Origin of the sequence: Roseibacillus ishigakijimensis (assembly GCF_016595415.1) — a bacterium.
Classification (GTDB): domain Bacteria; phylum Verrucomicrobiota; class Verrucomicrobiia; order Verrucomicrobiales; family Akkermansiaceae; genus Roseibacillus; species Roseibacillus ishigakijimensis.
In genome coordinates, this window is record NZ_JAENIO010000011.1 from 1 (window position 1) to 92,248 (window position 92,248).

A 92,248-nucleotide genomic window follows, 5' to 3' on the forward strand; every position below is an offset into this window, starting at 1 on the left:
TTGCCCCCTCTCGTCAAACCGGTCCGCGACCCCTCAAAGGTCTCGCCACCGTCCCCAAGCCCGAGCGCCTCTACAACTTCCGCCAACTGGGAAAAGATGTCCTTGGCTAAGCCGTGAAACAGGCCCGAATCTTGTCAGGAAGCGGAAAAATCCGACTTTCCACCGGTTTTTTGAACAAGTTTGAGTTGGCTGATTACGATCCCAGGGTTGGCCGATTTACACATGTCGTAAAGAGTGAGAGCAGCAACGGAGGCTCCGGTGAGGGCTTCCATTTCGACCCCGGTTTTTCCGGTAGTTCTTGCCGTGCAGGTGATTTGCACCGTTTCTCTGTCCGAGATGTTGATTTCCACTTGTGAGGAATCCAGCGGCAGGGGGTGACAAAGTGGAATCAGCTGGGAGGTGAGCTTCGTGCCTTGGATGCCGGCTAAAATGGCAGTGTGCATGACCGGACCTTTCTTGTTTTTGAGTTCGCCATCTTCCATCTGGGCAACGAGCTCCGCTCCCAAGTTGACCAGACAGGTGGCCACCGCAGTGCGGGCGGTGATCGCTTTTTGGCTGACGTCGACCATGCGAGGTTGGTCGGATTCGGATAAATGGCTTAGGGAAGGGGTGTCGCTCATGGCGCGAAAAGTAAATCGTGTGGAATCACTGTCGAGGCCCCTTTTTTTTAAGGAGGGAGAACAAAGCTCCTCTTGGGAGAGATGCCTGTGCCGAAGAGTTCTGCTTTGGTTAGGTATGCGGACACTGGCGTTCTCTACGCTGTGTAGGCGCCACGGGATTCCCTTACGACAAGGTGAGGAGTGAGGCTGATGGCGCGAGCAGGTAACGAGGGTTCCACGAGCCGGTCCATCATGGCGCGGAAGGCGGAGATGGCTATCCGTTGACAGGGTTGATGAACGGTTGTGAGGGGGGGGGAGTGACCAGGCTGGCGAACCCCGTGTCGTCGAAGCCAACGACTCTGACGTTCTGGGGCACGGAAATGCCGAACTTTCCCAAAGTTTGAATGAGAATGGCGGCTGTGTGGTCGTTGCTGCAAACGATAGCATCAGGACGAAAAGACAGGACTTTGCTCGCAAAGGTCGCGTCACTGGTCTGGCCGAATTCTGCGCGCACGGAACATTGGTGGGAATGGTGCTGCTGGGAGCGGTGTCAATTCCACCTGCAACAGAATGCGCAGGGCTATATCACCAAATAGAGTCTGAGAATCCCCATTGCTGCCGAAATCAAAGCGATCTTCAATGGAGACTCTTAAGACCACGCCCAAGAGCGCCTGCGGGCCTTTGTGGAACGATGTCAGGGCGACTAGCCCAAGCTGGCCACCTGGGCCGAGGAGAATCTTCCCGCGGGTTTCACTGTCTTTGCTCTCTCGGAAGCCCACCGGCGCAAAATGCGCACCTCAAACAGCTGCGAGAACCTCAATACCCAGATCCAACGCCGCACCCGCGTCGTCGGTATTTTTCCAGTGAGGAGTCCCTTGAGCGACTCGTCACCGGGGTGCTCATCGAGATTTCCGGAAACTGGGAAGCAGGAAAAATCTCCCTCAAAAACGAACAAAGCTGATCCGAAGCTAACCCCAAAAACCAAATCAATTTCAACTTTCAGCAAAAGACCTTGACCAATTTTACAGAAGAAACGTTGCGCAGCCTTTTCGCGCGCTTGAGCGCTGTTCTTGTAGATAACTAGAGATTAGTCCAGAAATGAAAAATTGCCCTTGTTTCTGGACACGCAAAACCCGGAGTTGATAAGCTCCGGGTTTTGTGTTGTTCCTTTTGGAGGGGATGTGTTGGGAAGCTAGACTCTACGTCCTGAGACTGCGTGGATGATGAAGAGAATCAGAGCGATGACGCCTAGGATGTAAGCAGCGTTCATGGCGAAGCCAGCGACGCCGGACAGACCTAAAGCTGCGGCGATGAGAGCAATAACAAGGCAAATGATAGCATAGTGTAACATAATATAATTTTTGTTTGGGGTTGAAGGTTGGGAGGCTCGTTCGAAAGTCTATTGGGTCTTTTCTCCTTTTTCATCGGAGAGTTCGTCGGTGAGGGCTTGCAGCTTGGCATGGATGGTTTTGCGGAAGCTTTCCACAGCGGCCATCTTGTCTTTATAGTTAAAATTACCGTCCTTCTCCAGTTGCTGGTAGACGAGCTTGACCTCTTTTTCTTGCAAGTCGGCGATCGTGCTGGTTAGGTATTCCAAGCTCTTCACATAGAGATCGGATTCCGCTTCAATGAGGTCTCTCGCATGGTTGGCGTTTCCTTCTGCGGTCTCTTGCTGCTCTTCGACAGCATCCTCCACTCGAGCGAGTTCCTCTCTCAGCTGGCGAAGTTTCTGCTCCTTCTGTTCGACTTCGCGGCGGAGGGCTTCCAGGCGCTGCTCGGACTTCAGGGTGTCTTTAGCGTCATCGGTGACGGTATACCCGACCTTGTCCTGAGTGCTCGCCACTGACTTGGCTGTAGCTGGCCCGCGGGTCGTTTCTTCACCATTTGATTCTACTTTCTTTTGAGCTTCGGCACTGAGGGGAAGCCCAATGAGAAATCCGGCAGTGTAGAGATAGTTTTGGAGTTTCATAAGGCATCTCCCCATTTGCAGGAGGTTTGCCAATTATGGGGTGATGTCTCCAACTGTCTCTCCGCCAACGCTCAAATAATGAGTGCTGTTCGCTAGCTGCTCAATGGACCGAGCAAAGGAGGCCTTTTGCAGGAAAAGTTCGTGCAATTTGCGGGGCGGCATGGTGCAGATTCCGCCTTCCTTGCACAAAGCACCTCAAGCCGTCGCCTTTTTGATGGATTTGGGTGAGGCCATCGGCTTGCGATTGAGGGTGAGCAGGGCTTCGGCGAGGAGGAAAAGGAGCATGGCGAGGAGAAAGGGTCGCCAGAATTCCTGCAACAGGCTTTGGTTCCCTTCACTCTTTTGTTCAAAGAGACTGACTGGGGCCTCGGGGAGGAGGGATTCGCCAATCTCTTCGGGGGTCAGTTGCTCAATACGTAATTCGCTTTCGGGCACATTGAGGGCCAGCAGAGTTCCCTCGCCATCAGTGAGTCGATAGATACCAGCAGAATCAGGATAGGGAGCGCCTTCCAGCGCGGAATTGACCACGGTGGCATTGTTCGCAGGCGCTTGTCCGGCCGGGCGATTGTTATCGTCCAGCCTGCTGGCTCCCCGTTCGAGCAAGCGCTGGGTCAAGACCAGATGGAGGGCGGTGCGTTCAAGGTCCGACCAAGTGTAATCAGGAAGGGTCGTTAAAAGGTGGGCGGTTCCTTGGCCGAGAATACGCCGGGCCAGGAGGGGGCTGCCATCGTCCCAGGTGGCCAAAGGGATAGCCTCGCTGGCTGGGGAAAGAGGTTGGCGTTTGATGGCGCGGAGTTGTCCCAAGGGGAGGGGGGTACCGTCGTCACCATCGCGAAACGGTCCCTCGTCGCGCCGCCAGTTTTCCCCTGCAATGAAGAATTTGCCTGCTGGGGCAGACTCCACGGGCTCCCAAGCGAAGGTGGCAAAAGTTGCTTCGGGATCACTCTCATTTGGGAGAAAAAGGACTTGTCCACCACTCTCCAGATAGCTGCGCACGAGGACGGCTGCGGTGTCCGTGGGTAGGGGAGCGGCCCAGAGTAGAAGAGCGGTTTGCCGCAGGTCCAGAGCGGAAGGATCAGCACTCGGTCCGGAAAGCTCCAACTCCTGAACCTGAAAACTCGCGAGGCCTGGAGGGCTGACGGCCCGGAGCAAGGTGGCGCGGGCTTCTTCGGGCAGACTGCCATCATGGACCAAGGTGGTGAGGAGAGGCTGTTCTTCGCCATAGGTGAAGTAGACGTGGTTGTCCCGCAGGTTGGGGTCGGGGGGGAGAGAGACCCTCCCCCAGCCAGTAGCCTCGGCATTGGGCAAGGGGAGCGTGCGCCGGAAACGGATGCTTTGCCCTTCCAAAACCAAGGAGTCGGTGGTGGGGGCTCCATTCAGGTTCACGGTGATGGGCAGATTGAGGTTTCCTTCCGATTTGTCGCGGGTCAGCTCCAGTTCGAGGGTCAGTTCGGTCTCGCTGCGGCGAACGGAGAGGAGGCGGAGGCTGTGATTTTCGCGGGGTGTTTCCGGCAAGGATAATACTCGCAAGGAAGTGGGGAAAGGCAGATCCCGGAGGGTTTGGGCGAAGGCCGGCCAGCGCGAGTCGTCGGTGCGCCAATTGGCTAGCTGCATGTCGGTGGCCAGCCAGATTTCGGTTCGGCCTGGCTGGGCTTCGCGTAAATAATCGAGAGTCGTTGCCAGCAGGCTGGGAATGTCGCTCGCGGTATCGGTGGCCCGGGTGGTGGAGAGCTCGGGCAGGACTTCCGGCGAGGGCACTTCGGTCATTTCGCCGCTGGCGGAGTCAATCATCACGAGGCGAGCGGTTTCCAGTTCCTCCATGGCATCGGCCACTTGTTGCAGCACGAGTTCGCGCTTGCTCGGTTGGCCGTCCGCCTCCTTGCGCTCCATGGACGCCGAGCGATCGAGGATCAAAACGACGGTATCGACACTGGCCCCGAAGCCGAGAAAGCCGCCTAACAATGGTCGCGCGATGGCAAAGATGAGGGCCGCAATGGCGAGGGCCCGGCAGGTGAGGATGAGGATGTGCTTGAGCTTCTTCTTCCCCCGCGATTCCCGGGTCGCTTTTAGCAAAAAGTCCATCGCCGCCCACTTCACCGTGCGGTGGCGACGACGGTTGAGGAGGTGGATGATGATGGGCAGGGAGACCACAAGCAGTCCCCAGAGGAGGGCGGGTTGGAGGAAGGACATCTTTTTGGGAAAAACTAAAAACGAAAGACTTAAAAACGAAAGGGAGCTATTCGGGTGGGTGCTGGGCTTCGAGCTTTTTGAGGATGGCGCTCAGGATGCGCATGAGCTCATCGGCTTCCTGCTCGATGGTTCTCATTTCCTCAACAAGGGAGGTCGGCAAGGTTGTTTGGAGAAGGCGGGCCCAGTGTTTCGATTCTGCCGCTTCCTTGCGGGCAATTTTCATGCGGAAAAGTTTATCTCGGTGGGAGATGGAACTGTTGGCTTCGATATAGTTTGCTCCCACAGAACCAGATGAGCGAAGAATTTGTTCTGAATCAGCCCAGCAGACTGGAGGAAGGGTGTTGCGCGCGAGAATGCGACGAACCGAAACTGCGAACTCAAAGGTCCGCCCTTCCAGATCGTAGGGTCCTTTCTTTGATTCCGGCATTTAGTGTTTAAGTCTTTCGTTTTTAGTTTTTCGCAAGCGCTACTTCAACCGGTTCGTCAAAAAGTCGGAGAGCACCTCTTCATAGTCCTCATCGGTGACAATCTTGCGGTAATCTGCCTGCGCATCGTGGACCTTGGCCTCCACGGCAGTGAGGTAGTCGGCAAGCGCGGCCTGGTATTCGTCCGCGATGAGGTTGGGCTCGGCGACGAGGACGGAGTCGTCTTCCAAGTCGACAAAGCGGTGAGGCCGGTCGAAGGCAAAGTCGATCTCCTGACGGTCTAACAAGTGGAAGATGGCGATATCGTGCTTGCGGTAGCGGAGGTGCTGCAGGGCGTCGCCCAGTTCCTCGGGATCGCAGAAGAGGTCGGAGAGGATGACCACGAGGGCGCGTTGTTTGATTTTTTCCGCCACCGTGTGGAGGGCGTCCACGAGGCCGGTTTCGCCTTTGGGCTCGAGTTTGCCGAGGTTGTCAAAGATGTGCTGCAGCTGGGAGGCCGAGCGCGAAGGGGGGATTTCGAGGTGAATTTTTTCGTTACAGACCGAGAGCCCGGCGGCGTCCCCTTGCTTGACCAAGAGGTAAGCGAGAGAGGCGGCGAGGCGGCGGGCATACTGAATCTTGCTGTCGTGTTCTCCGCTGGCAAAATTCATCGAGCCCGAGGAGTCGACCACGAAGTAAGCGCGCAGGTTGGTGTCGGCCTCAAACTCTTTGATGTAAAAACGGTCCGAGCGCGCGAAGGCTTTCCAGTCGAGACGCCGGGTGTCGTCGCCGGGGACATACTTGCGATACTCGGCGAACTCCACCGAAGAACCGCGATGGGGAGAGCGGTGTTTGCCCGCCACGTTCCCGATCATGGCCTGCTTGGTTTCCAAGGGCAGGGCCGAGAGGCGGGCGAGGAGCTTATGATCGATGAAGTCGTGCATGAAAGGCGGGCGATTGGTTAGATGCTAGAAACGGACAGGAAGACCTTTGTTTGCGAGACATCGGTGATGAGGGTGTAGTGGCGGTTAGCTTCTTCGTCGGCCCCCGAATGAACGGTCCAAGCGGAGGGTGGGCTGAGGCTAGGTGCCTTTGGAAAAAGATTTTTCAAGGGTTCGGTTCTTATTGCGAATTTCAAGTCGTCTTGCCCTTGTCTACCGGGAGAACTGAGTTTCAGCTGGCGAATCAAACGCTGGGTTTCGGTTGCAGATGTTTCAAAATAGTAAAAATCGCCATAATCCGCTAACCCTCCTCCGTAAAAATAGGTTTGGATGTTTTGAGCTGTCTCCGGAAAATCAATTTTCGTCAGGTCTCTGAACCGTTTCGTTGGTGTTGGGTAGTCATTGACGGCCGCGGTCATTTGTAAGCAGAGGAAAGCTAGGGAAGGGAGCAGAACGATGGTGCGTCGTAGTCGTTGCCAATGATTGTGATGGTATACCCAAGCTGAAAGAAGCACCCAAGGGAGACAGAAGAAAGCCCAGAGGAAACCATAAGGAAAAATGGCATCGAAGATTCCCGCGAAGAGGCCCTGCCAAGGGTCCGTGTAGGTGGCTATGCCGTAAATGACGCTTCCCGTGAGCAGAATGAGATAGGAGTAGACGAGTAGAAGCCAAAGAGGGGGGCGAATCTTTTCTTGAGAATGCTCGCTAGCATTCGGAAACCCTTGAAGCGATTCCGTATGGTTCTGGAGAGCTGTGGGTTCTGGGTTCATACGTCGTTGGTGCGCCCCTTCAGGGCTCGGTTCTTCTTCTCTCCGGGAATCCCAGGGCGGTGCCCTGGGCTGATATAGGTCGCCCCCTTGGGGCTTATTTGTTCAGTTCACCCTGTAGGTCGCCCCCTTGGGGCTTAATCGTCCAGTTCCTCAAGAAGGCGCTTCACGATCTTCTGCGAAGTCATGCCTTGGGATTCGGCGGCGAAGTTGGGGATGACGCGGTGGGTGAGGACGGGGGTGGCGACCGCGAGGAGGTCTTCGCGCCGGACGAGATAGCTGCCGTGCAGGGCGGCGCGAGCTTTGGCGGCGATGACGAGGTTCTGGATGGCACGGGGGCCGGATCCCCAGCCGATGAGCTCGCTGATCCAGGCGGGGGCGTCCTCGCTGTTCGGGCGCGTGCGGCGGACGAGGGTGACGGCATCGTCGTAAATGTGATCGGGCACGGGCACGCGACGCACGAGCTTTTGGTAGGCTTGGATCTGCTCGCCGTTCATGAGCTTGGAGAGCTTTTCGGGGGCTTTGCCAGTGGTCTCGCGGGCGATGCGGCCTTCCTCCGCCGCGCTGGGGTAGTCCAGCTCGATGAGGAACATGAAGCGGTCCAGCTGGGCTTCGGGAAGGGGATAGGTGCCCTCCTGCTCGATGGGGTTCTGGGTCGCGAGGACGAAGAAGGGCTTGTCGAGCTGGTAGGTCTTGCCGAGGACGGTGACCTTTTTCTCCTGCATGGCCTCCAGCATGGCGGACTGGGTCTTGGCGGGGGCGCGGTTGATTTCGTCGGCCAGCACGATGTTGGCAAAGACGGGGCCTTTGATGAACTCGAATTCGCGTTTTCCGCCCACGCCGCTTTCCTGAATGATGTCCGTGCCGGTGATGTCGGCAGGCATCAGGTCGGGGGTAAATTGGATGCGCGAGAAGCTGAGGTCGAGGGTCTCGGCCACCGAGGAGACGAGCAAAGTCTTGGCCAGGCCCGGCACGCCCATGAGGAGGGAGTGACCGCCGCCAAAGAGAGAGATGGAGAGCTTCTCGATGACGTCTTCCTGGCCGATGATGACCTTGCCGAGCTCAGCCTTGAGCTTGCGGTAGGAGTCGCCCAGCTGATCAATGGCGGCGACATCGTCCTCGGGGAGGTCGCCCACCGGTTGGGGGCGGGCGGATTCGCTGGCGACGGGAGGCTCGGCAGGAGGGCTCTTGGGGCCTTCGCTTTTCTCAAATTCAGGAGCGGAATGATCGGACATTGGTTCTATCGGGTAGGCTAGGTCCTTCCCCCCGTTTGTCCAGCGTGGGTTGGGGTTGCTCTCATTTAGGCCTCTTCGGGTAAATTTTTTCCGAATCTGCTTTCTTCGCGGAGCAGAATTGATATTCTCTTTCTGTATTTGACTGAAATCATGACAGCAAAAATCTTTTCACTTCTCGCCCTTGGCTCCGTAGTTACTCATGGCCAAACTGTTCTCTCCAATAATTTCGAGATGGGAACGGAAGGATGGGGCACGGACGATCACTCGGTTTCTCAGAGCGCGGGGGTTTTGGTGGTTGCCGACAATGGGGGGGTAGGAGCTACCCGGGCTTTTTCGGATTTTGATTCTCCGGTCTCTTTGTTGGTTGGGCAACAGTTGCAATTCTCTGCCGAGGTCTTTTTCACTTCTTCGGGGGCCGGGGTTGCGCGTGCTCTCACTATCGGCTTGTCCAATGGGGAAGGAGCCACGGCTTACATCAATCGCATCAGCGCGGGAGCCGACCCTTATGAAGAAGGCCATTACACCCATGCGAGCTTTAATGGTGGAGCCAATAATCTTCTTGCTGGCGGCACTGCTCTGGGCACTGACTCCGGGGTGTCCAGTATCCGGACCAATACTTCGGCAGGAGATGGCTATTCCCATACTATTACCTTCACCCTCGCGCGGACTGGATTGACAGAGTTGGAGCTGACAACTACGGCCGAGATCGGGAACGGTTCCGTGCGCTCTTTCACTCATGCCGATGCTGCCGCCAGTGACTTTACGTTCAGCCGAGTGGACGTGGGGACTTTTGGAAACTCGGACTACGACTTCAATCTTGATGATGTGACTGTCTCCGTGATGCCCATTCCGGAGCCTTCCACCGCGCTGTTGGCTGCCGTCTGTTTTCCCGCGATTTTGCTGCGCCGTCGCAAATAAATTCACTAAGCTTCTGCGAGTGATGAAAAAGGGTTTTTTCAATCTCATTCTTCTCTTCCCGGCGATGACCGCTGCGGAGACGGTGCTCTTCGACGATTTCGAGTCCGATGCTGGCAACTGGGGCACCGATGATCATTCTGTTCTGCAAAGTGATGGTCTTCTGGTCGTTACTGACAATGGTGGGGCTGGAGCAACCCGGGCGTTTAGTGATTTCGATACTTCCGTCACTCTCGCGGTGGGAGAGCAAATCAAATTCTCGGCGGAGGTTTTCTTCACTTCTTCGGGCGCGAGTGTCAGCCGTGCCCTGACCATCGGGCTTTCCGACGGCGAGGGGAGCGCGGCCTATATCGGTCGGCTGAGTGCGGGGGGGATTGCCTACGGGGAAGGTCATTATATCGATATGCAGCTTGATGGCACGGCTCCGAATTTGATCTCGGATGCCGTGGTCCTGGAGGTCTTTGAGGATGTTCCCAGTATCCGGCTGAATAGCAGTCCCAACGATGGTTATTCCCATACCGTTAGTTTCACCTTGGCGCGCACCGGCGAGGGGGAGCTCCTGTTGACGACCTCCGGGGAGATCGGTGACGGCAGCTTTCGCACGTTTTCCTATCTCGATAATATCGCGGAAGATTTTACCTTTAGCCGGGTGGATATCGCTACTTTCGGGAACTCCAATTATGATTTCAACCTGGATGAAGTCACTGTGGAGTATGGGCCCATCCCTCTGGAGGCGACGATGGTGAGCAGCTTGCAATATGAGTCTGCCACCCAAAGGGTCACCCTGCGCTTTGCCGATACGGGGGAGACCACTTACACCGTAGAGAGCAGTGCGGACCTGGATTTTTCCTCGGGAGTCACAGACTATCCGCTGGATGGTTCAGAGGATGTGGAGAGTTATCCGGGTGAAATTGAGTTTCGCTTCACGGATGAATCCGCCTCTGGAGACAAGCACTTTTGGCGGGTGAGGTCCGATAGCTAGATCCCGGCTCGGTGCTGGGAGATGAGTTTATAAGAGATAGAGAGGCGATGAAGCGAAGACATTTCCTGGCTACGGCCGGGCTCAGTGCCGGGGCGGCGGGGGTGCGAGCGGCTGAGCCCAAGCAAGCTGAAGTTGGGGTCGGCCTCCGTCCCAATCGCCTCGGGGTTTCCTCTTATTCTTTCTGGGGTTTTCGGCGGGAGGAGCTGCGGGATCTTTCGGCCTGCCTCGACCATGCCGCTCGCATGGGCTTCGATGGCTTCGAAATTTTACAACGGCAGTTGCCTGATGTGGAAAACTCCACGTTGCAAAAACTCAAGCGGCAGGCTTTTCTCAACGGTCTCGATTTGATGGGGTATTCCACACACCAGGGATTCCTCTCTCCGGACAAGGACAAGCGGCAGGGAAATATCGATCACACCATCGCTTGTATTGAGCAGGCCAATGCCCTCGGCATCCCCACCATGCGGGTCAATTCCGGCACTTGGGGCACCTCGCGGGATTTCGACGACCTCATGGCCAAGCGGGGGGTGGAAGAGCCGCTCGCGGGCTATGACGAGGAGGATGCCTATGGCTGGGTCATCGCGGCCTACGAGGAGATTCTTCCCGTGGCTGAGAAGAACGGCGTGGTCTTGGGGCTGGAGAATCACTGGGGGCTTGGGGTGACTCCCGAGGGGGTGCTGCGGGTGGTGAACGCCATCGATTCGCCTTGGTTCAAGGTGACTCTGGACACCGGAAATTTTTTGCAGGATCCCTATGAACGCTTGGCGCAGCTAGCGGACGAAACCGTGCTCTTGCAGGCCAAGACCTATCAGGGGGGCGGGGTGTGGTATACCCTCGATCTGGACTACCCGCGTATTGCAGGAATCTTGAAGAAAGCGGGATTCCAAGGCTATGTGTCGCTGGAATTCGAGGGCAAGGCCGATCCTTTGCAGGCTATTCCCGAGAGTCTCGCCTTGTTGCGCGAGGCGTTTGGAGCTTGATCAAAAAAACGCGGAGACGGTCCTCCGCGTGTTCTTGAAACGTCGATTTGAGAAGTGGCGCTGCCGGGGTGGGCTTCACTCGCCGGCCATTTTCGCCGGGTCGAGGGCTTCGGCGAGTTGCTCGGCGGTGATGCCGAGTTCGTCGAGGCGTTCGGCGCAGAGCTCGCGCACCGTGCGGCCGGTTTCCACGCTTTCCTTGGCGATCTTGCTGGCGGGCTCGTAGCCGATGATGGGGGCGAGGCTGGTGACCATGGAGAGAGAGTTCTCGATGAGAGATTCGCAGCGCTCCTTGTTGGCCACGATGCCTTGCACGCATTTTTCGTCAAAGATGGTCGCGCCATTGGCGAGGAGGCGGATGGACTGCAGCACGGCATCAATCATCACAGGCATGAAGACATTGAGCTCGAAGTGGCCATTGGCCCCCGCCCAAGTGACGGTGTTGTGGTTGCCGAAGACGCGGGCCGCTACCATGGTGACCGCCTCCGACATCACGGGATTGACCTTGCCAGGCATGATGGAGGAGCCGGGCTGGGTGGACGGGAGGGAAATCTCGCCGATGGAGCAACGGGGACCGGAGCCGAGGAGGCGGATGTCGTTGGCGATTTTGTAAAGGCTGGTGGCGATGGTGTTGAGCTGGCCGTGGACTTCCACGAGGGCGTCCTTGGCAGCCTGGGCTTCGAAGTGGTCTTCCGCTTCCACGAAGTCGAGGCCGGTCTCCTCCGCGATGAGGGCGATGGCCCTTTTGGGAAAATCAGGGTGGCAGTTCAGCCCGGTGCCCACCGCCGTGCCGCCGAGAGGGAGCTCGAAGAGGGCATTGAGCGCCTTGTGCGCGCGGTCCAGGGAGCGCTCCACTTGTTTGGCAAAGCCGCCGAATTCCTGCCCGAGGCGCACCGGGGTGGCATCCATCAGGTGGGTGCGACCGATTTTGAGGACGTCGTGGAATTCGTGGGCTTTCTGCACCAGGGATTTGTGCAGGCCTTCGAGGGCCGGAATGAGGAGGTCCTTCAGCGCGGTGCCGGTGGCAATGTGCATCGCGGTGGGAAAGGTGTCGTTGGAGGACTGGCTCTGGTTGACGTGGTCGTTGGGATGCACGCCGCAATCGGGCGCAAGCTGCTTGGCGCGGTTGGCAATGACCTCGTTGGCATTCATGTTGGTCGAGGTGCCGGAACCGGTTTGGTAGGTGTCCACCGGGAAATGGGCGTCGTGCTGGCCTTCAAAGACCTCGCGGGCGGCCTTTTCGATAATGGCGGTCTTGGCGGAATCCACCACCCCCAGTTCTCCGTTGGTGCGGGCGGCGGCGAGCTTGATGAGCCCGTAGGCGTGAATCATGAGGGGATCGACGGGCCGGTGGGAGACGGGAAAGTTCAGGACGGCGCGCTGGGTGGAAGCTCCGTAGAGGGCCTCGGCGGGCACCGCCATCTCACCCATGGAATCGCGTTCAATACGTGTGTCGGACATGCCTTTAAGAGACCAGAGATCCGAGATCCGAGTCCAGACCGAAAGCGCGCGAATCGTGCCTTTGTCGGGCCGACCCATCGCGCGGCATGACTTCTTTTGCCAATTCCCTGCCGATTCTTGTCCTCCTGTTGGGGAGGTTTATTTGTTAACTCGGCAATCTCTACTGATTCCTTGTCTCTTGCGGCGGGTTTTTGATAGGAAATTAGAATAGCTGTATTGGCGGATTGCGCTAATTGCCGATCTCTCCAATACGGTAAAAACCATAAAAACACATGATTACCTTCAAGCAATTCCTGAGGCTGGGCGGAGGACTGGCCCTATTCGCAAACCCTTTATCGGCCCAGATCGATGCGGATTTGATCGGTTACTGGACCTTTGAGAATGATCTCCTCGATCAATCGGGAGCCCATGCGGCGGGGACTCACGATGGGGTAGAGGTGGGCACGGGTGCCCTTTCTTATGTGGCGGGCCCGGAGGAATCCTTTGGCCAAAGTGCGAGCTTCGACGGCACCGTTGGGATTCGCATCGCCAACACCCATATCAGCGAGACCAACTATCAGAACACCTTCGACGAGGCCCTCCTGGATGATGAGACTTCAGGCGAGCCGGTTCTCGACGCCTTCTCCATCTCCTTCTGGGCAAGGGGGTTTCCCGCGCGCTGGGCTCCCTGGGTTGCTAAGCGGGGCGAGGGGGCCGAAGGCTTTCAAGTCCGGCGGCACGATACCTCGCCCAATGCGACCTTCACCCTGCGATCGACCGCAGGCACCGACGATCCCAAGGGCTCGGTTGACGTCTCCCTCGACCAACCGCGCTGGATTCACTTCGTGGCGACCTATCGTGGTTGGGACGAGGAGAATGAGGGCTCTGGTTACCGGCGCCTTTACATCAATGGCGTGGAAGATGAAGCCGTCACGCTTCTTGATGACGCCTCCTTTCCCGGACCGGGTAATGCGGCCAACTATTGGCTGACTATCGGTGCGCGTCACAACAATGCTGACCCGAATGTTTTCCAAGCCTTCTTCACCGGAGAGATTGATGATGTCGCGATCTGGAACCGGGAACTCACTGCCGAGGAGGTTGTTCTGCTCAATAAGAAACCGCTCTCCCTCCTGCGGAGCGAAATCGATAGCGACGGCGATGGTCTCTCCGACGAAGAGGAAGGCCTCATCGGGACCAATCCCAACGAGGCTGATACTGATGGGGATGGCATTGACGACTTCGTTGAGCATGAGGCTGGCAAGGATCCTCTCAATGATGATGACTTCGATGGCGATGGCTTGAGCAATCTGCAGGAGAGCACGGGCTCCGCCAATCCCTGGACCGGGCCCGCCCTGGGCAGTTTGCCGGGGGACCCCACCGATCCGTTGCAAGTCGATAGTGATGGCGACAGCATTTCCGATGGCGAGGAAGTGGCGGCGGGAGAAGATGGCTTTGTGACCAATCCCAACAGCGATGACACCGATGGCGATGGCTTCACCGATAGCGAAGAGCTGACCTACGATCCTCCCAAAGACCCCACCGATGCCGCCTCTACTCCTCCGCTCTGGTTGAGCCAGCTCGTCGGCTACTGGTCTTTCGACAACCATCTCCAGGATGCCAGCTCTTCGGCGGGTCATGGCGAAATGCGGGGCCTGGAAGTGACTGCAAGCTATGCCACGGGACAATTTGGCCAAGCCATCGACCTCGACCGTGCCAACCAGCAGTATGTCGAGATCACCGGGGCCCCGGATGATACCTATGACAACCCCGGGGGCGACTTGAGCGTCTCCGCCTGGTTCAAGGTTGAGAACTTTGACCAAGGCTGGCAGGCTCTGATTTCGAAAGGGGAGGGCTCCAACTGGCGCATTGCCCGCTACTCGTCCTCCACGGGTATGGGCTACGCCGGGGGGCTGCCCGATGTGCCCACCTCGGCCGCCGCCGCCAATGCCTTTCCGGTGAATGACGGGGCCTGGCACCACGTGGCAGCCATCACCCGCGCGGAAGAATCCACGCAAATTTATCTTGATGGCCAGCTGGCGGGAGAATCCCTGGGCAATGCCGTTCTTGCGGAAAGCGCCTTGCCCCTGCTCATCGGGGGGAATCCCGGCACCCCCGAGGATGCGGCCGGCCCCTATCGGAGCTGGAATGGAATGATCGATGACGTGGCGGTCTGGAAGCGGGCCATCAGCGCCGAGCAAGTAGCCGCCATTTGGAACGAAGGAACGGGGAACTCCATCCAGAACCTCATCGACGGGGTCGTCGTTGAGCCCCCCGGCGGGGATCAGGTCTCGGTCGACTCCTTTGGCTTCACCGCTTCTGGCGATGCGGTGGAGGTCTCCGTTTCCCAGCTGGCGGTCGACAAGACCTACCAAATGATGAGAAGCGTCCTGCTCGATGGCAGCGACTGGCAGAATGTAGGCGAGCCCTTCACCGGGGGCACGACCCACACCTTCACCGATCCCGCTCCTCTGGGGGCCGGGGAAGGCGGGAAAGCCTTCTACGCCATCTTTGAGGTCGCCGCCGAGTAGGCCCTCACGAGAGAAGCGACTCACCCATCCCTGGGGCTGGTTTCACCTTTGGTGGAATCGGACCCCGGGGATTTTTTACTTTTGGCCTTGTTCTCGTGCGATGGCGGACAGAATCCCCGCACAGCCGTCAGCCATGATGTCGGCCACGAGGTCGAAGCCGTCCTGCCCGCCGTAGTAGGGATCGGGCACTTCGGCATTGGAAAAATTTTTACAGAAAGACATGAAGGGCTTCACCTTGGCCCGGTCGGCCTCACTGCGGGCGAGCCGCAGAATGTCCTTCCGATTGTCCTCATCCATGGCGAGGATGAGGTCAAAGTCATCGAAATCCTGCTTTGAAAACTGCCGCGCCGTCCCCGTCACCCGGATGCCCCGTTCCTCCAAGGTCGCGGTCATGCGCGGGTCCGGCCCCTTGCCAATGTGATAACCCGCCGTGCCCGCCGAATCGAGCGAGACATCGGTGATGTCATTCTCACGCAGGAGGTGGCGGAGGGTATTTTCCCCCGCAGGAGAGCGACAGATATTGCCGAGGCAAACGAAGAGGAGGCGGGTCATGGCCGTCAGTTAGGCGCGCGGAGGGGGAAAGATCAAGAATCTCCCGCACAAGACTCCAGGCTGGTGAGCATGGCTTCCAGGCGGGTGGCGTAGTCTTTGCCGGTGGTGTTGGCCTGCAGGCGGTCGGCCCAGAGGGGGAAGGCGAAGGGGGTGAGGCGTTCGGTCTCCTGCAAGTGGAGAGGCAGGTCTTGCAGGGTGAGGAGGACCGCTTGCAGGCGGGTGAATTCAAGCTGCTTTTCCAGAATTTCGCGCTGCGCTTGTGCCAAGAGCAAGTTGCCGGGGTCGTAGTTGCGAAAGACGTCGTAGAGCAGGGAGGCCGAGGTCTGCAGCTCGCGCCCAGTCTTGCGTTTGCCGGGGTATTGCGCGACCACCAGTCCGGCCACGCGGGCGATATCGCGGAACTGGCGGCGGGCGAGTTCGGTGGCGTTGAGGCAGGAGAGGAGGTCCTCGATGAGGTTGGTGATGGTGAAGAGGGGCCGCCAATCGGCAGCGGTGAAGGGGAGGGGACTGCCGCTGGCGAGGGCGCAGCCGTAGTCATTCTGGGTCGCTTCCACGGTCGCTCCCGTATCCCGGGTGATGCGCCAGGCGAGGAGGGCGCCGAGGCCTTCGTTGGCGGAGCGCCCGGCGAAGGTGTAGAGAAAGAGATGATGGGTGCGCTCTTTGGGGAGATAAGTGTGCTCAATGAGAAGACTGGTGTCGTCGGGAAGGCGGGACCATTGTCCCTGAATCTTCAGGAGGGGAGCCAGCGAGCGGGTCTCGGGCGTTTCCGCCGGGTCGCGATGGAGCCGATGGGCGATGGCGTGGGTGAGCTCGGTGGAGAGCGACATCTTGGCCCCGGTCCAGGTGGTGATCTGGCCTTGGTGCTTCTTGCGCGCCGCGCGCACGGTGGCGGTGTGGGCGTGGAGACGCACGAATTCCAGGCGACGTCCGGCGAAGACGAGCTGTTGCCCGGGTTTGAGCTTGGAGATGAAGCCTTCTTCCACGGTGCCGAGGAGCTTGCCATTGCCCATCTTGACGAGGACGTTTTGGTCGCTGGTGATGGTGCCGATGGAGAGGCGGTGGAGCTGAATCTTGCGCCGGTCGGTGACGGTGAGGCGGCCGTCGGGCAGGGCTTCCGCCTTCCGATAGCCGGGATAGGCTTTGAGGGCTTCGCCTCCATGGGTGATGAAGCCGAGGGCCCAGTTCCATTCTTCATCTGTTAGATTCTGATAGGCATAACTGCTCATCACCTCCCGGCGGAGATCTTCGGGCTGGGCGGGCTCGCTGATGAGGAGGGTGACGAGGTGCTGCACGAGGAGATCGAGGGGTTTGGGGAGCGGGGGACGAGATTCGCAATGGAGGTGCGGGCCGGGAGGGCTCGCCGGACCCTCCGAATCGATGGGGGATGGAGGCCTCGGCGAGGCGTCCCGACCGAGGTCCTGGATGGCATCGCGGGCGGCGGCGAATTCCAGCAACTCGAGCGCGTTGGTGGGCACGCAAAGGAGCTTGGAAGTCTGGCCCGGGGCATGGCCGGAACGTCCCGCGCGCTGGCGGAGACGGGCGATGCCCTTGGGCGAACCGACCTGCACCACCAGGTCGACGGGGGAGAAGTCCACCCCGAGGTCGAGGCTGGAGGTGCAGACGACACACTTGAGGCGGCCGGTGCGCAGGCCGTCTTCCACGTCCTCGCGGTCCTCCCGATCCAGCGAGCCGTGGTGCATGGCGAGGGTGTCTTCCCACTCCGGGCGGATTTTGCGTAATTCCTGGAACCAGATCTCGGTCTGGGAGCGGGTGTTGGTGAAGAGTAGGGTGGAATTGTGTTTGTCGACCTCGGTGGCCACCTGGCGCACGAGGCGGGTGCCGAGGTGGCCGGCCCAGGGAAAGCGGTCGATGTCCCGGGGGAGCAGGGTGGTGATGACGAGGGGTTTTTGTTCGTTGGAATGGATGAGGGTGGGGGAAGAGTCGTTTTCGCGGATGCCTCGGCGAGGCCTCCCTACCGGGGCGAGGACTTGGGCGGCTTCCTCGAGATTGCCGAGGGTGGCGGAGAGGCCCCAGGTGCGGAGAGTGGGGCTGAAGGCCCGCAAGCGGGCGAGGCAGAGCTCGGTCTGGGAGCCGCGTTTGCTGCCCAGCAGCTCGTGCCACTCGTCGCAGATGACGGCCTGAAGGTTTTCGAAATAGCTACGGGAGTCTTCATAGCTCAGGAGAAGGGAGAGGGACTCGGGGGTGGTGACGAGGGCGAAGGGGGGCTTTTCGCGGATCTTTTTTTTGCGGTAGCCGGAGGTGTCGCCGGTGCGGGCCTCCACGTTCAGATGGGGGGCGAGTTCGGCCACGGGTTCGCGCAGGGAGGCGAGGGTATCGGCGGCGAGGGCGCGCAGGGGGGTGAGCCAGAGCACGCGCAGTTGGCCGGGAGGGGTGGGGCTTTCCAGCTCGGCAGAGAGGGGGCCGAGGAAGGCGGCGAGGGTTTTCCCCAGTCCGGTGGGCGCGTGCACGAGGCCGCTTTCGCCCCGGGCAAAGGCTTCCCAAGTCTCTTCCTGGTAGCGGAAGGGAGTCCATTGCCGGGTGGCGAAGAAGGGCTGGAGCAGGGGGGACAAGCGGGCCTTCAATGAATCACCTCTGCGCCCCGCTGCACGGAATTTTCTTCATAAAAAAGCCCCGGAGTCCTTGCGAACTCCGGGGCCTTTGTGGATTGCCCGGGAAAGGGGGTTAGTTCGCGCTGATGGCGAGACGGGCAAAGAGTTTGTCAAACGCGCTGGTCGACAGCGTCAGCGTGATCAGCTGGCTCTCGGCGTCTTCCTCGCTGCCTTCACGGGTCGGCATCACGGTGTCGTCCCAAGTCACGAGGTTTTGGGAGACTTCGAGGCCTTCCGCGCCAGGGGGCACGATGTTCTGGCGGGGATAGCTGAAGGTCAGCTCGTCACCATCGGCGCTGAAGACGATGGGGCAGGCTTCCGCGGTCTCGGGATCGAGGCCGGTGAGCCACTCGAGGGCATTGCTGTTGCCATCGCCATCGGCATCATCCTCCGGGTCGCGTTGATTGAGCGGTGTGGCTTCGGTGAAGTTGTCAGCCGCCCAGCTCTCGTAGTTGAGAAGGAAGACTTCCACCGCGCCGATATCCACCGCGTTGCCAAGGAGACGGGCAAAGCCATCGCCCCGCTGGTCGTTCATGAGGGCCATGGCAGGGGCCACCGAACCGGCGTCAACGACCGGGCTGGTGGTTGCGGGCAGGTGGGTCGCGGTCGCGCCCCCATTGTCGGCCAAGGCTCCCAGCGCGGGGTCCACTCCGGTCACGCTGGCGGAATCGAGCCCGCTGGTGGCAGAGTTGTCTTCCACGAGATTGGTCGTCGATTGGGCAAAGGCTCCCACCACGTCCGGTCCATCATGGTCGGCGAAGAGGCTGTTGGCAGCATTCAGGTTGCCTGTGACGACATTGACCCCGCTGGCGCTGGGGGCCGAGTTGTTGGCGAGGGTGACGTGGAGGAAGGTCATTGCTCCTCCTTCGATTTGGGCTCCACCGCCGGCATTGCTGGCCATGTTGCCAGAGACCGTGGAGTTGGTCACCGTGGTCACGCCACTGCCTGCTTGGTTGAAAAGTCCGCCGCCATCGGGAGCGGAGTTTCCGTTGATGGTGGAATCGCTCACTTCCAGGGTGCCCGCTCCGGAGTTCCAGAGACCACCGCCTTCGTTGCCGGCCATATTGCCGCTGTAGGTGCTCATTGACGTGCTGACGCTGCCCGAGCCGCTGATGTGGATGGCTCCGCCGTTGCCGGGGGCTGCCATTCCTTCGGGGCCGGTTTCGTTGTCTGTCACCAGGCAGTTTGTGAGGGTGGATAGGGTGTCGCCGGTGACTTCGAGGGCTCCGCCCGCACGGTTGGAGATGTTTCCACTCAGGATGGAGCCGGTCACGGTGAGGGTGCCCATGGCGTCGTTCAGGATGCCGCCGCCGCTGCCGGATGCGCCGTCCGCGACGTTGTCGGTGATTTCACTGTCACTCACTTGCAGGGTGCCACCGGCATTGAAGAGGCCGCCTCCGCCCTGGTCGGCGGCCGCTCCACTGGCGATATTCATGGTCACTTCCACCTCCGAAATCGTCATCGTTCCGGTGCCGTTCCAGAGGGCGCCACCTTCCGCCGCCGCGAGGTTGCCGGAGTAAACGCCGCCGGTGATGGTGGCCATTCCGGGACCGCTGATGTGCATCGCTCCGCCGCTGCCGGGGGCAGCCATCGCAGGCTCAGCTCCCGCGTTGTTGGCGGTGAAGGTCGTGTTGGTGAGGGTCACCGATCCTACCGCATCGCGGGCGTTGTCCTCGATGCCACCACCGGCGCGATTGGCGCGGTTGTTTTGCAAAGTGGAGTTCGTCACGGTCAGGATGCCGCCGTTGTTGTTGAGGATGCCGCCGCCGCTGCCGGAGGTGCCGTCCGCGATGTTGCCGTCGAGCACCGAGCTGTTGCGCACCTCGATGGAGCCCGCTTCGTTGAAGAGACCGCCGCCGCCTTGGTCGGAGTCATTACCGCTGGCGATGTTGTTGGAAACGGTCACTCCGTCTACAATGAGGAGGCCGGTATTGATCCACAGGCCGCCGCCTTCCGCCGCCGCCACATTGGCATCGACCAGACCACCCATGACGGTGACGTTGCCGGGGCCGCTGACGTGGAGAGCACCGCCATTGCCGGGAGCGGCGGTGGCCGGGGCCACACCCGCGTTGTTCTCGGTTAGCGTGACTCCCTCCAGGAGGATGGCCACGCCTTCGGTGAGTCCCGATTGGTCCTCGATGCCTCCACCCGCGCGATTGGCCACATTGCCACGGAGGGTGGAGTTCCGCACAGTCACGGTGCCGCCGGAGACATTCAGGATGCCGCCTCCGCTACCCGCTGCGCCGGTGGCCAGATTGGCGGTGAGCATGGCCTCGTCTTTCACTTCGACAGTGCCGCCGTTGTTGAAAATGGCCCCGCCGCCGTCATGGAGTTCGGGGCCCTGGCCCTCGTTGCCGGAGAGAGTCGAGCCCGAAACGGTGAGGAGTCCGGAGCCGTTCCAGAGTCCGCCCCCTTCCTGGGCCGCCACGTTGTCCGCGATGGTGCCTCCAGTGAAGGTGGCGTTGCCCGCACCGGTGATGTGGAGGCCTCCGCCATTGCCGGGAGCCGCCGTTGCCGGAACCGCCCCCGCGTTGTTGCTGGAAAGTATAGTGTCGGTCACGGTCAGTTCTCCGTCCGCACCCGCATTGTCCTCGATGCCTCCGCCCGCGCGGTTGGCCACGTTGTTGGTGATGGTGGCCCCGGTGATGGTCACCTTGCCGCCGACATCGTTCAGGAGGCCGCCGCCACTGCCAGCAGATCCGTCCGCCACATTGGCATCGATGAGGGTCCCGGTCTGAATGTCGATGGTTCCCCCGGCATTGAAGACGCCGCCGCCCCCTTGATCCGCACCCGCGCCGCTGGCGGTATTACTGGTGATAGAGGGGCCCACGAGAGTCATCAACCCAGTGCCGTTCCAGAGGCCTCCGCCTTCTGCGGCTGCCACGTTGTTGGTGATGCTGCCGCCCGTGATGGTGAGGTCGCCGGGGCCGGTGACGTGAAGACCGCCGCCGCTGCCGGGATTGCCCGTAGCCGGGGCCGCGCCCGCGTTGTTTCCATCCAAAGTGACGTTGGTCAGGGTGAGGCCGAGGCCCGCGCCAGAGGCGTCCTCGATGCCGCCCCCCGCGCGATTGGCCTGGTTTTCTGAAAAGCTCGCGCCGGTGATGGTCACTGTGCCGCCGATGGTTTGGAGGCCGCCGCCGCTGCCAGAGGTTCCGTTCGCCATGTTGCGGGAGATGTCCACCGCTCCATCGGTGTCTTCAATGATGAGCTCGCCGCTGTTGTTGAAAATGCCGCCCCCGCCATCATCGGCCGCGTCGCCGCTGGCAATATTGTCGGTGATCACGAGGCCGCCGTTCAGGGTCATGGTCGAGTTGACTTGGTTCCAAAGTCCGCCGCCTTCGCGGGCCGCTTGGTTGAACTGCACCAGACCACCGGAGATGAGGGTCGTCGTGCTGCCCGAGATGTGAATGCCGCCACCGTTGCCGGGGGCCGCGCTGCCATCGGGTCCCGCAATGTTGCCATCGGCCACCTCCGGCCCTCCGAGGGTCACGTTGGTGAGAGTCAGCTCGCCGTCAATAGTCTCAATGGCTCCGCCCGCGCGGTTGGCCACGTTGGCTGCCAGGGTCGAGTTGGTGAGAAGCAAGGCTCCGTCCAGACTGAGAACTCCGCCTCCGCTGCCCGCCGCTCCATCGGCGATGTTGCCGCGAAGGGTGCTGTCCGCGAGGGTGAGGTCGCCCCCGTTGTTGAAGATGCCGCCGCCCCCGTCATTCGCTTCCGCGCCGCTGGCGACGTTGGCGGTGATGCTGGAGCCGCTCACCGTCATAAGCCCGGCACCGTTCCAGTAGGCTCCCCCTTCTTTAGCGGCCACGTTGCCCGTGGCAGAGCCCCCGATGATTTCGATGGAGCCCGTTCCGGTGATGTGGATGGCCCCGCCATTGCCGGGAGCCGCCGTGGCCGGGGCGACCCCGGCATTGTTGTTGGTGAAGACAACCTCATCCAGCGAGATATCGAAGCCTGCGCTGCCTCCTGACTGGTCTTCGATGGCTCCGCCCGCGCGGTTGGCGATGTTGCTGTCGAAGGTGGAACTCGCCACTGTGAGCTTGGCTCCGGCCGCATTGAAGATGGCCCCGCCGCTACCTGAGTCGGCGGTGGCGATGTTGCCGGTCAGGGTCGCCTCGCTCAGGGTGGCGACTCCCTGGTTGTAGAGCGCCCCGCCATTGGCCGCCTGGTTGTTGGAGAGGGTGACGTTGGTTAGCTCCAGCTCATCGCCCTCCGCGGTGAGAAGGGCCCCGCCGTTCTCCGGAGTGGACGCATTTTGTAAAGTGAGATTGGTCAGACTGACCAAGTCGCTGGTCCCGACTGACACGGTGGTGTCGGTGGCGATGAGCCGCACGGCCCCGCCGCCATCGAGGGTCACTTGCCCGAGTGCTCCCCCGGCCAGAGCCAGGGAGCCATCGATGGCCAGATCGTCGGTGATGGTGAGCTCGCTGCTCAGGGTGAAGACCGGCGGATCAATGACTGAGAGGAGGCCGAAGTTGAAGGAAATGGTATCCCCATCCGCTTCCCCGCTATCGGGCGCCCCCGCATTCTGGTTGGCGAGGGCGACCGCTTCCCGCAGGGACAGCCCGTCGCCATCCATGGATTCGGCACCCAGGGTGCCGCCATTGTAGGGCTCGTCAACGGCAGTATCGACGACGAAGTCTGTGGCGAAGGCCTGCGAAGTCAGTAGGCAGAGCGGGAGGGCCAGCCCAAGGGAGTAGGCGGGCGAGTGGGCCCGCAGCTGGAAGGGAGTGCTTCCGTAGAGGGAAGGTTTTCGGGAGGAAGTTGATTGTTTCATGGCAATTCACAAGGGGTTTGGGGAGCTCACTGAGCCACCCTTTCCAGCAACGCCTGCCGCCCGTTCTTGGATGCCATTTTTTGAGAAAAGTGTTCGCTTACTTTTCCGAAGAAGAGTTAATGGTTTTCTCTGAGGGTTTTGTGCACAAAAAAGGCTCCCGGAGACCAATCCGGGAGCCCAGTGGATTGCCTGCGGATGAGAAAACGTCGCCGTTCCCTCTTCCAACATTTTTAGCAACCGGATACTTGTCTCGCCTTTTTCAGAAATCAAACAATCTTCTCTGGAGAGGCCATTTTCCTGCTTTTTCTACAAATTGAGTGACGCTTTTTTCCAGAATCTTGTGCTCGTTCTCCTCCGCAAGGCACGTAAACTGGGCCTGATGATGAAAATGGGACTGATTCTCTTGTTCGTGGGGTGGACTGCCTGGCTTTCCGCTGAAGAGGAAGCCGTCGCCTGGACCTCTCTCTTTGATGGCGAGACCCTCGCCGGCTGGACCAAAGCCGATGGGAAAGAGGTGGCAGAGGGCCGCTGGCTGGCGGAAAAAGGTGTGCTCACCCGCCAATCCCTCCTGGCGGGCGATCTCTACAGTGCCAAGGAATATGGCGACTTCGAGTTCGCCTTCGAGTGGCGCATCAGCGAGGGCGGCAATTCGGGGGTGAAATACCGTGTTGCTCGCTTTGGCAAGGCCCTCCTCGGCCTGGAGTATCAGCTCCTCGATGATGACAAGCATCCCGATGGCAAGAACGGAGGCAACCGGCAGACCGCCGCACTCTATGATCTCAAGCCTGCCCGGGCCGACAAGCCATTGAAGCCAGTCGGCGAATGGAACCAATCCCGCATCATGGTCAAGGAGGGGGTGGTGCGGCATTTCCTCAACGGCGAGGAAGTGATGACGCTCGAGATTCCTTCAGCCGAGTGGAAAGAGCGCTTCCAGAAGAGCAAATATGCGAAGAACGCCGGCTTTGGGGTCAACGCGAAAGGCCGCCTGATGTTGCAAGACCATGGCGACCGGGTGTCCTTCCGCAAGCTGCAGATCCGCGAGTTTTAACCGGGTGTCGACTTTGGCCCAATCCTTCCGCTCCCGGAGTCTTTCCGAATGGCGCGGTCTTTTTTTGCAAATCGCTCTCCTGGGCTGGGTCACCGGCTATTGGTGGTGCCGGGGGCGCTGGGAGCATGATCTGTGGCTGCAGTGGGTCCTGCTGCCCGCCTTTGCTTGCAATGCCGACCGGGTCTGGGCCCTGTGGCAGGAGTGGTATCGGGGAGGCTGGCGGGAGAATGGCTGTCTGCTCGTTCTGCTCGGCCTCCTCGAGTGGCAATTCTGGATCACTGGCATTCGAGGCGGCGACTGGTGGGGCGGTCCGGGGAGCGGACGCGATTTCGTGCTGGCCCTCATCCTCCTCACCAGCTTCGCCCTCTTCCAGCGCGAGCCCGGGGCCCTGCGCCGTCTCGGCTGCGCCGTCATCTTCGTGGCGACCCTTGCCATCGCCTGCAGTCTCGTCCTATTTTACCTCGACTACGGTTTCTCCGAGCAGCGCTTTCGCCTCGTCTGGCGCTACGAACCCGGCTTCAATGCCGTCACCACCGGCCTCCTCGCTGGCTATGCCCTCGTCGTCACCGCTCTCGTCCCTTGGGGAGAAAACGGGTTTTTGCGCGGGGCAAAAGCCCTCGCTCTGCTCACCCTGTCCTTCGCCCTGTCCGCCACCGAGTCGCGGGGAGCGCTCCTGGCCGGCCTCGCCGCCGGGTGCGCGGCCCTGGGGCGGGGGCCTCTCCACCCCTTGCGGGAGCGCGCCGTTGTTACCGGACCCACCCTCATCCTGATGGGGGGCGGGTTTTTCTTCTACTGGGCCTTGGCGGCTGCTGCCGGGCAGAGCGAGGGTGAGATGGTCGCCCGTGGTTCGGCGGGACGTCTCACGATTTACGAGACTTATCTGTCCCAACTAAAGGGCTGGGACTGGTGGGTCGGGCAGGGGACGGTGGGGCAGCTGCCTCCGGAGATTCTGGGCTGGCTGGTGCATCATCCCCACAATGCCTATCTGGGGCAGCTCGTGGGCTACGGCCTTCCGGCCAGCCTTGTCTTCGGCGGACTTCTTCTCGTCGTCGGGTGGCGGCACTGTCGGGCGCGGGAGTGGCCCCTCTTCATCTTTGGTCTCACCGCCTGCCTCTTCGACGGGGGGCAGATCCTCAGCCTCTTCACCCTCGCCCGCTGGGAAACCCTTCTCGTCTTCCTTCCCCTCATGCTTTTTTGCGGGCGGGGGAAACAGGCTACTTAGCCTCATCCCGGCTTGGCAAAGGATCCGGGCGGCCCTCTCTTGTCGGGCAATTTCGTCACGCGACGGCGCTGTCTGAAATTGCGGGGGCTGCGGGCGCCCTGGGTAATGCAGACGGTCCTGCTAAGTGACCCGTCTGAAGCTTTTTGAAATCGCGGGGGCTGCGCGAGCGGGTGCTCGCGACGATTGCATTCCAAAGGTTTGTGCCGCAGGTTGCGAGCGTGGCTCGATTAGCGTTGCAGGCAATGGCCTCCCGAGCCGCGATAAGGCAATTTTTGCCTTGGGCTGGTTGGTCTGCGAGCGCGCCCTCGGGTTCGGGGCGGCACCACAGCACTCGCGATTTCAAAGAACAGCTTACCCCAAAGACGGAAGGATAAGGACGGTGCCACTTGGGCTGAAAAGTTTTAGAGCATTTTCCAAAAGTTTGTTCGTAAAAACGCAGAAAAGACTGGTACTGATTTCAAGCTTATTAGAGACTCTGTAATCGGAAGGTCACGACAACTCCCCGCAATCGAAAGCTGCTCACTCGAAGAGTTGAGAGTCGCCATTGATTGCTGCCCGGATCAGAAGGCCCAAAAGCGTCTGAACGCCATTCACCTGCTTCTTTGTGGGGCCAGTTTTGAACTCGCCCTCGCGCACAATGCCGTCAGCGAGCGCTGCTTGCAAAAATGGATCAAAACCTTCAACGAACGAGGAATTGATGGCATCACCTACAAGCCTCGATCGGGCCGGCCCCGTGTTCTTCCGCCCGAGTCCGTGCGACAACAAATCATCCCGCTCATTGATGAGCCCCAGAAAGCCGGGCAGGATCACTGGACCGCAGTGAAGCTCTGCGGCTATTTACGCGACGAGAAGGCGCTTGAGCTCAGCTACTCCACCCTCGTGCGCTACCTTCACGAGCATGACTATGCTCGTCGGATTCCACGGCCAATGCCCGAACCTCCGGACCGAGAACAGTGGCAAAACCAGCGTGAAGCCTTTGCAAACGAACTTCTTGAGTTGCTTGAAGCCCCACATACCCGGGTCTTTTTCGGAGATGAAGCCGGATTCGAAGGCGACCCTCGCCCCCGGCAACGTTGGGTCAAAAGAGGGTCCCGTCCCACCCAGGGATACTATGGAGGGCACATCCGGCAGAACGTTGTGGGAGCTGTCGAGCCCGCCACCGGACAGCTCGTCAGCCTGATTGTGCCGCACAACGATACTAAGGTCTTTCAGGCGTTTCTCGACACCATGGCCCGCGAAGTTCCCGACGAGGAGAAAGACGTTTGGCTAGTCCTCGACAACGCCAGTTGGCACAAATCCAAGTCGCTGAACTGGCACCATATCAAACCAAGATTTCTCCCTCCCTATAGCCCCGACTTCAATCCCATCGAAAGACTCTGGCAACACCTCAAAAGCCACTATCTCGCGGGATTTCTAACAAAGAGCGGCCTCGAACTAGCCGACAAGCTTGAGGCCTCAATCCGAAGCCTCCTCAGCACACCAGAAACTCTTCAGTCAGTCTGCAACACCCACTCCCCATAAACGAACGGACTTTTGAAAAACGGTCTATCCGATGAGCTCGGGGATGACTTTGCCACCGAATTGGCTGAGCTGCTTGTAGCGGCCGGCGTGGAAGTAGGTGAGCTTGTTGTCATCGAGCCCGAGGAGGTGGAGGAGGGTGACGTGGAAGTCGCGGATGGGGTGTTTGACATCGACGGCTTCGGCGCCCAGTTCGTCGGTGGCTCCTACGATGCTGCCGGCTTTCACCCCGCCTCCGGCGAGCATCATGGTCATGGCATTGGCGTTGTGGCCACGGCCGAGGGAGTAGACGCCGCCGCGTTTGTTGTTGTCGGGAGTGCGGCCGAATTCCCCTGTCCAAATGACGAGGGTGTCTTCCAGCATGCCGCGTTGCTTGAGGTCCTTGATGAGGGCGGCCATGGGTTTGTCCACAGCCCGGATGCGGGAGCGGTGGCCGCGCTCGAGGTAGTCGTGGCTATCCCATCCGCCGGAGAAAATTTGCACGAAGCGGGTGCCCTTCTCGACGAGGCGGCGGGCCAGGAGGCACTGGCGGCCGAAGTCCGCTGTCTCCTTGTCATCAAGGCCATACATCTCGCGCATGTATTGGGGCTCGCCCTCGATATCGACCACCTCGGGCACTTCCATTTGCATGCGATAGGCGAGCTCGTAGGACTCAATGCGGGCGGCGAGGTCGGCATGTTGTTGGTGCTGCAGGGCGTGCTCCTTGTTGAGGTAGCCGAGGGCGTCGAGAGCGGCGCGTTGGTGGGCCCGGTTCTTGTAATCTTGCGATTGCAGGTCGAGGATGGGGGCGCCTACGGGCCGCAGGGTGGTGCCCTGGTGATAGGCGGGCAGGAAGCCGTTGGACCAGTTCCGCGATCCGCCCTGGGGGAGGGCGTTCTCGGTGAGGACCACGTAACCGGGCAGATTGGCATTGCTACTACCTAGACCGTAGGTGGCCCAGGCGCCGAGAGCGGGATCGGCTCCCAGTCGGCTGCCGGTATTCATATGGAAAAGGGCTTCCGGGTGGTTGAGGGATTCGGCCTGACAGCCACGGTAGTTGCAGAATTCATCCACGATTTCGGGGTCGCGCAGATAGTGGAATTCGTCGCACATCTCGATACCGGATTGGCCGACTTTGCTAAATCCGAAGGGGCTGCCGACGAAGAATTTGAAGCCGGTCTCGAGGCCGGCGGTGAGTTTGGATTCGCTTTTATGGAGTTCCTGTAGCTTTGGCTTGGGATCGAAGGTGTCCATGTGGCCGGGTCCGCCTTCCATGAAGAGCATGATGACGTTTTTGGCCTTGGGGGTGGACATGGCGGGTTGGGGGGCGAGGGGATTGATGCCTTTAGCGGCTTCCTTGGCCAGGAGGTCGGTCATGGCGACGGAGCCGAGGCTGGCACCGAGGCCGTAGAGGAACTCTCGGCGGCTGAAGGGGGTGGCGATGGGGCGGGAGCAAAGGGGAGTGATCATGATGGAGTGGGAGTTGTGGGTTTAGTAAACGTGCACGAATTCGTTGCTATTAAAGAGGACCAAGCAGAAGTCGGCGAGGGCACGGGTCTCGGCGCTCACCTCGTGGGCTTTGGTGTCCGGGGTGTAATCTTCGAAGACGGGGAGGATTTCCTCATATTGGAAGGGTTGTCCTGAAAATTCCTCGATGAGGGTGCGGGTGATGGCGGTGGGATAGACCTTTTCTGCGGGAAGAGAGGTCTGGTGGTAGGCGCGCATCTCTTGGAGATAACTTTTCATCATCTCCAGCTCTTCCTTGCGGGGGGAGCGGCCGAGGGCGAGCTCGAAGCCGCGCTCGATTTGGCCGACCGGGTTGCTAGCTTCGCGCTCGAGGCGGAGGGCGAAGGCGATGGAGCGATCGGTCATCAGGTCGCTATTCATGAGGGTGAAGGCTTGCGGGGAAACCGAGGCCGAATCCCGCATTTCGCAGGAGTCATTGGGATTGGGCTGGTTGAAGGTTTCCAGGAAGGGATCGGCCATGCCGCGCACACGGTAGCTGTAGATGCTGCGGCGGTTGCGTTGCTCGGGGGTGGGCGAGGGCAGGTAGGCCGGGGCCAGCGAGAACTGGATCATGCGCGGCTGCAGGGCGACTTCCATATTGATTTCGGGCATCACGGGCAGTCCGCCTTGGGTGGGGTTCAGTTCGCCGGTGATCTTCAGCATACCATCGCGCAGCTCCTCGGCAGTGAGCCGCCGCACGGGGTAGTAGGCGAAAAGATCGTTGTTGGGATCGATGGTCTCCAGTTCCTCGTAGTGGGGGTGGCTGAAGGCCTGGCGGTAGGTCTCGGAAGACATGATGAGGCGGTGGAGGCGTTTGAATTGCCAGCCATTTTCCACGAAGTCGGCGGCCAGCCAGTCGAGGAGCTCGGGGTGGGTGGGCTTGGCTCCTTTCACGCCGAAGTTATTGGGGTTTCCGGCGATGGGCTTGCCAAAGTGTTGTTGCCAGATGCGGTTGACGATGGAACGGACGGTGAGGGGATTGTCTTCGTGGGCGATCCACTGGGCGAGGGCGAGGCGGCGGCCGTCGATGCTCTCTGGGATTTTGTAGGGATCTTCCGCATTTCCCGTGGGGGTGGGCAGGCCGAGGGGGCTCAGCACGCCGGGGGTGACCTTCTCGCCGGGGGCCTGGTAGGCGCCACCGCTGAAGATGAAGTGCTCGGGTTTCCAGTCCTTGGGCTTGTTGTTGGGCTTGAGGCGCAGCTTGCGGGCATTGAGGAAGCCGGGGTCGGGGCCGTTGTAGACGGATTGCACCATGGGCTGGTAGCGCTCCTGGCGGCGCTCCCAAATCCAGACATCCTGCTCGCGCACTTTCAGTTTGCCCTGTTCGTCGTAGTCGAGCCCGACGTGGCGGGGCGGCTTGACCTCGTCAGCCATGTCCTTGCGTTCTTCCAGGCTGACATAGGGGAGCTTGTTTTCCTGATACCACTGGCGGGCGGCCTCTTCCTGCTTGGCGAGGATTTCGTCGCGCTTTTCGGTGGCGTAGTTCAGGAGCCGGGTGACCAATTGCTTGCCTTCCTCGAAGCCCGCACGGTTTTCCGAGGAGAGGAAGGGGGCTCGGCGTTCGGCGAGCTGGGTGGCGGCGAAGACGGCGTAGAAGCGGTAGTAGTCGCGGGTGGGGAGGGGGTCGAACTTGTGGTCGTGGCACTTGAAGCAGCGCATGGTGGTGGCGAGGAAGGTCTGCCCCACCGAGTTCACGACATCGTCGACGTAGAGCTGGCGGGCCTCGGGGGCCATCACCATGGCGGGATCCCAGGGGCCGGAGCGGAGGAAGGAGCTGGCGACGAGCCATTCGCTCTCCTGCTCGTTGTAGAGGCCTTCGCGGCGGGCTTTTTCGAATTCCTTCTCGTTGGCCACGCGCTTGCGCAGGGAGTTGTCGGCCAGTTCATCTCCGGCGATTTGTTCCACGATGAACTCGTTGTAGGGCTTGTCCTCGTTGAAGGCCCGGATCACGTAGTCACGATAGCGCCAGGCGTTGGAGCGCTCGAAGTCATTGGACATGCCGCCGGTGTCGGCATAGCGCGCCACATCCAGCCAGTGCTGGGCCCAGCGTTCCCCGTAGTGGGGGCTGGCGAGGAGGCGGTCGATGAGGTCGTCCCAAGCCTTGGTGGGGTTTTTCTCCGAGGCGGCGAGGAAATCTGCGATTTCCTCCGGCGTGGGGGGCAGACCGGTGAGGTCGTAGCTCGCCCGGCGGATCAGGGTGCGCAGATCAGCGGGCGGGGCTTTCTCGACGCCGGCTTCCGTCAGTTTTTCCTGAATGAAGGAATCGATGGGATGGGGGGATTCGGGGGAGGGGGTGATGCTGCGGTCGAGGGGCAAGAAGGCCCAGATGTCCTGGGGATTGTAGCGACGGTAGGTCCAGGTATCGGCGAGGCCTCCGGAGTTTTCAATGAGCACCCCAGCAGCGGTTACTTTGCGTTCCCGTTCAGCGAGAAAGATTTCCTCCTGCACACTCTCTTCGGGCCAGGGCGCGCCGTCCGCGATCCACTGTTCCAGGTCCGCGATCTGCCGGTCGTCGAGCCGATCGTTCTCTTTGGGTGGCATCTCATAGTCGGGGTCCTCCCAGCGCACTGTCTTCATGAGGAAGCTGGCGGCGGGATCGCCGGGCACGAGCACGTCGGTGAAGTTGTCACCTCCGTGAAGGAGTTTTTCGAGGGAGCTCATATCGAGTCCGCCCTTAATCTTTTGATTGGGGTCGCCGTGACAGCCGAAGCACTTCTCGCTGAGGACGGGAAGGACATTGATGGTGAAGTGGCGTTCCTGCTCGGTGAACTCTCCGTGCACGCTGGAGGAGAGGGCTAGGAGGGCCAGGAGGGCGGAAAGGGGGTGCTTTTTCATGGAATGGATTAGGGTTTGCCGATTTCGTAGAGATTTTTGATTTCCTCCGCGCTGAGGGCGGTGGCGAAGAGAGCGAATTCGTCAATGGCGCCGTTGAGATTGCGGACTGCAAAGTCGGGGTCCTGACTGTAGGGCTCGCTCCAGTTGCCGATGGAGGCGGCTCCGATTTTGACGGCTTTGACGACCATTTCCTCCGGCAGATGGTCTTCGCTGATGGCCTGGCCATTGAGGTAGTGGGTGGTGGTCTGGCGATGGCTGTCGTAGACGGTGGCGATTTGCATCCACTGGCCACTCTGGGCCGGGGTCCAGATGGGCGGGGAGTGGGCGATGTGCTTGTGGGCCTTGGCCGGGGGATCGTAGGCCTTGACGGAAAAGAACAAGCGTCCGTCGGCGAGAATTTGCCAATGGGGCTCATGCAGCTCGTGGCCGTCGGTGAGGAAAAGGGAATTGTAATGGCGGTCCAGGCTATCGATGCGCAGCCAACAAAAAAGAGTGAGGGCTTCGTGCTGGCCGGGGACCTGCAGGCGCACGCGGCTGCCGGTGGGGCCGAAGTCGAGGGCACGATCGCTTTCCCCCCAACGGTTGGGAACCCGGGAGGCGCGCACGATGGTGCCATGGCGTCCGTGGGGAGATTGGTCGGGGAGCTGGCGATTGCCGCGCTCGCTGCCTGGTCTGGTGAAGTAGGCGAGGAGGCGGGGGTCATTCCGCAGCCCGTCGCTGTGTTCTTCCCACGCTTGGCGGCGCCGTTCGCTGCCCTGCTCGAAGTCGACGATTTTTGCAAAGAGGTCCACGGTCCGGGGTAGCTCGCCCCGTTGCCCGCCCGTCCAGCGCAGGGCTTCGCCATCAAGGAGATTCTCCATTGGCGCGGCGTGGGGGTGCCACTCCACTTCCCCCTCCAGCACCTGCAAATCATGGTGCTCGGGGGTGATGTTCATTGCGAAGCGGGTGCCGAGGTCGACCACTTCCCCCGAGGCCGTGCGCACGCGGAAGCCCTGCGCGGGCTCGGGCACGTGGGCCTGCAATCTGCCACGGTGAACGGTCATCTCCATCGCGGAGTGAATCTCGAATTCGGCCTCGCCCTCCAGGATCACTTGCACCCCGCTGAAAAGCTCCAGCTTGGCGAGCCCGGAAGTGAGCTGGAGGGGGCCGGTGGGGAGAAGTTCGCCGCGGGCAAGAACCCGGCTGGCCCAGACCGCGTCAGAGGATTCCGCCAACACGCCGAAGCCACTGGCCACGGCCTCATCGTGCGCGCGGGCCAGACCGGGGTCGGCGGGGGGCTCGCCAAGGGGGAGGAGAAGGAGAGCCAGGGAGGCTGCGGCGGCTGCCCCCACGCCACCCCAAAGCCAGCGGCGCGGATTGGCTCGCGAGGGTAGGGCCACGACCTTGTCCGTCGCCGGACGGGATTCCTCGTGCCCGGCCTGCTGGGTGAGCGCTTCGTGCAATTGCAGGCGTTCGTAGTAGAGCTGCCGGGCGCGGGCATCGACGTGCAGCTCGGCTTCCAGGCGCAGGAAGTCGGCTTCGCTACAAGCGCCATCGAGGACGCTGTCGATGAGGGCGGTCAATTCGCTGGGGGTCATGATTGGGTGGGGGGCTGGGTGAGTTTTTTCTCGATGCAGAGCTGCAGCTTGGAGCGCACCCGGTGCAGTGAGACCTTGAGGCCGCCTACGCTGCGTCCGATGCGGGCCGCGTATTCGGCGAGGGTGCCCTGCTCGTAATACCGGCTCGTAATGAGCTCGCGCTCGGTGCTTTTCAGGCGTCGCAGGCAGTCCTGGAGGGCTAGTTGCCGCTCTTGCAAATCATCGTTTTTTTCCGCGATTTCTTCCGCGAAGACTTCTTCCAGTTCTTCACTGAAGACGAGGCGGGAATCGCGGGCTTGTTTCTTGCGAAAATTGAGCACCTCGTAGCGGGCGATGGCAAAGGCCCAGGCCTTGAAGTTGGTGCCGCTGGCAAAGTCTCCCTGGCGCTTCCAGATGGTGGCATTGGCCTGCTGGGCGACATCGGCAGCCTGGCTCTGCCCCGGCATCAGCGAGGACACATAGAGCCGCAGGGCGTTCTGGTGTTCGGTGAGCAGGGCCACGAACTCCGCGCTGTCGGGATGAGGTTCTGGAGACGACTTTTCCATCAGGGCTGACAAGGGGAAATGTCGTTCGGCGGCGCGAGGTTAACATTTTTTGGAAAGTTTTTCCCTCCCGGGAGCCCGGGAAGGGAAATTGTGGCAAAAAAGAGGCCCGCAGGATTGACTAAAGGGCGCATTCCTTCGTCCAATCCAGACCAGCGATGAGGATGAGAGTAAAATGGATACTGATGCCAGTGGCGACCGGGGTGATTGTTTCGTGTGCTCCGGTGGCTCCTTACTCCGGGAATGGCCCGCTGGGGGTGCGCGAGCCTCTTGCTCCTCAGAGCGGGCCTCGTCAGTCCCAGACGTCGGATCCCCGGTTGACCAGCGGGCAGATGCGCACCATTCGTGAGCGACAGGCGGCCCAGGCGGCCGGCTCGGTGGGACAGGTGCCCTCCGCGCCGCTTCAGCGCCGGGGGCCTGCGGGGGTCGGTTCGGGAGGTAGTGCGCCGGGCAATCCGGCGGCCGCTGGTAGTGAGGTGTCGGCAGCCGATCTGCCGGGGCTGAGCTCCACCCAGGTGGACTATCGCTATGCCATCCCGGTGCCCGGTCGTGAGGGCCATGTCCTGGAGCCCTTCAACCACCGCATGGTGGATGTGCGGGGAGTGGAATCGGGGCGCTTGGTCTACGATGAGCGCGATCCGGCCAATCAGCGTCCGGATGGTTCTCTCCTGCCCGTGGCGGAGATGCCCCACAAGTTCCGGGTTCCCTGAAGAATCCCGGAACTTGTCAGAGGTGGTTGTGGTAAACAATTACAAGCCGAATTCCTTCAGCTTGGGCTCAATCGCTTCTGCCCAGCGCTGGTAGCCTTCCTCGTTGAGGTGGAGGGAGTCCGGCATGATGCTCTTGGGCAAGTGGCCGTCCTCTGCTAGAAAAACCTCGCCGATGTCGAGGAAATGGACGTTCTTCCCTTCGCCCAGCGCGGCGATTTTTTTGTTAATCGCTTCGTTGATCTTCCGCATCTCGCCCTCGGGGTGCTCGTCGCGCGGGAAGACCCCGAGAAGAAGAATCCGGGCTTGAGGGCAGCGGGCCCGCACATCGGAGACGATGCGGGAAATGCCGTCGGCGGTTTCCACCGGGTCCTGCTTGTTGTGGCCCGTGTTGTTGGTGCCGATCATGATGACGGCTGCCTTGGCATTCTGTTGGTTGCGGAGATTGCCATTGTTGAGCCGGTATTGCACGTGCTCGGTGCGGTCGCCGGAGAATCCGAGGTTGAGAGCCTTGCGGGGTCCGTAGAATTTCTCCCAAGTGGCCTGACCCACTCCTTCCCAGCCCTGGGTGATGGAGTCGCCGATGAAAATCAAATCGTGGCCTCCCTGGGCCGCTTGCTTGTTCTTGGCGGCGTGCCGCTTCTTCCACCAATCTTGCTCCAGCCGGTGGGTGGGAATGACGGCCGAGCTGGCCCGGTATTGATCCCGCACTTTCGCGAGCCGGGTCTTCAACTTGCCAAGGATTTCCGCGTAGGCGGGCTCGTCATGCAGTGATTTCATCTCCTGGGGATCATTCACGAGGTCGAAGAGGTTGTATTGATCGTTGTCGGGAAAATACATAAGCTTGAAGTGCTCGGTGCGGATGCCGTCGTGGGCCGCGACCTGATGGGTGCGCTCTCCGTAGTAGCGGTAGTAAATGTCCTCGCGCCAGCCCTCGGGAGCCTGCCCCTGGTTTTTCAGCACCGGCACCAGCGAGCGGCCTTGCATATCGGCGGGAATCTCGGCCCCCGCCCAGTCGAGGAAGGTCGGGCCGTAGTCGATATTCTGAATGAGAGTCTGGCTGATCTGGCCGGGCTGGATCACACCGGGCCAGCGGATGAGGAAAGGCATTTCAAGAGATTCCTCAAACATCCAGCGCTTGTCATACCAACCGTGCTCGCCGAGGTAGAATCCCTGGTCGGAGGAGTAGATGACGATGGTGTTCTCGGCCAAACCCTTGGCTTCCAGCTCGTCCAGAATGCGTCCGATGCCTTCGTCCATGCTGCGAATGGAGCGAAGATAGTCCTTGAGATAGCGTTGATACTTCCAACGCAGAATGTCTTCGTCGCTGAGCTCGCCCGCCTCCATTTTGGCCAAGAAGGCCTCATTCTTGGGCCCATAAGCCGCATCCCAGGCCTTCTTCTGCTCCTCGGTCATGCGGCGGTATTCGCCATTGGGAATGCCATCCGCAAAATACTTGGGAAAGCGGTTTTCGCCATGAAACTTCATGTCGTGACCCCAATACATGTCATTCTTGAGACTCATGGTCTGCTCCTTGAGGCTTTCATGACGGTTGGCGTAGTCGTCGAACAAGGTGTCGGGCTCGGGCAGGGTGACGTCGTCAAAAAGAGTGAGATGCCGCTCCGCCGGGGCCCAGTTGCGGTGGGGGGCCTTGTATTGCGCCATCATCAGGAAGGGCTTTCCGGACTCGCTGGCCTTGCCCAGTTGGTCGAGCGCGATCTCGGTGACCACGTCGTTGCAGTGGCCGGGATAGCGCTTCATCTTCCCGTCCATCTGCTTGAGGTCGGGATTGTAGTAAGAGCCCTGGCCGGGCAGGACTTCCCAGTGGTCGAAGCCCACCGGATCGGTGCCCAGGTGCCATTTGCCGACCATCACCGTGCGGTAGCCCGCTTCCTGCAAGAGGACGGGGAAGGTCTGCTGGTGACCGTCGAAGCGGGAGGTGTTGTTATCGAGATAGCCGTTGAGGTGGGAATGCTTTCCGGTGAGAATGCAGGCGCGCGAAGGGCCACAGATGGAGTTGGCGCAGAAACTGTTTTCGAAGAGCAGGCCTTCTTTGGCTAAGCGATCAATCTGGGGAGTGGGAGCGATTTCGTCCAGCCGTCCGCCCGGATAGGCCGAGATGGCCTCGGTGGCGTGGTCGTCGGAGAAGAGGAAGAGAATGTTCGGGCGTTCGGCAGCGAGTAGGGAACCCGCCGAGAGAGCCAGAGCCGCGAGGGATAGAATCGTTTTTGGCATCATTAGGAGGTTACGGAAAAATCGCTCATTTCCTAGCAGCTTTTTCGTTTGCCAAGTTGCGGGGAAAAGAGAGAGTGCTTCTTGTGAAAACCTTGCTGTTCTTCCTTCTGTGCGGTTATGCCTTTCTGTCAACGGTTTCCGCTGAACGCGCCCAGCTGTCGGAGACCGGGGTTTCAGTGGAGTTGCCTGCCGATTTCAAAACCAATGGGGTGGTGGAGGCTTACTTGCATCATTCGCAATCCCTGTTGGGTGGTCTGGCTATTGAGGGGGGCTTCGAAGAGGTCTATGCGGCGCGATTTGCCCCCACCGCTCCCCGGGTGGGCATTACCGAACGCATTTCGGCAGAAGTGGTCAAAATGGGAGAGTGGGAAGGGCGGCTTCTCCTCGAAAGCTCGGAATTGCTCGGACTCCACACCGAAGTGTGGCGCTGGGTTTTCGGCAATGAGGAGGAAACGCGCCTCGTTTACGGCAGCTACCCCGCCGATCGTCGCAAGGAAATGAGCGAGGTCCTCCGTGAGGCCGTGCTCAGTGCCTCTTGGCAAGGGCGCAAGGCGGTGACGGCTGCTTCCCAAAAGCGACTGGGGACCCCGCCTCCTTTCACGGTGACGGAGAGCGAGTTCCTCAAGCGCGTGCCCGTGCCCTTCGAGTTGGTGGTCCTGACCAAGGATGGCGGGATGCCTGATCCTGCCGCTCCCGGGAACCCTTTCGTCTCCATTTCCCAACGCCAGGAGCCCGAGTGGCAGGCACCCGGGGACTGGGTCGGGCTGAGCCAACGCACCCTGGCCCGGCGTGATGACTTGACCTTGGCGGCGGTGCCGGAAGCTCGCGCCGTGCTCGTCGGGGGGCAGGCGGTGGTGGTGCTGGATGCTCTCGCCAATCGGGCTGGGACGGACCTTTACCACCAACAGGCACTCATCCCGGCTGCGGACGGGTATTATCACTTTTCTGCGACCGTGGCGGCTGCGGATCGCGATCCTTGGCAGCAACGCTTCGAGGAGGTTCTCAAGACCTTCCAAACCCTTCCCGTTGAGAGTGATGACTAAGATTCCTGTTGGCGGAGAAACGGAACTCCCGCCGGAAGGGGAGGCTCTGCTGGAGGCCGCCCGGGCGGTGCAGTCCCGGGCCTACGCGCCTTATTCCCGCTTCCTGGTCGCGGCCGCCCTGCGTGACGAAAACGGCATGATCCATGTTGGGGTCAATGTCGAGAATGCGGCTTATCCCAACGGCACCTGTGCCGAGACCGCTGCCATTACCGCCATGGTCACTGCGGGGGCTCGCGAAATCGCGGCCATAGCTATCGTGGGCGGGAAGGGGGACTTCTGCCCTCCCTGCGGAGCCTGTCGCCAGCGGATTCGCGAATTTGCCCGGCCTTCTGCTCTTATTTTCCTGTCGGATGAGAATTCACAGCGACGGGTTCACACTTTGGGTGAATTACTGCCGGAGAGTTTCGGACCCGCCCACTTGTTGTCGAACTCGTGAGGCGGCTTGGGTTGGTGGCGATTGATTCTGCCTTCAGGGCCGACGACGAACGGCCAAGGCGAATGCTGAAAGTCCCAGGAGGGTTAGGGAGCTGGGTTCAGGCACTGCGCTCAGCACATAACCGTTCAAAATGCCGGCTCCTCCTCCGGGGCCGCTGCGTTTCGCCATGAAAACGACCGGGTTGGTGTCGGTGACTGTGAAGCTTACGGAATAAATGCCCGCTAGAATCTGGCCGTCCCCGCCGCCAAACACCCTTGCGGCTTCTTCCGCTCCTCCGAGGCGGTTGTTGATGTCGCTTCCGTCGTTTATCATGACCAGGTTCGTGCGTTGGGCATCTGCCCCTCCAAAAAGAAATTGCACCGTGTAGGTCTGACTCGGGTCTAGAGTGGTGAAGGTTAACCTCACTTCGTTGCCTCCGGAAGTGGCTCCGTTGGTTGTCCGACCGTTGAAAAGGTCATTGAACTCGGGAACCGATCCCGAGTGGTCGCTGTAGTTGGCTGTCGCAGTTTCAAAACTGATCGAGCCTGCATTGCTCGAGAGGGAGCCTCCCGTGAAGAGAGAGGAGGAAACATTGGTGAAAGGGATCCCGTTCACGGTAGTCCCTCCGATGGCTTCGCTCGTAAAGTTATGGGCTGCAATGAGATTGGCTCCCGGATTCCTGAGGTCCGAAGCCGAGGTGACTTCCCGAAATTGGTAGGAACCCTCCACCAGCGTGATCGCTGATTGCAAGGGGGCCGCCGTGATGAGAAAAAAGGAGCTGAGAATTGCGAGGGGTTTACGAGTGCTCTGCAAGGAGTTGTTTGTGGTGAATTTCATGGTTTATGGACAACGGGTTCTCTGGATTCTGCGATTATTTTAAATCCTGATGGAATTATTTTCATAAACAAAATCGCTAAAGTCAATACTTCGTATTGATTTATTGTTCCGAAGTCCGCCGCCAAGGGCGAGAGCAGAGAAAGTGGGGTTGGCGAATGGGAACCTTTTCGCCTGTTTGTAATCGCCAAAGGACCGTTTTTCGGACAGCTTTCATGCCATGGATCCTCTCATCATTCTTCTCATTCTGATCGTCCTCGTGGTCGTCGTGGGCCTGTGGTTGATGTCGCAATACAATGGCCTCGTGAAGGCGCGAAACCGCTACCGCAATGGGTTTGCCCAGATCGATGTCCAGCTCAAGCGTCGCCACGACCTCATTCCCAATCTGGTGGAAACGGCCAAGAGCTTCATGAAACATGAGCGCGAAACTCTCGAAGCGGTCATTGCGGCGCGCAATGCGGCGGAAAGCGCGCGTTCGGGGGCCTCTCCCGAGAAGCCCGAAAGCGTGCAGAGCCTGGGAGCCGCTGAAGGCAGTCTGGGCGGCACTCTGGGGCGGCTTTTCGCTCTCAGCGAGAGTTACCCGGAGCTGGGTTCCAATCAAAATATGCTGCAATTGCAGGAGGAACTCACCAGCACTGAAAACAAAGTCGGTTTCTCGCGCCAAGCTTACAATGACGCGGTGACGGCCTACAACACCAAGCGGGAGAGTTTTCCCACCAACATCTTCGCCAATCTTTTCAACTTTGGTCCTGCCGCTCTCTTTGAGGTCAGCGAACCCGGCGAACGGGACCGGGTCGACGTGAAGTTCGATTAAGCGATTCGCCGCCATGGACTTTTTTCAAGCCCAGGACGAGGCCCGCAAGAAGACCGGTTGGCTTCTCTTCGCTTTTCTCTTCTGCGTGGTCGGGGTGGTGGTCTCCATAGCCCTGCTCTCGTGGGGGCTCTCCATTCTCATCGGGGAAAATCTGCCCCTGCCCTTCACCGCTTCCATCGGGGCGGGCGTGGGTGGGCTCATCCTACTCGCCAGCGGGTTCAAGGCCCTCCAGCTGCGGGGTGGGGGGGGAGTGGTGGCCCGCGACCTCGGCGGGCGACTGGTTGATCCCTCGACCACCGAGACCCATGAGCGACGCCTTCTCAATGTGGTGGAGGAAATGGCCATCGCCTCTGGGGTGCCTGTGCCGCAGGTCTATGTGATGGACGAGGAGGGCGATATCAATGCCTTCGCGGCTGGCACCGAACCCGGCAATGCCGCCATCGGGGTCACTCGCGGTTGTCTCACGCTCCTGAACCGTGCCGAGCTGCAAGGAGTCATCGCCCACGAGTTTTCTCATATTCTCAATGGCGACATGAAGCTCAACATGAGGCTGATTGGCTGGATATTCGGCTTGGTCGTGCTCACCATCATGGGGCGGGGGATTCTCCACAGTCTGCGCTTTGTCCGTGTCAATGGCAGCAATCGCGAGGGCAATAGCACGGGGGCCATCCTCTTGGCCATTCTTGCCGTCGGCCTGGGGCTGCTTGTCATCGGGGGCATCGGCACCTTTTTTGCCCGCGTTCTCCAGGCGGCGGTCTCACGGCAACGCGAATTCCTGGCCGATGCCTCGGCGGTGCAGTTCACCCGCGAGCCCGAGGGATTGGCCGGAGCCCTGAAAAAAATCGGGGGAGCGGGCTCCAAGATTCAATCTGCCAAGGCGGCGGAGGCCAGTCACTGCTTTTTCGCCAATGGTGGGCTCTTTGCCTTTGGCTTCGCCACCCACCCTCCTCTGGAGGTGCGCATTCGTCGTTTGCAGAAGGACTGGGACGGTCACTTTTCCGCCAGTTCCCTCGCCCCCATCGCGGCCAGAGAGTCTTCCCCAAGCCGCGAACGCGATGCTCGCCTGGCGGGTTTTGCCGATGCCAGTCGTCTGGGGGACAGCGCCCGGGTCCATCTGGCCCAAGGTCACCGCCTCCGGGAGGAGTTGCCGCGCGAATGGCAGGAGGCCGTCCACCACCGGGAAGAGGCGCAAGCTCTCGTCTTCGGCCTCTTGCTCGCAGAAGACCAAGCCCTCCGTGCGGAAGAAGTCGCGACCCTGCGGGAGAAAGCCGGACCCGATGCCGCCGAGCTGGCCCTGCGCTGGCAAGGCGCTCTCGGAGAAGCCCATTCCGCCAACAAGATTGCCCTCATCGACCTTGCGGTGCCCACTTTGCGCAATCTTTCCCGCCCGGAATACGAGCGCTTTGTTGGCTTGTCCCGAGACCTCATCGCGAGCGATGGCCGGGTCGACATCTTCGAGTTCATGCTGCAGCGCCTCATCGAGCACCACCTCGCGGGTCATTTTGCCCACCGGGGAAGCCCGCGCATTCGCTATCATCAGATCAGCGACCTCAGTTCCGAGGCCGAGCTTTTGCTCTCCGCCTTTGCCCATCTCAATCCCGAACCCGCACAAGCCTTCGAGCAGGGATGGCGCGAGCTTGCTCTCGCTTCCGGTCAGTTGCGGCCGGCTGGCGAAATTGACTTGAGCAAGATCAACCGCCATCTGGAGCGTTTCGAGGAGGCCTCCCCCCTTCTCAAGCGCACCTTCCTGCAGGCCTGCACCCGCACCGTCGCCAGCGACGGCCAATTGTCCAGCCGCGAGGCCGAGCTGCTGCGAGCCATGGCCGATAGCATTGGCTGCCCGCTGGCCCCTTGGGTGGAGGAGCTGGAGCATGGCGAGCGCTGAGAAAACCATCTCGCCGTCCAGTTGCCCGGTAGTGACTTGACGAAAGAGTGACCCGTTTTTGCTTGTTCTCCCGGGGGGGCGGGCGGGTCTCTTTGTCCCCCCGAGCACTCCGCACTTGAGTTTCTTTTCGTTGTGGCGACATTGGGCCCGCGTGGAAAGAAGCCGGACACCTTGGTGGCAATGGCCCAACCTGCTGAGCCTCGATGCTCCGCTGGTTGCGGTGGCGTGGCTCTGGATGTTTTCACGCTTCTACTTCATTGAGGTTCAGGATCCGGCTGTCTATGGTGTCTTGGCTGGTTTGGTCTGGGTCATCTACGTCGTGGACCGCATCCGCGATGCCTCCTCCTCCACCCCGGAGCTCCGGGACCGGCATCATTTTCACGACCGTCACCGCCGGGTCTTGCTGTCCCTGGCTGCCCTCGTTTTTCTGGCCTCCATCGTCGGCTTCTTTCTGGGAGTGCCCTTCAGCATGCTCTGGGACTGGCCCCGGGGCTACCCGGCCTCTTTTGCCGCCTTTCTCCAGGCGAGCCTCACCCACGGGATGGTTGTTCTGGGGATGGCGATTCTCTTTTTCTTCCTCGGCTTCCGTTCCAACCGGGGAATGGACTTTGCGCTCTTCAAAAACGGGTGGGTCGCCCTCACTTTCGCTTTCGGCACCGCCGCCGGCGCTCATTTCTACTCCTATGCGAGCGTGCTGGACATGATCACCTCCTTCGAGGCTCTCGGTTTCGCCTTCCTCTGCCTCATGAATCTCAATGCCATCGAGCTCTGGGAGCGGGAAGAGGCCGCCGGAGAAGATTATCCCCAGCGAGATTTTCTTCTCAGCTTGCCACTTTTACTCATCGGCGGGACCTCGCTGTGGGCTGCTCTCTATTGGCATGACTATCACAAGCCCTTCTACTATTCCATGTTGGTCGCCTCGGCAGCCTTGCTGATGCTCGATCACTTCCGGGTCACCCTTTCGGCCCGGCTTCTCCGCGTTCTCGCCGATCTCGCCCTCCTTCTCCCGCTCCCCATCTTCTGGTTCTGGTTCTGAGGTAAGAACGCGGCCGGAGGTGAAACCTCCATTGGCGGAGTAAGTCTCAAGATTCTTATCGTGAGTTCTCCACGTCATTTTTTGGAGTCCTCCCGACGCCCTTGCGTAAACCTTAGTCGTAGTTGAATTAGTAATCAAATTTTATAATTATTAGCAAAATTTTCCCGGTAATCATTGATGAAATTATTGCAAAGTTGTTGATATAAATAGAAAAGTTCCTAATGTAGCTTGACAAATAGTGGTTAAAAACAGATGAAGCCGCGTCCTCCGATGGCACGCATAATGACCTTGCGATTCCATAGTTTGCTTTTTCTGCCGCTCTGCCTCACACAGGTTTGGGGTCAAGACGAGAACCCGGTCGACGGGCAGCAGGCCGGTTTGCCGATTGAAGAAGTGGCTGTCGTTTCCTCTTCCGCTCAGGCAGAAGGGGTGGAGCTGCCTCTGGAGGAGTATCTCCAAATTTCATCATTGCAGAGCGAGTCAGGCGAGCTTGCCACCCATGCAGTGCCGCCGCCCTCCGTTTTGCCCGAGGAGGTTTCCGTTCAAGAGGCTCTTGCTGGAGAAGAAACCTCAGGGGAGGGCGGGCGTCTCCCGGAACCGGTGCACAGCCTTGATTCGGAAGTTATTCTTCCCCTTGAAGGCGGGCCAGTCAGTCAGAAAAGGCCTCTCACCTTCGAAGAGGCCGAGCGAGCCGAGGAAGATTTTTCTTTCGATGAGTTTGAAAAGGTGGAGGTGAGCTTGGCCACGGTCTTTGAGTACGACACGAATCTGCTCTTGAGTGAAGAGGATGAAGTGCAGGCTACTTCCTTTTCTATTAGCCCGACTCTTCGTTATCTTTCCGCTCCCGAGGGAGGGGCATTGTGGATTGGGAAGTTTACTTATACTCCCACTGCGCAGTTATTCTTTGAGGACTCCGATTATAACAGCGTGGATCATCTTGCGGGCGTGGGGCTGTCCTATAGCGGCGCGGTGATCGAGTTGAATACTCTCGCTGGTTACCGGGAAAAAACAGATAGCGATCGGTTTGAGGGGGGACGGGTTGAAGACCGTTTGCTCACCTTCGCTCTCGATACGGAATATTATCTCTCCGAGAAGACCGCTTTGGTGGCGGAGTTTGCTTACGGAAGCTTTCGCGACGATCGCGCCAATTCGCGCGAAGCCGATAGTGTGATCGCGTCATTGACCGGCTATTGGAGCTTCACCCCACTCGTGCGCTTGGGACCTTCCATTCGCTACGGCTCGAGCGATTCCGATAATTTTGGTCGCACCACGGCAGTGGCGGCTTTGTTGCGCGGCCAGTATGAATTGAGCGAAGTGGTGCGACTGGGCTCCTTCCTTGGAGTCGAGCGCAGTGACAAGGATTTCGACGATTCCAGTGACACTGCTTTCACCTTTGGGGTTGATTTTCTCTACGAAGATCCTCTCTTGCCTTGGTCGCTCTCAGGAGAGTGGGCCCTCCAGTCGGTGCAGCGCTTGAATTCGCTCAGCACCCGGCTCGGCGGCGGCGAGTCCCGTTGGGGAGGTCGCTTGCAGGCCAACTACCAGTGGACCGACTTCACTCGCTTCTCTCTTTCTCTTCTCTATCAGCCCATCCCCGACCCCGGAGGAAGCCGCTATTCGGTCAACGATTTGTCTTTCTCCATTGGGGGGCAACACGATTTCGGCGATTCCCTCGTTGGCCTTCGCTACTACCACACTCTCTCCCAGTATGAAGCCTTGCAGGGTTTCGGTCCGACTCCTGACGACCAGTCCCTTTCGGGGGTTCGCTTTTCCTACGAACGGAAAATGTTCGACGATCTCTTCCGACTTGGCAGCTATCTTGCTTATAGCTCTGGTGATGGTCAAACCTCCTGGAGTCGTAATCAAATTGGTGTAACTTTCGATTATGCCTTTTAGTCTTTATCGGTTGATTAGTGGTAATAAAAAATATGAAGACTCTTATTTTCTTTTTCAGTTTTATGATGGGTCTCCCGCTTAGCTTGCTTGGCCAGGACTCCAATGGTGAAGCCTATCTTCTGAAAGGGAATGATGAAGTCCGGCTCAACGTCTTCGGCGAGCCCGACATGAGCCGTGAAGTGCGCCTCACGGCCACCGGAGAAGCTTCCCTCCCCTTGTTGGGCTCGGTCAAACTGGGCGGGATGAGCCTAGGGGCTGCAGAGGAGCGTGTGGCCGAGCTTTATCGCGGCGATTACCTGGTCGAGCCACGAATCAGCATCAACCTTCTCAATGCGGCCAGTGAGCGCGTGATGGTGATGGGTGCCGTTCTCAACCCCGGCTCGGTGGAAATCCCCGCCAATACCACTCTGGACCTCGTCAGCGCCCTGGGTTCGGCCGGTGGCTTCACCGCCCAAGCGCAGCCCGAAAAGATCGAGCTCGTCCGGGGCTCGCAATCCTTCGTCTATGGCTTTGCCCAACTGGGAGCGGCTGATTCCAATCCCATCATGCTCAAGCATGGCGACATCATCAACGTTCCCACCAACCCCTTTGTGAACAAGTCCGTGACCATCGTGGGCGAGGTGGAGGCTCCCGGCGAACGCCCTTACCCGACTTCCGGCACCCTCGAACTCCAGACCCTCATTGGCTTGGCACAAGGAGTCACCGAAGAGGCCGATGTCAATCTGATCAAACTCAAGCGCGCCGATCGCGTCATCCGTCTCAGCCTTCCTTCCGATTCCGCCTTCCCCATCCTCCCTGGCGACGTCGTGACCGTGGCCGAAAGCCAGTATGTCGATGAGTTCGTCACCATCCTCGGCGAAGTGGGCCGACCCGGTCCGGTGGCCTTCCCCAAGGACGGCAAGCTCGACCTTCTCACCGCACTTTCGCTGGCCGGTGGATTCGACCGCCTCGCCAATAAGAAACGCGTCGTGGTCAGCCGTCAGGTCAATGGCGTCAGCAAGGCGGTCCGCCTCGATGTCGCCGAGATGGAAGAAGGGCAGACCGGCCTCTTCTTCCTGCAGCCCGGCGATACCGTCACCATCCCTGTCCGGCGCTTCTAAGCCTCCCTTCTTCCCGTCGCTCCCTTCCCAACAACCCCCTCCCAATCCATCCCAATGTCAAATCGCAGCCGCGCCCGCCAGTTTGAAAATCGTAAAGAGCTCCTCGATGATTCTCGCGAGGCTTACGAAGACGAATTCACTGGTGGAGAAGGTATTCTTAATCTCCGTGACTTGGTCGAACGCCTCTTGGTTCGTTGGCCCTGGATTCTCCTCTGCACTCTGATTGGGCTTTCCATCGGCTTCTTTCTCATCTGGCGCGCCAGCCCCCAATTCGAATCAACCACCACCGTCCTCGTTCGCGACAACAATGCCGGATTGCTGGGCGATCGCGATAGTGCGGACTTCGATTTGCAAAAGGAGGAGGCCCTCGAGACCATTCGCGCCAGTTTCACTACCCTTGAGCTCTGCCAGGCCGTGATGACGGCTCCCGAAATCCAAAAGGAACGCAATCTCATCCCCGCCGGTCCCAAGGAGCTCCCCCTCATTGGCAATCCCGACGCTGAGCCTCCCTCCATTTCCGATTTCACCGAGGAAGAATTGGCTGAAATGCTGCAGGATTGGCTCACGGTGGAAGTGCGCCGCAACACCCGCCTCATCGATATCACCATCAACCACGAAGACCCGGATGTCGCCCGCCACCTCGCCAACGAGTTCGTGACCCAGTATCTCGCCATGCGTTCCGATAAGAAGGCGAGCCGCTCCCAGGACAACCTCACCTATCTCATGGGCGAGTCCAACCGCGTCAAGAGCGACCTCCAGCAAGCCCAGAACGTCCTCGCCAGTTACAATACCCCTCTCGAATATGAGGAAGCCCTGCGCGAGGCCGAGACCGAGGTGGCGACCCTGGCCCTCCGCTACGGCCCCCTCCATCCCAAAATGAAGGAAGCCCAGGGCAACTTGGAGAATTCCCGCCTCAAGCTCCGTGCCGCCCTCCTCAAAGCCATCAACAACCCCATCGATGCCGAATACTGGCAACCCTACCTTGTGGGCGACAAAAGCGAACTCGCCGATACCGAGTCTCTCAACGAATTCCGCGACCTTTTCGTGGCGCGCCGCACCGTCTTGGAAAGCGAAATTGCCAGCCAGAACTCTCTCTACTCGACTCTCCTGGCCCAGATGGAAACTCTCGAACTCGGCGTTGATACCAGCGAGGCAGAGGTCTCCGTCCACTCCGTTGCCCGCGAGGGTGTGCAAGTCGCTCCCCGCAAAAGCCTCATGCTTGCCGGAGGACTCATGTTCGGTGGTGCCATGGGCCTGGCCTTGGCTTTCCTCCTCCAGTTGCTCGACAACAAATTTCACAAGCCCGATGACCTCGAGTCCCAATTCGGGGTTCCCGTCATCGCCGCCATCACCAAGCTCGAGGACAAGATGGTCGCCGACAAAGCCACTGCCGGGCATTCCCTCCAGGATGGTCTCGACAAGCGCCTCCTCTTCCTCAACGACGACACCAAAGAGAACTACCTCGAGATGTTCCGCGTGCTGCGGGCCTCCATCCTCTTGCTGGGCTCGGGTGATCAGCGTAAAATCACCAGCGTGCTCTCGGCCGGTCCCTCTGAGGGAAAAAGCTTCGTCGCTGCCAACCTCGCCAGCGCTTTCGCCCAGCAGGGCCAAAAGACCCTCCTGGTGGACTTCGACCTTCGCAAGCCCTCCCTCCACAAACTGTTCCGCCAGGATCGCAAAGAGCATCCTGGCCTGGTCGACTATCTCGCCGAGGTCAACTCCCTCGAAGAGTCGATTCAAGAAGCTCCTATTCACCCCAATCTCGACCTCCTCCTCACTGGCTCCAAGGCCCCCAGTCCGGGCGAACTCCTGAGCCAGGACAAACTCAAGAAGTTTTTGGCCGAAATCGGCTCTCGCTACGACCGCATCGTCATCGATACCGCCCCCATTCTCCCCGTTCCCGATACCCGCCTGCTCGCTCCCCTCGTGGACAACCGCCTCTTCGTGGTGCGTGCCGACCAGGCCACCCGTGGCGGCGTTTCCAGCGCCCTCAAGACTCTCGAACAAACCGGCTCCACCCCCCACGGCTTCGTCCTCAACGGCTACGAAGAACGTCGTGGATTCGGTAAAAAAGGTTACTACGGCTACTACGCCTACGGCTATGGATCCAGCTACGGCGAGGTCTATGGAGAAGGGGAGTGATTCCTTCTATACAGGTGTCCGAGCAGTACAAATTTTTTGGACAGAATCCGAATTTATCGGTAAGTGGAGGATGGGCTTAGTTACTGGTAGGTTTAATCAAGCTATACCACTGGCGGACGCGTGGAATTTGAGCATATTGAGGAAGAAATTCTTCGCAACTAAGAATACAGAGTATACTGAAGGTGAGAAAAATACGCCTTATTACGGATAGGAATTTTACGTTCCTAGCTGTTGCCCTAGGTAAGCTAATCTTAGCTATACGTCAGTTTTTAACAGTGCCGCTTCTAATCTCAGCATGGGGTGCCGAGAAATATGGAGAATGGCTTGTGATTTCAGCAATACCAACATTTATTCAATTATCAAATGTAGGTATTGGCACATCGGCGGCTACAAGTATTGCGATTAGATCAACAAAGGAAGATGAAAAAAATGCTGTGACATTCACAACATCCGTCTTCAGCATTCTAATTGTTTTTACTGCAGTTATTTTACTAGTGTTAATAGTTTGTCCGTTTTTCCAATCAAAGGAAGATGACAGCTCAGAGAATATCGTAATAATCTGTTGTCTCTTATTTGCTGCTTTCGTAAGAATCCTTACACAGCCTATCCAAGGGTGGTGGAATTCTAAAAGAAAAGCCTACATCGGAATCATTCTAACACAAATATTCTTCATTGGGGAAATTGGTTTATATTTGTTTGTCTGGCAAAATCAAACCACATCTGTGGATCTTGCAATCTATATTTTTTTATGGTCCATTATTTGGCTTTTCAGCTATTGTTCATTGCTGAAGAAACAAAAGTTCAAGTTGTTCAATGTTAAATCATTTAGGTTGAAGGAAGTTAGAGCTTTAGTTGGAATCGGGGCTGGATATCAATTAAGTTCAGTTTGGCAAGCAGTGTTCTTTCAGGGTTCAATTCTAATGGCTAACGGACTATATGGGCCAATTGGAGCTTCAATGTGGGGTTCGTTACGTATTTTTATTAGAGCAGGGCATCAAGCGATAGAGCTAATTAGCCAAACAATAAATCCTGAGATTCAAGTTATGACGTCGAATGGACAAAATGCCAAAGTTAAAAGATTAGTATTACGGTCTGCATATTTAGCATTTGCAGTGTCTCTAGTTATGTCTTTAATGTTTATCTTCGGTGGGCATCAATTATTTATTTATTGGACAGGAGGAAAATTTTATTTAGATAAGGTGACTTGGAATGTATTTGTCCTGTCACTTGTCCCTTTTTCAATTTGGTGGGTGATTGCTGAGTTTCAGAGGTCTATAGGGAAACCCTGGTTTGTAAATGTAACTGCTTCAATATGCTCTATCATTTTTCTTGTCTCGAGTGCAGCGTTTGAATTCTGGCTATTTGATGGTTTGATATCACTTTGCTATGGCGTGCTACTTTTTGAAATTTTGATGACTATTACTATAGTTTCATCAACGAGAAAATTATTCAGAGGTATGGTTTGATACTGATGTTTGCGTGGTTTGACATTTTCTCGAATACCGCATAAAAATTATTATGATTATTCTAAAATTGTTCCTAGTGTTCCTACCTTGGAAGATTAGATGTTTTCTGCTAAATAGGTTGTTTGGATATACGGTAAGCTACAATGCTCGCATAGGCTTCTCATGGGTTTATCCAAGAAATGCCGTTTTGGCTGAGGGTGCGACTATTGGACATCTAAATTTTGTTGGGAATCTTGATCAGCTGAAAATGGATACCCGCTCTAGAATTGGGAGGGCGAATTGGATAACAGGATATTCAGTGGAGAAAAAAGAACATTTTCAGCACGTATTGAAACGCAAGTCCCAGCTTATAATGGAAGAAGAATCGACTATTACTCGTAGTCATCACATTGACTGCACAGATCAAGTGAAATTGGGCAAGTATGCAACCATTGCTGGATATAGGAGTCAAATTCTTACGCATTCTATTTGCTTAAGGGAAAACCGTCAGGATTGTGCGCCGGTGGAAATTGGATCCTATAGCTTTGTGGGCACAAATTGTGTGATCCTTGGGGGAGCCAAACTACCAAATAAATCAGCGCTTGGCGCAAGCAGTTTACTTAGGAAAAGCGAGCAGGGGCAACCCGGATTATACTCTGGTGTTCCCGCTATCAGAGTTACAGAATTAGACAGAGAATTTAAATATTTTAACAGAAGCAAAGGACGAGTAGATTAAATTTATAAACGGAAATTAATTAAATTAAATTATCATCTATAAATCCGTAATGTGTTCGATAAAATATTATATATGTATATAGGTCCCTAACGGAAAGCAAGTGTAAAATCAATCGTTCTGTCAGCTCTAATAGTCTAAAATTCTACTTTATTGGATAAAATGATTGGTTTTGATATGGCAAGGCACTTTTTTGCGGTATGTGTAATTATCATGCATATGAATAGCTCGCATTTCAGTCATGATGCTAATACACTGCTTCGAGCGATCCAGGCCTACCTAGACGGCTGTGTTTTCGGATTCTTTATCATCTCTGGAATTTTTACCAAGTTCGACGGTAGATTCACAGATTTTTTCTGCACACAAATGCGGCGCTTACTGATCCCTTACTTTCTATTCGCTTGGTTTTATGGCCTCATTTTCGCACTGTTGGGGGAAACATCGATCCTGCGCGCTTTTATCGACGCGGTTCGGTTGGAGTCGATTGCAATGCAATTGTACTTTCTGCCTTTATTATTCTTCAGTCAATTGCTAGGATTTTTTTTGATGGTATTCAGGCAGAGGGCTCCTTATTTAAATTACATCGTGATCGTTATCTTGGCATTCGCGTCAGTAATTACAGATAGCGACTACTCTACAGGGTTTCATTACAATCTTTTACCTATGTATGGTCTATCATTTTTTTTAGGAGTGTCTCTATCTCGCTTTCGGAATAATCTACGGAAATCTAAAGAGATGAAAATAGCTATTCTGATTTCTTTGGTAATAGGGTTCTTGGATGAAAGATTCTTCGACCTTGCATTTGCCGCAGTTGTCGTTCTCCTTTTCTCAGAGATCACAAATTTGTTCGGCAGGAAACGGTTACCTGGTTCGGGAGTGGTCTATCTTGCACACACGCCTTTGGTGAATTTTTCCATCGTAATTGTTTTGTTTAGATTTGGATTAGAAGAAGAGCTTGTTTTGTCCTTCTCGATCGTTTTGACTTATATCTTCTGCTGTCTTTGTGCGTATGTCGTTCTGAAGACGTTAGGCCCAATGAAATGGCTGGCCCTGGAATAATAAATATATTGTATTTTTAATTGATTGTGAGCATATGTATTGTAATAAAGTTAATATGTGTTGAAATTTCCGCCGAATCAGTGAGCAGATGAAAAGTATTTGTAACCATTTTTAAAGGACACGTAGTGTCTCGTCTTTACTAATCGCTGATACATAAATTGCATGGAATGCGTCATCTTAATTTGTGACCAAACGACCTAAAAATTATGCTACATAAATATTTACAAGGAGCGCAACTGTGAAATCGAAAAAAAAACACATCATAGTCTATACTGCGCCGACAGTCGCACATCACTACCAATATGCTTCATCATTTGCAGAGTTAAATCTTCTAAAAGACTTTGTAACAGGGGCAACGAGGTTTAGCAGCAAGCAAAAAAATATAGACAGCAAGATTATTCCCTACAAGAGATCTCATAATATCTTCTCCGCTCTCAACGCCCTCGTTTTCCGATACGGTCTAGATTTCCTGAAGCCTTATACAAGATATTTAATGAGTCTTGAATTAGATATTGCAACAAGAAAATACTTGAAGGATGCTAAAATAGTAATGATGTATTCTGGTTGTGGTGTGTATTCGATTCGTGAAGCTCGCAGAATGGGATGTAAATCTGTAGTCGAGGTAGTTTCCACGCACGTTAATGATTATCTTGAGTGTTTGGAGAAGGAAGCAGACAGTTGTGGTATAAAACCTATCGGTATGCTAACCGCTCTGAAAGAGCGCATGATACTCGAATACCGAGAAGCGGATTATATTTTATGCGCTTCAAATGCAGTGAGAGATTCGTTGATCAACAATGGCATATCAGCTGAAAAAATTAGAATGGTGTCCTATCCAATGCCGCAATTCAAGAGGAAGAAAGTTGCGAATTTGGATGAAGATTCGAGAGGAAGTCAATTTAATGTATTATTCGTCGGTCAGATACATTATAGAAAAGGAATAAAGTATTTACTCGAGGGGTTTGTTGAAGCTCGGATTCAAAGTTCGTTGCTCAGGCTCGTTGGTCCACCAAGCAAAAGCTCAGGTGTCAATTTAAACCAGTTACCGACCAATGTCGAATATCTCGGCAAGATGGGAGCAACGAAATTACAAGCTCAGTATGAATGGGCAGACGTTCTAGTTTTGCCGTCCGTAGAAGATGGATTTGGTTTAGTTGTACTAGAGGCGATCTCCTATGGAGTTGTTCCTGTTGTCTCACGTGCAGCGGGATCGGCCGAAATTATAACTGACCGTGAAAACGGGATCTTGATTGAACCTAGGTCCTCAGTTTCGATTGCGGTTGCATTAAAACTATTGGAAAATAAAGAATGCAGGAAAAGTCTGCAAAGAAATATAGATAGTCTAATTGACCAAATAAATGGCAAACCAAGTTTGTCTAAATCTCTTTCTGACTTAGTCGACAGCATCCTATAGTCTCGTGGAATAATACCAGGACAACTGAATTAAATTACTGAGAGAATTCCCACATAGCCACGATGTTCATTTTATCTGCTTTCCTAAACTTCTCGATTTGTGTAACCATTTTTCTTGTTTTTCTCAAATATGAAAAGTCGTTCTCGGTTTATTCCCCGTTGTTTGCTTATTTAGCGTTTCACCTTTTTGTTTTCATACTATGGCCTTTGATTTCAGGTGCTTATGGCTACTCCAAAATATACGATAAGATGGGGATTTCCCCGAATAATAGCCTGCTAATAAGGACACATTGTGCAACATTAGTTGGCTTGTTATTTTTCACAATTGGGTATTATCTTGTCACGGCGGGAAGAAATTGGACTCGAGGAAGTTTTGAGAAGAAGTTCCCACTAGATAATTCGTTTAGTTTACTTGTCATTGTTCTCTCTCTTTGTTTTCCATTGATTCTATACAGTATTGTTTATTCGGTTCGTGCTGGTCACAATGTATCCTTTGTGGATGGAAAGGGAATAGTAGAGCAGGGTTCAGGGTACTTGTTGGATGCTCAGAATATGGCTATTGGCATGTCTTTGTTGCTTTTGTTATGCAGGTCCAGTTTCAAGATCGGAGTTTCTCTTTTGGTTGTATTTATTATTGGGAGGATGCTGCAAGGTTACGGTAGGCAAATGTTGCTTTTTGCTATTCTGGTTCCCATTGTGTTCTACTTTCTGCGGAAGAGAATACGATTTCCATCTACTAGAGTCGGATTGGTAATCGTGCTTTCGGTTCTTCTCGTCTATCCTGCTTTCGTCGCTCTTGGTGCTTTCCGAGATGGAGGAAAGGTTCTTTTAGGTTTAAAAGATGAGTCGTCTTACGCAGAATTCAGAAGAAAAGATGGTGTAGACTATAGGGATAATCAAGATTTCGCGAACTTTCAATATTTAACGTATATCATAGATACTGTTCCTGATCTGAGTGGCGATTACTCGTATGGCATACAACATCTAATGGTCTTTTTGGAGCCTGTTCCGCGTAAAATCTGGCCCGAAAAGCCAACAAGTCTGGTGGAATGGAACTTGAATGATTATGGAAATTTCCTCGGATTGACTCCATCAATGGTTGGAGATGGATGGATGTCGGGTGGGTTTATCGGTGTTTCTGTGACAATGTTAATTTGGGGCGCGTTTTCTGGTATGATCTATCGTCATTGGTGCCTCGACAACGGTAATTTGCTGCAGTTAATTCTTTATTCGATATTTATCACAGTGTCGATTATTTGGTATAGGGATGGCGAGGTTACCTCTCTCGTTAAAAAGTTTCTTATTCTTTCTCTGCCAGTTTTCATATTTGTCCTATTAAGATGTGGGTGGAAGCTGTTAAAAGTAGATGTTAAGTTGTAAGTGATGAGCGATAAATTATATCCAGATGTTACGGTTGTAGGATTCCCCAAGTGTGGCTCGACTTCCTTTGTTAGGTGGTTATCTCAGTCTGACTCCGTGAATATTCCCTCTAGAAAAGAACCCAATTACCTCATCAACAGTGAATTTCATCCCGAATTGGCAAAGATATTGCGGAATGCTACAACTGAATTAGAATACGAATGCGCGCTTTCCAGCAGTGAATGCGGTCTTTCTATTGACGGTTCAGTGAATTATTGTTGGAGTTCGGAGGCTCGCGATAGATTATTCGCGCTGAATCCTAAGACGAAAATTGTTTTTATTGTGCGGAATCCAATAGATAGGCTAATTTCTCACTATTTGGCAGATGTGAGCAATGGAAGGCAATGTCTCAGTTTCAGAGATGCGGTCTTGTCCTCTCAGAAGCGAGAGGGTAGAAATTTTGATGATTGGAAGCCTTATATTTATTGTTCAAATTTTCGAACTGCCATTGAAATGTGGTTGGAAAAGTTTCCATTGGATAACATCTATGTTTTAAATTTCGAGGATTTGTTGTTAGAACCTCATAGCGCAGCCCAAGATCTGCTAACAGACTTGAGTGTCTCCTGTGATACCTTGCCGTCAAATATGTCCTTCGAGAACGTAGGAAGTGTTGCTCGTAACTCTATTGTTAAAACGTTGTTTTCTGAGCGTAGTGGACAACTATGGGGAATCTATAAATACTATGGCCTATTACCAGAGGCGGTGCGGCGGTCTGTGCGCACTGTATGCTTCCGCCGCCGTAGTAGTAACGATCTCTCGATCGAAATGGAGGATCGAATTTGGGTGGATTCGTTTATTGAGAGCTCTGGAGATTGGTTGAATTCTAAATTCGATTTAAATTGCTCTTGGAGGTAGTATCTTTTAGGTTAAGGTCCGATTTTATTCTATTTGAGAAGTGTTTTTCTTAGTCTATTGTTTAGTTTATAAATGTCCTAGCGTTAATGGCTTATAATCATCTCCATTTCGTGCAATCGCTTGAAACTATGGAAGGGGGGGGGCTTGGGGTATCTGCCCGGCAATTACACGGTGCCATGCTCTCCTGTGCCTCCTCTCGCTTGGTGGCTACTACTTCACAGAAGTCTTTTGCTGAAGAGAATGGAATCCATCAGTTCCAGCGTGTTCAGCCAAATTCCTTTTATTACTCTCCCTATTTAGCCAATGTTGCCCGCGATTTTGTGAGCGAGGCCGACTACATTCATGGTCACGGACTCTATGTTTATCCGAATTTCGTCTTTGGAAGAGAGGCGCGACGGCAAGGAAAGTCTCTCATCTATCATATCCACGGCTTCTTTGATCCCTGGATACTAGGGCGTTCCAAGATCAAGAAGGGACTCGTTAATCTGCTCTTCGAAAAAAGAAATTTGGATTCCGTGAGCTTTATTCGTGCTCTCACAAACAAGGAGGAACTGCAGGTGCGGGGCTTTGGCTACCGCGGTCCCATCGAAGTGATACCCAACGGTGTTGATCTCGAAGAAATTGATGCGGTCTCTCCTGAGGAGGCTTTACATGCACGATTTGATAAGAAGCGTCCGAAGCGGGCTTTGTTTCTCTCCAGGCTTCATCCAAAGAAGGGGTTGGATATCCTTATTGAATCTTGGGCAGGACTGGGAGAGGTTGGCAAGGACTGGGAGCTTCTCATTGTGGGCCCGAACGAGGGAGGGTATCAGAGTGAAATCGAAAAGATGATAAAAGAGCGCAATCTGGGCGAGCAATGTCGGATAATGCCCCCGGTAAGAGGGCTTGAGAAGCATCGGGTTTTTCAGAGTGCGGATCTCTTCGTGTTGCCTAGTTATTCCGAGGGTTTTCCGATGGCGGTTTTAGAAGCTTTAGCGAATCGCAAACCTTGTGTGGTGACTTCAGAGTGCAATGTTCCTGAAATGTATGAAGAGGGTGCGGTTTGGCAGTGCTTGCCTAATGCAGAGTCATTTCGTGCGTCATTACAGGAAGCTCTGGGTTGTGGGGATAGCGAGAGGCAAGAGCGGGGAGCGATTGGCCGGAAAATGATGGAGGAGTCTTACAGTTGGCAGAGTGTTGCTCGTCAGCTCGACTCTGCCTGCCGGTCTCACCGCTAGTTAAAGATACTAATTAAAACGTTAGCATGAAAGCAGCAAATTTAGCTCTTTTCGACTCAGAGAGAGGACTGGATCGGGGGCGTGACAAAGGGGTTGAGGTCGTCTGGTATCTTCTCAAATGCCTCTTCTTTCTTTCTCCTCTTCCTTGGCCAAGTTCTTGGAAAGTCAAGATCCTCCGAAGTTTCGGGGCCAAGGTGGGTGACGGTGTGGTGATTAAACCTCGGGTGAATATTCATTTCCCTTGGAAGTTGATCGTTGGGGATCATGTTTGGTTGGGGGAGGAGTTGTTTATTCTTAATTTCGAACCGATAACCATTGGTTCGAATTCTTGTCTTTCCCAACGAGCTTTTTTGTGTGCTGGCAATCACGACTTCCGCGATGAGGCTTTCAGTTACCGGAATGCTCCTATCACGATCTCGGAAGGAGTTTGGGTGGGCGCGCAATGTTTTGTTGGCCCTGGAGTGACTGTCGGGGCGGAGACAGTTCTTACTGCGGGTTCTATTGTCACCAAAGATATTCCCGAGAACCGCATTTTTGGAGGCAATCCTGCTATTGAACTAGGTGTTCGATGGAAAGAAGCCGGGCGACCTCAATGAGTAGGCCCAAACTACGGTCGGGTTTGTGGTCGGGACAGTTGGCGGCCTTCCTCTCCCTGCTCTGGCTCTTTGGGGTGGTGCCATTGATGGCGCTTTTTTTGCTGCGGGGAGATCCGCGGAGCGCTTCTTTGACTTGGATGCCGGATATTTGTGCCCGTTGGCTCGATGGCCACGACGATTTGCGCACTCTGTTGATGGCTTTCGGGGCCGCGATTGTCCCGGCTCTCCTCCTGGCGCGATGGACGAGTCTGCGACTGTTCCTGTTGGGCATCGTCCTGGCTGCTCTTCTTGTGGGAGAGTTTGCCCAGCTGGCTGTCCCCACTCGCACCTTTTCCGGCGTCGATCTGGCTTTCTCCCTGCTAGGGGTGGGAGCGGCCGAGCTGCTTGCCCGGGTTGGCGGCTGGCTTTGGCTAAACTATTTTTTCCGGATGGGCGGCCGACTCGGGGGAAGCGAGGAAAGGGTGTTTGCGGGACGAGGGCCGGGAGAGGAACGCGATCTAGAAAATAGGATGAAGGTTTTAATATACGGTTTGAACTATGCCCCGGAGTTGACGGGAATTGGGCGTTACACGGGGGAGATGGGTCCTTGGCTGCAGCAGCAGGGAGTGGAGGTGCGGGTGGTCACCACGCCGCCTTATTATCCTCATTGGAAGATTGCGGAGGGCTACCGCAAGTTCTGGTTCCAGAAGGAAGTGGTGGAGGGGGTTCCGGTGTGGCGGTGTCCTTTTTATGTCCCGGCCCAGCCCACTACTCTCAAGCGTCTCCTTCACTTGGGGAGTTTTGCGGTGACCGGGTTTGTGGCGCTTTGGCGCCATTTGCTTTGGCGGCCGGACTGGGTGTTTATGGTGGAGCCTGCCAGTATGACGGTTCCGGGCGGTCTGATTTTCGCCAAGGTCGCAGGAGCGAAGTCGTGGTTGCATGTGCAGGATTTTGAAATGGAGGCGATGTTGGGCTTGTCCAAGGAGTTGGATAGCAAGACACGAGAAAAAAGAGGAGAGAATGAAGTGGTTGCCAGTGTCGCTTCCTTGGAATCAGGGAGGGCGAGCCTCAGCTCTCCTCAGAGCAAAGGGGAGTCAGTCGGTTCGTTGGGGCGGACTGAAGTCCGCGCTCCAGGGGAAGGGGCGAAGGCTTCCGGGCTAAAAGGGAAGGCGCTTTCTTGGGCTGCAGGTTGGGAGGCTTGGTTGAAGCGGCGCTTCGACCGGACTTCGTCCATCTCGCAGGTGATGATGGGCAAATTGGCGGAGCGGGGAATTCCCGAGGAGAAGATATCGTTTTTTCCCAATTGGGTGGATATCGATTTCATGTCGCCCGGAAAGCCTCAGCGTGATTTTCGCCAGGAGTGGGGGATGGGCGAGGACGACTGTTTTGTGCTTTATTCCGGCAACATCGGTCGCAAGCAAGGTCTGGAGATGGTTCTGGAAGTGGCGGAGGGGCTTGCCGAGGGTTCTGGAGAGCGGTCTGGTTCCGAGGTCGTGGTTGGGGAGGAAGAGGTTAAAGATGGCCACTGGAAACGGGCTAAGTTCACCTTTATCATCGTGGGGGAGGGGGCCGCTAAGGAGGAGCTGATGGCGGAAGCCACGCGACGGGGCCTGGCGAATGTGCACTTTCACCCTCTGCAACCCTATGAGGATTTGCCGGATTTGCTGCGCTCGGCGGATGTGCATCTTGTCATTCAAAAGAAGGGCGCGGCGGACGCGGTTCTTCCTTCCAAGTTGACCTCTATTTTGGCGGTCGGAGGGGAGGCCATCATCACCGCCGAAAGCGAGACCGAGCTCGGTCGCCTGGGCCAGAACTACCCTGGCATGGTCACCGTCATCGAACCGGAGGAACCGGAAGCGTTGCAAAAGGCCCTCCTGGCCCATCGCGATCAGAAAGCGCCGGGCGTGGTCAACGAAAGGGCGAGGGACTATTGCGTGCGGAATCTGGAGCGGGATGCGGTCTTGTCGGCTGTCTGCCGTCAGATGAAGGAGTTGTCCCAAGAGTGAAAAAGCGGCCTTTAGGCGCATCACTTGACTTCAAGGAAAAACAAGCGGGTTCGATTCCTACGAATCGGTGCAGGAGGGGAGTTTTTTCAATCCTCTCAGGATGTTCAGATTCAATTGTCTAGTTAAAATGGTAGAAAAATCACTGGTCCTCGCTTGACTTGGTTTGCGAAATGCTTATTACGCCCCTGACTAGCCAATTCTCTATATCAAAATGAAAACCATCGCTATCACCACGTTGTTCTCAGCCCTCGCCATCCAAGGCGCTCTGGCTGAATCCTCTCCCCTGATGGGGAAGACCTTCACCGCTGGAAGCCTCGGGCAACAGCCGGTTCTTAACATGGAGAACGCCAAGGGTCCCTTGGTCACTCCTGCCGAGCCTTATGAGGAGGATGCTCCTCAAGAGGTTCTGGTGAAGAAAGCGCTTGAGTCTGCCCAGGCGACCCAAGTTTATAATCAAGTCATGGAATCCTTGGGCAACACCATTCGCGAAGGCGGCGAAGTTCCGCTCGAAGTTTTCCGCACCTCGTTGCGTGATGCTCTCAACAACTTCTTCTTCGGTTCCTAACCCAAGTCAGTCCAAAAAGTTAATTCTTGAGCGGTGACTTTTCGCCTGTCCGGTTTCTCAAGCTTTTTTTGCTTGAACCGGGCGGGCTCACTCTCCTCGCGTCTTTGCGAGCGAAAGTCCTCGATTTTTCGAATCAACGGCCTGCTGCGCTCCCAGCTGGAAGAGCCATTCCAAGTGGATCCCCGCCCTTGGTCCGGATTGCTCTGAAGCTCGCAGGCGATTTTCTTTCATCTTTTTTTAGCGCCTTGGGTCGCCCCCGCCTGGGGTATTGCCATATCCAATTGCATTATGGTCTCTACTCGCGAATCCAATCTTTACCAAGCTCATGCCCTTGTGCAAGGAGCACTGCTCTTACTGAGCTACCTTCTCGTTTTATTTTTAGTGCTAGGTCTTCTTTATGGGCAGGAGATTCCCTTCATTCCCTATTTGAAGTGTCTGGCGATTATCATGGCGGCCTTCACTCTGGAGGTGAGCACCCGGCCTGAGCATCTGCGCTTTGCCATGAGCCAATCCCGGCGGGTGGCTTGGCGGGTGACAATGCGGCAGGCCTCGGTGATGACGATTGCCTTGCTGGTTTTTCTCGTTTTTTCGCGAGATCAGCGGATTGCGCGGGGATTTCTGCTGGGCTACTCCGTCTTTTCCTTTTTTCTTCTCCTCCTCTCAAATCGATTCTGGTTTCGCGAGTTGATTGCTCTCCTGCGGAAGCGGTCGGATTCTTGGGCTCTCCGCACGGTGGTGGTGGGCCCCCAGGATTGGACCTCTTCGGTGATCGCCAAGATGACGACTTCAAGTGCCGCCTTCTCGGTAGATGAGATCATCACCATCGAGAGCGATGCCACCATTGCGGAAGTGGAAGCTGCCTTGCAGGGACTGGAGATCGATCTCCTTGTTGTCTCGGCCTACTACTACCGCATGGAGGTGAGCAATTACCTCATTGAGCGTGGCGAACGGCGTGGGCACCGCACCTGGATTCCGCTCGAGCTTTCGCGTTGTAAAGGGCGTCGGTTTGTGGTGGAGCGGGTTGGCGAGATCGAAATGCTCACCCCGCCTCCCAGCCCATTGGAAAACACCTTCAATACCTTTGTCAAAGCCGTGTTTGACCGCTCGGTGGCGCTGATTGCGATTACCTTGGTTCTTCCGCCGATGATGGTTTTTGTCTGGTTCCTTCACCGTCGCTATTCTCCCGGGCCCATGTTCTTCGTGCAAGAGCGGATGGGGGCCAACAACCGCACCTTCAAGATTTTCAAATTTCGCACGATGAAAGTGGCCAATGACGATGAGTCCCGGCAGGCCACGGCCGATGACGATCGCTTCTTTCCGGGGTCCGGGCTTCTCCGGAAGACAAGCATTGATGAGTTTCCCCAGTTTATCAATGTGCTTTTGGGCCACATGAGCGTGGTGGGACCGAGACCTCACATGGCTGCTCACGAAGACGACTTCCAAGTCTATTTCGAGCGTTATGGCACCCGCCGGTTCGTCAAGCCGGGAGTGACGGGGCTCGCCCAAGTGAGAGGATTCCGGGGTGAGGTGAAGAGTGCTCGTGATATCCGGAACCGTGCGCGTCACGATGTGCTCTACATCCGGAGTTGGAGTCTTTTACTGGATATCCGAATCATCCTGCGCACCGCCTTGGCTGTCTTTAAGCCTCACTCAACTGCCTATTAATTCCCAATCTCCCTTAAACTAGTAAAATCTATGAAACAACAATTCATGAAAAAAGGAGGATTCAGTTCGCTCCGTTTATTCACTGCGGCTTCCCTTGCAATGGGCGCGGCAGTGACCAGTGAGGCCGCTTTGGTGACGATCGCTGGTCCGAGCCTGGTCAGTAATGATACGACTACCAGCTCTACAGGCCTTGATATCGACAATGATGGCAACAATGAATTCATTGCCACTTTCGTCGGCCAGGGGTCTTTGATTTTGTTCGGAGAGGGTGATTCCGCGGTTGTGGGCGCCCTCAATGGCGGCTCATTCGAAGCGACCGCTTATGGCCTGAACTCCAACTTCACGATTGGTTCCGGTTTGACCTACGGCGGGGTTGAGCCCGGCTTCAGCAATCTTGCTGAGGAAGCTTCCACTCCGACCATCGGGGACTGGGCTGGTGGCAATGATGCCTACTTCGGCCTGTCCTTTGTCGTTGGTGGCGAGACTTATTACGGTTACGCCCGTTTGAACTACATTCCTGATATCGGTGGCGGTATTAGCTCCGCGAACTTCATCGAGCTGACCTACGAAGATGTGGCGGGCGATCCGGCGGTGCACATTCCCGAACCCTCGGCAGCACTCTTGGCTTGTTCCGCTTTGTTCGGTCTCGCTCTTCGCCGTCGCCAGCGCTAACAGTCTCGCGCACGAACCGCAAATTATCCAAGAATCGTCAGGCAGGTCCGCTTTTCTTCTGAAGAGCGGGCTTTTTTCGTCCTCCATGCTGAAAGGCAGGCGATTACGGGACGATAAAGGGGCTGAAGTAGGATGGGTTAGATTTTCATTAGGTTTGTTTTGAAGGGTAAATTAAAGAATCGCATTTGTTTCTCCGCCGTGGTGCTTTCACTGCTCTGGACCATTCTGGTCTTTGGTTCCGTATCGGGCAGCTACCGCACCGTGGCGGCTACTTTGGCGGGCTTGACCGGTTTGATTTGTCTTTTTCTCCTGGAGAGGCGGCGGGTGCTACCCCGTGCTCCCCTGGGCCTTTGGGTCTCAGCTGGAATTATTTTTCTCTTCGGGTGGTATATGACGATCAACGCCCGCACGGATCATTCTATGGATCTGTGGTTGTTCTCTACCGTGGAGGGAAGGCCCTTACCCTTGGACTCGGCCCCCGGCACCTTGACCTTGTCCTCCAGTTTGCGCGTGATGGTCGAGGTCACCCTGACTCTCTTGGCTCTCTTCGCCGCCGTCCGCGCCAGTGAATTCGGTGGTTGGAAGGTTTTCCTCAAGATAGTGGCCGTCTCGGGCGCAGTGGTGGCCTTGATTGGCTTTTTTCATAAAGCGTTGGGCGCAGAGACGGTCTGGTGGATCGACGATCCCTATTCGCGAGCTTCCTATTTCTTCGCCCCTTTTATCTATCATGCCAATGCAGGCGCTTTTTTAAATCTTTGCCTGCCTCTCGCCATGGGGCTGATGTTTGCCGAAATGGGGGACCCCGCAAGACGATCCTTCCAGATGGTCTGGACCATCGTTTCCGTCATCATCCTGGCCGGTGTTCTGGCGACTGCTTCGAAGGGAGCGGTTTTGGTCACCCTGCTCCTCATCCCGTTGATGCTGATCTGGAACGGGAAGCGGGTGCTCTTTGCTCTGAATGAATTCTTTTCCGACAAAAGAAGAAGGCTGGAAAGAATGATCTTCACTGTCTTCGTCTGGCTCTTTGCGACCACTCTGGTGATATTGGGAATCGAGAATTCGATCAAAAGGTGGGAGGGCTTCTTGATGGCCTTTGCCGAGAATTCTGAAACCTCGATGACCTCCCGGCAGGAGATGATGGCCTTGATGGTGCGGATGTCAGGTCCCGAGGAGGGGAGTTGGCATGGTTTCGGCCCTGGTTCGTTTCCTCATCTCGTGCCTTACTTCACCGTCACTCCTGAGGGAGAAGAAAATCCGATTGCAAAAGGCCGGTGGCATCACGGTCATTCCGACCCGTTGCAGACCTTGGTTGAGTGGGGCTATCTAGGCGCCGCCGGTTGGTTTCTTCTGGGGGTGGGAGCACTTGCTTGCGGGTTGTGGATCATTTTTCGCTATAAGTTGCCCCGTCATGAGCAACCCTTGGTCCGGGGAATGATGGTTTCCATTCTCATGGTTGGTTTCCATTCCACCGTCGACTTTCCCCTTTCCGTTTATTCGATTCACCTTGTGACCATCGTTCTATGCGGATTTTGCTGGGGACTGTTTGCGAGAGGCAGGGAGCCCAAGCCCGCAATCTCAACCTGATGTTTTCCCCGTTCCGGTCAATTGAATCTTATTCCTCTATTCCTCTAGCCATGAAAAAAGCTGAGTTTCTGTTTCTTGTCGCCTGTGGCAGTGGCTCTCTCGGAGCCCAGTATGTCGTCGATTCCAATCTAGGCACTCTTGCTCCTTCGGGGGTGAAAAACGTGCAGGGGAACACCTCGGGCAGCGGTGGTCCTGTTCGCAATCGAGCTGACTTCCACACTGGCAATCGTTATTTCGAGAATGGCTTTCAATGGAATTTTGAAGGAAACTGGGGACACGAGCGGGTTTATCGCTTCGAGTTGACCGCACCTGCCAAGCTCTATCTTTCGAGTAGTAGTTTGACGGGCGATCCGGACTTTTTTCTCCTCGAAGTTCCAGATGTCGTGGAGGAGCCGCTTAACGGGAAAAAGAAGGCGATCGCGACCCTTGCGATGGCGCCTCAGGATTTCGGGCTGAACACTGAGGAATATCTGGGAGGATACCCGCCGGGGATTTATTACCTGGTTGCCGAGAGCTTCGACGGCTTTGACCATCCTGAGAACGAGCCTGTTCGCAATGACGTCCAGTTTTCCTCCACTTTGGCGGCTAGAAGTGCCTCCGCTTTGGATTTGGCCGAGCATTTGGGAACCCTTTCCACTCCCAACCAGTTTGTGCGGTTCAGCACGATCAGTTCTACCGGTAATGAGAATGCCGCCATCTTGGGTTTGTATCGCGAGAGTGGCGAATTCCTAGCGGCCACGGTTGGCGGGGATGACGTGCTGGCGAGCGAAGGACTCGAGGCCGGCGATTACTTTCTGGCAGTCGCCAACGAGGGCTCGACCTTTGGCGAGGATTTCGCGGTGGTGGCAGCCGGAAGCAATGGGCCATTCCAGCTGAATGTCTCGCAGGGCAGGCACACGGAGCCGCTTTTCCGCTTCGGATTCTTTGATTTTTCTTTCGCCGCCACTTCGGTCAAATTCTATCGCTTCACCATTGCGGAGCCACCGGCCTATACCGATTTGGGAGTTTTGGTCCGGCAGGGAGAGCCGCTGGAGTTGAGTTTTCTCGCCTCCAATTTCGACACTGAGATTGCGGTTTACGATCAACATGGCTTCTTTTTTGATCGCAATGATGATTATCAACCGGGTGTCACCCAGAGCCTGTTGCAATATTCGCAAGGTGGAGTGGGCGCTCTTCCGGTGGGGGTGTGGTATCTGACCGTGGGAGGCTACGATCTCGTTTTTCGTGAGCACTTCGTCACCGATATCGTCAATGGGGCCACCACGGAGGGGGAGTATGTGCTGAACTACAATGGCCAAACGGAATCTGGCGTGCTCGCCCCTGTTGAGCAGGCTTGGTTCCGCTTCGAAGTCGGCCCTCCGGTGTTAGAGCTTGCTGATTTTTCTTTTGATAGCGGCCAACAGAAAGTGCAGCTCTCTTGGGAGGAAGGGTCGCCCAACTCGACTTATAGTATCTACCGCTCGGTGGATGGGGTCGAGTTCACCCTCGTGCCGGGGCAGGAGGGGATGCAGAGCTTGTCGACAAGCTTTCATGTCGATCTCAGTAATGAACCCAAGCAGTTCTTTCAGGTGCGGGAGGACTGATTGCTTTCTGTTCGCTGACGGCTTCCCGAACGAAAAAAGGCTCCCTGCTTGGGGAGCCTTTTTCGTTTGGAAGGGGGGAGGAGGGGGCCGGCTTCAGCCTGCTGAGCCGGTGCCGGGGAGAAAGCGGTAGTAAACTTCCAGCATGAGGGTGGCGAGAGCGACCGAGTAAACGGGGTCGCCGTGGTTGCCGGGGCCAGTGTTGCCGGGCCAGCTACCGTCTTCCCGTTGGCTCTTGAGGAGTTCGTCTCTCACGAGTTCGTTATACTTTTTCCAAGCGTTCCCGCCGTGGTTGATCATGGCCTGGGAGTTGTAGTAGTGCTCGTAGAGATTGTTGTCGCGCTGAGCGAAGCTGAAGGTGGCATTGTCCTCGATATAGCCGACGCCTTTGCGGGCATTGGAGTTCGAGACCCCTTTGTGCTGTTGGAAGCAGAGGGCACCGGCTCCGGTGAGAGTGAAGTGGCCGTTCGCGCTGCCGACGGGTTGCTTGCCGGTGTAGCCGAAGCCGCCGTTTTTGGCCTGGGTGGCTTCCAGGAAGTCGAGGCCGCCGTTGATGGTGCGGCGCATTTTGCTGAAGTCCAGCCCGGTCGAGCTAGCGGCCTTCAAGGCTTGCATGTGCCAGGCGACGATGGAGGAGTCCGCACGTTCGTAGTAGCTGTAGCCCCAGCCTCCTTTGTCGTTGGCGTTGTCGATGATCCAGTTGGTGCCGGCTTCGACTGCTTCTTTCATTTGGGGAACCACGTTTTCGATACCCAGTTGTTTGCAGAAGGTGTAGGATTCGCTGAGGGCATACATGGCGATGGCGTGCTCGTAGCACCAGTGTTTGTCCTGGAGGTCGGAAGCGGAACGGCCGTTCTGTTTCATGTTGTTGTCAACCAGGTAGACCATGGCTTTGGTGACCGCGTCGCCGAATTCTTCCGAGAGGGGGGTTTCGCAGTGGCCCAGATAGGCGAGGAGGGCGAGACCGGTCATCCCCACCGGCTTTTGGCCTCCCCAGCTGCCGTCGGGTTTCTGCTTATCCTTCAGCCAGCGCAGGGCCTTCATGACGGCCTCTTCACACTGTTCGTTGCCGCCGTTTTCAGCCAAGCGCTGGAGGCGGTCGCTCAGGGAGCAGCGCTTGCGCATTTCGGCAGGGATATTGCCAAAGCCACCGCCGCCGCCGTCTCCTCCGGAGCCCCACCCGGCACCAAAGTCGTCGCCATCACCGAAGTCGGTGGACGGCAGGGGAATGTCAACATCCGGGACTGGGATGGCTGTCGGGCTGGTGGTGTTGGCCGCAATGACCTTGGCCATCGCTGAGGAGGGGGCGGAGGGTTTGCGCTGGATGGAGGGGTTGATTTCCTTTTGCTCCAAGTCGTCGTTGTTACTCGCCGAGGCCTTGTAGGTCACGATGTCCGGTTGCTCGAGATTGATGCCTTTCATCAGGACAAAGGCCAAAATGAGGCCAACCAAAACGATGGAGAGAATGGAAATGAGGAGACTGGCCAAGGTCGAATTGCGCTTTTGAATGCGCAGACGCTCGGCCGCTTCGGGCGAAAGTTGGGCGTGCAGGCTCATGGTGCTTGGATTGGGTGAATCAAATAGGTTAGCCCAATTGCTGGCAAGAAGCAATCAAGCGAGACTCCGACAATAGCAACGGATGAAAGGGGGTAACTCTTAGTAAAAGAGAGCCGTAAGCGAAAGAAAAGTGCCTATTTTTCTTTTTCGACAGGAGAAAGGATGGGGGGCGCTCCTTCTTCCAAGCGGCCGAGGATGTCGATAAAGGCGTCTTCGAGATTGCGCTCTTCGCGATGGTATTCAACGACTTCCAATCCCTCTTTCACCATCCGGCGCAAGGCTTCAGCGGCTTTCGCCGGTTCGGCAGAGGCCAGGCGGATGCGGCCTCCCTGCTTGCGCTCCTCCACGAATTCCACTTCGGGATTGAGCAGGGCCCAGTCCTGCAGCGCCTCCGGGCGGCTGGCGAGACGGACATCATAGTAGACCCCGCCAGTGGCGTCGGAGCCCAGCTTGAGGGAATCGGCATCGCCGTGGTGGACGATGCGTCCGCCGTTGACGAAGAGCAGGCTGTCGCACATCTCGCCCAGTTCGGAGAGGATGTGGGAGCTGATGAAGATGGTCTTGCCCTCCTCGGCCAGGATGCGGATGAGGTGCTTCAGCTCCACCCGGGCCTTGGGATCGAGCCCGGCGGCGGGCTCGTCCATGATGAGGATTTGCGGGTCGTGGAGAAGGGCACGGCCGAGGCCGAGGCGCTGGGTTTGGCCCTTGGAAAGCTTGTTGGAAAGCCGGTCCGCGAGGGGCTCGAGGTCGGTGAAGTCCATCACTTCCTGAATGCGCTCGCGCCGTTCCGTCCCGCGGTAGCCAAGAGCGCGGGCGTAGAAGTCGAGGTATTCCAGCACCGTCATGTGCTCGTAGTTGCCGAAGTGATCGGGCATCCAGCCGATGAGCTCGCGCACCTTGTCGGGGTGGTGGACGACATTGATGCCGCAGACCTCGGCCGTGCCCATGGTGGGGTAGTCGAGGGTGGCGAGAATGCGCATGGTGGTCGTTTTTCCCGCGCCATTGGCTCCCACAAAGCCGCAGACCGAGCCGTGGGGGACTTCGAAGCTGATGCCGTCGACGGCTTTCAAGGGACCGAAGTAGCGATAGAGATTTTGGACACGAATGGCGGACACTGGTGGTGTTATCGGCCAAAGGGCGGAACTTGTCAGGCTAAATTCCCCGGCGGAAATTTCTCGTTCATTTTCGAGCCGATGCGAGTAGGCTGGCGGTGATGACTGCTGCTACTTCTCTCGTTGAGCTGACCCATCTGTTTGTATCGCCGGGGCACGATTTCAAGGGGCGCCATGGACTCGGGCGCGAGAACTACGAGATCGTGGACCAAGAACAGATCGAGCTGGTGGCGGGCAAGGGCATCGCGGGAGACCGCTATTTCGACTACAAGCCGGATTTCAAAGGGCAGATCACTTTCTTTGACGAGGCGGTCTGGCTGGCGGTGCGGGAGCAGTTTGCCCTGCCCGAGCTGCCGCCCAGTGTCTTTCGGCGCAACGTCATCGTGCGCGGAATGGACCTCAATGCGCTCATCGGCAAGCGCTTTGCTCTCGGAGAATTAGAGCTCACCGGGAGCGAGGAGGCTAAGCCCTGCTACTGGATGGACGAGGCCTGTGCCCCCGGGGTGGAGGAGTTTTTGAAAGGGAAGGGGGGCTTGCGCTGCCGCATCGTGAAGGGAGGCCTGCTCTCCAAGGGGCCGCAGGAATTGCGGGTTCTTGCGAACTCGTGACTTTTCCCCGCTCGTTCTCGCCAAGGCGGCCTCTTTGCGCTAGCACCTCGCCCCATGATTTCGCAAGACCCCAGTCAACCCGAGCCCATGAAGTATGCCATGCTCGGAGAAGATACCGCCACCGATGCCGAGAAGCTGGCCAAGTTCCAGGGGGAGGTCGATTGGAGCTACCTCAAGCCCCACTACGAGCGCGATTGCCTCTACTTCGTCGATCCCGAGCTGGACATGACGACGGTGGGCGAGGCCATGGCGAAGGACGATTCCGCAGCGGTGAAGGGCTGGCTCAAGAGCGGCGATTTGGTGAAAATCGAGGCTCTGCACGTTTTTCAATGGGAAGAGAGCGATACCCGCTTCGAGGCCCTCGTCATTTCACCCTTCGTCCTCTGTCGTCCCCTGTAGGTTGCTGGCCACCGCCGAGCCGACGAGATAGCCGGTGGTCCAGGCGTTCTGGAAGTTGAAACCGCCTGTGATGCCATCGACATCGAGGACTTCGCCCGCGAAGTAAAGGCCCGGGCTGCTTTTGCTGGCCATGGTCTGGGGCACCAGGTCCTTGAGCGGCACCCCGCCGCAAGTCACGAATTCGTCTTTGTTCGTGCTCTTGCCCGTGACCGCAAAGCGCGCCGCGGTGAGGTTCCCGACCAGCTGACGGCTTTGTTCCTTGGTCAAATTGGCCCAGGTTTGCCCTTCGGAAATGCCTGAAACCGCGCAGAGGCGGTCCCAGAAGCGGGCCGTGATGCCCTCCACCAGCGAGCGCTTGCGGATGGTGCGCTTGCCGTGGGCCTGGCGTTCCCGGGTGAGGAGGGCGGCGATGGCTTCCGGTTTTTGTGAGCCCGTCCAGTTGACAGTGAGCTCGCAGCGGTAATCGCAATCGGCCAGCTCCCGGGCCCCCCAGGCCGAGAGCCGCAGAATCCCCGGCCCGCTCAGCCCCCAATGGGTGATGAGCACTGGTCCGGATTCCGTAATTCCGCAGGCCTTCACGGTGGCGTCGGGCACGCTCACCCCCTGCAGGTCGCGCAAGCGCTCGTCATCGATGTGAAAGGTGAAAAGCGAAGGCACCGGGGCGGTGAACCCGTGCCCTGCTTCCTCCACCAGGCGACGTCCCTCCGCGCCGCGTAGCCCCCCGGTGGCGATGAGCACTTGCGCGCTGCGTAGGGTCGAGCCATCGGCCAGGCTGAGCTCGTAACCGCCCTCGGGGAGGGCTTGGAGACCGGTCACTTTGCAGCGGGTGCGGACCTCGACTCCGGCCTCCTCGGCGGCATGGGTGAGGCAATCGATGATGGTTTGGGAAGAATCGGTGGTGGGGAACATGCGGCCATCGGCCTCGGTCTTCAGCTCGACGCCGCGGGCCTCGAACCAGCGCATGGTATGTCGGGCATTGAAGCGGTGGAAGGGCCCTTGCAAGCTGCGCCAGCCACGCGGGTAATGCCGCACCAGTTCCCGCGGGTGGGGGGCGGCGTGGGTGACATTGCAGCGGCCCCCGCCGGAGATGCGGACTTTCCCAAGCACCTCCTTGCCTTTTTCCAGAATGAGAACGCGCTCCGCTCCTTGTTCGGCGGCGGCGATGGCGGCAAAGAAGCCGGCGGCCCCTCCGCCGATGACGATGAAATTGAGCGGATCTGCAGGCATGATTGGGCTAGGGTGGCGCGCGATGGATTTGCAAGACGCGATCGAGCACTGTTTGTCCCTTCCCGCGACCGAAGAGACAAGCCCCTTTGGCCCCGATGTCCTCGTTTATAAGGTGGCGGGCAAGATGTTCGCCACCGCGGGCTTGGAAAACGAGGAAGGACGGATGAATCTGAAATGTGACCCGGAGCGCGCGGTTGATCTCCGCGATCAATGGGAAGCCATTGACCCGGGCTATCACATGAACAAAAAGCACTGGAACACCCTTCGCTTCGATGGCTCCCTCCCGCCCAAGCTCGTCCGCGAGCTCATTGATCATTCCTACCAGCTCGTCGTCGCTGGCCTGTCGAAGAAGGTGAGGGAGGAGCTAGGGGTGTGATTGGGGTCCTATCTTGTAATGGGCATCTCCAGGGAGCGAAAATAGCTTGGCTCAAGTGAAACTGCTTTTTCCTCCCGTCACTCGATCTTTGGTTTTGCGGCGTCAATGTTTCCCCCGAGAACACGAGCCGTCGCCATACCGCTATCGCGAAGCCATGTTGATGTGGGTGAACTGTGGGATGCTGTGGTGGTTCACTTGGATTCAGTTCGTCCTGTGGATTGTGACCCATAGCTCTAGTGGCTTGGATGTGGTGTTCTGGATTGAGAAGACTCCTCTCTTTGGTCTGAACTTTCGGGAAGTCTTTATTTTGGTGGCCATTCCCTTGAGCCTCTTTTGCTTGTTGGCAGTATATTTTGGCACACGGTCCCAAAAGGGATTGCTCAAAAGGATGTTCGTGACCTTGCTGTTTGCCCTGATCTGCACGGGTTTTTCAGTGGGGCGCGATCAAATGAAGTGGCAACAGCGGGCACGACTGGACACACATCTTGTCGAACCCGAAGAGACAAGAGCCTGGTTTATTCTAAGGCACGATCCACGGGATTCGGGTTTCGATTGGGAAAGTGAAATTGGCTACTGGGAGGAGCAAATCGAGCGGGCGGAGACCTTGGGGGAGGCCTTCGATGCAAAGTTCGGAAAACAGTGAGTCATTGCCTCTGCGGCTGGGAAGTCGCAGCGACGGATGGCCGCAGGAGGCGTCAGCAACCCTATTCTAGGCCGGTTGCAGGAATTTCTCGCGCTCTTTTTGCTCGGTGGATTTGACCTCGTTGTCAGCGCTGGTTTCGGCGAGCAGCTCGTCGCGGAACTTGGCGATGATCGCTTCCACCGGCCAGGAGGAGGCTTCGCCAAAGGCACAAATGGTGCGGCCGTCGATTTGGTAGGCGATGGACTCGAGGGTGTCGATGTCGTTGGGGGTGCCTTGACCGGAGGCGATGCGGTCGGAGACCTTTTTCATCCAGCCATTTCCTTCCCGGCAGGGCGTGCACTGGCCGCAGCTCTCGTGGGCGTAGAAGTGATTGATGTTGTTGAGGACCCAGGAGATTTTGCGCGAATCGTCCATCACGATGACGCCGCCGGAACCGGCCATGGAGCCGCAGGCGGCGAGGGTGTCGAAGTCCATGGGGATGTCCCAGAAGTCGAGGTCCTTGGCCTCGTCACCGCGACCGATTTTGAAGGTCTCGTCGCAGCGGAGAATTTTCGCTGAGGAGCCGCCGGGGATGACGGCCTTGAACTCGCGGCCGTCTTTGGGTCCGCCGCACATCTCGTAGAGGAGCTCGCGCATGGTCACCTTGCCGACCTCGACTTCGAAGTAGCCGGGCTTTTTCACGTCGCCGGAGACGCAGAGGATGCGGGTGCCGGTGTTGCGGGGGACGCCCAGCTTGGCGTATTCCTCGCCACCCATCTCGAGGATGTGCTTCACGTGGCAGAGCGATTCCACGTTGTTCACGATGGTAGGAGCCATGTAGAGGCCAAGGGCGGCGGGGAAGTAGGGAGGCTTGATGCGCGGGTAGGGGCGCTTGCCTTCGAGGGACTCGATGAGGCCGGTTTCTTCCCCGCAGATGTAGGCCCCGGCGCCGCGGTGCACGTAGATCTCGAGGTCGAAGTCGCTGCCGAAGATGCCTTTGCCGAGAAAGCCTTTTTCGCGGCATTCCGCGATTGCTTTCTCCATGATTTGGGCCGCCTCGGGGAATTCCTCCCGCATGTAGATGTAGGCGGTGTGGGCCCCGACCGCGAAGCAGGAGATGATCATGCCCTCGAGGAGCTGATGGGGGTCTTGATGAACGATGTAGCGGTCCTTGAAGGTGCCGGGCTCGGATTCGTCGCAGTTGCAGATCAGGTAAACGGGCTTGGTGTTGTTGGGGGGAATGAAGCCCCACTTGACTCCGGTGGGGAAGCCGGCCCCACCGCGTCCGCGCAAGCCCGAGGTCTTGACCTCGTTGGTGATGTCCTTGGGGTCCATCTGGAGGGCCTTTTTGGCCATCTCGTAGTAATTCTCTTCCAAGGCGCGCGCCATGGAGGGATTCCAGCCCTCGCGATCGATGTTGCGGAAAATGAGACGATGCTCTTGGGCGAGCGGTTCTTTACCGGATTTGTATGTGATGGACATGGGAAAAGAGGTGGATGGGAAACGTCTGGTGCTAGGCTAGCAGGGTTTTCAGAAAAGTGAGATTGGCCTCGCGTTCGAAAATCGCGGCGAGGGGGATGGTGAGGTCGGGAAAGCTGAGGGGCGTGATATCGCCGTGGGAGAGCTTTTCGTGGAGGTGATACTCGCCGTCTCCCAGTCGGTATTGTTCGATGAAGCGCTCGTAGGGCTCGATGAGCCAGTACTCGGCCACCCCATGGGCGGCGTAGTCCTCGAACTTTACGCCCCGGTCTCGTTTCTCCGTGCTATCGGAGAGCACTTCCACGATGAAGTCCGGCACGGGGTGAATGAGGGTGCGGGGCTCGATGGAGGCTGCTTTTTCGGGGCCAAACCAAAGGATGTCGGGCTCGTAGTCGTTGCGGGTAAAGGCGCAGAGGGCTTTCTCGGAGGTGAGAAAGCCTTCCTGTTGGTCCGTTTTGATACTGAGAATCCTTTCCAGCAAATGCCGGACTTGGTTGTGTTGGGAGCGAGCAGGGGAATGCATGATCACTTCGCCGTTGATGAACTCGGCCTTGTCGTGGGGCTGGATGTCGTCGCGAAACTTCTCGCGGGCAGTGGCTTCGGTGGCCAAAGCCTCGTTGGCCCGCTGGATGTGCAGGGGCGCGCTGGGGGAGGCGAGGATTTGGTCCAGAATGGCTGCCATGGCAAAAAATTAAGACGATTTCGGGTAGTTCGCGAGGAGTTTTGCGACCTCGGCCGGGTCGACCGCTTCGTGGAAATCGTCGTTGACCATGCAGACCGGGCCGGTGCCGCAGGAGGCGAGGCATTCCGCGAATTCCACCGAGTAATTGCCACAGGGCGAAACCGCGATGGGGTTTGCGTGGCTAACGGTGCTGCGATCAATCTGAGTCGCCTCGGCCAGCTTTTCCATCAATTCGTAGGAGCCCGCCATGGCACAGGAAAGGGTGCGGCAGACGCGGATGTGGAACTTGCCAGGCGCTGCTTGTCGCAGACCGGGGTAGAAGGTGACCACTTCGACCACTTTGATGGGCTCGATGCCGAGCTGTTGGGCCACCCAGTCGATGGCGGGCGCGGAGATGTAGCCGAAGCGGTGCTGCACGAGGTGGAGCAGGGGCAGCACGGCCGAGCGCTTCTGGTCCTCGGGATAATGGGAAATCGCTTCCGCTGCTGCCGAGTTCAGAGCGTCGTCGGCGTTGAAGGGCGGGAAGTGCTTCGTGCCCGGGGTCTCCGGAGAAGCAATGGTTTTATCGAGAATGCTTTGGGACATGGCTGTGAAGTTGTGTTTAGCCGCAAAAAGGACGCAGAATCCACAAAAAGGACGGACCGGAGCGGGAAAAATCAGAGGTCTTTGGAGAGGATATACTTTTTGATTTGAAGCTTTGGGTTTCCAAAGTTGATGAGGAGCCCGTGTTCCTTACGGGTGGCTCGCAAGTAGCCAAGCAGTTGGGCCACATGTTCGTTCGTAAGGTTCTTAACGGCCTTGAGTTCAATGATGATTTCGTTTTCAACCACAAGGTCCATCTCGAGGGTGCCCAATAGAAAATGATCTTCGTCAAAGACTTGGAGCTGGCTTTGCTGGGTGACAGCGTAGCCTTGCTTGGTAAGTCGATGAGCGAGTCCATTTTCATAAATTTTTCTTTGAGCCCGTGCCTAAGGAAAACGGTGAAGAGCGAAGGAAGTTTCTCTGATTTGGTCGCAAAGCTGAAAGATTTCCCGTTCCGTCATTTTTGCGTTTTCTGAGCATTTTTGCGGCTGAAATGCTAGCGGTCACATTCTCCCATCACGAAATCCAGCGAGCCGAGGATGGCTGGGATGTCGGAGACCATGTGGCCGGGGAGGAGTTCGTCGAGGAGGGAAAGATTGATGAAAGAAGGGCTGCGAATCTTGAGGCGATAGGGGACCCCTCCGCCTTTGGAGCAGAGGTAAAAGCCCAGTTCGCCCTTCGGATTCTCGGCTCCGAAGTAGACCTCGCCTTTCGGGGCATCGAGGCCCTGGGTGGAGACGATGAAGTGGTGGATGAGCTCCTCCATGCTCATGAGCACGCGCTCTTTGGCGGGCAGCATGTTCTTGGGGTCGACCAAGTTGATGGGGCCCTCGGGCATGGTGTCGAGGACTTGCCGGATGATGCGCACGGACTGGCGCATCTCTTCCATGCGCACCTGATAACGTGCGTAGCAATCGCCTTCTTCCGCAATGGGGACATCGAAGTCGTATTGCTCGTAACCCAAGTAAGGATTGTCTTTGCGGAGGTCACGGGCCACGCCGGAGCCGCGCAGGTTCGGTCCCGTGATGCCGTAGGCAATGGCGTCTTCCTTGGAAATGACGCCCACATCGGCCATCCGGTTGATGAAAATCGTGTTCTTGTCGAGCAGCTTGGAAATCTCGTCAATGGACTCCTCGAACTCGTCGAGGTTCTTGCGCAGCTGGGCTTCGAAGCCCTCCGGCATGTCGCGCAACTGTCCGCCCACGCGGGTGTAGGAGGTGGTGAAACGGGCCCCGGTGAGCTGTTCGCAGAGGTTGTAAATCTTTTCGCGTTCGGTGAAGGTGTAGAGGAACACGGTCATCGCGCCCACGTCCATGGCGCAGACGCCGACTCCCAGCATGTGGGCGGAGATGCGGGCCAGCTCGCAGCAGAGCACGCGCAGGGCTTGACCCCGGGGCGGCAGTTCCCAGCCCATGAGCTTTTCCACCGTGCAGGCATAGGCCACGTTGTTGGCCAAGGGGGCAAGGTAGTCGAGTCGGTCGGTGTAGGGCACGAACTGGTTGTAGTGCATGTTCTCCGCGATCTTTTCATCGCCGCGATGGAGAAAGCCCACGTCCGGATCAGCCTTGGTAATGACCTCGCCATCAAGCTCGAGGATGAGCCGCAAGACGCCGTGGGTCGCCGGGTGGGAGGGACCCATGTTCAATACCATTTTCTCGCCGAGGAGGTCAGTGGTCTCGGCCTGATAATCCTCAATGCCAGCGGCCGCCCGGGCTGCTGAATCAGGGGCCTCATAAGTAGTGGTCGCGGAATCGCTCATGCCTAATTTGCCGCCGAATTAAGGCCGCAAGTGCCCCCATCCGGCAAGGAGATTGTGAAATTTTTCACAAAGTCTGCCCCTTATACTCGCAGCGTTGGGTTGGTCGATTATCAAGATGGCTCCTGACCAACAATGAAATCGAAGGGGTAGAGTTTGCCATCACTTTCGGCCAGGATCACATTTTCCGGGCGCACGTCGGTGGCGAGCTGGTGACCCTTCTTCCAGCTCAAGTTCAGGAGGGTCGAGAGTTGACTCGACGGTCGGTGGGGTTCCCAGCCTCGAGTCTGCATTTCAGCGGCAAGTTGACTGGGCTCTGGATGGCTGCCGACAAAAAAGGGTTGGCTCAGGAGTAGGAAGCTGCATCCGGCCCCGATCGCTTCGATTTCCAAGCCAGAGGGGAAAAGTTGTTCAGCTAAGTGGTAACGTCGCAGGGCCGCAGCGAGGGCTCCTTTGCGGAGTCCCCATTGTTGGTCCCTGTCCTGGTCAAGGACCCAGCCAAACCTCGCGCGACCCGCCGGGGAGAGCAGTTTGAGTACCCGCTGATGGGTGGGATCGCCGAAAACAACAGATTCGCCTCCCGCTCCGATGAGGGACCAAGCTCCTTGGCTTTGCTCGTCATGAAAAGGCACGAGCCGTTCGGCCACCGAGCGACCGAAATCCGGAGTTTCGCGGAAAATGTCACTCAGCTCGCTTTCAATTTGGGCTCCGTCGAGGCGGGCTCCGAGCTCTCCTTCCGTAAGGCATCTTCCGGCAGCACGGGCCCAGTTCTCAATTCGAGTTTGGCTGCTTCGCGACGATTGCGGCGGGTTTGCGCGAGCATCTCTTCTGCCGAGACCCAACGCTGTCCTTTCGGTTTCATCATCAAATTCTAGCACAGCGGGGACTTGGTTCAATCGGAATTCAGGCAGGGACATGATCTTGAGGGTGAGAGTAAACCGTACCCTTCCCTGTGGCCATCTCTTTGCGGTCGTTCCAATGGGAAAAGAAATTCTCAGTACAAAGGTGGACTTTTGCTAAAAAACAAGGCAGACAGCGCCCCCGACATCCCTATGAGCGCTCTCGAAACTCTCCGCAACGTGGCCATTATCGCCCACGTTGACCATGGCAAGACCACCCTTGTTGACGAACTCCTCAAGGCCGGTGGGGCTGTGGAAGCCCACCAGCAACTTGCCGAACGCGCCATGGATTCCATGGACTTGGAGAAGGAAAAGGGCATCACCATCAAGGCGAAGAACACCGCCGTGCAGTGGCGCGACTACACCATCAACATCGTGGACACTCCCGGCCACGCCGACTTCGGGGGCGAGGTGGAGCGCGTGATGCGCATGGTCGATGGCGTGCTCGTGGTGGTCGATGCTTACGAGGGACCGCAGGCGCAGACCCGTTTCGTGCTGCGCAAGGCGCTCGAAGCCGGCCTCTGGCCCATCGTGGTGATCAATAAGATCGATCGCGATGCCGCTGATCCCGAGGGCGTGGAAGAGCGTGTGCTGGAGCTGCTTCTCGAGCTGGGAGCCAGCGAAGAGCAGTTCGAGAGCCCGGTCGTTTACGGCTCCGCCAAAAATGGCTTCTTCGTGCGCAACCTCGATGACCCCCGCGAATCGGTGGAGCCCCTCCTTGAGGTGCTCGTCGATCGCGTTCCGGCCCCGACGGCCGAGCCCGAGGGTGATTTCCAGATGCTCGTCAGCAACATCGACTGGGACGACTACGTCGGTCGGGTGGCGCTGGGCAAGATTCAGGCCGGCAGCGTGCGCAAGGGCGACAGCGTCTTTCGCGTGCTCAAGGATGGCACCCGCCAGCGGGCCAAGGTGACCAAGGTTTTTGAATACACCAAGCTCGGTAACATCGAGGCGGAAGTGGGTGAGGCAGGCAACATCATCGGGATTGCCGGCTTTGAAGACGTTGACATTGGCGAGACCCTCGTTGCCAACGAGAGCGTGGAAGCGCTCCCCTTTGTGGCGATCGACCCGCCTACCGTTCAGATGCAATTCGCGGTCAATGACGGTCCTTTCGCCGGTTTGGACGGCAAAAAAGTGACTTCCCGCGCGATTTGGGATCGTCTTCAGCGCGAGATCAAAACGAACATTTCCATTGAAGTCTCCGAGTCCGATGAAGGGGGGGTGTTCAACGTTTCCGCCCGGGGGGCGATGCAAATCTCCGTTCTCGTCGAGACCATGCGTCGCGAAGGTTACGAGGTGCTTGTTTCCCGCCCGATGGTGATTTTGAAGGAAGTCGACGGTCAGATGATGGAGCCCTACGAGACGCTCTACCTCGAGCTGCCCGAAGGCACCCAGGGTGGCGTCATTCAGGCTCTCGCCAACCGCAAAGGCACCGTGGAGATGATGGAACCCCGGGGTTCCATGACCTACCTCGAGGTCGTCATTCCCACCCGCGGTCTCATCGGTTTCGAGTTCGAGCTCATGAACCTGACCAGCGGTCACGGAGTGATGTCCCACCTCTTCAAAGAGTATCGCCCCGAGATTGGACGGATTCGCACCCGCCAGAACGGCACCCTCGTCTCCATGGCGCAGGGCAAGGCCATGGCGCACTCGCTGGAAGCTCTCGAAGAGCGCGGCATCCTCTTCGTCGGTCCTTCCGAAGACATTTATGAAGGCATGATCGTGGGGCAGAACTCCCGCGATGGCGACCTCCCGGTCAACCCGGTGAAAGCCAAGAACCTGACCAACCACCGTTCTGCCAACAAGTCCATCGACGCTGGTCTCAAGCCGCCGCTCAAGATGAGCCTTGAGCGCGCCATCGAATACATCGAGAGCGACGAGTTCGTGGAAGCGACCCCGAATTTCATCCGTCTGCGCAAGCGCATCCTCGATCCGAACGTGCGCAAGCGTTTGGAAAAGGCGGAGAAGGAGAAAGAAAAAGTCTCCTAAGCCGCTTTATCAGCGGTAGGGATGTCTCGCCGAGACATTCGCCGGGGGACCGGTGGTCAGCGATAGTCCGGCTTTGTGGTGCTCTGCGGTTGTAGTCTTCAACCCGGCGGTAGCACGATGGGGCTTTGAGGCATGCGTGACGCTTATGCTCCTTGGTCCTGCATTCGAGGGTTGATGTCTCTATGCGAGGGGTGCAGGTGTATTCGCGGAGGCCTCGGCGAGGCCTCCCTACCGGGTCTGCTCTCTCGAGGTGCGGATTTGATACGGCGGTAGGGATGTCTCGCCGAGACATCCGCCGGGGGGCAAATTTAGTGGGCACCGCGAAATGCTAAAGCTGGGGGACGCCAGCAAGGCGGCTGTGAGCCTTGAGGCTGGCGCGAAAGGCTTCTCTTTCTTTCTCCAGTCGGGCGACGACCTCAGGGTGTTTCTTGAGGAGGTTGGTGCGTTCCTTCAAGTCGGTTTCCAGGTTGTAAAGAGCGGCCTGTTTGCCACGCCCGAGCAGTTTCCATGGGCCGACCCGCACACCCAAGGGGCCGTGGGTGTAGAAATAGGCGCGGTAGGGCGACTGGGCGCTGGCGGGGTTTTCCAGCAAGGGGAGAATGTTGTGTCCGTCCAGAACGCGATCGTCAGGGAGTTTGACGCCGAGCAAGTGGGCCATGGTCGGCAGGAGGTCCATCGTGGTCGCGATCTCGTCTGTGGTGCTGCCCGCTGGGATGCGGTCTGGCCAACGCATGATGCCTGGGACGCGGTGCCCTCCTTCGTAATTGCTGCCTTTGAGACCGCGCAAGGGGCCGGCGGATCCCACTTTGGGGCCATTGTCGGAGGTGAAAAGGATGAGAGTGTTGGATTCCAGCTCGACCTCGGCCAGTTTGGTGAGGATTTGGCCCGCACTCCAGTCGATCTCCTCCACGGCAGCGGGATAGAGGAAGTCGCGGGAGGCTTTGTCCTCACCGGGCTTGATTTGTGCGAGTTGCTCTTTGCTGAAACGCTTGGTGAAGGGCTCGGAGGCATGGCAGGGGCGGTGGGGCATGCTGTGGGAAAGAAAGAGGAAAAAGGGCTGGTCCTTGTTTTCCTCAATGAAGCGCAGGGACTCCTCGGTGTAGCGGCGGGTGATGAGGTCTTGGTCGGGATTGACCGCGATGACTTCCTCGTTGCGCATAAGAGGGAGGTCGACGAAGCGGGGCGGCACCATGTCGTTGCTGTAGGGCAGGCCAAAGAAGTGCTCGAAGCCGTGATTGGTGGGGAGGAATTCCGGGTGATCGCCGAGATGCCATTTCCCGACCAGGGCCGTGGCGTAACCCTGGTCGCGAAGAATTTCTGCTAGCGTAATTTCGGAGGGATTCAGACCGAGGTGTTTGCCGGTCTTCTTGTCCTTGCTCTCGGGCATAAGGACATTGTTCAGGCCCACCCGGCCGGGGTAGCTGGCCGTCATCAGAGCCGCTCGCGAGGGGGTGCAGGAGGCGCTGGTGGCGTAGAAGTCGGTGAAGCGCAGCCCTTCACTCGCCAAGCGGTCGAGGTGCGGCGAGTGAATTTCCTCCGAACCATAACAGCCCAAATCGCCGTAGCCGAGGTCATCGGCATAAATCAGTATAAGGTTGGGAGCCTTGGCCAAGGCAGGGATAATCGCCCCAAGAAACAGGAGCCAGATGGCAAGGGTTGGGCGCAGCGAGGAGTGAGGGGCAGAGGGAGGGTTGAACGAGGGCATGGTGATGAGTTCTAGAACGTCCCAGCGAGGGTCGGGCTTGCAAAATAGGCGGATCCGCGGAGGCCTCGGCGAGGCCTCCCTACCGGGGCTGTGCTCTCGAGGTGCAGCTTTGATACGGCGGTAGGGATGTCTCGCCGAGACATCCGGTGGTGGACCGGTGGTCAGCGATAGTCCGGGGCAGAAGCTCGCTTCACAGCAGCTTGGCCCGGATGGCGTCGGTGACGAGCTTGGGGTTGGCTTTGCCTTTGCTGGCTTTCATCACCTGTCCAGTCAGGAAGTTGATGAGCTTTTCGTTGCCGCCTTGGATTTCCGCCACCTGCTTGGGGTTGTTGGCGATGGCTTCCTCGATGAAGGCGTCCATGGCGGAATTGTCGGCGGGCTCGAAGCCCATTTCTTTGGCAAGGGCGGCGGGCGCGGTGTCTGGCTTGTCCCAGAGAGCGGTGAAGAGGTCTTTGGCCTGATTGTTGGAAATGGTGCCGGCTTCCACTAGGGAGAGGACTTCTGCGGTCATCGCGGGCGTGATGGGGGACTCCGTGATGGCGGTGTTTTTTTCCTTCAGCAAGGCCAGCAGGTTGTTGATGACCCAGTTGGCGGCCTTTTTGGCGGGCGCTTTCGTCGCGGTGGCGACGGCTTCGAAGTAGTCGGAGAGCGGGCGCTCGGCGGTGAGCACCGAGGCGTCGTAGGTGGTCAGCTTGAAGTCGTTCTCGAAGCGCGCGGCCTTGTCGTGGGGAAGCTCGGGGACCTGGGGGCGCACTTTTTCCAAAAGGGCCTCGGTGCGCACGGGCAAGAGGTCGGGGCAGGGGAAGTAACGGTAGTCGTGGGCGTCCTCCTTGGAGCGCATCATCTGCGATTCGCCGAGGTCATCATCCCAGCGCCAGGTCGATTGCTGTTGGGTGATGCCTTGGTCGAGATCGGCGGACTGGCGCTCGATCTCGTAGTTGATGGCCCGGCGCACGGCGGAGATGGAGTTGAGGTTCTTGAGCTCGATGCGTTCGCCGAGCGGATCGTCCTCGTGTTTGCGGATGGAGATGTTCACGTCGCAGCGGAGCTGGCCCTTTTCCATGTCGGCGTCGGAGATATCGCCGTAGATGAGGATTTGCTGGAGGGTCTTGATGTAGGCAAAGGTCTCCTCCGCCGAGCTGAGGTCGGGCTCGGAGACGATCTCCATCAGGGGCGTGCCCGCGCGGTTGAAGTCGATGAGGGAAGAGTTGGCGAGGTGGGTGGACTTGGCGACATCCTCCTCGAGGTGGATGCGGTTCAGGCGGACCACCTTACCGGGATGGGCGATCTTTTTCTGATAGTCCTTGGGGTAGTTGTGGTCGTAGAGGGGCACGCCGCCGCCCAGGCAGAGGGGGAAGTCCATCTGGGTGGTCTGGTAGTTCTTCGGCATGTCGGGGTAGAAGTAGTTTTTGCGGTCCCAGACGGAGATTTCCGGCGAGCCACAGCCCAGCATGAGACCGGCGAGGAGGGTCTTCTCGATGGCGCGCTCGTTGAGCACCGGCAGGGCCCCCGGGAGTCCGAGACAGGTGGGGCAGGTGTTCGTATTGGGCTCGTCCCCAAAGGAGGTGGGGCAAGCACAGAACATCTTCGAGTCGGTTTTGACCTGACAGTGGACCTCCAGTCCGATGGTGGGAATATACTTCATCGCGCGGCCCCCTTTTGGCCCTGAATCGCGGGCAAGGCACGAAATTTTTTTGAGAACTTGGTCTCGAGAGGGGACGCAATGCACGCTTGCGCAAAAGGGGGCGGGGTGATGCCATGGCTGCCGCATGTTTGCTGAGTTCCGGCCGCTTTTTCCCCACCTCAAGCCTCTCATTCCGAAGTTTCTTTTGGGCTTGGCGGCGGGGGTGCTCTATGGGGTGGCAACTGGCGCGGGCTTGCCCTTGCTCTCGGATACCGCTTTGCCTCTGATTTTTCAAAATGAGGAGAAGATGGCCGAGGTTCCTCAGTGGTTTCTGAGTTTCAACGAATTTGTCTTTGGTGGCGACCTCAACCGTCTGCTTGTGGCGAGTTGTTTCTTTATTCCTTTCGTTTTTCTTCTCCGTGCCGTGGGAGGATACTTTAGCGGCTATTTTATGAACGAGGTGGGCATTCGCGCTATTGAGAACTTCCGCTGTGAAGTGTTCGAGCGCTTGTTGAAGTTGCCTTTGCGTTTTTATGGAGAGCACGCTTCGGGGGATTTATTGTCGCGTGTCCTGGGTGACACTCGGGCGATGCAGACCGCGGTGACCAAATCGGCGGGCGATACCATCAAGCAGCCCATGGTGCTGGTGTTTGCCTTCAGTTATTTGGTGTCGAAGGCTATTGAGGAAGAGGGGGTTTTCTTTGCCTTGGTGGGTGGCATTACAGTGCCTCTCCTCGTTTTTCCCATTCGCATTCTCGGGAAACGTCTCAAGAAGCGCTCTCTCGCGATGCAGGAAAAGACGGGAGTCATCAGTGGAATCACTTCGGAGGTGATTCAAAACCCTCTGGAGGTGCGGGCTTACAATTTGGAAAGTCAACTGGGGGGCACCTTCGGCAAGCTCTCCGCGCAACGGCGCAATCTCGAGCTTCGCCTAGTGCGTTATCGTTCCTTGCTCTCGCCCATTGTGGAGGTGGTGGCCGCTATCGGGTTTGCTTTCTCTCTCTACCTCGGAGCTCAGAAGGGGATGGGTTTGGAGGACTTTCTCGGCATGGCGACGGCCCTCTTCATGACCTACGAGCCCATCAAAAAGCTCGGTCAACTGCATGGAGTGCTGGAGCAGGCCAAGGCTTCCATGAACCGGGTGCGGCTGATACTGGATAGCGAGGACGAGCTGCCCGACCCGGTCCATCCCCAGGCCCTTGAGAAGCTGCGGGGGGAGGTGCGTTTCGAGGAGGTGCGCTTTTCCTATGGGGCGGAGGAAATCCTCAAGGGCGTCTCGCTGAGCATTTCGCCGGGTGAGACGGTGGCCCTGGTGGGGGAAAGCGGAGGGGGCAAGACCACCTTCGTGAATCTCATTCCGCGCTTTTTTGAGGCCACCAGCGGGGCGGTGCGGGTTGACGGATACGATGTGCGCACCTTGCGCAAACAGGATCTGAGAGCCCAGATTGCTCTCGTGCCTCAGATGCCGGTGCTCTTTCGGGGCACCATTCGCGAGAACATTCTCATGGGCCGTCCCGGGGCCACTGAGGCGGAGGTAGAAGAGGCCGCGCGCCTGGCCTTTGCCCACGATTTCATTCTTCGCCAAGAGAAAGGCTACGACACCGAGGTTTCGGAGAAAGGGAGCACTCTCTCCGGTGGACAGCGCCAGCGCATTGCCATTGCGCGGGCCTTTCTGAAAGATGCTCCGATTTTGATCATGGACGAGGCTACCAGCGCGCTGGATGCCGAGAGCGAGGAGAAGGTGCGCGAAGCTCTGGCCGAGTTGAGCAAAGGCCGCACCACCATCGTCATCACCCACCGCGAGAGCACCCTGCAGGCGGCGGATCGGGTCTTTGTTTTTGAAAAAGGAGTGGTGCGCGAGGGCGGGGCGGATCAGCATTGACAGCATGAAGGTTTTTCTCGTGAACGACACTTCCCGGTGGGAAAACCATTTCGGGTGTCAACTGGTGGGAGCTTCCTACCGCGAGTGGTTTGCCCGCACTGGGGTGCAGCTTCTCGGCAGCGTGGGGCGGGATTTCGGGGAGGAAATTTATCCTGCTCTGGAGAAGGCGGATCTGGTGGTGGTGAATGGGGAAGGGAGCGTGCATCACAATAAAAACCAGCATCTTTTGAAGCTGGCGGAACGCTGGCCCACGGTTTTACTCAACAGCGTGTGGCAGGATAACGTGCGGCAGGACTTTCACCGCCACCTCAAGCTGGTCACCTTTCGGGAAAGCCGGAGTTTGCAGTCTTGGCAGGCGACAGGACCGGAGGAAGTGCCCGCTCGGCGTGTGCCCGATCTTGTTTTTGGCTCCAGTCTGGTAGCCGAATGGGCTCATGCGGCTCCGGTCGAGCGCCAGGGCATGCTCAGGACCGATGATGTGCGCTATGCGGCCAAGGCCAAGAGGCCGGTGAAGGGGATTTTTAAGAGGCTGGCCTATCGACGGGGAGTTTTGACACGATGCGAAACCCCTCCCGCCTTCATGTTGGACCGGATCATGCGCAGCGAGCGGGTGGTGACGGGGCGGTTCCATGCCGTGGCCTTGGCCATTGCCAGCGAAAGTGACTTTGTATGCTGGCCCTCGAATACCCATAAGATCGAGGGAATGCTGGAGGACGCGGGATTGAGCGAGCGCTTGGTGCCCCAGGCCGAAGCGGAGGCCTTCGCGGCTGAAGCCCCTCCTCTGGCGGTTGAAAAGGCCCGGAGCTACACGCGGGAGGCGAGGAAGCGGATCGCGGCTTTGTTCGAGAGTCTGCATGAATTCGCAGGGTGAGGTGACGATGAGAGAACTTTCCCGAGATTGGGCCTTGGCCCGGCGGAGGCAGCAGTGGCGGGGGAGGCTGGCTCGGATAGGGCTAAACCTGGAGAAAATCATTTGGCGCGGCCCGTGGAAGGGGATGCGGCGTTTTCCTGCCGGAATGTGGTTTGAGCGGGGAGAAGACGGGGGCTGGGAGCTCTTTCCCGAGGGCGAAAACAGTCAGCCGCTGGCGCAATTGCGTGTTGGTCTCCGGAGCACGCGTCTCCGCATTGTGGCGAGTGGACCGAGTTTGCGCGATTACGCGGGATGGGGCGAGGATCGGGTGACCCTGGCGGTCAATGGAGCTGCTGCCTGGATGGAGGAAGAGGGGAAAACCCCGGATTTCCTCGTGGTGTCCGACCGACGTTTTGCGCGGGAAAAAGGGGAGCTGATTGCGCGGGGTTTGTCGAGAGGAGGGCACCTCCTGGCCACTCCCCAGGTTCTGGCCACCCTGAAGGCATCGGGCCAGCCCTTGCCGCCGGCCTTTTCTCTCTTCGAGATTGTCAACGAGTGGTATGGGGCGCCCGCGCTTTCGCGGGAGGGGGTGCGGGCCTTGGGGATGGTCCTTCCGGAGAGCGGACAGCTCTCGCGAGTGGGCTGGAGCGATGACCCCGAGCGAGGTCTTTTCTCCGGGGCCACGGTGGCTTATCCCGCGTTGCAGTTGGCGGTCTGGATGGGAGGGCGCGACATCGAGTTCGCGGGTCTCGACCTCGGAGGGAGCCAACGGGTTTACGAGGAAAAAGAAGCCCAGCCTTCGCAGTTGGACGTTCACTTCGAACGTTTCATCCGCCCGGCCTTCGAGCTTGCCAAGTCTGTTCTCGCGGAACGCCCCATCCGCTTGCACAACCCCTCGCCCGTCTGTCCCATCGACCTCAATCTCGCTCCGGACGCGGGACAGCAGACTCCTCGATGAGGTCGGCTTCCCAAGCGGCGCGCTCTTGCCAGGTTTGCAAAGTGGCAAGGGCTTTCCGGGCGGCTCCCTGGCGGAGATCGCGGTAACGGGATGCGGCGTCCGGGGCGGAGAGAAGACGGTGAAACGCCTCCGCCGCTTCCTCCACCGAGGGGGCGATGAGGGCTTCTTCCGGGCCGCAGACCCCCTCCAGCGAGCCATCATCGAGGGTGACGAGCAGGGCCCCCAGGGAGAGGGCTTCCAGCGAGACGTTGCTGAGATTACTGAAGCGGTAGAAGCTGAGCACCGCCAGGGAGCCACACGCGCGGGCGGTGACTTCCTCGCGCGAGAGAGTGCCGAGTTCTACCACCTGCTCGCTCAGCTCGAGCCGTTCTTTTTCCTTTTGAAAAAGAGTGTATTCCTCGGCCTTGGAGTGCTGGCCGGCCACCACGAGCCGGAGTTCGCGATGACCGAGGGCGTGCATGCGGGCGAGAAACTGGAGGGTGCGCTCCTTGGCCTTCATAGTGGCAAAGCGGGCGGGGCAAAAGAGGTAGGGGCGGTCCGCGAGCAAACGGGGGAGAGTGCTCTCGTCGGTCGCCGGCGGCTCAGGAGGACGCTCGACGCCATTGAGACGGTGGAAAAAGCGGTAAGCGGGTCGAGGGGCGAGGTGTTCTTGCAGGCGATCACCGCGCGAGCCGTCGCGGGTGACGATGACGAAGGCCTTGCGCCCGGTGAAGGAGGCGTGGAGCTGGGGTTTCTTGATTCGAGCCCACAGGCGCGGGGTGCCGGGCAGCGAGCGGGCGGCATTGTCGACGCCATAAACGCGCTGACCGACTGGCAGCCCGAATTCCTCGCCCAATTTCCAGAGATGCGACCCTTTTTCACCCTGCAGGTAGAGAAAATCGTAGTCCTCGGCGGTCAATTCCTCCCGCACACGCGTGCCCACCGCTTTCTTTCGCAAAAAGGAGCGGCTCTGATTGGTGACCGCGATTTCGAGGCGACAGCGCCGTAGCCATTCGGGCCCGATGCGAAGCTCGGGTTGGGCTCGTTTGGCGAGGAAGAGCAAAGTCACCTCATGCCCACGGGCGACGATTTCTTTGAGAGGAAAGACGAAGGCGGGCATGCCGCTCTCTTTCTCCTGACCCTCGAAGAGAAGGGGTCGGATGCCGGCCCAGATGCCAGAGACGTAGAGAATTTTCATGGCTAGGGGCGGTGGAGGAATCTCACTTCCAATACTCCGCGATCCACTTTGCGGGTTTGGTGAAGTGATGGATTTTTTTGCCGCGATAGCCCTCGAGCGCTTGGTCGGGGTTGGGGCGGCCGTGGAAGGCGATGATGGAGGGCTCGCCGAGGTCGCTGGGCTTTTTGGGATCGAGGAGGTAGTTGAGGGGGAAGGGCTGGCGGCAGTGGAACTTGAAGCTCTTGACCCATTCCTCGGGCCAGTAGGTCAACTGCGGGCGAATGCGCTCGGTGAGGTAGGTTTGCGGCGGCCACCAGGTCTCCACTGCCTGTTCTTTTTCGGCCTGAAACTCCTCGATGAGGTGTCCGCATTCGTTGACGGGGAAGCGGAAAACGGAGGAATTGCCAATCTCGGGTCGGGGGCGGAAGAGGGTTTTCCACGGCGAGATCCAGTTGTGAATGATGCCGATTTTTTCGGGCTCGTAGTCGAAGAATTTGTCGAGCGGCCCGCAGACGATGAGGTCGAGGTCGAGGAAGAGGGCGGGGCCAGTGAGGTCGCCGAGGGTGGGGGAAAAGACGCCCAGCTTTTGCCAAGTGGTTTTGCCACGGCGGCCCTCGATCCCGAGGTCGGGGATGGGGAGGGTTTCGATGGGGGCGGGGAGGTCGAGCTTGCGGTCGCTGAGGCAGACGAAGCGGAAGGGGCGCTGGAGATTTTTGGCCACCATTCCGTAGAGCTGCACGACATACTCCGGGCCGTATTTGTCGCCCCAGCGCATGCAGAGAATATTAACCGGTGATTCGCTCATCGTTGGTGCCAGCAGTAAGGGTGGGAGGGCGGGAGGTCGAGGGAAGTTTCCAAAATGTCGCTCGCGTGCAGGCGATTGTTCATTTCGGTGAGGAAGAACCGCCGCGTGGCTGCCCCCCGGGCCTGTCGCTCGGCGTCATCCTCTTGCAGGCGGCTGGCTTCTTTGATCAGCTCTCCGGCATCGCGGAAGTAGACCAGCGTGTCCTCGGGAAAGAGGCTGGCGAGCTCGTTGGCGGCATGGGTCAGGACGGCGAGTCCATTGCCTCCCATCTGCGCGATGCGCGCGGAGGAATACCAGTGATGACCCTCCTGGCGATTGAGGTTGAGACCCATCGCGGATTGGGAAAGCGCCTCGTCGTAGGCCAGACCCCAGACCGGCGGGGTGCCGAAGCAGCCGAAGGTGTCGAAGCGGAAGCTCGCGGGCAGCTCCTTGCGCAGGGTTTCCAGCAGGCGCTGGCGCTCGGTGTGGTCGGTGGAATTGCCGCAAAAAATGAGGTCGCGCGCTAGCTCGGAGGCCGCCTTTTGAGAGGCATCGAAGCGCTCCACCGCCGGGTCGGCGGCATTGGGCATGAAGTGGACGCGGCCTTTTTCTTTGGGAAAAAAGTCTTCCAGCACAGACTGCCCGGTGGAGATGAAGGCGCGGTCGCAGACCGTCAGGCGGCGCTCGATGCGGGTCACGTTCTCCGGCACGAAGAGAGGGTCGTTGTTGCAATGGACAAGGGCGCAATCGGCTTCCTTCTTGGCCTGGCGCAGGGTGTCTTCGCTGAGAATATCGGCGTGGCCGATGAGGATGAGGTCGGGCTGAAAGGCGCGCGCGGTTTCCAGAAAACGCTGGTTGGCTTTCTTTTTGCCCAAATCCCGCAGGCCAAAAGGGGCTTCGAAGGCGGCGGTGTCGCGATCGCTGAAGAAGTGCACGAGGTGACCCTCCTGGATGAGCCCGCGGAAGAGCTTGTGGGTCCAGCTCACCCGGGTGTCGCCATAGCGGCGGAGCTGGCCGTAACCGGCGAGGAGAATGCGGCGGGGCGTGGTCGTCATGAGGCGTTTTCCTGGAATTTGGGGTGGTTGCGCCGCCAGCTGCCATCGCGGCGCTCGTGGGTGAAGAGCCCGGTGCCCACCCCGATGCGGAAGCGCTGCTCCCGCCACCAGGCACTATTGAGGGGACGCTCGGGGGACTGAAAGCCATTGCTGGTGCGCTTGCTCGGGTGCTCGTCCACGTAGCGCATCAGGGTCTCGAGGAAAAAATCGCGTCGCACCACCACCGACTGATTGGTCCAGTTGAGAGAGCGCGAGTCGGTCACGAACCACTCGTCGGGCTCGTCGGCCATCTTGGTGAAAACGTCGGGGAAGCGCTGCTCGGGGTGCCTCTCGACGTAAACGGCCCGCCCCCGCAGCTGGCGGGCATGGCGGGGTTTGAGAAAACGGCGCAGCGGGGAGGGCGGGTATTGGGCGAGTAAGTCCGGTTGGGCAAAAGAGGGATGGACCTCGGCCACGGGGTGGCAGGAGAGGTGCTTGCGCAGGGCGAACATTTCGCCCACCTGCCAGCGGTGGCGCAGGCGGAAGATATCCACCTGGTCGTCGGCGAAGGCGCGGCGAACGAGTTCGAGCCGCTCGCGCAGGACGGGCTCGGGCTCGATGAGGGGGCAGTCGTTTTCTAACAATAGAACGAGGTCGGTGGAGAGGCTTTGTGCGATGGTGCGCATGCTCTCCGCGATGCCCTGGTTTTTTCCTTCGCGATGGCGGAAATCGAAGGCCGACAGGACTTCTCTATCCTCCTCGGAGGCATCAAGGATATGGAGAAGGTGTTCGTCGAAGTATGCGGCAAAGTTTGCTTGGCGATAGCTGTCGAGGGTTGCGCCCAGGGTCTCGGGCGAGCGCCAACTGGTCACCCCGAACCCGATCGTGGGCAGGGTAGGGGGAGAAGCGGAGGGCGAAGGCATGGCGAAGCGCCCTGCACTATGTCGATCCCCCAGCCTCGCTGTCGAGTGTAATCAGGGAGAATGGTGGAGCGCGCTTCCAGCGGGCTGTCTTTGGCATCTTGCCAAAGGCCTGCAGAGGCTGGGTCAGGGTAGGGGAGCTTTTCCGCAGGATGCGAAAAAGGGCCCGCTGGAAGCGCGCTCCACCAGAGGGGAAGGGCTCGAAGCGGATCCGCAGGATATCGCCTCATTCCTGATTTCTCATCTCTCTCAAATCCCCCTTTCCTTTACAGATGACGCTAAACGTGCAAAGATTTTTGGATTTTCTTTTCATGTCGAAACCATCTTGTCAAAAAAATCGTCCTTCTCTGGTTATTTCATGGAGCCGCTTCAACAACTTGATTTCAATCGTTTTGAGACCATCCCGGTTCTCAAACAGCTGAACGCGGCCACCCGCCAGTTGGCTGAACTGAAAGGAAAGGCAGCCAGCATCCCCAATCAGGCCATTCTCATCAATACCCTTGCCATTCAGGAGGCGAAAGACAGCTCGGAGATAGAGAACATCATCACCACTCACGACGAGCTCTTCCAAGAGGACCTCAGTCCCAAAAGTCGGCTCAAGCCCGCCGCCAAGGAGGTCTTGCGCTACCGCGAAGCCCTCTGGCAAGGCTACCACGCCATCCGGCGAGACGAGCTTCTCACCAACCACACCATTCTCCACATCCAAGGCTTGCTGGAGCAAAACAACGCCGGATTCCGCCGCGTCCCCGGCACCGCACTGAAGAACGACCTCACCGGCGAGACCATCTACACCCCGCCGCAGGACAAGCGGGAGATCGAACGGCTCATGCAGGAGCTGGAGGCCTTCATCAACGATCCCGAGCTTTCCGCCGTCGATCCGCTCATCAAAATGGCGCTCATTCACCATCGCTTCGAGTCCATCCATCCCTTCTACGACGGCAATGGACGCACCGGTCGCCTCCTCAATGTGCTCTACCTCGTCAAAGAGCGCCTCCTCGAGATCCCCACCCTCTACCTGAGCCGTTACATTCTGCACACCAAACAGGACTACTATCGTCTCCTGCAACTTGTCCGCACGGAGGACGCTTGGGAGGAGTGGATCGTTTATCTTCTCACCGCCGTCGAGAAAACCTCCGTCCACACCATCGACACGATCACCCGGATCAAAGCCGCTTTTCAGGACTACAAGCAGCGCATCCGGGCGGAGCATAAGTTCTACAGTCAAGACCTGATCAACAACCTCTTCACGCACCCCTACACTAAAATCGAGTTCATCCAGCAGGACCTCAAAGTGTCCCGCGTCACCGCCACCCGCTATCTTGATGAACTCTGTGCCACTGGCTTTCTCGTCAAACACAAGGTTGGCCGCACCAATTACTACATCAATCCCCCGCTGGCTGAAATTCTTTCCCAACCTCCCCATTTCTCATGACCTGGCATAGCTAGGCCCAGAGGGGGAAGCCGCTCGCCATGTCAGGGAAAGGGCTCTGTGTGGGAGACCGGATGGGGGAGGATGAGCCGATGCGGCTGCTACAAATCATGTTGGCACGGGGGAATGGCGGGGCGGAGGCGTTCTTTGAGCGCTTGGCTCTCGCTTTTGCCCGGCAGGGGGTGTCGCAGCGACTCGTCATTGCCGAGAATCCAGCCCGCGCGGAGCGCCTGCGGGCGGGCGGCGGTGAGGTGGTGACGGTGCCGGCCAACGGGTGGCGCAAGTTTCTGGTGCACCGTGCAGTGCAGGCCCAGGCCGATCGCTTTCAGCCCACTCACGCCTTGGCGTGGATGAATCGGGCGGCGGGCGCGATGCCGACGGGGAATTTTGTCAAAATGGCCCGGCTCGGGGGCTGCTACAAGCTGAAGTATTATCAGCGTTGCGAGCATCTGGTGGCCAATACGCCGGGCATTGTGGAGTATCTCGTGGGGGCGGGTTGGCCGGAGGAGGCGGTCTCTCTCATTAGCAATTTCGGCGAGCGGGCGGGGGCGGAGGCGCGTTCGCTGCGGGAGGAGCTGGGCTTGGCAGCCGAGGTTCCGGTCCTCCTTTCGCCGGGACGTTTCCATGAAGTCAAGGCCCAGGAAGTGGCCATCCGGGCGCTGGCCCAGATTCCGGAGGCGGTGCTGTTGCTGGCGGGGGAAGGGGAGCGGCGGGCTTTTTACGAAGAGGTGGCGGCGGAAGCGGGGGTCAGCGAGCGGGTGCGTTTTCTGGGGTGGCGCGATGATATGGCCAATCTCTATGCCACCGCCGACTTGTGTGTGTTTCCCTCCCGTTACGAGCCTCTGGGCAATGTCGTGCTGGAGGCCTGGGTCTCGGGCACGCCCATCGTGGCGGCCAAGTCCGATGGGCCGAGTTGGCTCATCGAGGAGGGGGTCAATGGGCGGCTCTTTGAGATCGATGATTCCGCGCAGTTGGCTGAGCAAGTGAACGAGTTGCTGGCGGACCCGACACAGCGCGAGGCCTTGGCAAAAGCGGGGCGGGAGAAATGGCTGGCCGCTTTCTCAGAGGAAAAAATCGTGGCCCAGTATCTGGCGCTCTTTGAAAAGTTAGCCGCTCAGTCTGCGAGCAAGTCCTCGTAGACGCCCAGCGTGGCGTTCAGCATGGCGGGGAGGGTGAAGGTGGAGTTCGCGCCGGGGGGCGGTGGGGGCGTGGTGAGGAAGTCCCGCGTGCGAGATTCGACTGCCGCGAGGTCATCGATTCCGACCGCTCCGGCGGGGAAAAGGGCGTCCATTTGTTCGGCCACCCCGCCGTGGTGGTAGGCGATGACGGGCTTGCCGAGGGAGAGGGCTTCCAGCGAGACCCGGCCAAAGGCTTCCGGGTCTTTGGAAAGAGAAAAGACGAGGTCGCTGCTGGCGAGCACCTCGCGCAGGTCGCTGCGGTGACCGAGGAAAGTGACGCTGTCGTTGAGTCCCAGTTCCTGGGTTTTCTCCTGCAGCTCGTCCCAGAAGGCTTGCTTGCGGGGGTGGGGGCCGCCTGCGATGAGTCCATGGATCCGGGGGAAGTCGTTTTTGAGAGCGGCGAGAAGGGTGAGAAAGTCCTCCTGCCCTTTCCAGCGCGTCACGCGACCGGGGAGGGTGAGGAGGGTCTTCCCGGCCAGCTGGGGCTGCTCCTCGTGCCAGCGGGCAGTCCATTCCGGGGAGGGGCGGTAAGCGGGAAAATACTCTGCGGGCTCGATACCGCGATGAATGACCGTCAGCTTGGTGGCATCGGTTTGGGGGTAATTTTTCAAGACGTAATCTTGCACCGCGTGCGAGACGCAGATCACACTCTCGCCCCGGGTCATCACCGCCGAGTAGGCGTTGACCGAGTAGAAGCCGTGCACGGTGGTGACCAGGCGCGGGCGTTCCTTGGGCGGGAGATTTTTCCAAGCCAAGTAGCAGAGCCAGGCCGGGGCGCGCGAGCGCAGGTGGAGAATGTCGGGGCGGTGCTCCAGCAAGAGCCGCCGGATGGCCCCCACATGGCGAAGGGCGAGGAGGGATTTTTTATGGACCGGATAGGTCAGATGCGTAGACCCTTCTCGTTCGAGTGGCTCGACGAGGCGGCCGCCGTGGGAAAGGACGATGGATTGGTGGCCCAGTGCAACGAGATGGCGGGCGACCTCCAGGGTGCCGCGCTCGACACCCCCGGAGTTCAGCTCGGGCAGGACTTGCAGGACTTTCATGGCTCAGGTGCGGCTTTTGAGAAAGCCCAGCTCGCCGGGCAGTTTGTTCTCCTCGCGGGCTTTGAGGGCCTTGTCGATGTAGCGATACATGTCCTTGATCTGTCGCTGCGATTTGCCGAGGGCGTAGCGGTGGCTCAGGCGCACGAGGGAGTAGACTGGTTTCTTGAGAAAGCCATCGATGAGCTGGAGGCGGTATTTGCCGGGCTCATATTCTTGGGCGGCGAGATTGAAGAGAGCGAGCTTGCGGTTGGGGATGGTGTGTGTTTTCCAGAATTCGGCGAATTCCGTGAGGGCGGGCTGGAAGGGCGCCGGGTCGCCGGTTTCCCAGAGGTAATCGAAGAGGGAGCGTGAGATGAGCCCGTCGTGATCGCGCACGAGGTCGACCACCAG

General features: G+C 57.9%; 78 protein-coding genes and 1 pseudogene. 41 read left to right on the top strand and 38 right to left on the bottom strand.

What is annotated here, in order from left to right:
• Positions 1 to 134: 134 nt before the first annotated feature.
• The 3 genes and pseudogenes from moaC to JIN78_RS17950 all read right to left on the bottom strand — a co-directional run bounded on the left by moaC (position 135) and on the right by JIN78_RS17950 (position 1,113).
• Positions 135 to 620: a cyclic pyranopterin monophosphate synthase MoaC gene (gene moaC, locus JIN78_RS05970; RefSeq protein ID WP_200391038.1), complete on the bottom strand. Its 486-nt coding sequence runs from the start codon at positions 618 to 620 to the stop codon at positions 135 to 137.
• A gap of 134 nt (positions 621 to 754) precedes the next feature.
• Positions 755 to 892 (bottom strand): annotated as a pseudogene (locus tag JIN78_RS17945) (GntR family transcriptional regulator); the annotation flags it as partial.
• Positions 874 to 1,113 (bottom strand): substrate-binding domain-containing protein, encoded by a 240-nt coding sequence (locus JIN78_RS17950; RefSeq protein ID WP_377174010.1) that lies wholly within the window; start codon positions 1,111 to 1,113, stop codon positions 874 to 876. The gene JIN78_RS17950 and the pseudogene JIN78_RS17945, both read right to left, overlap by 19 nt.
• A gap of 199 nt (positions 1,114 to 1,312) precedes the next feature.
• Here JIN78_RS17950 and JIN78_RS17955 point away from each other — a divergent pair, with 199 nt between their 5' ends.
• Positions 1,313 to 1,615 (top strand): transposase, encoded by a 303-nt coding sequence (locus tag JIN78_RS17955; protein ID WP_200391114.1) that lies wholly within the window; start codon positions 1,313 to 1,315, stop codon positions 1,613 to 1,615.
• A 176-nt stretch (positions 1,616 to 1,791) separates the two neighbouring features.
• Here JIN78_RS17955 and JIN78_RS05985 read toward each other — a convergent pair whose 3' ends face one another.
• From JIN78_RS05985 to JIN78_RS06015, 7 genes are all read right to left on the bottom strand, one after another.
• The gene (locus JIN78_RS05985) at positions 1,792 to 1,950 is read right to left on the bottom strand and encodes a DUF1328 domain-containing protein (protein ID WP_200391040.1); all 159 of its coding nucleotides are present in this window, start codon (positions 1,948 to 1,950) and stop codon (positions 1,792 to 1,794) included.
• Positions 1,951 to 1,998: 48 nt separating this feature from the next.
• Positions 1,999 to 2,568, bottom strand: coding sequence for a hypothetical protein (locus JIN78_RS05990; protein ID WP_200391041.1), 570 nt, complete (start codon positions 2,566 to 2,568; stop codon positions 1,999 to 2,001).
• Positions 2,569 to 2,763: 195 nt separating this feature from the next.
• Positions 2,764 to 4,758 carry a BatA domain-containing protein gene (locus JIN78_RS05995; protein ID WP_200391042.1) on the bottom strand — a complete coding sequence of 665 codons (1,995 nt, stop codon included), beginning with the start codon at positions 4,756 to 4,758 and terminating at the stop codon, positions 2,764 to 2,766.
• A 46-nt stretch (positions 4,759 to 4,804) separates the two neighbouring features.
• On the bottom strand, positions 4,805 to 5,185 hold the full coding sequence (locus tag JIN78_RS06000; protein ID WP_200391043.1) for a four helix bundle protein: 381 nt from the start codon (positions 5,183 to 5,185) through the stop codon (positions 4,805 to 4,807).
• A 39-nt stretch (positions 5,186 to 5,224) separates the two neighbouring features.
• Positions 5,225 to 6,106 carry a DUF58 domain-containing protein gene (locus JIN78_RS06005; RefSeq protein WP_200391044.1) on the bottom strand — a complete coding sequence of 294 codons (882 nt, stop codon included), beginning with the start codon at positions 6,104 to 6,106 and terminating at the stop codon, positions 5,225 to 5,227.
• Between the two features lie 17 nt (positions 6,107 to 6,123).
• On the bottom strand, positions 6,124 to 6,873 hold the full coding sequence (locus tag JIN78_RS06010) for a hypothetical protein (RefSeq protein WP_200391045.1): 750 nt from the start codon (positions 6,871 to 6,873) through the stop codon (positions 6,124 to 6,126).
• Between the two features lie 134 nt (positions 6,874 to 7,007).
• The gene (locus JIN78_RS06015; RefSeq protein WP_200391046.1) at positions 7,008 to 8,105 is read right to left on the bottom strand and encodes an AAA family ATPase; all 1,098 of its coding nucleotides are present in this window, start codon (positions 8,103 to 8,105) and stop codon (positions 7,008 to 7,010) included.
• Positions 8,106 to 8,255: 150 nt separating this feature from the next.
• Here JIN78_RS06015 and JIN78_RS06020 point away from each other — a divergent pair, with 150 nt between their 5' ends.
• The 3 genes from JIN78_RS06020 to JIN78_RS06030 are packed head-to-tail and all read left to right on the top strand — an operon-like array spanning position 8,256 to position 10,982.
• Entirely contained in the window at positions 8,256 to 9,023 is a 768-nt protein-coding gene (locus JIN78_RS06020; RefSeq protein WP_200391047.1) for a hypothetical protein, read from the top strand.
• A 22-nt stretch (positions 9,024 to 9,045) separates the two neighbouring features.
• Entirely contained in the window at positions 9,046 to 10,002 is a 957-nt protein-coding gene (locus JIN78_RS06025) for a hypothetical protein (RefSeq protein WP_200391048.1), read from the top strand.
• 47 nt (positions 10,003 to 10,049) lie between these two features.
• The gene (locus JIN78_RS06030; RefSeq protein WP_200391049.1) at positions 10,050 to 10,982 is read left to right on the top strand and encodes a sugar phosphate isomerase/epimerase family protein; all 933 of its coding nucleotides are present in this window, start codon (positions 10,050 to 10,052) and stop codon (positions 10,980 to 10,982) included.
• 75 nt (positions 10,983 to 11,057) lie between these two features.
• Here JIN78_RS06030 and JIN78_RS06035 read toward each other — a convergent pair whose 3' ends face one another.
• Entirely contained in the window at positions 11,058 to 12,440 is a 1,383-nt protein-coding gene (locus tag JIN78_RS06035) for a class II fumarate hydratase (protein WP_200391050.1), read from the bottom strand.
• A 272-nt stretch (positions 12,441 to 12,712) separates the two neighbouring features.
• Here JIN78_RS06035 and JIN78_RS06040 point away from each other — a divergent pair, with 272 nt between their 5' ends.
• The gene (locus tag JIN78_RS06040) at positions 12,713 to 14,947 is read left to right on the top strand and encodes a LamG domain-containing protein (protein ID WP_200391051.1); all 2,235 of its coding nucleotides are present in this window, start codon (positions 12,713 to 12,715) and stop codon (positions 14,945 to 14,947) included.
• Positions 14,948 to 15,022: 75 nt separating this feature from the next.
• Here the strand turns inward: JIN78_RS06040 and JIN78_RS06045 are convergent, their stop codons facing one another.
• The 3 genes from JIN78_RS06045 to JIN78_RS06055 form a co-directional block, all read right to left on the bottom strand.
• Positions 15,023 to 15,499, bottom strand: a complete 477-nt coding sequence (locus JIN78_RS06045) for a low molecular weight protein-tyrosine-phosphatase (protein ID WP_200391052.1) — start codon at positions 15,497 to 15,499, stop codon at positions 15,023 to 15,025.
• Between the two features lie 32 nt (positions 15,500 to 15,531).
• Positions 15,532 to 18,069 carry a DEAD/DEAH box helicase gene (locus JIN78_RS06050; protein WP_200391053.1) on the bottom strand — a complete coding sequence of 846 codons (2,538 nt, stop codon included), beginning with the start codon at positions 18,067 to 18,069 and terminating at the stop codon, positions 15,532 to 15,534.
• A 112-nt stretch (positions 18,070 to 18,181) separates the two neighbouring features.
• Positions 18,182 to 22,885, bottom strand: a complete 4,704-nt coding sequence (locus tag JIN78_RS06055; RefSeq protein WP_200391054.1) for a beta strand repeat-containing protein — start codon at positions 22,883 to 22,885, stop codon at positions 18,182 to 18,184.
• Between the two features lie 313 nt (positions 22,886 to 23,198).
• On the opposite strand from JIN78_RS06055, the gene JIN78_RS06060 reads away from it, so the two are divergent.
• The 3 genes from JIN78_RS06060 to JIN78_RS06070 all read left to right on the top strand — a co-directional run bounded on the left by JIN78_RS06060 (position 23,199) and on the right by JIN78_RS06070 (position 26,676).
• On the top strand, positions 23,199 to 23,933 hold the full coding sequence (locus JIN78_RS06060) for a 3-keto-disaccharide hydrolase (RefSeq protein ID WP_200391055.1): 735 nt from the start codon (positions 23,199 to 23,201) through the stop codon (positions 23,931 to 23,933).
• Between the two features lie 4 nt (positions 23,934 to 23,937).
• Positions 23,938 to 25,155, top strand: a complete 1,218-nt coding sequence (locus JIN78_RS06065) for a hypothetical protein (protein ID WP_200391056.1) — start codon at positions 23,938 to 23,940, stop codon at positions 25,153 to 25,155.
• A gap of 531 nt (positions 25,156 to 25,686) precedes the next feature.
• A complete protein-coding gene (locus JIN78_RS06070; protein ID WP_200391057.1) occupies positions 25,687 to 26,676 on the top strand; it encodes an IS630 family transposase in 990 nt (329 codons plus the stop codon).
• Between the two features lie 24 nt (positions 26,677 to 26,700).
• Here the strand turns inward: JIN78_RS06070 and JIN78_RS06075 are convergent, their stop codons facing one another.
• Genes JIN78_RS06075 through JIN78_RS06090 form a run of 4 tightly spaced genes read right to left on the bottom strand, consistent with a single transcriptional unit; the run spans position 26,701 to position 33,115 of the window.
• Positions 26,701 to 28,122 (bottom strand): DUF1501 domain-containing protein, encoded by a 1,422-nt coding sequence (locus JIN78_RS06075; RefSeq protein ID WP_200391058.1) that lies wholly within the window; start codon positions 28,120 to 28,122, stop codon positions 26,701 to 26,703.
• Between the two features lie 21 nt (positions 28,123 to 28,143).
• A complete protein-coding gene (locus tag JIN78_RS06080) occupies positions 28,144 to 30,993 on the bottom strand; it encodes a PSD1 and planctomycete cytochrome C domain-containing protein (RefSeq protein WP_200391059.1) in 2,850 nt (949 codons plus the stop codon).
• A gap of 8 nt (positions 30,994 to 31,001) precedes the next feature.
• Entirely contained in the window at positions 31,002 to 32,570 is a 1,569-nt protein-coding gene (locus tag JIN78_RS06085) for a LamG-like jellyroll fold domain-containing protein (RefSeq protein ID WP_200391060.1), read from the bottom strand.
• Positions 32,567 to 33,115, bottom strand: a complete 549-nt coding sequence (locus tag JIN78_RS06090) for a sigma-70 family RNA polymerase sigma factor (protein ID WP_200391061.1) — start codon at positions 33,113 to 33,115, stop codon at positions 32,567 to 32,569. Before JIN78_RS06090 ends, JIN78_RS06085 begins: the two co-directional genes overlap by 4 nt.
• A 182-nt stretch (positions 33,116 to 33,297) precedes the next feature.
• Here JIN78_RS06090 and JIN78_RS06095 point away from each other — a divergent pair, with 182 nt between their 5' ends.
• The gene (locus JIN78_RS06095; protein WP_200391062.1) at positions 33,298 to 33,822 is read left to right on the top strand and encodes a hypothetical protein; all 525 of its coding nucleotides are present in this window, start codon (positions 33,298 to 33,300) and stop codon (positions 33,820 to 33,822) included.
• Between the two features lie 39 nt (positions 33,823 to 33,861).
• On the opposite strand, the gene JIN78_RS06100 is transcribed toward JIN78_RS06095, so the two are convergent.
• Positions 33,862 to 36,054 carry a sulfatase/phosphatase domain-containing protein gene (locus JIN78_RS06100; protein WP_200391063.1) on the bottom strand — a complete coding sequence of 731 codons (2,193 nt, stop codon included), beginning with the start codon at positions 36,052 to 36,054 and terminating at the stop codon, positions 33,862 to 33,864.
• An 83-nt stretch (positions 36,055 to 36,137) separates the two neighbouring features.
• Here JIN78_RS06100 and JIN78_RS06105 point away from each other — a divergent pair, with 83 nt between their 5' ends.
• Both JIN78_RS06105 and JIN78_RS06110 read left to right on the top strand, forming a co-directional pair.
• On the top strand, positions 36,138 to 37,097 hold the full coding sequence (locus tag JIN78_RS06105) for a hypothetical protein (RefSeq protein ID WP_200391064.1): 960 nt from the start codon (positions 36,138 to 36,140) through the stop codon (positions 37,095 to 37,097).
• A complete protein-coding gene (locus JIN78_RS06110; RefSeq protein WP_200391065.1) occupies positions 37,090 to 37,533 on the top strand; it encodes a cytidine deaminase in 444 nt (147 codons plus the stop codon). The genes JIN78_RS06105 and JIN78_RS06110 overlap by 8 nt, the downstream gene beginning before the upstream one ends.
• Before the next feature lie 33 nt (positions 37,534 to 37,566).
• On the opposite strand, the gene JIN78_RS06115 is transcribed toward JIN78_RS06110, so the two are convergent.
• Positions 37,567 to 38,349, bottom strand: coding sequence for a PEP-CTERM sorting domain-containing protein (locus JIN78_RS06115; RefSeq protein WP_200391066.1), 783 nt, complete (start codon positions 38,347 to 38,349; stop codon positions 37,567 to 37,569).
• A gap of 217 nt (positions 38,350 to 38,566) precedes the next feature.
• Between JIN78_RS06115 and JIN78_RS06120 the strand changes: the two genes are divergently transcribed.
• The 20 genes from JIN78_RS06120 to JIN78_RS06215 all read left to right on the top strand — a co-directional run bounded on the left by JIN78_RS06120 (position 38,567) and on the right by JIN78_RS06215 (position 64,010).
• Positions 38,567 to 39,160: a LemA family protein gene (locus tag JIN78_RS06120; protein ID WP_200391067.1), complete on the top strand. Its 594-nt coding sequence runs from the start codon at positions 38,567 to 38,569 to the stop codon at positions 39,158 to 39,160.
• 13 nt (positions 39,161 to 39,173) lie between these two features.
• Positions 39,174 to 41,045, top strand: a complete 1,872-nt coding sequence (locus JIN78_RS06125; protein ID WP_200391068.1) for a M48 family metallopeptidase — start codon at positions 39,174 to 39,176, stop codon at positions 41,043 to 41,045.
• Positions 41,046 to 41,160: 115 nt separating this feature from the next.
• Positions 41,161 to 42,081 (top strand): hypothetical protein, encoded by a 921-nt coding sequence (locus JIN78_RS06130; protein WP_200391069.1) that lies wholly within the window; start codon positions 41,161 to 41,163, stop codon positions 42,079 to 42,081.
• Positions 42,082 to 42,363: 282 nt separating this feature from the next.
• Complete coding sequence (locus JIN78_RS06135; protein ID WP_200391070.1) at positions 42,364 to 43,977, top strand: hypothetical protein; 1,614 nt, start codon at positions 42,364 to 42,366, stop codon at positions 43,975 to 43,977.
• 32 nt (positions 43,978 to 44,009) lie between these two features.
• Positions 44,010 to 45,077 (top strand): SLBB domain-containing protein, encoded by a 1,068-nt coding sequence (locus tag JIN78_RS06140; protein WP_200391071.1) that lies wholly within the window; start codon positions 44,010 to 44,012, stop codon positions 45,075 to 45,077.
• A 54-nt stretch (positions 45,078 to 45,131) separates the two neighbouring features.
• Positions 45,132 to 47,219 (top strand): polysaccharide biosynthesis tyrosine autokinase, encoded by a 2,088-nt coding sequence (locus tag JIN78_RS06145; protein ID WP_200391072.1) that lies wholly within the window; start codon positions 45,132 to 45,134, stop codon positions 47,217 to 47,219.
• 182 nt (positions 47,220 to 47,401) lie between these two features.
• On the top strand, positions 47,402 to 48,685 hold the full coding sequence (locus JIN78_RS06150; RefSeq protein WP_200391073.1) for a lipopolysaccharide biosynthesis protein: 1,284 nt from the start codon (positions 47,402 to 47,404) through the stop codon (positions 48,683 to 48,685).
• 187 nt (positions 48,686 to 48,872) lie between these two features.
• Complete coding sequence (locus JIN78_RS06155) at positions 48,873 to 49,400, top strand: acyltransferase (RefSeq protein ID WP_200391074.1); 528 nt, start codon at positions 48,873 to 48,875, stop codon at positions 49,398 to 49,400.
• A gap of 159 nt (positions 49,401 to 49,559) precedes the next feature.
• Positions 49,560 to 50,456 carry an acyltransferase family protein gene (locus JIN78_RS06160; protein ID WP_200391075.1) on the top strand — a complete coding sequence of 299 codons (897 nt, stop codon included), beginning with the start codon at positions 49,560 to 49,562 and terminating at the stop codon, positions 50,454 to 50,456.
• Between the two features lie 238 nt (positions 50,457 to 50,694).
• On the top strand, positions 50,695 to 51,870 hold the full coding sequence (locus JIN78_RS17710) for a glycosyltransferase family 4 protein (RefSeq protein WP_200391076.1): 1,176 nt from the start codon (positions 50,695 to 50,697) through the stop codon (positions 51,868 to 51,870).
• Between the two features lie 62 nt (positions 51,871 to 51,932).
• On the top strand, positions 51,933 to 53,249 hold the full coding sequence (locus JIN78_RS06170) for a hypothetical protein (RefSeq protein WP_200391077.1): 1,317 nt from the start codon (positions 51,933 to 51,935) through the stop codon (positions 53,247 to 53,249).
• Between the two features lie 3 nt (positions 53,250 to 53,252).
• The gene (locus JIN78_RS06175; RefSeq protein WP_200391078.1) at positions 53,253 to 54,143 is read left to right on the top strand and encodes a sulfotransferase domain-containing protein; all 891 of its coding nucleotides are present in this window, start codon (positions 53,253 to 53,255) and stop codon (positions 54,141 to 54,143) included.
• An 86-nt stretch (positions 54,144 to 54,229) separates the two neighbouring features.
• Positions 54,230 to 55,360 carry a glycosyltransferase gene (locus JIN78_RS06180; protein ID WP_200391079.1) on the top strand — a complete coding sequence of 377 codons (1,131 nt, stop codon included), beginning with the start codon at positions 54,230 to 54,232 and terminating at the stop codon, positions 55,358 to 55,360.
• Between the two features lie 26 nt (positions 55,361 to 55,386).
• Positions 55,387 to 55,956, top strand: a complete 570-nt coding sequence (locus JIN78_RS06185; RefSeq protein WP_200391080.1) for a WcaF family extracellular polysaccharide biosynthesis acetyltransferase — start codon at positions 55,387 to 55,389, stop codon at positions 55,954 to 55,956.
• Complete coding sequence (locus JIN78_RS06190) at positions 55,953 to 57,941, top strand: glycosyltransferase (RefSeq protein ID WP_200391081.1); 1,989 nt, start codon at positions 55,953 to 55,955, stop codon at positions 57,939 to 57,941. Before JIN78_RS06185 ends, JIN78_RS06190 begins: the two co-directional genes overlap by 4 nt.
• 211 nt (positions 57,942 to 58,152) lie before the next feature.
• Positions 58,153 to 58,506 carry a hypothetical protein gene (locus JIN78_RS06195; RefSeq protein ID WP_200391082.1) on the top strand — a complete coding sequence of 118 codons (354 nt, stop codon included), beginning with the start codon at positions 58,153 to 58,155 and terminating at the stop codon, positions 58,504 to 58,506.
• A 288-nt stretch (positions 58,507 to 58,794) separates the two neighbouring features.
• Positions 58,795 to 60,171 (top strand): exopolysaccharide biosynthesis polyprenyl glycosylphosphotransferase, encoded by a 1,377-nt coding sequence (locus tag JIN78_RS06200; RefSeq protein ID WP_200391083.1) that lies wholly within the window; start codon positions 58,795 to 58,797, stop codon positions 60,169 to 60,171.
• A 30-nt stretch (positions 60,172 to 60,201) separates the two neighbouring features.
• The gene (locus JIN78_RS06205) at positions 60,202 to 60,843 is read left to right on the top strand and encodes a PEP-CTERM sorting domain-containing protein (RefSeq protein WP_200391084.1); all 642 of its coding nucleotides are present in this window, start codon (positions 60,202 to 60,204) and stop codon (positions 60,841 to 60,843) included.
• Between the two features lie 627 nt (positions 60,844 to 61,470).
• Positions 61,471 to 62,427 carry an O-antigen ligase family protein gene (locus tag JIN78_RS06210; protein WP_200391085.1) on the top strand — a complete coding sequence of 319 codons (957 nt, stop codon included), beginning with the start codon at positions 61,471 to 61,473 and terminating at the stop codon, positions 62,425 to 62,427.
• A gap of 50 nt (positions 62,428 to 62,477) precedes the next feature.
• Positions 62,478 to 64,010: a hypothetical protein gene (locus JIN78_RS06215; protein WP_200391086.1), complete on the top strand. Its 1,533-nt coding sequence runs from the start codon at positions 62,478 to 62,480 to the stop codon at positions 64,008 to 64,010.
• Between the two features lie 93 nt (positions 64,011 to 64,103).
• On the opposite strand, the gene JIN78_RS06220 is transcribed toward JIN78_RS06215, so the two are convergent.
• Both JIN78_RS06220 and JIN78_RS06225 read right to left on the bottom strand, forming a co-directional pair.
• A complete protein-coding gene (locus tag JIN78_RS06220) occupies positions 64,104 to 65,564 on the bottom strand; it encodes a prenyltransferase/squalene oxidase repeat-containing protein (protein WP_200391087.1) in 1,461 nt (486 codons plus the stop codon).
• A 134-nt stretch (positions 65,565 to 65,698) separates the two neighbouring features.
• Positions 65,699 to 66,679: an ABC transporter ATP-binding protein gene (locus JIN78_RS06225; RefSeq protein ID WP_200391088.1), complete on the bottom strand. Its 981-nt coding sequence runs from the start codon at positions 66,677 to 66,679 to the stop codon at positions 65,699 to 65,701.
• A gap of 98 nt (positions 66,680 to 66,777) precedes the next feature.
• Here JIN78_RS06225 and JIN78_RS06230 point away from each other — a divergent pair, with 98 nt between their 5' ends.
• Both JIN78_RS06230 and JIN78_RS06235 read left to right on the top strand, forming a co-directional pair.
• Positions 66,778 to 67,284: an MOSC domain-containing protein gene (locus JIN78_RS06230; RefSeq protein ID WP_200391089.1), complete on the top strand. Its 507-nt coding sequence runs from the start codon at positions 66,778 to 66,780 to the stop codon at positions 67,282 to 67,284.
• A 54-nt stretch (positions 67,285 to 67,338) separates the two neighbouring features.
• Entirely contained in the window at positions 67,339 to 67,683 is a 345-nt protein-coding gene (locus JIN78_RS06235; RefSeq protein ID WP_200391090.1) for a DUF2288 family protein, read from the top strand.
• Here JIN78_RS06235 and JIN78_RS06240 read toward each other — a convergent pair.
• Positions 67,654 to 68,910, bottom strand: coding sequence for a BaiN/RdsA family NAD(P)/FAD-dependent oxidoreductase (locus tag JIN78_RS06240; RefSeq protein ID WP_200391091.1), 1,257 nt, complete (start codon positions 68,908 to 68,910; stop codon positions 67,654 to 67,656). The two genes, JIN78_RS06235 and JIN78_RS06240, sit on opposite strands and share 30 nt — an antisense overlap.
• A 22-nt stretch (positions 68,911 to 68,932) precedes the next feature.
• Here JIN78_RS06240 and JIN78_RS06245 point away from each other — a divergent pair, with 22 nt between their 5' ends.
• Positions 68,933 to 69,286 (top strand): MmcQ/YjbR family DNA-binding protein, encoded by a 354-nt coding sequence (locus JIN78_RS06245; protein ID WP_200391092.1) that lies wholly within the window; start codon positions 68,933 to 68,935, stop codon positions 69,284 to 69,286.
• 154 nt (positions 69,287 to 69,440) lie between these two features.
• Positions 69,441 to 69,929, top strand: a complete 489-nt coding sequence (locus tag JIN78_RS06250) for a hypothetical protein (RefSeq protein WP_200391093.1) — start codon at positions 69,441 to 69,443, stop codon at positions 69,927 to 69,929.
• 66 nt (positions 69,930 to 69,995) lie between these two features.
• Here JIN78_RS06250 and nuoF read toward each other — a convergent pair whose 3' ends face one another.
• From nuoF to JIN78_RS06285, 7 genes are all read right to left on the bottom strand, one after another.
• Positions 69,996 to 71,390, bottom strand: a complete 1,395-nt coding sequence (nuoF, locus tag JIN78_RS06255) for an NADH-quinone oxidoreductase subunit NuoF (RefSeq protein WP_200391094.1) — start codon at positions 71,388 to 71,390, stop codon at positions 69,996 to 69,998.
• Between the two features lie 31 nt (positions 71,391 to 71,421).
• Positions 71,422 to 72,069, bottom strand: a complete 648-nt coding sequence (locus JIN78_RS06260) for a Uma2 family endonuclease (protein ID WP_200391095.1) — start codon at positions 72,067 to 72,069, stop codon at positions 71,422 to 71,424.
• A gap of 9 nt (positions 72,070 to 72,078) precedes the next feature.
• The gene (locus JIN78_RS06265; RefSeq protein WP_200391096.1) at positions 72,079 to 72,654 is read right to left on the bottom strand and encodes an NADH-quinone oxidoreductase subunit NuoE family protein; all 576 of its coding nucleotides are present in this window, start codon (positions 72,652 to 72,654) and stop codon (positions 72,079 to 72,081) included.
• Positions 72,655 to 72,725: 71 nt separating this feature from the next.
• Positions 72,726 to 73,019 carry a GxxExxY protein gene (locus JIN78_RS06270; protein ID WP_200391115.1) on the bottom strand — a complete coding sequence of 98 codons (294 nt, stop codon included), beginning with the start codon at positions 73,017 to 73,019 and terminating at the stop codon, positions 72,726 to 72,728.
• A gap of 128 nt (positions 73,020 to 73,147) precedes the next feature.
• A complete protein-coding gene (gene nuoD, locus JIN78_RS06275; protein ID WP_200391097.1) occupies positions 73,148 to 74,410 on the bottom strand; it encodes an NADH dehydrogenase (quinone) subunit D in 1,263 nt (420 codons plus the stop codon).
• Between the two features lie 110 nt (positions 74,411 to 74,520).
• Positions 74,521 to 75,054 (bottom strand): hypothetical protein, encoded by a 534-nt coding sequence (locus tag JIN78_RS06280; RefSeq protein ID WP_200391098.1) that lies wholly within the window; start codon positions 75,052 to 75,054, stop codon positions 74,521 to 74,523.
• Between the two features lie 38 nt (positions 75,055 to 75,092).
• A complete protein-coding gene (locus tag JIN78_RS06285; RefSeq protein ID WP_200391099.1) occupies positions 75,093 to 75,269 on the bottom strand; it encodes a hypothetical protein in 177 nt (58 codons plus the stop codon).
• Between the two features lie 190 nt (positions 75,270 to 75,459).
• Between JIN78_RS06285 and typA the strand changes: the two genes are divergently transcribed.
• On the top strand, positions 75,460 to 77,295 hold the full coding sequence (gene typA, locus JIN78_RS06290) for a translational GTPase TypA (protein ID WP_200391100.1): 1,836 nt from the start codon (positions 75,460 to 75,462) through the stop codon (positions 77,293 to 77,295).
• 328 nt (positions 77,296 to 77,623) lie between these two features.
• Here the strand turns inward: typA and JIN78_RS06295 are convergent, their stop codons facing one another.
• The gene (locus JIN78_RS06295; protein WP_200391101.1) at positions 77,624 to 79,000 is read right to left on the bottom strand and encodes a sulfatase family protein; all 1,377 of its coding nucleotides are present in this window, start codon (positions 78,998 to 79,000) and stop codon (positions 77,624 to 77,626) included.
• Positions 79,001 to 79,190: 190 nt separating this feature from the next.
• Positions 79,191 to 80,645, bottom strand: coding sequence for an Asp-tRNA(Asn)/Glu-tRNA(Gln) amidotransferase subunit GatB (gene gatB / locus JIN78_RS06300; protein WP_200391102.1), 1,455 nt, complete (start codon positions 80,643 to 80,645; stop codon positions 79,191 to 79,193).
• A gap of 124 nt (positions 80,646 to 80,769) precedes the next feature.
• On the opposite strand from gatB, the gene JIN78_RS06305 reads away from it, so the two are divergent.
• From JIN78_RS06305 to JIN78_RS06315, 3 genes are all read left to right on the top strand, one after another.
• Positions 80,770 to 82,506, top strand: coding sequence for an ABC transporter ATP-binding protein (locus JIN78_RS06305; protein ID WP_200391103.1), 1,737 nt, complete (start codon positions 80,770 to 80,772; stop codon positions 82,504 to 82,506).
• A gap of 4 nt (positions 82,507 to 82,510) precedes the next feature.
• Positions 82,511 to 83,377 (top strand): polysaccharide pyruvyl transferase family protein, encoded by an 867-nt coding sequence (locus JIN78_RS06310; protein WP_200391104.1) that lies wholly within the window; start codon positions 82,511 to 82,513, stop codon positions 83,375 to 83,377.
• 124 nt (positions 83,378 to 83,501) lie between these two features.
• Positions 83,502 to 84,314, top strand: a complete 813-nt coding sequence (locus JIN78_RS06315) for a motility associated factor glycosyltransferase family protein (protein ID WP_200391105.1) — start codon at positions 83,502 to 83,504, stop codon at positions 84,312 to 84,314.
• On the opposite strand, the gene JIN78_RS06320 is transcribed toward JIN78_RS06315, so the two are convergent.
• Genes JIN78_RS06320 through JIN78_RS06335 form a run of 4 tightly spaced genes read right to left on the bottom strand, consistent with a single transcriptional unit; the run spans position 84,274 to position 88,211 of the window.
• Complete coding sequence (locus JIN78_RS06320) at positions 84,274 to 85,491, bottom strand: glycosyltransferase (protein ID WP_200391106.1); 1,218 nt, start codon at positions 85,489 to 85,491, stop codon at positions 84,274 to 84,276. The genes JIN78_RS06315 and JIN78_RS06320 overlap by 41 nt on opposite strands.
• Positions 85,492 to 85,513: 22 nt before the next feature.
• Positions 85,514 to 86,275, bottom strand: coding sequence for a hypothetical protein (locus tag JIN78_RS06325; protein ID WP_200391107.1), 762 nt, complete (start codon positions 86,273 to 86,275; stop codon positions 85,514 to 85,516).
• On the bottom strand, positions 86,272 to 87,309 hold the full coding sequence (locus tag JIN78_RS06330; RefSeq protein ID WP_200391108.1) for a glycosyltransferase family protein: 1,038 nt from the start codon (positions 87,307 to 87,309) through the stop codon (positions 86,272 to 86,274). The genes JIN78_RS06325 and JIN78_RS06330 overlap by 4 nt, the downstream gene beginning before the upstream one ends.
• Positions 87,306 to 88,211 carry a glycosyltransferase family 2 protein gene (locus tag JIN78_RS06335; RefSeq protein WP_200391109.1) on the bottom strand — a complete coding sequence of 302 codons (906 nt, stop codon included), beginning with the start codon at positions 88,209 to 88,211 and terminating at the stop codon, positions 87,306 to 87,308. Before JIN78_RS06335 ends, JIN78_RS06330 begins: the two co-directional genes overlap by 4 nt.
• Positions 88,212 to 88,566: 355 nt before the next feature.
• On the opposite strand from JIN78_RS06335, the gene JIN78_RS06340 reads away from it, so the two are divergent.
• Together JIN78_RS06340 and JIN78_RS06345 are read left to right on the top strand one after the other, a co-directional pair.
• Positions 88,567 to 89,640 (top strand): Fic family protein, encoded by a 1,074-nt coding sequence (locus tag JIN78_RS06340; protein ID WP_200391110.1) that lies wholly within the window; start codon positions 88,567 to 88,569, stop codon positions 89,638 to 89,640.
• A 38-nt stretch (positions 89,641 to 89,678) separates the two neighbouring features.
• Positions 89,679 to 90,776 carry a glycosyltransferase gene (locus tag JIN78_RS06345; RefSeq protein WP_200391111.1) on the top strand — a complete coding sequence of 366 codons (1,098 nt, stop codon included), beginning with the start codon at positions 89,679 to 89,681 and terminating at the stop codon, positions 90,774 to 90,776.
• Here JIN78_RS06345 and JIN78_RS06350 read toward each other — a convergent pair.
• Both JIN78_RS06350 and JIN78_RS06355 read right to left on the bottom strand, forming a co-directional pair.
• Positions 90,752 to 91,858: a glycosyltransferase family 4 protein gene (locus JIN78_RS06350; RefSeq protein WP_200391112.1), complete on the bottom strand. Its 1,107-nt coding sequence runs from the start codon at positions 91,856 to 91,858 to the stop codon at positions 90,752 to 90,754. The genes JIN78_RS06345 and JIN78_RS06350 overlap by 25 nt on opposite strands.
• Before the next feature lie 3 nt (positions 91,859 to 91,861).
• On the bottom strand, positions 91,862 to 92,248 hold a 387-nt coding region (locus JIN78_RS06355; protein ID WP_200391113.1), incomplete at its 5' end, for a YrbL family protein.

Excerpts from the sequence above, each read along its gene's own strand:
- JIN78_RS06240 (WP_200391091.1), bottom strand. The coding sequence starts at position 68,910 with ATGCCTGCAGATCCGCTCAATTTCATCGTCATCGGCGGAGGGGCCGCC.
- JIN78_RS06235 (WP_200391090.1), top strand. The coding sequence starts at position 67,339 with ATGATTTCGCAAGACCCCAGTCAACCCGAGCCCATGAAGTATGCCATG.
- JIN78_RS06260 (WP_200391095.1), bottom strand. The coding sequence starts at position 72,069 with ATGGCAGCCATTCTGGACCAAATCCTCGCCTCCCCCAGCGCGCCCCTG.
- JIN78_RS06215 (WP_200391086.1), top strand. The coding sequence starts at position 62,478 with ATGAAAAAAGCTGAGTTTCTGTTTCTTGTCGCCTGTGGCAGTGGCTCT.
- JIN78_RS06000 (WP_200391043.1), bottom strand. The coding sequence starts at position 5,185 with ATGCCGGAATCAAAGAAAGGACCCTACGATCTGGAAGGGCGGACCTTT.
- JIN78_RS06340 (WP_200391110.1), top strand. The coding sequence starts at position 88,567 with ATGGAGCCGCTTCAACAACTTGATTTCAATCGTTTTGAGACCATCCCG.
- moaC (WP_200391038.1), bottom strand. The coding sequence starts at position 620 with ATGAGCGACACCCCTTCCCTAAGCCATTTATCCGAATCCGACCAACCT.
- JIN78_RS06245 (WP_200391092.1), top strand. The coding sequence starts at position 68,933 with ATGGATTTGCAAGACGCGATCGAGCACTGTTTGTCCCTTCCCGCGACC.
- JIN78_RS06135 (WP_200391070.1), top strand. The coding sequence starts at position 42,364 with ATGACCTTGCGATTCCATAGTTTGCTTTTTCTGCCGCTCTGCCTCACA.
- JIN78_RS06030 (WP_200391049.1), top strand. The coding sequence starts at position 10,050 with ATGAAGCGAAGACATTTCCTGGCTACGGCCGGGCTCAGTGCCGGGGCG.
- JIN78_RS06295 (WP_200391101.1), bottom strand. The coding sequence starts at position 79,000 with ATGCCCTCGTTCAACCCTCCCTCTGCCCCTCACTCCTCGCTGCGCCCA.
- JIN78_RS06085 (WP_200391060.1), bottom strand. The coding sequence starts at position 32,570 with ATGACCCCCAGCGAATTGACCGCCCTCATCGACAGCGTCCTCGATGGC.
- JIN78_RS06265 (WP_200391096.1), bottom strand. The coding sequence starts at position 72,654 with ATGTCCCAAAGCATTCTCGATAAAACCATTGCTTCTCCGGAGACCCCG.
- JIN78_RS06180 (WP_200391079.1), top strand. The coding sequence starts at position 54,230 with ATGGCTTATAATCATCTCCATTTCGTGCAATCGCTTGAAACTATGGAA.
- JIN78_RS06220 (WP_200391087.1), bottom strand. The coding sequence starts at position 65,564 with ATGAGCCTGCACGCCCAACTTTCGCCCGAAGCGGCCGAGCGTCTGCGC.
- JIN78_RS06175 (WP_200391078.1), top strand. The coding sequence starts at position 53,253 with ATGAGCGATAAATTATATCCAGATGTTACGGTTGTAGGATTCCCCAAG.
- JIN78_RS06125 (WP_200391068.1), top strand. The coding sequence starts at position 39,174 with ATGGACTTTTTTCAAGCCCAGGACGAGGCCCGCAAGAAGACCGGTTGG.
- gatB (WP_200391102.1), bottom strand. The coding sequence starts at position 80,645 with ATGAAGTATATTCCCACCATCGGACTGGAGGTCCACTGTCAGGTCAAA.
- JIN78_RS06090 (WP_200391061.1), bottom strand. The coding sequence starts at position 33,115 with ATGGAAAAGTCGTCTCCAGAACCTCATCCCGACAGCGCGGAGTTCGTG.
- JIN78_RS06205 (WP_200391084.1), top strand. The coding sequence starts at position 60,202 with ATGAAACAACAATTCATGAAAAAAGGAGGATTCAGTTCGCTCCGTTTA.
- JIN78_RS06005 (WP_200391044.1), bottom strand. The coding sequence starts at position 6,106 with ATGCACGACTTCATCGATCATAAGCTCCTCGCCCGCCTCTCGGCCCTG.
- JIN78_RS06335 (WP_200391109.1), bottom strand. The coding sequence starts at position 88,211 with ATGCCTTCGCCCTCCGCTTCTCCCCCTACCCTGCCCACGATCGGGTTC.
- JIN78_RS06015 (WP_200391046.1), bottom strand. The coding sequence starts at position 8,105 with ATGTCCGATCATTCCGCTCCTGAATTTGAGAAAAGCGAAGGCCCCAAG.
- JIN78_RS06095 (WP_200391062.1), top strand. The coding sequence starts at position 33,298 with ATGCCAGTGGCGACCGGGGTGATTGTTTCGTGTGCTCCGGTGGCTCCT.
- JIN78_RS06285 (WP_200391099.1), bottom strand. The coding sequence starts at position 75,269 with ATGAAACCGAAAGGACAGCGTTGGGTCTCGGCAGAAGAGATGCTCGCG.
- JIN78_RS06010 (WP_200391045.1), bottom strand. The coding sequence starts at position 6,873 with ATGAACCCAGAACCCACAGCTCTCCAGAACCATACGGAATCGCTTCAA.
- JIN78_RS06025 (WP_200391048.1), top strand. The coding sequence starts at position 9,046 with ATGAAAAAGGGTTTTTTCAATCTCATTCTTCTCTTCCCGGCGATGACC.
- JIN78_RS06190 (WP_200391081.1), top strand. The coding sequence starts at position 55,953 with ATGAGTAGGCCCAAACTACGGTCGGGTTTGTGGTCGGGACAGTTGGCG.
- JIN78_RS06045 (WP_200391052.1), bottom strand. The coding sequence starts at position 15,499 with ATGACCCGCCTCCTCTTCGTTTGCCTCGGCAATATCTGTCGCTCTCCT.
- JIN78_RS06160 (WP_200391075.1), top strand. The coding sequence starts at position 49,560 with ATGATTGGTTTTGATATGGCAAGGCACTTTTTTGCGGTATGTGTAATT.
- JIN78_RS06035 (WP_200391050.1), bottom strand. The coding sequence starts at position 12,440 with ATGTCCGACACACGTATTGAACGCGATTCCATGGGTGAGATGGCGGTG.
- JIN78_RS06055 (WP_200391054.1), bottom strand. The coding sequence starts at position 22,885 with ATGAAACAATCAACTTCCTCCCGAAAACCTTCCCTCTACGGAAGCACT.
- JIN78_RS06110 (WP_200391065.1), top strand. The coding sequence starts at position 37,090 with ATGACTAAGATTCCTGTTGGCGGAGAAACGGAACTCCCGCCGGAAGGG.
- JIN78_RS06350 (WP_200391112.1), bottom strand. The coding sequence starts at position 91,858 with ATGAAAGTCCTGCAAGTCCTGCCCGAGCTGAACTCCGGGGGTGTCGAG.
- typA (WP_200391100.1), top strand. The coding sequence starts at position 75,460 with ATGAGCGCTCTCGAAACTCTCCGCAACGTGGCCATTATCGCCCACGTT.
- JIN78_RS06140 (WP_200391071.1), top strand. The coding sequence starts at position 44,010 with ATGAAGACTCTTATTTTCTTTTTCAGTTTTATGATGGGTCTCCCGCTT.
- JIN78_RS06195 (WP_200391082.1), top strand. The coding sequence starts at position 58,153 with ATGAAAACCATCGCTATCACCACGTTGTTCTCAGCCCTCGCCATCCAA.
- JIN78_RS06345 (WP_200391111.1), top strand. The coding sequence starts at position 89,679 with ATGTCAGGGAAAGGGCTCTGTGTGGGAGACCGGATGGGGGAGGATGAG.
- JIN78_RS06310 (WP_200391104.1), top strand. The coding sequence starts at position 82,511 with ATGAAGGTTTTTCTCGTGAACGACACTTCCCGGTGGGAAAACCATTTC.
- JIN78_RS06200 (WP_200391083.1), top strand. The coding sequence starts at position 58,795 with ATGGTCTCTACTCGCGAATCCAATCTTTACCAAGCTCATGCCCTTGTG.
- JIN78_RS06145 (WP_200391072.1), top strand. The coding sequence starts at position 45,132 with ATGTCAAATCGCAGCCGCGCCCGCCAGTTTGAAAATCGTAAAGAGCTC.
- JIN78_RS06020 (WP_200391047.1), top strand. The coding sequence starts at position 8,256 with ATGACAGCAAAAATCTTTTCACTTCTCGCCCTTGGCTCCGTAGTTACT.
- JIN78_RS06330 (WP_200391108.1), bottom strand. The coding sequence starts at position 87,309 with ATGACGACCACGCCCCGCCGCATTCTCCTCGCCGGTTACGGCCAGCTC.
- JIN78_RS06040 (WP_200391051.1), top strand. The coding sequence starts at position 12,713 with ATGATTACCTTCAAGCAATTCCTGAGGCTGGGCGGAGGACTGGCCCTA.
- JIN78_RS06100 (WP_200391063.1), bottom strand. The coding sequence starts at position 36,054 with ATGCCAAAAACGATTCTATCCCTCGCGGCTCTGGCTCTCTCGGCGGGT.
- JIN78_RS05995 (WP_200391042.1), bottom strand. The coding sequence starts at position 4,758 with ATGTCCTTCCTCCAACCCGCCCTCCTCTGGGGACTGCTTGTGGTCTCC.
- JIN78_RS06120 (WP_200391067.1), top strand. The coding sequence starts at position 38,567 with ATGGATCCTCTCATCATTCTTCTCATTCTGATCGTCCTCGTGGTCGTC.
- nuoF (WP_200391094.1), bottom strand. The coding sequence starts at position 71,390 with ATGTCCATCACATACAAATCCGGTAAAGAACCGCTCGCCCAAGAGCAT.
- JIN78_RS06305 (WP_200391103.1), top strand. The coding sequence starts at position 80,770 with ATGTTTGCTGAGTTCCGGCCGCTTTTTCCCCACCTCAAGCCTCTCATT.
- JIN78_RS05990 (WP_200391041.1), bottom strand. The coding sequence starts at position 2,568 with ATGAAACTCCAAAACTATCTCTACACTGCCGGATTTCTCATTGGGCTT.
- JIN78_RS06230 (WP_200391089.1), top strand. The coding sequence starts at position 66,778 with ATGACTGCTGCTACTTCTCTCGTTGAGCTGACCCATCTGTTTGTATCG.
- JIN78_RS06325 (WP_200391107.1), bottom strand. The coding sequence starts at position 86,275 with ATGAGCGAATCACCGGTTAATATTCTCTGCATGCGCTGGGGCGACAAA.
- JIN78_RS06320 (WP_200391106.1), bottom strand. The coding sequence starts at position 85,491 with ATGAAAATTCTCTACGTCTCTGGCATCTGGGCCGGCATCCGACCCCTT.
- JIN78_RS06250 (WP_200391093.1), top strand. The coding sequence starts at position 69,441 with ATGTTGATGTGGGTGAACTGTGGGATGCTGTGGTGGTTCACTTGGATT.
- JIN78_RS06115 (WP_200391066.1), bottom strand. The coding sequence starts at position 38,349 with ATGAAATTCACCACAAACAACTCCTTGCAGAGCACTCGTAAACCCCTC.
- JIN78_RS05985 (WP_200391040.1), bottom strand. The coding sequence starts at position 1,950 with ATGTTACACTATGCTATCATTTGCCTTGTTATTGCTCTCATCGCCGCA.
- JIN78_RS06170 (WP_200391077.1), top strand. The coding sequence starts at position 51,933 with ATGTTCATTTTATCTGCTTTCCTAAACTTCTCGATTTGTGTAACCATT.
- nuoD (WP_200391097.1), bottom strand. The coding sequence starts at position 74,410 with ATGAGCGATTCCGCGACCACTACTTATGAGGCCCCTGATTCAGCAGCC.
- JIN78_RS06185 (WP_200391080.1), top strand. The coding sequence starts at position 55,387 with ATGAAAGCAGCAAATTTAGCTCTTTTCGACTCAGAGAGAGGACTGGAT.
- JIN78_RS06315 (WP_200391105.1), top strand. The coding sequence starts at position 83,502 with ATGCGGCGTTTTCCTGCCGGAATGTGGTTTGAGCGGGGAGAAGACGGG.
- JIN78_RS06080 (WP_200391059.1), bottom strand. The coding sequence starts at position 30,993 with ATGAAAAAGCACCCCCTTTCCGCCCTCCTGGCCCTCCTAGCCCTCTCC.
- JIN78_RS06075 (WP_200391058.1), bottom strand. The coding sequence starts at position 28,122 with ATGATCACTCCCCTTTGCTCCCGCCCCATCGCCACCCCCTTCAGCCGC.